The organism is Gilliamella sp. wkB308 (assembly GCF_001690185.1).
In the GTDB taxonomy this organism is placed as follows: domain Bacteria; phylum Pseudomonadota; class Gammaproteobacteria; order Enterobacterales; family Orbaceae; genus Gilliamella; species Gilliamella apicola_I.
The window spans coordinates 461,370-569,688 of sequence record NZ_LZGN01000038.1 but is presented as its reverse complement, the minus strand read 5'-3'; the positions used below and the strand labels follow the sequence as shown (position 1 = coordinate 569,688).

Genomic DNA, 108,319 nt, shown 5'->3' with positions numbered 1-108,319 from the left:
GTTTATATCATTATTTACTTTTTTGAAAGGTATTTTTAGGGATCGTTACTAACTACTTTCGATGGGTATATGGAATATTTTGTTTAATGTTCCTTTCTCAAACTCACCATGCTTTATATAATAAAAACCCCAGTTAGATAACTGGGGTTCTTTTGGATCAATAAAAAGTATTAAAAATAAATTAACACGATTTAGAAACCAAATAAACTAAGGTAGCCATCATGATAATCAGAATCATCACTAGTGATAACGTTAAACGTGATTGCTCTGAAGTCATTTTTTGTTCGCCAAATTGTTCAAATTCGTGTTTGAAATTTAAATCTCTTTTTGTAGATTCTTCTATAGATTCTTATTTTTTCTTTTAAAAGAATCTATAATCAATAACATACCTCTTTTCAACCCATTAAATAAAGACGATAAAAACGGCTTTATCCCCTTTTTTGCTAAGTGTAAAGATTTGACATGTTCCATAAATCTACACAAATAGAACTGTTGAAAAATACGACTTACAATATGAGGATCCTTACTAACAGCCTCATCATAAAGCGTTTTAGGCATTTCTAAAATAAGTGAATCTTCAACAATTTCATTTCCACGCATCAAAACTATGCGATAAATAGTAAGATCTGCATTTGCAAAAATTCCTAATGACATTTCACTTTGACTATCTAGGAATAAATAGCCTTTAAAATCATAATGTTTCATTTTTTAATTTTTTTAATGATTAAAATTGTGTGTACCACACCTGGGAGTTAACAGAAACTCAATAGTTATATTACACCGATAACAAAAATGTTTCAATTTTTCTTAACTTATAATAAGATTTTTTGATAATAACACACAAATTCTAAATACATTTTCATTTGCAAATAATAACAATTAATCATAACCTTTAATTAACATCTATTAGCATTAAAACAAACTAGATTTGAAATATTCTTAAGTTACCTTAATATTGCTTTAGATCACATATTAACTCTTTAATTTATTCTAAGTATGACCTCAACAAGACTTTTGTTTTAATCATGTAATAAAAAAACCCCAGTTAAATAACTGAGGTTTATTTAGATCAATTAATTAAATTCAAGATGATCTTAAAAAACTTTTGACAGATAAAGGAAATTCTATCTAAAAAATATGAAGCCATTTACCTAACAAATAAAACAAAGCCATAAATAAAGCAATTATCAGCATAAATTCGAAATGTAAACGATCTTCCTTACTTAGTAAATATTTCTTAGATTTTGAATCAGTCCTAGCTATTGTTCGAACAATTACACTTGGTGATAAAAAATCCTTGTCCACTTTACACATGTCAAAGACATGATACAAACGTTTTGATATGTCAGGATAATCAGCTATCAGTTCATCAAAACGCGCTGAAGTTAATTCAACTTCAGTTGTACCTTCAATTTTTTCGTCATTTCGCATTGCCACTAATTTGACCATCGAACGATCTGGATTCATCAATATTGCTATCGATATTCCATTTTCACTGTTTTCGGATAGAAATCCGTTAATTTTAAACATCATAATAAGATTTTAATTAATTAAATTTTGTGAATTACCTCACCAGTAGGTAGTATTTAATTCAATACTGTGAATTAAAGCAACCTGTTTTTATACTATACCGATAATTATAAATTTCAATATTTTTTTATCCCTAATGTATTTTAATCAATTCTACTATCCAAATTATTTGTTCATCGGTTAGTTTATTGAATACTTAATCACATTTTAACTTGATTAATTTATCTTTCAGCCAAAACGTCATCAATGTTATTACGTTTGATGTTAGCGGGTTATCACCTCGATTTGATATTAAGTTATCAGAGGTTTTCAGTAAAAAAATAACTTTTTATTGAAAAGAGCAATGGTGTGAATTGCGTAAAATTTATATATAAATATCTGTTTTAAATCAATTTTATTTTAGATTAATTAGATACAATATGATTGGCAATTTTGATAATTTGATGTCAATGTCAACTTATATCAAACAATAAAACCCCAATTTAAATTAATAAATTGAGGTTAGATAAAATTAAACTAATTTAATTTTCTGAGTCTAGAAGATATTTCTATAAAGATGGCAATCTTAACAGAATTAGAAGGAAACAACCTAAAGGTTTTAACAAACCTTATATATTGATCATCATAAGTATCGACATTCTCTTTAAAAACTTGTTCACTTATAATAACCTCTGTTCTTTCAATGATTTGTCTATTCTTACAAAGGATCAATGAGTATTGATTGTCTTCTTCAATTCGATTAACTGAGATTGTCACCGCTAGGAACATTGAACTCGAAAGCATTTCGATTTCGCGCACTCTTCTTTTTGTACTTCTTCTTTTTTGCATGATTTAATTTTTTTATTATTTAAAAATTTTAAAATCATTAAGGCATAGTTAAATTATACTTTTGTAGTCAGTTAATTTTAATAATTAACTTTTTTATATTATATTGATAATCGACTTAAGTCAATATCATCCATAAAAATTATCTATTAAGAAAGCCCATAAAGTTGATAACGAAAATCACAATATTCCTGCTTTCTACTAAATAAATATGTCTTGATTGAACATTATTTTCAATCGGTTGAATAATCAATCACTTTTTTTGAAAAGTATTTTTTTCGATTACGCTTAACTAGTTTGGATTGATATAAGTGACATTTTGTTAAATGTTTCTCACTTGAAATCATTCATGCTTACTATAATAAAAAAACCCAGTTGAATTACCGGGGTCTGTTTAGAACAATTAAAAGATATAAGAAAAAAATAGTCCCAATAACAAAATTATCAATAAAATCCAAATAACATTAAAAGCAATAATCGAGAATCTGACTATCAATCTTTTTATTTCAGCCCTTTTTTCCATTTTTCGGATAAGCTTATTAATATCATCGACATCTAATGTATAACCAGAAGCTTCATAAGCTTTTAATAATCGATATTTATTCCGACATACAGATAAAATAAATTGCTCATACTCTTCTTTAGTATAGTCGGCAAAAATGCTTTCACCTCTTTGTTCTGATTTCGAGCCTATTATGGCTATACGATAACAAGTAGAATTTATATCTGTATAAACTGCTACTGAGATTTCACCTGTACGACTTTCATATAAGAAGCCTTTAAATAGTAAATCATTCATTTCTTAAATTTTTATTTTTGTTTAATATGTGCACCTCACATGGGAGTTAACAAAACTCAAAATCTATATTATACCGATAATTCATATAATTCAAATTATTTATTTCTCAAAAACTGTTTTATGTAGACAGTAGGCAACGCTAACGCCACTGTCAGTTATAAAAATTATGGGAATGTTAATTTTGTTTAATAAATTAAAATAGAAGATTTGATAGAATTTGCCATTTTTTGTTTTGTTTATCTTGTAATGACTATTTATATAACTTCCGTTAGTTTATTGATCGATGCTTAATCATACCTTTATTTGGTTAATTTATCTTTCTGCCAAAACGTCATTAACATTAGTGCTGGTTATATAGCTAGTTTATTAGCTTGATTTGATATTAAGTTATCAGAGATTTTCAGTAATTAAATAGCTTTTTTATTGAAAGAGCAATGGTGTGAATTGCGTAAAACTTGTAGATAATTTTTATATCAAATTAGTTTTAGATTAAGTGAATAAAATATAACTGACAATTTAAATAATTTTTTGATAATTTTCACTTATATCAAACAATAAAACCCCAGTTAAATAAATAACTGGGGGGTGAATTAAATTAAAATTTAATTCGTTGTCAAACCTCCAAGAACAAATTTGTCGAATCCAATCAACTCCAACGCATTATAAAACAGGATAGAAGAATCAAAATGACTTTGAAAATTCTGCCGATAAACTTGTTCAGTTATAATCGTTTCTGTTTCTTTAATGCGCATTCCGTTGAAATAAGCACACAATTTGTAGCATACTTCTTTTTCGGCTATTTGACTTCGACTAACAAAAATTTGAAAGTCTTTCAAAATTGAACCAGGAACTTTCCCGATTCTGAATTCTGGAATGTGCGTTCTTAACGTTTCCATGTAACTAAATTTTAAAAGTTAATAATAAAACATTTGAATTCATTAAGGCATAGGTAAATTATACTTTGTAGTTAGTTAATTTTAAAAATTAACTGCTGATTATATTACATAGATAATCGATTTAAGTCAATATTATTTATAAAAAAACAATTAAGAAAGCCTATAATATTTAAGCATAACCTCATTAGGTCTATCATTCTGATTATGCAATAAAAAACCCCAGTTATTAATAACTGGGGTTCATTGGATGAAATCATCGATTATAAGGACGAATATCAAATTTTGCGTGCTTACTCAATTTACAAATTTGGGCAGCTTTAGTAAAAGCATATCCAGGCTTTTCAAATTGACCGGTAATTTCATTATAAGTCTCTTCGCTAATTGAGACTTTCGTTCCAGGAATTGGTAAACCATAATACTCGGCTACTAATCCATAACACTCACAATTAGTCTCAGGATCTCGATAGCCTAATACTTTGATTTCGAGACCTGACAGACGTGATCCTGCGACACATCCTAGGTCTTTTAACTTAAAATTTTTAAGTTCATTTTTCATGATGAAAATGTTTTTTAATTGCATAGTAACGCTATGTTCGTATCATTTCAAAACTAAAGAAATGACGATTTATATTATAACGATAACCTACAAAAGGTCAATACTAATCACTCACTTTAACGCATAGATTTTATATAGTAACTTTAAACACTATTTATTGTGATTATTTAAATACTCTTTATATGTAAAAGTATTTTCCCTAATTTTGCCTCTCAAGACATAAAGATTAAAATGTAAAAATCTTAAATATTATCGCGATTATGAATAGTAATTAAACCTTGTAATTTATGATGAAAAACGCCTAGACATCTATGATAAAACTGATATTCTATGCCCCTTTTTAAATACAAACTATAAATGAAAGATGAGGAAAGAAATGAATACAACTGAAAATAAGATAATATCATTTAGTATGAACCAATTGTTATTTAAACAATTAAGATTTGTGGGAACGATGCAGCAAATTTTTGGGGTTTTAGGAATCATTAGTGGATCTTTAGCTTGTTTAGGTATTATTACAGCAATAGTAGGTGTTCCGTTAATTATAGCTGGGGTTAAACTGTTTCAATCGGGAAAAGGGTTTAATCAAACAGCGACTCTTGGACGAGAAGAAGATATTATTCATGCTATTCAAAATTTACATGGTTATTGGAAATTCAACCTTATTGTTTTTATCTGTTCTATTGTAATGATGGTTATTTACTTTATATTTATCTTTTTATACATTTTTAGTGTAATGAATAATCAATATTATTAACAATGAGTTATCGTTCCTAAACTTAGGTTTTAAATATAAAAGATAACAATAAAAACCTCGTTAATTAATGAGGTTTTTATTTTTTATGAAAAACAACTTTGGAATGAGCTTTATTCTATATCTTCGTTGTTGTCAGAAATTACATCGATAGGATCAGAAATGATTTGTTTATTCATTTCTTGTAGTGTTTTGGAACCATCAAGCGTTGAGTTTTTAATGTCAGTCACTATGCCCATTTCGTTAAAATAAATAGAATAAGTAATTTGGCTTATACCATTATGTTGTGGTTGTTGACGAAAAACATAATACCAAACGTTATCACCAAATACCGACGTTAACATAGGTGAACCCATTATAAAAATAACTTGATCTTTTGTTTGACCAACTTTCAATAAATCAATTGCATCTTGTGTTACATAATTACCTTGATTGATATCAGGTCTATATACCCAACGGTCTACCACTGAACAACCAGTTAATAATATACTAGCCACAATTGCAAGCGAGGTAAATTTACGAAACTGCATTTAACTTAATCCATATTGAAATTATAATAAGATGTATTATCGCTGATATTTGCACTAAGTGCTAGCCAAATTAATAAATTCTTTATGCATTTTATGAAAAAAGCGTTATTCTATTTTATTAATTAATATTTATTCTGTTGATCACAAACTTAATGGGTCTCAAATACTGTTTATAAACGACAAACAAAAGGTAAAAAATGAAATTAGAAACCATAGATCAAAAAGCGAGTTATGCTATTGGATTACAAATTGGACAACAATTAAAGGAGTCAGGTTTGAGTGATCTAGATCTTGATGCATTAAAATTAGCTATGCAAGACGTTCTAGCAAATAATCAACCTGTTCTACCATTACAAGAATTGCATGATGCGCTTCGTCATATGCATGAAAAAGCCACTCAAGAGAAAGCAAAACAAGCTGAAAAAATTGCTCAAGCAGGTAAAGATTTTTTAGCAGAAAATATTAAAAAAGATGGGATTAAATCAACTGAATCCGGCTTGCAATATGAAGTCATTACCGAAGGTACAGGCGCCTTACCTAAATCAACAGACCGTGTTCAAGTTCATTATACAGGACAATTAATTGATGGTACGGTTTTTGACAGTTCTGTACAACGTGGACAACCAGCTGAGTTTCCTGTTAATGGCGTTATTCAAGGTTGGGTTGAAGCTTTACAGCTAATGCCTGAAGGTTCAAAATGGAGATTGTATATTCCTCAAGAACTTGCTTATGGAGCACAAGGTGCAGGAGGCTCAATTCCACCCTACAGTACATTAATTTTTGATGTCGAATTATTGAAAGTTTTATAAATCTAAAGGACGCATTTAAGCGTCCTTTTTTATAACCTAACTATAAGCTCTAAATAACCTGCCAATAACAATAATGTTTAAAAGTTAACGACGACTAAAATAGAAATCAGCACCAATAATACCATCCTTTCCTATATACCAAGAACAACAGATAAATTTGTTCTTTTAAAATGATTACGATACATCCCTTATATTACAGCATTTTAATTTTGCACAGTGTATAAGTCTTTTGTTTTCCGATATAATAATTTAATAATATTTTGAAAATAGGTAAGGAAAATTTTATGTCAACTAACCTCATCCGTATCGCTATTGCCGGCGCAGGTGGAAAAATGGGACGTCAATTAATTCAATCTGTTGCACAAATCGAAGGAGTAACTTTAGGTGCGGCATTTGAAAGACAAGGTTCTTCCCTGATTGGAAGCGATGCAGGTGAACTTGCTGGAATAGGCATTTGTGGTGTCACAATTACAGATAATTTAGAACTCGCCAAAGATCAATTTGATTTGTTAATTGATTTTACCCGACCTGAAGGTACGCTTGCCCACTTAAATTTTTGTGTTGAACATAAAAAAATGATGATTATAGGCACCACTGGTTTTGATTCTACAGGCAAGCAAGCCATTACGAATGCGGCAAAAAATATTGCTATTGTTTTTGCTGCCAATTTTAGTGTAGGTGTAAATTTGGTGCTTAAATTACTTGAAAAAGCGGCAAAAATCATGGGAGATTATACGGATATTGAAATTATTGAAGCTCATCATCGTTATAAAGTCGATGCCCCATCGGGTACTGCACTTGCGATGGGTGAATCGATAGCGCAAGCTTTAAATTGTAATTTGAACGATCGTGCGATTTATTGTCGTGAAGGTCATACCGGTGAAAGACCAAAAGGAGCAATTGGTTTTTCAACTATTCGAGCGGGTGATATTGTTGGCGAACATACGGCCATTTTTGCCGACATTGGCGAACGTGTGGAAATTAGTCATAAGGCTTCTAGTCGAATGACATTTGCAAATGGCGCCGTCCGTGCTGCATTATGGCTTGCAAAACAGCCTGTCGGACTCTATGACATGCGAGACGTATTAAATTTGAATAATCTATAAATAATTGCAATGTCAGATGAATATTGGATGCAATATGCATTAACGCTTGCCAAACGTGCTGAATCCTTAGGTGAAATTCCGGTAGGAGCGGTAATTATCGATGAAAACAGTCAAGTCATTGGCGAAGGTTTTAACCAATCAATACTTACCCATAATCCAACTGCTCACGCTGAAATGCTTGCTATTGAGCAAGCGGGTAAGTGTATCAATAATTACCGTTTAATTAATACGACCCTTTTTGTCACACTTGAACCATGTATTATGTGTGCTGGTGCCATTATACATAGTCGAATAAAACGAGTAGTATTTGGAGCAAGCGATTATAAAACAGGGGCTGCCGGCTCGTTTATTAATATTCTAGCTTATCAAGGCATTAATCATATTGCACAAGTGCAAGGTGGCGTATTAGCTGATGAGTGCAGCTTGCTACTCAGTCAATTTTTCAAAAAACGTCGCTTAGAAAAAAGAGCAGCCAAGATCGATGCTAACAAGATGATTGATAAGAACATACTATGATTACTATAGGGTTATCAAATGTTATGTTAAGCAGCTTAAAATAAGCTTTGTTATTCTTTTTATCTATGAAAATTGTTAGAATCTAATTTAAATTTTATTTTTTGAGTATTAGTAATGAAGAAACACACTTTAGAAATGATGATATCAACGGATGATATTCAAAAACGTATCAAAGAACTAGGGCAACAAATTAGTCAAGATTATAAACACAGCGAAAATGAACTTATTTTAGTGGGTCTGCTACGTGGTTCATTTATTTTTATGGCGGATTTAAGCCGTGCTATTACTGTCGGGCATGAAGTTGATTTTATGACCGCATCAAGTTATGGTAATGCCGTTGTCAGTAATCGAGATGTCAAAATATTGAAAGATTTGGATGAAGATATTCGTGATAAAGATGTGCTAATTGTTGAAGATATTATTGATACCGGTAATACGTTAAGTAAAGTCATGGCAATTTTAAAATTACGTCATCCTCGTAGTATCGAAATTTGTACGCTTTTAGATAAGCCGTCACGTCGGGAAGTGGCTGTACCAGTAAAATACATTGGTTTTTCAATTCCTGATGAATTTGTCGTTGGTTATGGAATTGATTATGCTCAACATTATCGCCATTTACCTTATATCGGTCAAGTTACACTGCTAGAAGGCTAAATAAATATTGGTCGCAAATTTAGTCATTAATAGAATAAATCTATGATAGGACTTGATTAAAAGCACCTTAATATTAAACTGGACAGATGTTAACAATCTGTAGTTTGCATAATCATTTAAAGTTATAGTACTGCGTTATAGCGCAATCAATAACCTTTTTAAAATTTCTGAAACAAAAAAGGATCGATGTCTATCAATCGATCCTATATCAAAACAGCTAAATATATTTTTTACATTTTAATAAGTTAACTTAGGGTATATTCATAAATTAAGTAAATATACCATTAATTAGTCCCTACTTTTCTTCATTGATATTATACATTAATGAAATAGTAGAAATCTTAGTCTCACTTTAGAATGCGCTAAATACTGCTAGTAATTTATAATATCTTATTTGCATATAAAAGGTTTTTTACAAAGATCAAGGGGTTAACTTTACAATCTTAAACTTAAAATATTAAAGCTCAATAATAATGAATTAGACATTAATCCTTACAAAAGATGATATCAAAACTGATTTAGTTAGCTTATCATAGACGATGAAATATTAAATATGTTAAATTTACGTTCATGATTAGCCCAGAAATTAACAATTGATCGTTTTTTAACTTAAACTTCTTCGAGGTCTTTGTGTCACAATTTTCCTATAGGTTTTGTTTACTTTTAATGTTAACAATCATATCAACATCAAGTTATGCTGATATGAAGTTATCGATTAAAGGTTTATCGGGTGAACTTGCTGACAATGTCGATGCTCGTGTTTCATTAATCACTCCAGATAGAGTCGATAACACGCCTAATTTTAAACGGTATTTTGAAAGCGAGGTTAAAAAAGCGCTTCGAGCTTTGGGTTATTACGCTCCGGTGTTTCAATATAACACTCAAAATCCTAGAGTATTAGCGGTAACAATTTCAGCTGGTGAACCGATTAAAATTGAACAATTAAATGTGATTATTGAAGGTGAAGGTCAGCATGATAATGATTACCAACATTTACTTGAAAAAAACCTGCCTAAAACGGGCGATATTTTAAATCATGGCATTTATGAGTCCTTCAAGAAAAGTTTGAAAAATCTCGCGTTAGAAAAAGGCTTTTTTGATGCCAATATGACGCAACACCAATTAGCTGTGTCCATGGATCATCATCAAGCTTTTTGGAATATTGATTTTAATACGGGGCAGCGCTATAAATTCAGTCAAGTTAAATTTTCTAATACCAAAATTAGAGATGATTATCTTAAAAATATTATACCGTTTAAAGAAGGCGATCCTTATAGTGCCGAACAACTTTCCATTCTTAATCGTCGATTAACTTCTACAAATTGGTTTAGTTCAATTGTTGTTGTTCCTGATTTTCCAAATGTTACAGCAGACAAATCCCTACCAATCAATGTTGTCACCTCTCCCAGAAAAAAAAATAGCATGGATTTAGGGCTTGGATACTCAACCGACAATGGCGTATATGGCAAAATAACTTGGAATAAACCTTGGATTAACAGTCGTGGACAAAGTTTACAAAGTAATTTATCACTTTCTTCGCCCGAACAATCCATTACAATGAGCTATAAGATCCCACTCAAAAAATCTCCCCTTGAACAATACTATACTATTCAAGGTGGCTATAAAAAAATCGACAATAACGATACTAAATCACGTTCCTATACCTTTGGTGTGGTTCGATATTGGGACAATTTTGAAGGGTGGCAAAGTGCGCTAGGTTTGAATCTTTTACATGATGACTTTACGCAAGGTGACTCAAGTTTTAATACCCTTTTGTACTACCCTTCTATTAGTCTTTCACGAATTCGTAGCGATGGCAATCTTATGCCAATGTGGGGAGATTCACAACGCTATTCTATTGAAGCCTCTGCTAATTCTTTAGGATCTGATCTCAATCTTATTCGTTTTCAAACACAACAAACTTGGATTCGATCCTTATTCGATAGTCATCGTTTTATTTTTCGGGGCAATTTCGGCATAATTCAGGCAAATAATTTTGATCGTGTTCCGCCTTCATTTCGATTCTTTGCAGGGGGTGACCGTAGTATACGAGGTTATAGTTACCAATCTATTTCGCCTAAAGATAAAAATGGTAAATTAAAAGGTGCGTCAAAGCTCATCACAGGTTCAGTTGAATACCAATTTAATTTAACAGGTGCTTGGTGGGGTGCTGTTTTTATTGATTCAGGTGAAGCAATTGATAAAGTCGATAAAACTAAATTTTATACAGGAAGTGGTATTGGTGTGCGTTGGGCTTCTCCGGTTGGACCAATAAAATTCGATTTAGCAACTCCGTTAACGCGAAGAGACTCTGGTTCAGTTCACCTATATATTGGTTTAGGATCCGAATTATAATATGGCTAAAAATCCCATTAGAGAGAAAAAAATAAAAAAAATTAAACGAATACGAAAATGGAAAAAGCGTAGTATGGTTGTATTATCTATTTTCGTTTTTTTGGTCGTGTTTATTATCTTACTACTTTATACCAGTTTAGGGGTTAAGCTGACCACTTATGTCCTAGATAAAGCCCTACCCGAATTGAAAATTGAAAAAGTAGAAGGGACATTAAGCAATTTACAGGTGCATGGTCTTTCATTGCAACTACCGGGTATTGATGTTCAGGTTGATAATGCATCGTTAAAATTATCTGGTTTATGTTTGCTTGAAACTAAAATTTGTATCGAACAGTTTGAATCAAAGGGTATTAAAGTAAAACTGAACACCGATCAGATTATTACCGACTCCAATAAGCCAATACCTGATAAACGGGTTATTTTGAAAACCCCATTACCAATCGAGCTGAAAACGGCACATGTATCAGATGTAAAAGTTGATATTGATGATATGCAATTTGGTCTGTCTGATTTTACGGGCAGGGCGACTTGGGTAAACGAAAAGATTTATGTATTTCCTGCTGAAGCACAGGATTTAAGTGCTATTTTTGCTGATCACCCACAAGTAAAATCAACAACAGATTCAGTTCAGAATGATTTGCCTGTTAATGAAAAGATAAATCAATTATTCAATCAGCCGTTAATCGAATCATTACCCCAAGTTACTATTCCTCTCGATATCAATGTCGGACGCTTAACGGGTAACAATTGGCTTTTACATATTGGCGGAGAAGATTATCGATTTAACAATGTGACTATTCAAACCAATATCATCAATAATCATATTATCGTTCAACAGGTGAATACGGATGCGACAACTCCTTATGCTAATGGACATGCATTTGTTTCGGGAGAGATTACATTAGGGGATGATTGGCCTGTTTTGGCATTTATTCAATTAAAAACAGCGAGCAATCAACTGCATAGCCAATTTTCAGGTAAATTATTGGGTGAATTGACAACAAACACGGTACTTGAAGGACTGAATTCAGCCAAAATTAATGCAAAAATCATTTTTATTGAAAAATATTTACCTGTGATGACCGACTTAAAGGGTAAACACCTTCAATGGCCAATTGAAGGACAAGCCCAATACCAGCTTGATAATTTTAATTTCTCAATTGGTGGTAACGTTCAACAGTATGACTTAACCGCTAAAGGCAAAATTAAAGGAGACGATCTACCCGATACATCTTTTGATGTTATAGGCAAAGGAACTAATCAATCAGCCATATTCGATCATGGAATATTGAAATTACCTCAAGGTGAAATCAATGTTTCAGGTAATCTTGACTGGCAAAAAGCTTTACACTGGGATGCAAAAGTAAACTTAACTGATGTTGATACCAGCAAAGATTTACCAAATTTTCCTATACGGTTAAATGGTCAACTTAAAACCGATGGTCAGTTAGAAGGTGATAAATGGCAATTGAATCTTCCCGAAATTCAATTAAAGGGTAATATTAATCACGCTGATTTTACAACTAATGGCAGTATGCACATTAATTCTCATCAATCAATCAGTGCGAATAATTTTGTTCTAGATTGGGGAAAAAATCATATCAATATCAATGGTGCTTCAGATAAAGGAAATTTAAACGCTAAGTTAGATTTATCATCTTTATCATTATTGGCTGATGACTTACAAGGTTCAATTGTAGGCACATTGAAAATGAATGGCAGTTTTAATGAACCAAACGTGGATACAGATATCAATATTCACCAATTAAGTTTGATGAATATGTCAATATCCTCAGCCCAACTTTCTGGAAAAATTGAATATAACAAACAAATCAGTGGATATTTAAAACTCCTAGCACACGATATAGAACTTCCAAATCAAAGCATAAAAAATGCCAATATTGAGCTTAAAGGTAACGAAAGTCATCATGTTTTAGATATCAATCTTACAGGAACACCCGCCTCATTTACAACATCGCTTAATGGAAGATTAGATCCTGATCGAACAAAATGGACGGGGAATTTATCCCACGCTTTATTAAATTTAGGTGATAAAAATCATTGGCAATTGGTTAAAACCTTACCTTTATCTTATGATGTTACTCATCAAGTGCCCACTATAGGCGCTCATTGTTGGTCTAACCAAGGTTCAAGTATTTGTTTAGATCAAGCACTATCTCCAACAGCTAATAGTAATACAAGTATCACTTTAAAAGATATTGATCTGGCAAAACTCCCTATTCCAAACGACGGTGAAACAAAATTAGCTGGCTTGATTAATGGTAAAGCTTATATAAAATTCAATGCAAATAGTGAAATGCCGAGTATCAAGGCTAATATCAAAGGAAATGAAGTCTATATTCAACAGATGGTCACATCACAATCATTATCTATTCCATTTGAAATATTTACTATCAATGCTGAATTTAATCAACAACAAGCAAAATTTGATTGGTTATTTAGCTTAAAACAATTAGGTAAAATAAGCGGTAATGTAACTATTATCGATCCCACTCAACAAAAAAAATTAAATGGAAAATTAAACATTGATCATCTTGCCTTAGCGATAATCAATCCCTTATTAGATAAAGATGATTTTGCTAAAGGCTCGATAAATGGCAACGTTAATTTTTCCGGGTCGTTAATGGATCCTTATTTAACAGGTAATATTGATTTAAAACACAGTGAAATAAAATCCAGTCAATTACCAATTGATTTGAAATCAGCAAAGGTAGATCTTAATTTCAATGGTAAATCCTCCACCTTAAAGGGAGTTTTAACCACCAAGTCTGGTAATATTGATATTAACGGTCACGCCAATTGGGATACATTTAATAAATGGCAAGCGGATCTTTCTGTCACAGGTGCAGCAATGGAAGTTACCGTACCGCCAATGGTTGTGTTAAGTATTATCCCCAATATTCAAATTGATGCGACGCAAGATGAGATAATTCTTTCCGGAAAAGTTAGTATTCCTAAAGGTAAGATCACCGTCGAATCTTTACCAGCATCCAGTGTTGATGTATCGCCTGACGAAGTTATGTTAGATAAAAATTATCAAGTAATCGAAAAACAGAAACTTGGCATAAAAATCAGTAGCCATATTGAAATTGACATTGGTGAACATGTGACTGTCGATGCTTTTGGGTTAAACGCGTCACTTAAAGGCAATCTCCTTGCGGCACAAACCAACAAAGGCTTAGATCTGCATGGGCAAGTTTTGATTCCAACAGGAAGATTTCACGCTTATGGTCAAGATTTAGTTATCCGTAAAGGTATTATCACTTTTTCGGGCCCTACTGACCAAGCTAAGTTAGATATTGAAGCTATTCGTAATCCAGACTCAATTGATAACAGTAGTATTACAGCGGGTATTCGTGTAACTGGATCTTCGGAAGAGCCCAAAATTGAAATATTTTCAGATCCTGCTATGTCCCAGCAAGAAGCATTATCTTATCTAATACGAGGTCAAGGACTTGAAAGCACCGACCAAAGCGATAATGATATGATGACCGCCCTACTCGTTGGTATCGGTACGGCAAAAACAGGCAAATATATTGGTGATATTGGTAATGTCTTTGGAATAAAAAATCTTTCTTTAGACACGCAAGGAGCCGGTAATAACTCTAAAGTGGTTGTTAGTGGGTACATTTTGCCTAACTTACAACTGAAGTATGGTGTAGGTATTTTTGATTCACTGGCGACATTTACTTTACGATACCGATTGATGCCAAGACTCTATTTAGAGGCAACATCTGGACTTGCGCAAACTCTAGATTTTATCTACCAATTTGAATTCTAATCACTTATTAGAATAATTGAGTTAGCCTTAACGATTATTTGTTTAAGGCTATCTCATTTTTACTGCCGGTTAACATTTCTCTTTTTAAACCAAAACCTTTTTGTTTTATCACATTGAATCCAGCATTGATTAAGTTTCGCCGAACAAATCCAGCCGCACTAAAAGTTGCAAACGTTCCCTTTTGTGACGTATATTGAAAACAGCTTTTAAACAAGGATTCTGACCACATGTCAGGATTTTTAGCAGGTGAAAATCCATCAAAGAACCAAGCATCAATCAACCCATTTTGTTTAGCCAAAAATTCCGGAAAATATTGAATGTCATCATAAAGTACATCCAAACTGACCTTGTCTAAATGACAGGTGTTATCCGTTAGATAGGCATATAACTGCTTGGCTAATATTTGAAGTTGGCGTTCATCTTCTATGGCGGTTTGATGCATCATCTTCATTTCTGTCACTGATAACGGATATTTTTCAATACTGATAAATTTAAGTTGCTGGAGTTGATGATTGGGATATTCTTTTTTAAAAGCTAAAAACGTTTGCCAGGCTATGAGAAAACTTAGCCCCGAACCAAAACCCGTTTCACCAATAATAAAAGTCTCTTTATCATGTTGGATAAAACGTTGGTGTAGATGATTGCCTTCAATAAAAACATATTTTGTTTCAGCAACTGCACCTTGTGTGTTGAAATAGATATCATCAAAATAGACAGAAACTGGGGCTTGATTTTCGTTCCAAATAATTGTTGATTTTTGCATGACGCCTCTTTACTCAGTTATCGTTGATCAAACTGTATATTGACACAGTTTATGTATATAATACGCTAAATCAATTTATGAGGTAAATTATGGTTTTTCTTTTCCGCTTAATTACAGTTGTGTTGATAGGTATTGTAGTTTGTGTACTGGGCGTTATATTTTGCCTATTCAATCCTCGGAATCCCAAAAACGTAGCCAGATTTGCACATTTATTTAGTTTTTTCTTTAAACCTATTTTGGGCGTTAAAGTTGATACTCGTCTCTATCCTGATATTAGTAAAATAGGTAGTTGTGTTTATATCGCTAATCATCAAAACAACTTTGATATGGTTGTTGCCGCAGACGTTGTCCAACCGAAAACAGTGACTGTCGGAAAAAAAAGTTTAGCGTGGATTCCTTTTTTTGGGCAATTATATTATCTGACTGGTAATATTTTAATTGATCGTAATAATAAATCAAAAGCCCACGATACCATTGGACAAGTTGTTAAAGAAATTAAAACACGTGGCATATCGATTTGGATGTTTCCTGAAGGAACACGAAGTCGCGGACGTGGATTATTACCATTTAAAACAGGTGCATTTAAAGCAGCAATTGCGGCAGGCGTACCTATTGTGCCTATTTGCGTCTCTGATACCAATAACATTCAATTAAATCGTTTAAATAACGGTCATATGATTGTTGAAATGTTGGATCCTATTGACACCAAATCGTTACGTAAAGAAGACGCCAGAACATTAATGGAACAATGTTATCAACAAATGACTGAAAAATTAATTGAAATCAACAATGAAGTTAAGCAACTAAACAGTAAAAAATAATTAATGAATATGCAAGACCGTAATTTTGATGATATCAGTCATAAGTTTGCACAAAATATTTATGGCACAAGTAAAGGAAAAATTCGTGAAGCCATTGTCTGGCAAGAATTAGAAAATATATTAGCCACATTTCCAACAACCAAACCGTTGAAAATTCTTGATGCAGGTGGTGGACAAGGACAAATGGCTTGTCGATTGGCAAAATTAGGACATCATGTCACATTATGTGATATTTCTATGCAAATGCTAGCACTGGCACAAAAAAATGCCCAAGCAGAAAAGTTAAATATTAATTGTCATTGTTGTGCTATTCAAGATATTGATCATATCATTAATGAACAATATGATATGGTGATTTGTCATGCAGTATTAGAGTGGGTTGCCGATCCGATCAGTGTTCTTAAATCATTAAAAAAACACCTCAAACCCGAAGGTTATTTATCCTTGATGTTCTATAATTATCATGCACTTCTTTTTAAAACGGTGACACTTGGTAATTTTGGTTATACCCAATCAGGGCTTGCAAAACGTAAGAAAAAAACATTATCACCCGATTTCCCTCGAATACCAGATGATGTCTATCAATGGTTAACCACGCTAGATTTTCATATTATTAAAAAAACGGGAATTCGTCTATTTCATGATTACATGAATAATAAAGAAAAAATAAATAGTCATTTTGATCAGTTATTGGCACTTGAAAAGCAGTACTGCCAAGCAGAACCGTATCTAAGTCTTGCTCGATACATTTTAGTTACTGCAAAAAATGGTTAACACTTTTCATCATACTGATACTAAGCTTGAAATAGTTAAACTTCACTCGAAAATATTGGCTTAACTCGGTATGATAAACAGCGTAATTTAATTAATTAAGGAAAATAATGGTAATCATCATAACTGATGGTATTGTCTCTATCGAAAGTAATATTGTTAATAGTATGAATAATCAAAAAATTAAAGATGTTCTAAACGTTGATAATTTAACTGATGAGACAAAATTTGCCAATTTACTTGATTTAAATAGGGCTGATTTTATGGATAAAGATGACTTTATTACAGCTATCGTTGCCGATCAGCAGTTAGACATTAACGCAATATTTCATCACAATGTTTGTTCTTCAACGATTATAAAAGGACATTAAATGAAAACACTAATTATTGGTCCTTCATGGGTTGGCGATATGATGATGTCGCAAAGTTTATATCGAACGTTAAAACAACTTCATTCTAATATTGAAATTGATGTTATGGCACCAGCATGGTGCCAAGCACTATTGAATAAAATGCCAGAAGTGAATCAAGCTATTGAAATGCCAATTGGTCATGGTAAATTTGGTTTAACCCAACGTTATCGACTCGGCAAATCACTCCGTCATAATCATTACGACCAAGCGATTATTTTACCTAATTCGTTTAAATCAGCTTTAATCCCTTTTTTTGCCAGAATTCATCAGCGAACAGGTTGGAAAGGTGAAATGCGTTATGGACTGATTAACGATCTTCGTAAACTTAATAAACAAGCCTTTCCATTAATGGTTCAACGTTATGTTGCCCTTGCCTACCCTAAGGATCAGATCCACACAGCAGAGCAAATACCACAACCCATACTTTGGCCTAAACTTAAAGTTAGTCAAACAGACATCAATGATACGCTTACCACGTTTAAGATCAATGATAATTTGCCGTTAATTGGTTTTTGTCCTGGTGCTGAATTCGGTCCTGCAAAACGTTGGCCGGATTATCATTATGCCGCGCTTGGTGATATGCTTGTAAAACAACATGCCAAAATTGTTATTTTTGGTTCTGATAATGATCGCCAAGTTGGCGAAAAAATTATTGCGCAAATGACACAAGGCGATCAGTGTATTAATCTTGCCGGTAAAACAAAATTGGAGCAAGCGGTTAACTTAATTGCGGCTTGTAAAGCAATTGTGACTAATGATTCGGGATTGATGCATGTCGCCGCAGCTTTGGATCGCCCTTTGGTTGCGCTTTATGGCCCAAGTAGTCCAGACTTTACCCCACCTCTTTCTGATAAAGCTGAAGTTATTCGCTTAATAACAGGGTATCATAAAGTCCGTAAAGGTGATGCAGAACAAGGCTACCATCAAAGTTTGATTGATATAAAACCTGAAACTGTATTTGAAACTTTAATGAAGCTTATAGCTCGTTGTGAAAAGAGTCATTAATTATGCGTGTACTTATTGTTAAAACATCTTCAATGGGCGATGTACTTCATACTTTACCCGCGTTAACTGATGCTGCCCATCATTTACCTGATATGACTTTTGATTGGGTAGTTGAAGAGAATTTTGCGCAAATTCCAACATGGCATTTTGCGGTAGATAAAGTGATCCCTGTGGCTATTCGGCGCTGGCGTAAAAACTGGTTCGGTAAATCTATTCGTCAAGAGCGTCACCAATTTATTCAATCATTACGTGAACGGGAATATGACTGTATTATTGATGCGCAAGGATTAATAAAAAGTGCTTTTTTTATCACACGTAAAGCAAGAGGCATTAAGCACGGTTTAGATCGTCATAGCATAAGAGAACCGATTGCCAGTTGGTTTTATGATGTTAAACATTCTGTTCCAAAATCGATGCATGCCATTGAACGAGTAAGACAACTCTTTGCAAAAAGCCTTGGGTACGAGCTATCCGGTGACATGGGTGACTATGCAATCGCAAGCCATTTTTTATCAGAATTACCGTCTGATCATGGACAATATTTGATATTTTTACATGCCACCACCAGATATGAAAAACACTGGACAGAAGACGCCTGGCGTCAATTAATACAATTGATAGCGCCAACCGGTTTAAAAATTAAATTACCTTGGGGAACGGCGCATGAAATGCAAAGCGCTCAACGCTTAGCACAAGGATTTAATCATGTCGAAGTGTTACCAAAATTGTCTCTTTCTCAAGTAGCAACTAAACTTGCTGGGGCTAAAGCTGTGGTTTCAGTCGATACTGGATTAAGTCATTTAACGGCGGCACTCGATCGCCCAAACATTACTTTATTTGGTCAAACCGATCCTAAATTAATTGGCGGTTATGGTAAAAATCAATTTAGTCTTGTCTCTCCAGATCAGAAGATGCAAACTATCTCAGCAACGAAGGTATATGAGCAATTAGCCCGTTTTTTGTAAAATGAGATAAAATTGAAATAGCGTTATTTAAAAAGATTAAAGGAATCTAACTTATGAATAAATATTGTGATCTCATTCGGGAAAAATATGCTCAAATCGGCAGTAATGAATTAGGCTATGTTGAAGATGCTTTAGGTGCCGTTATGTTGGTTTTAAATGAAGTTGCAGGTGATAAACAAGTACCTGCTGAACTTAGAGAGAAAGCTGCTTATGCAGCAGCTAACTTATTAATGAGTGACTTTGATATTAAATAGCCGTTGGTAAATTGATAATAAAACGTATCGATTTATCATCTGATTCTACATAAATTGATCCCTTATGGGTCTCAATAATGGATTTAACAATGGCAAGCCCAATACCTGCACCGGAACTGTCATTACGATGGCGTGATTCATCGACACGATAGAATCGGTCAAAAAGATGTGGTAAATGTTTTTTATCAATTTTTTTGCCCGGATTAGAGATGATAATCTTAACCCGTTTTTCACTCATTTGACTTAATGTGATAGTTATGACCTCGTTATTCGGTGTATAACGAATCGCATTAGACAAAATATTACCAATTGCACGCCCTAACATCATTTTATCGCCTTGTATGTGAGAACAGTGACCGTCGAGTTGGAAAGTAATATTTTTTTCATCGGTGAGAGGCTCAAAATAATCACACATCATCATAATCATGTTAGTGAGATCAATGTCAATCAAATTAGGCACAAGCTGGCGATTGTCTGCCTGCGCCAAAAATAACATATCAGAAATCATTTGTGACATTTTTTCATATTCTTCTAAATTAGAATATAAAATTTCACGGTATTCATTTGTTGTACGAGCGTTATTGAGTACAATTTGCGTTTGCGTGGTAAGATTAGTAATCGGTGTACGCATCTCATGTGCAATGTCGGCAGTAAAATTATGCTGACGAGTAAAAACATCTTCCATACGATTAAGCATGTTATTAAATGCTCTGACCAAGCTTACATATTTAACCGGTACTGACGAGGTTGGAATACGATAATTTAAATTATTTAAACTAATTCTTTCAATCTTCTTGATTAAGCGATTGATTGGTTTTTGAGTATAGTAAATACTGATGAATGAACCAATTAATGCTAACACACAAGAAATAATAATTAGCAGACCTAATCCGTTTCTTAACCGATTAATAAATTCAAGTTGCACATCACGACGAACGGCAACAATCGTAGTGAATCGTTTACCGTCTTCCCCTATCACCCTTGACGCCGCAATTCGATAAGATGATTTATCTATCGTCTCAATAGAAGTACTGTCATTTTCAATAATTCGTTCTAACTCTTGTGATTTTAATGCTATCGCTAAATTGGGGCCTCGAGTGCGATAGACTATTTTCCCCATATCATCAATGATATAAACAAATAAGTGATGATGCCCAGTAAGGATTAGCAATAAATTTTGGATAAATTCATCACGATTATCATTCGGTGAATAATAAGTTAGTTCTCTTTCAATAGAGGTAATAACCGAATTTAATTCGGTCACATTTTGTCTGATTGAAAATTTTTCAAAAGACCGCTCGATCAAATAACTGAAACAGTAAAGTAGTCCACATGTTATCAGACAAACAATAATGGGTAACCGAACGGAAATTAATTTACTCTGTTTCATCCAATACATCTATTTTATAACCCATTCCACGCACAGTATGAATAAGTTTAGGTTCGAATCCGGCATCAATTTTGTTACGTAACCGTCTTATGGCTACATCAATCACATTAGTATCGCTATCAAAATTCATATCCCAAACTTGTGAAGCAATTAACGATCGCGGTAACACTTCACCTGGGTAACGTAAGAAGTATTCGAGTAGTAAAAACTCTTTATTGGTGAGGTCGATACGTTTATCTGAACGTGTCACTGTTCGCTTTGGCAAATCCATGACTAAATCAGCAATACTTAATTGATAATTGTTTACTTGCGGCACATTTCGTCTTAATAACGATTTGACTCTCGCTAATAATTCAGCAAATGAAAAAGGCTTCACTAAATAATCGTCGGCACCTAAATTTAATCCTTTAACTTTATCTTCAACACTTCCCATTGCTGTCAACAATATAATTTGGGTATCTTTACCCGCTTCACGCAATGACTGAACAATTTTCCAACCAACAATATCCGGTAACATTACATCCAGGATAATTAAATCATAATCTTCTGTCATTGCCCGATGATAGCCATCTAAACCATTTTTGGTTAGGTCAACAATAAAGCCTGATTCAATTAATCCTTGACGAAGGTATTCACCTGTTTTCTGTTCATCTTCAACAACTAACAATTTCATTTTAAATATTTCCTTTGCCAAAGTATCAGGTTATCTAACTTACATAATACTGTTCCTATGATATATGAAAAGTTCAAAAACATTCATGATATTTCCATGACTATTTTGTAATCTACTTGTCATTAATCCGTTTGAATGTGTTTGTTATAGTATCCACACAATGATTCATGAGGCTAGACATTATTGTTTCATTGTTTTATTTCCTTTCATCCATTCCTTGCAATTTAATGCAGCCCTAGTTTATCTAGGGTTTTTTTTTGCTTATAAAACACAATAAGCTCGAATTAATCTCTGAAACAATAAATGATTGACTTTAAAATCTCGGCATTTTAACAAAAATAACTGAATCTGAATATCAAATTCAGTTATTTTTATGCAAAACGATGCCTGTTTCGATGTGTTCTGTATAAGGAAACTGATCAAATAAAGCAAAATGTTTAATCGAATGCGTTTCTGTCAATTGCTGTAAATTTTCACGCAATGTATGAGGGTTACAAGAAATATAAATAATGGTTTTATAACTTTTTAAATTATTTAATGTTTCTATGTCTAATCCTGCACGAGGTGGATCAACAAGTACCGTATCACACTGATAGTCATCTAAGTTAATGCCTTTCAATCGATTAAATTCTCGTTCTTTTCTTATCGCTGACGTAAACTCTTCAGCCGATAATCGAACAATAATCAAATTATTAATATGATTGACCGCAATATTATGTTGTGCCGAATAGACCGAAGCTTTGGCAATTTCAGTGGCTAATACTTTTCGGAAATTTCGAGCCAACGCTATTGAAAAATTACCATTTCCACAATAAAATTCTAGCAGATCACCGGCTAAACCTTGCGTAACCGAAATAGCCCACTCAAGCATTTTAATATTGACCGCTGCATTAGGCTGCGTAAAACTATTTTCAACTTGGCGATAAATCAAATTTTTACCCATGACTGGTAAAACTTCATCAACATAATCAACATCAATAACTATTTTTTGATTACTTGCTCGACCGATAATATGGCAATTAACACCTTGTTCGGCTAACTGTTGCTTTAACTTTTCAGCTTCTGCCCGCCATTCATCGGATAATTTTTTGTGATATAAAAGTGTAATAAGCAATTCACCACTTAATGTCGAAAAATAATCGATTTGGAAAAGCATATGGCGAAGCAAATAATTAGGTTTTAAAAGCGGAATAATCTTTTGCATAGCATCATTTATAAGTGCTGTTGCAATCGGGAAAGTTTCTACTTTTATTCGTTTTTTTGTATTTTTATCGTACATGATATGATAAAGGTCATCTTTATCATGCCATATTCTAAATTCTGCACGCATACGATAATGACTGATTGGAGACGAATACACGGTTAAATCAGGTAATGAAAAATGTGATAAAAGCGCTTTTAAATTTGTGACTTTATTTTCAAGCTGTTGTTGATATTTTTCGTTAGAGAAACATTCTGCCATTTTAATTTCAGATTATTAGAAAGTGGTTATAAAAAAATAGTCAATTTGATTTAATGCCATAGACTAAACAGAGATATAAAAATTGATTTTCGCTTATTATATCACAACAGATTTTAGCCCCATTATTTTATCTATGTTATCATAAACCACTATCAATGGTAAGCCTGATACCATCCAACGATAACTTTAAGTCACTTTGCATCAAATTTGCATGACGAAATTCAATTTATGCAGTTAGTCAAAATTGATGCTTATTTCTTAATGAACATTACATTCACTTAAATGAGTTATTTTCATTCAGTGACATTAATTATCTGAGAATTTGCTAAAATTAGCGCATTAAGCTTTCATCTGGTGTAAATGTTGTTATCACCATAGACAATCATTGGTGTTATAATATTGTAGTTATATTGATTGCCGTTATAATGTGTTTTAAATTTCTCGTTATAAAGGTCATTATGACAACGCAAACTTTTTCCGATTTACAATTAGATGATGTATTAATTAACAATCTCGAAGCCCAAAATATTATTACCCCTACCGTAATTCAAGCGCAAACGATCCCTGTAGCTTTAGATGGCAAAGATATCTTAGGATCGGCACCAACCGGTACCGGTAAAACACTTGCTTTTTTAATCCCAGCGGTACAGCATCTTTTAGATTTTCCGCGTCGAAAACCGGGGCCACCAAGAATTTTAATTTTAACGCCAACGCGTGAACTTGCAATGCAAATTGCAGAACAGGCAAAAAACCTCACGCAATCAACGCATCTGAGTATTGCGACAATTACTGGTGGTGTCGCTTATATGAATCATGCAGAAGTATTTAGTAAAAACCAAGATATTGTCATTGCCACAACCGGACGACTACTGCAGTATATTAAAGAAGAAAACTTCGACTGCCGAGCGGTGGAAATGTTGATCTTAGATGAAGCCGATCGCATGTTAGATATGGGCTTTTCGCAAGATGTGGAAACGATTTCTGCCGAAACACGTTGGCGCAAACAAACCTTACTTTTTTCAGCGACACTGGAAGGTGAAGGTTTATTCAATTTTGCCAGTCGAATTCTCAATCACCCCGTTGAGATTAATGCGACCCCTTCCCGTAAAGAGCGTAAAAAAATCATCCAATTTTATTATCGTGCTGATGATCTTAATCATAAAGTTGCATTATTAACCCATCTTCTCAAGCAAGAGGAATTTCAAAAAACAATTGTATTTGTTCGAAAACGTGAACGTGTACACGAACTGGTAACTTGGTTACATCAAGCCGGTATACAAAGTTGTTATTTAGAAGGCGAGATGGTACAAGCAAAACGCAATGAAGCGATAAAAAGAATCAGTAACAACACTGTCAACGTCTTAGTAGCTACCGATGTGGCTGCTCGGGGAATCGATATTGATGATGTGACGCATGTCATCAATTTTGATGCGCCAAGAACAGCAGATGTCTATCTACACCGTATTGGTCGTACAGCAAGAGCAGGTAAAAAAGGTACGGCTATCATGTTAGTTGAAGCACATGACAATGATCTATTACTGAAAATTGAACGCTATATTCAAGAACCCATAAAATTGAGAACGATTGAAGGATTACGTCCTAAAACTAAAGCACCAAAACCGACTAGTAAGAAAAAACCTTCAAATAAATCAAAATTGAAGCGTGGTGCAAAAAAACAGGATGAAACAGCCAAGAAAAAAGTTAAAGTCCGTTTACGTGACACTAAAAATAAAGGTAAACCCAAACACAAATTAAGCAAATCGAATAATTCATAAGTCTGACATAGTCAGAGCTTATGAAAGCGATTGTTAATAACAACTTGGACAATTTTTATCAGTTGCTATAATACATTCCATCAAGGTTTACAATATTTTTGGTTTTAAACAAGGAGAAACACATGACATTAGTCACGCGAAAAGCACCTGATTTTACTTCATCAGCAGTTTTAGGTTCTGGTGAAATTGTAAATAACTTTAATTTAGCACAGCATATTCAAGGTAAATATGCCGTTGTATTCTTTTGGCCAATGGATTTTACTTTTGTTTGTCCATCAGAAATTATTGCTTTCGATCATCGTCTTGAAGAATTCAAAAAACGTGGTGTTGAAGTTATTGGTGTTTCAATGGACTCAGAATATGTTCATAACGCATGGCGAAACACTCCGCAAGATAAAGGTGGGATTGGTGAAGTTAAATTCCCAATTGTTGCCGATATCAAGCACACTATTATGCAAGCTTATGGTGTTGAACATCCAGAAGCAGGTGTAGCGCTTCGTGCATCATTCTTTATTGATAAAAATGGAATTGTTCGTCACGAGACTATTAATGATTTACCTATTGGGCGTAATATTGATGAGATGATCCGTATTGTTGATGCTTTCCAATTCCATGAAGAACACGGCGAAGTTTGCCCAGCACAATGGACTAAAGGTAAACAAGGTATGCAAGGCAATCCTAATGGTGTTGCAAGTTACTTAAAACAACACGCTAACGAACTTTAATATTCTACTCTATACTGAATAACTTATTGAAAAGATTGATTTTCAATTCAAGTTACTTTGATAAGCCGGAGATATTCTCCGGTTTTTTATTCTTAATTCCTTTTTTACATTATTCCTTTTTTACAGTGAAGAATTTCATTTAATAGTTTTGTATGCATTAAGTAGAAGACTATAAGATTAAAATTAATGTCTATTTAGATGAATTCTGTGACTTGAAACGGATCTTTTATAAATAAAAATACTTTATCAATTTTGAGTTATCTAGTTGAAAATAGTTTGCGAACAATTAAAAACAAAAATGGAAAATACTTTAACATTGCGTTTTACATTGTCATATGCAGCCCAACCACACCAACAATAATAATGACCAATCCCAATAAACGCGGTAAATTTTTAGGCTCATTGAATAAAAACATATTGGCAAATACCGCACCGGATGTGCCAAGTCCAACCCATACGGGGTAAACAATACTGAGTTCAAGATAATGCAGAGAGAAATAAAAAAGAACAAAAGAAACAAAAAATCCGCCCCAATATAAAACTAATCTTATTACTTTTTTTTGTTCAGCATAGAGCTTCAATCCTATTGCCCCTATCACTTCAAAAAATGATGCCGTTAATATTAAAAGCCATCCCATAATAAAATCCTCAATCTTACCTTTGCCGATTAACTATCTGTACGTTTAAGTTGCACAACGCCAATTATGATTAATGCTACAAAAAAGAGTTGCATCATTTTGATTTCTTTACCAAAAAGCACCATATCAATAATCGTTGCCTCAACGGCACCAACGCCAGAAAATATGGCATAAACAGTACCTGTTGGAATGGTCTTACAGGCATTAGTTAAAAATGTAAAATCGACAATAATTAATGTAATAATTATTATCCAATGCCAATACTCCGTTGCAACACTAAATCCTAAAATCCAACATAATTCAAAAAAGCAGGTCAATATAACAAATCCCCACTCTTTATTAATGCTAAACATAGCTACCTCGCTGCTATCATTTTTACTTATTGCTTGATTTTGCTTTTTCTACCGATGTTTATATCGTTGAAAAAAAAGATGGTTCGCAAACATGAAGGTTTGCCACCGAAAGATCAACATGTTAATGCAGAAAAACTACGTGGTTTAAGATTAAACTAACTTAAGTCGCACTAAAACATTTTGATATATCACTACTAATTTACTTAGCTTATTCTTATTCAATTCTATAATGAAGATACACAATTGGCAAGGCTAACCCTGATTATTCGCTTTCTCAGCGTTTCATCTCAAAGTTGAAGATAAGTTGATTGAAACAGTTTAAACATAAATGAATAAATGTTTAAGCACACAATTTCAAGTAAATTTACTTCCCTGTATAAAAGGAAGTAAACTTCTAACGTAATGGTTATAAAGACTGTAAATAGTTTGCTATATCTTCTATTGTCACCACAGGCAATTGATGCTTTTTAGCGAACTCAACCACTTGGGGCGCTCTTGCCATTGAACCATCATCATTCGTTAATTCGCAAATCACAGCGGCAGGTTTGAATCCGGCTAGTTTAACCAAATCAACCGATGCTTCGGTGTGTCCTCGACGAGCAAGAACTCCACCTTCTTTTGCTACCAGTGGAAAAACATGACCAGGATGATTTAAGTCACTGGGTTTAGCTTCATCGGCTACGGCAGCTTTAATTGTGGTAACGCGATCTGCCGCTGATACGCCAGTTGACACTCCCTCAGCCGCTTCAATTGAAATAGTAAAGGCTGTATGATTTTTACTGGTATTATTTGCCACCATCATAGAAAGATTCAATTTATCACACTGTTCTTTTGGCATACATAAGCAAACAATTCCGCTTCCATGACGGATTGTCAGTGCCATTTGTTCTGTCGTTATGGTTTGCGCTGCCCAAATAATATCACCTTCATTTTCCCGATCTTCATCATCTAAAACTAACACGCCTTGCCCTGCTTGAATGGATGCAATCGCATTTTTGACACGTTCTAATGGGGTTCCAAATTCATTTAAATTAAACTGATTCATGGTAAATACCTAGGTCCTTTTTTAATATATTTATTATTTTTCTAAATTATCCTGATAATCCAAAATTAATACTTATCAATCGTATTTTATGCATTCTCAAGCTAATTTAATTAAAAATAAACTCAATACCAGAATCAGGGCTGTGCTTGACCATAGTGATATTGCTAAAAAAGTTAACTATGCAACCAATAGCAAATTAAGAAAAGATAAGCAACTCTCTTTTATCCAGACTTTTACTGTCGGCTTTGGAATTTCACCAAATCTGCTAGACCTTAATACCCATTAATCATCTTCAAATTCATTTCAAATCATTTCGCATAATAATCAAAATAATTTTAGCTATTCGAAATATTGACTGACTAAAATATTAAGCGCTCGTGGGCTATACCACCGGTGGGGACTTACACCCCGCCCTGAGAATTTTGTTAGTTAACTAACACTCGACACTATAATACAAAACCGAAGAAAAAACACGGAGATTTTAAAAAGAAAAAAATTGCCGCATAAAGCGGCAATATTGTATATAAAAGCGTTTAATGCATGCGTGTTTCACGCAATCGACGACGTTCAGACTTACGCATCCATAACCACGAAATAAATCCAATGATGCCAACAATTAACAAAATAATTGTGGCAAGTGCATTAACTTGAGGATCCACGCCTAAGCGAACTTTGGAGAAGATCAGTTTAGGTAATGTCATGGCGCCCGGGCCGGTCACAAAATTAGCAATAACCACATCGTCAAGTGATAATGTGAATGCTAGCAACCATCCAGACACTAATGCTGGCGCAATCATAGGTAAAGTAATCACAAAAAAGACTTTTAATGGATTTGCACCTAAATCTAATGCAGCTTCTTCAATAGATTTATCCAACTCTCGTAGCCGTGCGCTAATAACGACGGTGACATAAGCTGTACAAAATGTAGTATGTGCCATCCAAATCGTGATCGCTCCCCGATCTCTTGGCCAACCCAGTACCTGCCCCATTCCAACAAAGAGCAATAGCAAAGCTAAACCCGTTATCACATCAGGCATAACCAACGGTGCTGTTGTCATAAAAGAAAACAGATTTGACCCACGAAAACGCCTAAAACGGATAATGGCAAAAGCAGCTAATGTACCAAGTACAATCGCAAATGTTGCTGCACAAGCTGCGATAGTTAAACTTAAACCAACCGCCTTAAGTAAGGTTTGATTATGAATTAATTCAACATACCATTTGGTTGAAAATTCTGCCCAAACAGTCACCAAACGCGAACTATTAAATGAATAAACAATCAAAATAATCATTGGGATATATAAAAAAGAGAATACCGCCAATAATATAAGCCCTTTTAGACATCGGCAAGCTAACGCTAATGTAATAATTAACGTGACAATCAGGCTAAAAACAAAACAACCGACATATACACTGCCATTTGTAATAAGTTCAAATCCCGATGATGAAATTAACAGCGTTAATATAAAAGAACCGATCAACAATGATACAAAGACAATCAAAGCTGAACGTAGGATAATAGGTAAATTATTCATTTATTTACCTCCCATTTGTCGATTTTGGAATTTATTGAAATAGTAAATCGGTACAATCAATATTAACAACATCACCGATGCAACCGCTGAAGCAGCAGGCCAATCATGATTATTAAAGAACTCTGTCCATAATTGAGTACCTATCATGATTCCTTCTGACGGCCCCAATAATTCAGGAATCACATATTCACCAACGGCAGGAATAAAGACTAACATTCCCCCTGCAATTACCCCATTTTTTGTTAATGGTACAATGATTTGAAAGAAGGTCTTAATCGGTTTACAGCCTAAATCTAACGACGCTTCAATTAACGTTGAATCAACTTTGATTAACGATGTGTAAATCGGTAAAACGACAAACGGCAAATAAGAATAAACAATTCCTATATACACAGCGAAATACGTTTTCATAATGATTAACGGCTGATCGATAACACCTAACCACATTAAAAAATGATTCAAAAGCCCATTAGGATTTAAAATACCTATCCACGCATAAACTCGAATTAAAAAGGAGGTCCATGACGGTAAAATAATCAGTAGTAGCAAAATATTTCGCGTTGACGGTTTACATTGCGAAATAGCCCAAGCTAGTGGATAACCAATTAAAATACATAATAAAGTTGATATAGCCGCAATTTTTAATGATTGCAAATAAGAATCAAAATAGATGGTATCGCTCAATAAATTGAGATAATTACCAAAATTTAAGGTTATATTGAGCAATCCATCGTCAAAGCTAAATAAATCGGTATACGGCGGAACAGCGGATGCTATTTCGGAAAAACTGATTCTAAAAACAATTAAAAATGGTAATAAAAACAGTAGTAACATCCATAAATATGGAATTGCAATGACTGCTAAACGACCATAAAGCGTCATCAAATCTGTATCATCAGGCTGTTTTTTAATTTTCTTAATGGCAAAATAAATCGCAACTAAACCAGCGGGTATAAATAAAATACTACCAGCAATAATCATTCGATAAGCAAGTCTAGAAGGTTTATAATTTGCTAAAAATAAACCAAAACATGACATTAAAAAACTTAATACTAACCCAGAAAATAGTGCATCTAAAAATAAGTTATCAAATGCATCTGTGGTGACAAAACGCCAATAAACACAGAGCAAGACAAATGCATTTAATACTACACTCCAAAAAATGGAACGCATCGTTATATCCTCTTTTGTTTATTCGGTAAGTACCACACAGCTATCAACTTCCCAACTTAGGTTAACTATATCTCCCCAAGTAGGCATTCCTTTTCGATAACGGTGCTCATTTTGTAGTTGTGCAATAATAATTTGCCCACTTGATAACTTCACGTGATAAATTGATAAATCCCCTAAATAGGCAATTTCAACTACTTCACCTGTTGCAACGTTATAACCGTCTTCAGGAATGTCGTCACATAATTTGATTTTTTCCGGACGAAGCGCAACTTGAATTGGCACACCTTCAACCGCTGGCGAATCATAATCAACTTTTATTGGATGTTTAATCATTGGACAGCTAATAATCAATCCGTCTTCAAGTGTTTCTTGTAAAATGCCATCAAACACATTTACCGATCCAATAAACTCAGCACTGTAACGACTGTTTGGATGTTCATAAATTTCTTCAGGCTCACCAATTTGAACAAATTGACCTTTATTCATAATGGCAATACGACCAGCCATGGTCATGGCTTCTTCTTGATCATGGGTAACCATAACACAAGTTGCCCCTACTTGCTCTAAAATACTGACAACTTCAAGTTGCATACGATCACGAAGTTGCTTATCTAACGCCCCCATCGGTTCGTCAAGAAGCAATAATTTTGGACGTTTAGCTAAACTACGTGCTAACGCTACGCGTTGTCTTTGACCACCAGATAATTGATGTGGCTTACGTTTTCCAAATTGTTCCATATGCACCAGCGCAAGCATTTCTTCAACACGGTGTTTGATCTCTTTATTGTCTAATCTATCTTGCTTCAAACCAAAAGCAATATTTTGCTCAACCGTCATGTGAGGAAAGAGAGCATACGATTGAAACATCATATTGATTGGACGATTATAAGGCGGAACTTGCGACAAATCTTTACCATCTAAAATAATTTGCCCGGATGTAGGTTGTTCAAATCCTGCTAACATTCGTAATAGGGTCGATTTACCACTACCTGAAGCACCAAGCAAAGCAAAAATTTCACCGGTGTAGATAGTAAGATTAATATCATCAACAGCATAATAATCATCATTAAAAACTTTGGTTAAATTTTTGATCTCCAATAATGGCGTAACCATCTTTTTTTTAGGCTGAACCTGAATTGTTGTTTTATTATTCACTCTTTTTTCCTCATAACAACAAGCCATAAAAAACGAAACGGAAAGATTAAATCAATCTCTCCGTCTATAATAAATAACACTTAATAATCAATTATTTGTTAAAACTTTATCGACCAGTTTTAAGTTTGGTCCACGTACGAGTAATCACGCGTTCAAGTTTAGGTTCTTTAACTTTTAATGTAAACAATTTTTCCATGACTTCAGGTGATGGATAAACCGCAGGATCGTTTTTAATTTCCGGTTTAACAAAATTGTCATTTGCGACTTTATTGGCACTCGCAAAATTAACATCATTCGTCACTTGTGCAGCGATTTCTGGCTTCATGATAAAGTTTAAAAATTCATGGGCTTCATCAACATTAGCCGCATCTTTTGGAATCGCAAAAGTATCAAAAAAGACTAACGCCCCTTCTTTAGGTATTTGATAACCGATATGGACACCATTTTTAGCCTCATTTGCGCGATCTCGAGCTTGCAAAATATCGCCAGACCAACCTAAAATCACACAAATATCGCCATTAGCAAGATCGGTTATATATTGAGATGAATGAAAATAACGAATATTTGGTCTTACTTTTGCTAAAAGATCATAAGCCGCACCAGTATAATCTTTGGCATCAGTGCTATTAGGATCTTTACCTAAATATTGTAACGCACTGGCAAAAATTTCAGTAGGCGCATCTAAAAATGCAACACCACAATCTTTAAGTTTTTCCATGTTTTCAGGTTTAAAGACTAAATCCCAACTATTAACTGGGGCATCTTCACCTAAACGCTCTTTTACTTTATCGATATTATAACCGATACCCGTTGTCATCCAGACATAAGGAATAGCATAGGTATTATCTGGGTCATGGGTCGCCATTAGTTTCATTAAGTTAGGATCAAGATTTTTCCAATTCGGTAATTTACTTTTATCTAATGGAAGATAAATACCAGACTTAATCTGTCTTGCTAAAAAGCTATCAGAAGGTGAAACAACATCAAAGCCGGAATGCCCCGCCATGAGTTTTCCTTCAAGTGCTTCATTAGAGTCATAAACATCGTACACAAGTTTAATACCTGTTGATTTTTCAAAATCATTAATGGTTTCATGACCAATTTGACCTGCCCAATTATAAAAATGTACGACACGATCTTTAGCAATAGCAGATTGAGATAACGCTAGTGTGACACCAGCAAGAATTGAAAGAATTGTTTTACGTTGAGTAAACATGCTCACCACTTCTCCTCTAGTAATAGGGATATTACATGTTAAACACAAGCCCACTGAATCAAAACAATGGACCCCCAAATTTTACCAAAAAACCTGTTAAAAAACATAGTCTGGCGAAACCGAGGTAAGCAAGCAAATTATTTATTATTATCGTGATAAAAATAAATTGTTAGCTTTGCATTACGTGGCATAAAATACCTTTTTTTTCAAAGAAGTCCACATAAAATGTAAAATAACTTAAGATTTGAGATTGAGTGACGATATTTTGTTCACTCAACCCTTTTTAACGATACTAAAAATGGGTAACGCCAATGGTACCCTTTTCAATTTTATTCAGCTTTAGCAGGTAGAATTTTTGCATCGGGTTGCCAAACACGATATTTAATTTGGAAATCATTCGGTGCATAAATAACAATAGGTAAGCGGCTATTATAGTCTAACCAACCCAAATTATGATGAAGAGTAACAAACTGATTTTTATTAGAACCTGCCGGGCAAGCCATCATGGTTGATAGAACACCGTTACCTGCTTCTACAACGTAATAAGAATAACCCCAACCTTTTAATTCTTCCTCTTTAACTGTCCCTGCCAAACGTTGAGAATTACAATCAACATTCATTTCTTTACCAATTAGTAATTCGATACGAGCATTATTCTCATCAGGCAATGCAGGAAGATTAATCGCAAAACGGGTGTAACCAGCTTTCGCTTCAGGATAAGGCGCAATGTCATTCACATTTTGCACTGTTTCTGGCAATTTAGTTTTTTCAGCACAAGCAAATAAAGATACGCCCATTAAGGCTACCAATATTATTTTTTTCATTTTTTTGTCTCCTGTAAAAATAGGTTCATTAATATTGCATGATATGCTTTTTAAATGATAATGCGTATAATAGCATTATATTTATTATTTACTATGGTTATAAAATGCCTAAAGAAAAAAATACTAATGATTTATTAAAATTAATTCTTAATCTGCTATTAATTGGATTATTTATCATCATTACTTATCGGATTGTTGAACCTTTTTTGTTTGGATTCTTCTGGGCGGTCATGGTCGTGATTGCAACTTGGCCACTTATGATTAAAATCCAAAATAAACTTTTCAATAAACGGTGGTTATCTTTGTTGGTTATGGCTTTAATTTTAGCCTTTGTTTGTGTCATTCCTTTTCTTCTCATTATTAGTAGTGTAGCACAAAATGGACACTATCTGATTGAATGGGCAAAATCACTATCTCATCACGAGTTACCCACTCTTGATTGGCTAAATAGCATCCCAATGTTTGGTGAAGAATTACATCAAAAATGGTTAGAGCTGATCAAAACCGATGGTTCAGATTTAATTAGCAATGTTCAACCCTATATTGGCACCATGATTAAATGGTTGATCGAGCAAGTAACTAATTTAGGTATTTTCATTTTCCATGCTGGTGTCATGATCATCTTTAGCCTGTTACTTTTCTTAAAAGGTGAAAGTATTACTAAATATGTTTATGTATTTGCGAATCGACTCTCTAAACAATATGGCGAAACGACCGTCACTCTAGCAGGTCAATCAATTCGTGCAGTCGCATTAGGCGTAGTGGTAACCGCCATTACTTTAGCCTTAATTGGTGGTTTAAGCTTTGTGTTAACGAATATGCCGTTAGCGGGTCTATTAACTTTAGTACTATTTATATGTTGTGTTGCCCAAATTGGGCCAGTTGTCGTGATGTTAGGTTGCATTATTTGGCAATTTTGGAGTGGTCATACCGCTTCAGGTATTATCTTAATTGTCGTCGCAGTAATACTGACGACACTTGATAGTGTTATGCGTGCTTATTTAATCAAAAAAGGGGCTGATTTACCTTTTTTACTTATTCTATTTGGTGTTATTGGTGGATTACTCGGATTTGGTATTATGGGATTATTCATCGGGCCAATCGTATTAGCCTTAACCTATAAAATTATTCAGACATGGGTTGATGAACAATCTTAAACAATTTATTATCATCCCGAAAATAAGGTTTTATAACGTTGTGACTAAACACATTAACAAATGTTGTATAAAAAGGAGAATTATTTTCTGATATAATTCGTAATACTCAACGATATGCGTCAGTTAAAATGATATAGAAATCATGCGAATACCATTTATAAAATATAATCACCAAAAACAGCTTGATGAATTAGCAAAAATTTCTCAACATGCCGATCAATACCGTATCATATATAATCCTACAGACTATCGGCTTGCTTTGCTTGATGCAATTAAAAATGCCAAAGAACGCATCTATATTGTTGCGTTATATTTAGAGCAAGATGAAGCAGGAAAAGAATTTCTTAAAGAATTATATAATGTTAAGCGACAAAAACCCAATTTAGACATAAAAATCTTTGTCGATTGGCATCGAGCACAACGCGGTAGGATTGGTGAAGACAAAAGTCAAACTAATGCAAAATATTATTACCAATTAAAACAAGAAAATCCTCAAGTTGATATTCCTATTTATGGTGTCCCCGTTAATCGCCGTGAAGTGCTTGGCGTTCTTCACCTGAAAGGGTTTATTATCGATGATACCGTGATTTATAGCGGTGCAAGTATAAATAACGTCTATTTACATAAGCTGGATAAATATCGCTACGATCGCTACCACTTTATTACCAATAAAGTACTCGCCGATAGCATGGTGAATTATATTGATGACAACTTTTTACCTTTTAGCGGATTACAACGGCTGGACTGTGAAAACCATAAAACCAGAAAACAGCTAAAAGCTGAGATTAAAGCCCTTCGTCAACATTTAATGAATGCAAAATATCATTATACGGGCGATGCCGATAATCAATCCCTTTCTGTATCCCCTATTTCAGGTTTAGGTCGTAATAACCCATTAAATAGAACGATACATCATCTGATTAATATTACTCAGCAAAAAATTATCTTTTGTACCCCTTATTTCAACTTACCTAATATTTTAGTTCGTGACATTATTCGCTTACTCCGGAAAGGTAAACAAGTAGAAATTATAATCGGTGACAAAATCGCCAATGATTTTTATATTCCAGAAGATAAACCTTTCAATATTTCAGGTGGATTACCTTATTTATATGAAATTAATTTAAGAAAATTTATCGAACGCCTGCAACCTTTTATTGATAAAGAACAACTTATTATTCGATTATGGAAAGATGGCGAACAAACTTATCATCTTAAAGGTATTTGGGTCGATAAAAAATGGGTATTAATTACGGGTAATAATCTTAACCCAAGGGCATGGCGATTAGATCTTGAAAATGGTATTTTAATTCATGATCCTAAACAAGAATTGCAAGATCAGTTTGATAAAGAACTTGACACAATCCGAGAAAAAACCACATTGGTGACACATTTTCAACAGATTCAAGCCAGCCAGTTTTACCCACCTCACGTACATAAGTTAATTAAAAGATTAACCCGCATACGTGTTGATCGAATTATAAAACGCTTATTATAAAGAGAATAAGCTATAAGAAGTAAGTAAAACATCAACTAAAATAAGCTATAAAGAGTAAAATTTATAAATCATTTAAAAAATAACAATAAATGATGTTAGTTAAATTTAATCTTTATAGCTTTAAAGGTTTGACGAGATAATCACCATCAGTTTCTATTTTGTTGCAAGCTTAACACTGTTCTGGCATTTGAAACACTCGTTGCAATGATATCAATGACGCCAGATCGTAATGCGCCAAGTATAGCTGTCGCTTTAGTATTTTCAAATAACACATGTAATATTGCGTAATTCCTCAATACTTAGACCAATGACACGATCGTTCATGGCAGTATCGACAGGCACTCCATTAATATCAAAAAAGCCGTAACCGGCAGGCAAATGCGAAACGCTAGCAAACCATGTTGTGCAGATCGTAAACTCCGATTTTGTATACCTAGATGATGAATTTATCGAAAACCTAGATGAAACATTTATCCAGCAGGTGGATATGTTAGAAAGCGCGGCATTGCCCAACAAATTTAGGTCTATCGGATTAATCAAGAACTGGATCACAGCGGGTGAAACCCGGGTACATTTAGAACTACAACATGGCAACCCTGTACTCGGGTTTAAAATGGTTATGGGCAGACAAGGCTGACGCGGTGCTGAAAAAAATTAAACTGGAACGTAAAACATTTTTAAACGATAGGGATGTGAAAGCGGATATCGAGGGGTACGCGCGCAACCTCTTCATTAACGCCAACAACACCCATCCGTATGTCATCGACAGAGATGAAACACAGCTAAACCCCGACGGCATCAGCATTTATGTGGGTTGTTGCGTTTATGCGTTTGTTGATATTTGGGCAATGGACAACAAATTCGAAAAACAGGTCTGCGCCTCGCTATCTGGTGTCCAATTCTACAAAGACGGGCATACGTTCACCAGTAGCGGTGTCGCATCAGCTGATAATTTCGATGATCTGTCCGTCGATAACGAAGAAGAGTTGAGCGTGTAGTACTACAAAAACCCTCTATTGAGGGTTTTACATTAAAAACAGCTTAAATTATTTCTTTTTTCGAAAAATCGGAAAAGCTTTTAAACCGTAATCTTTTGCATATATCACTTTACCATTTCGTAACGTAATAGATGCGACGAAACCTGTTTTTTCTTTTTTATTAGACATAACTTAGTCTCTCAATCTAAGAAGATAGCCGATGCTCTTGCTTATCAGGGAAAAGTAAGTTATCATCAATTTGCGTTAGGGTAGCTCACTTTCTATACGGTGATCGGGGTAACCTTAATATTCAGTGGTGGTACACTGAACCCTTTAAGGCTCTTAATTGAGCCTTAATCCTTTATAACTGCATAAGATTTAATAATCCTAGTAATTTTTTCAGCTTCATCCTCTGTTAAATCTAATGGTAAATTGCCAATATTTAAAATTAAACCTTCTCTAAGAGGGATTGGCAATGCAAAGGTATTATGCCTGTTTAGCGCCTGCGTTACTAAATTCGTAGAATTGGCTACTTTATTTTTTGGCAATTTTGACAGTTTTGAAAGGTTTCCATTTTTATAACCATCAAATTTTGAAAGTGCGCTCCTAAACCTAGTTTTGTAACCTGCTGCTGCGCTATCTGATATATTTTCGTTTTTTGCAAAAATATCAACAATACTATCAATACTCCAAGATGTATAAGGTATACTTTCGGGAATATACCCCTTAACTCTATTTAACACAACTCTTAAGTTATTAGCAGTAGTAAGACTGATTACATCTAAAGAAGGCAAAGTATTTACAATGAAATCTATAAATTCATTTTTATCATTCATAATAGGAATTCCTGATCATTGATCACATATTCATCAATTAAATCGATTTTAGCACAAAGAATCGCAAACGCAAACATTTTAACAAAAAGAAACGCAAAATAACGCAAAATAACGCTTTCATACATTTCAAAAAGCGTTTTGATACTTTTGAGTGTACTTTACAAATATTTTGAGGGCGCTTAACTGTGTACTTTTGACAAAAATTTTATCGGGTTGTAACGAGGTTGCGAAAACCCTTGTTGATAATGCCAAACTAGTATTAGATGCGGTAAAACTGAAAGACAACTGCGTTATAAATGCGGTTCTGGACGTAATAGGAATTGAATCAAAATGAGATACACTGTCAAGTAACTAGAATTTTGTGATACGCCAAGAAAAGAGCTAACTGATTTATTTAATAAAACATTCGGTACAAATCAAAGTAAATCCGCTATTCATGGCATGTTTAAACATAACGGTTGGCTGATGAATAAAGAATACTGGCATTTCAATAAGGGGGTTTGCCATTTAATAAAGGTCTAAAAGGTCATACGGGACCAAATAAGACATCATTTAAAACGGGGGGATATCCTACATAATTATCGCCCTGTTGGTTCTGAACGTATTTCAAAAAATGGATATATTCAGGTAAATGTACGAAACCCCAAAACATGGAAATTAAAATATGTATTGAATTGGGAATCAGTATACGGGGTTGTAACGAAAAATCACTGTATTGTGTTTATTGATAGTGATAGACAAAACTGTAACATAGAAAACCTACAGCTAATAACCAGAAATGAAAATGTCTGATTCAATCAAAATAATTATTCGCCCTACCCTGTAGAACTACGCCCAGCATTAAGAGCAATAACGAAACTGGATTTAGCAACCAAGCAAACCTGCACGCAAGAAAAATAACATTACCCATAAAGATACGTAATGAACATAATTAATAAATTTGTTATTGATGTGTGTTGTGGCTCTCGTATGTCCTATTTTGATAAACAAGATAATCGTATATTGTTTTGTGATTAAAGAAAAGAGAGCCACATTTTATGTGATGGATGAGCATTAGAAATTAAGCCTGATGTTCAGTTGGATTTTACAAAATTGCCATTCCCAGCCGAAACATTTTATTTTTTTTGTTTCGACCCTCCACATTTAATTAAATGTCGGACAAGAAAGTTGGTTAGAAAAAATATGGACAATTTAATACATCAACGAGGCAAGATGATTTAAGGCAGGATTTACTAAATGTTTCCGCAAACTCAAAACAAATGGCGCATTGGTTTTTAAATGGAATGAAACAGATATACCGGTTAAAGATAATTTATCACTAACCGAACGCTAACCGCTTTTTGGACACATTAGCGGTAAACGCTCCAATACGCATTGGATTTCATTTATTAAATATTAGGACACGAGAAAGCCAAAAGATTATACAATTGAAGACCCAAGATACAACAGAATGCAAGTTTGTGAGTATATGGGGGGTTAGATCTAACTACGTTAGACAAATGGATCGCTGCGGGAAAATTCCAAAAACCCGATTTATATTTAGGCAGACATCCGCGTTGGAAATTGTCTACCGTTAATGCGTATCTTGCTCAAAAAGAACAAGACCACCAATCATGCAGTTAAACTATCTATATAGTCCGCATAGCACTGCATCATCTCACGCCTACTTTCCAAATATTGTGCGTGGTTATAAATGCCACGCACAGTGTACTCCTCGTGATTTAATTGTTTTTCTATCTAATCACGATTAAATCCCCACTCATTTAATACACTGGAAAATTGATGCCTAAACCCATGCCCGGTTGCATGTTTGACAAAACCTAAACATTTTATCAACCCTTAAATGGTCCCATTGGACATAGGTTCCTGGTTATTATTTAGCCTGGGAAAAATAAAATCACTTTTATCAGTAATAGGGTGTAAAAATCATAGGATATTAATAGCCTGTTTTGACGAAGGAACTATGTGCGCCCTGTCCTTTTTTATCAATTCCTCAGGTAGTAAAATGTAACGTTTTTCAAAGTTGACATAATCCCATTTACACCTAAACAATTTTACCGTTCGTACCTCTGTTAATATCAATAATTCGGTTGCGTACCGTACAAGTATATTGCCCAAGTAGGTTTGCAAGGCTTTCATAAACTCCCGCATATCGTCCTCAATTAAAAATGCGTAATTTTCAGGTGTCCGTGTCACCATTGCTTTTGACAGTTCTCGAGCAGGATCATTCTCCGCCTGTTCAGTAACAATTGCATATTGGAAAACCTCAGTACACCTTTTCCTCATCTTTTTAGCAACCTTTAATGTCCCTCGATTTTCATTCTGTTTCAAATAATTTAGCATTTCAATAGGTTTTATTTGCGAAATTTCCATATCACCGATATACGGAAATATATCTTTTTCAAAATAGGTAATTATGCCTTTTCTGGTGTTTAGCGACCAACTTCTTTTTTTGTTTTCAAACCATTCCAAAGCTATTGTACTGAACGTGTTACCCTGCGCCATGTTTGAGAGCAAGGTTTTCTTTTTGCGTTCGATAGATGGGTCACGTTCGTGCGCCAATAATAGTTTAGCTATATCTTTTTCATTGCGAGCATCGGATAAACTGATATACGGATATTTATCTATGGTTAAGGTTTTTCGTTTGCCGTTGAATTGATAATCATATCTCCAAGATTTGGTTTCTGCTGGGGTAATGTACAGGTACAGTCTTTCATAATCGGGTAGATTGTAGGCTTTATCTTTTTTAGGTTTTGCGGACTCAATAGCCCTAATTATTAGCATGATTTACGGTATTTTTAGTTAAGACATTAAAAATACCGTTAATAGATTGTCGTTGTCAATCGTTTACGGTCGTATTGGGTCGTGTCCAAAATTCTAAAAAGCAAGTATGAATAGGTTTTTAATCGTGATCGGTCGTTGTGAGTCGTTGATGAAATATCGACCCCAGCAGGAATCGAACCTGCAACTAGCCCTTAGGAGGGGCTCGTTATATCCATTTAACTATGAGGTCATCGGGGGCGCCCATTTTAATAAATTTAAAAAAATAATACCATTTAAATAATGAAAAATTTTGTATTATGTGTAAACATGATACAATTAAAAAATCAATAACCTGAATTTTGTTTAGTTGAAAATCCTATGAAAAAAAGAATAATTGGTATGCTGTTCTCTGTTATGGCGCTAACAAGTTGCGCTTCATATGATCCTGAAAGCAATTCATACAGTGATCCTTTATCTGGATTCAATAAAGCAATGTTTAATGTTAACTATTATGCATTAGATCCGTATGTTTTGCGTCCAGCGGCTGTCGTTTGGAAAGATTATGTACCAACACCAATTCGTAAAGGTGTCGTGAACTTTTCTTCAAACCTTTCTGAACCTGCTTCAATGGTGAATAATCTTTTACAAGGAAATGTCCACCAAGCCGGAAAACACTTAGCACGATTCTTTTTAAACACTGTTTTTGGTGTTGCAGGGTTATTTGATGTGGCAAGTTTAGCCGATCCACAATTACAAAAGGGCAATAGGCATACTTTTGGTGATGTGCTTGGTCACTACGAAGTACCTTATGGTCCCTATGTGGTTTTACCATTCTATGGTTCAGCAACGCTTAGAGAGGAAGGCGGTGCTTTAGTTGATACACTTTATCCACCTTTAGCTTGGTTAAATTGGAAATGGGCATTAGTACGAGGTGTGTTCGACGGTATTGAGGCTCGTGCGGTAGCAATTGAATACGAAGATCTGATTAAAAACAGTGACGATCCTTATAACTTTATGCGTAATGCTTATTTCCAACGTAATGATTTTATTGCTTCTGGCGGTAAAGTCGATGAAAAGAAACAGCAACAACGCGAAGAAAGCATCAATAGCTTTATTAATGATATCGATTCACAATAATTTGTTATATCATGATTTATAAAAAAACCGCTACTTCAAAAGCGGTTTTTTATTTGCCTTTCATTTCAGGTAAATTGTGCCAAAAGCGTTTTGGCATCTGTTGACGTTGTAATTTAGGATTTTCTCTTTCTTTGATAGATAAGGCATTAAAGTAACGATGCCATAGGGTTTGAAATAGTTGTTCATCTTTCGTTAAATAGCGTTGATTGACTTTGTTATCTACGATCAACTCCTCATGATCAACAAGTGAAATTTTTTCAAGTTTGTCGAGATCATAAAAGTAGCCATATTTACGTTTTTCATCATAAATCGCCCATTTCTGATCGGCATAACGATCTTTAAAAAAATCTAAGACTAAAGGCAATGCGTTATAGATGGGAGCAATCACCGAAAAATAGATCTTTTCATTTTGTCCGTCATTCGTGTTATCAATTGGATTTTCAATAGTATTGAAACGAACAAATTGCATTAAATGATGCCGTTCCCGACTCACTTTTTTAGCTATGTCATGAACGGTTAGTACATCAGGATCACCAAAATCTGTTTCTATCGCATGCTTTGATTTGAAAACTTTACAGATATAACGAAAAATAACTAAATCACTTTCTGGTAATTCAGAAAGCCACACATACTTTAATTGATTAAGCGCAACGTGAGATAACTTTTTGTTCAAAGCTACTTGCACCCGTTCATATTTGCTATTACGTACTTCCACATAATGCGTATCGGATACTAACAAAGGCACAAGTTCATTATGCGCCAACAAACAATCGGGCATCTTTTTTTGCTCAAACGCATCAAACACTGCGCATAGCAATCCTTCAAAACTTTTATCATATTGAAAAGCTAACATGATTTACCAACCCATGACTAATTGCTGAGGAATATTGTCATTTTTGACTTCAAGCAACGGTTTTTCTTGCAAGGAAAGCCGAATATACTCTTCGGAGGAGTCTAATAATTTAAATTTTCGCATTTCATGGCAAATAATAAAAAATTGGGCTCTTTTTAGAACAACGCCTATTCGTTTTAAGGCTTCTAAATTTAGTTTACGGTGTCGCCTTGCTAAAACTATTAATTTTGCCGATTTAACACCAATACCCGGTACCCGTAAAATTTTTTGATAACTATCACGGTTTATATCAACTGGAAAAAATTGGGGATTTCGAATAGCCCACGCTAGTTTAGGGTCGACAGTTAAATCAAGATCAGGATATTGATCATTGACAATTTCATCAACACTAAAATCGTAGAATCGTAATAACCAATCGGCTTGATAAAGGCGATTTTCACGCACTCTTGGGACTTCTTGCAATATGGGTAATCTTTTATCGTAACCATTAACAGGAATAAACCCTGAATAATAAACACGTTTCATACTTGGTCGTTTATAAAGCTTAGCCGTTAGTTGTAAAATCTGGCTGTCTGTCTCATCTGTTGCCCCGATAATGACTTGAGTGCTCTGCCCTGCTGGGACAAATTTTGGCGTAGACTTAATTTTTTTTCGATCTTCAATATTTTCAAGTAAGTTTTGATGAATATGGCGCATCGGCTGATAAATGCTTTTATGATCTTTATCGGGCGCTAATAACTTAAGATTTTTTTCTGTCGGGATCTCTAAGTTAACACTCATTCGATCAACCAACAAACCAGCCTGAACAATAAGATCATTACTGGCACCAGGGATGGCTTTCATGTGGATATAACCATTAAACCCATGCTCATTGCGCAATATTTTTACTACTCTAATCATTTTTTCCATCGTGTGATCAGGGCTTCTGACGATGCCAGAACTTAAGAAAAGTCCTTCAATATAGTTGCGACGATAAAATTCAATGGTTAAATCGGCTAATTCTTTGGGTGTAAATCCTGCTCTGGGGATATCATTACTTTGGCGATTTATACAATATGCACAATCAAACATGCAATAGTTGGTTAACATGATTTTTAGCAAGGAGACACAACGGCCATCAGCAGTGAATGAATGACAAATCCCACAACGATGAGCACTGCCAATCCCTTTATTTTTATTAGTTCGAGATGAGCCGCTTGAAGCACAAGAAATATCATACTTTGCTGATTCAGCTAATATTTCAAGCTTTGATATCATCTTTTCATTCATTGCCAACCCCTTGATACTGTATAAAAAAACAGTATTATACTAATCACTTATCAATTAGCAAGTAAATAAACAATCAGAAAAGTGTAATTTTAGGTATTTAACAAAGGAAGAGATGTATTGTTAATACAAAATAATAATTAATATAATTTAAAAGATAATTGCAATATTTTTTCGTTCGAAATTACTTGATTTAATATTATAAATAAAATAGCTTCGTTAGGTATTGTTCAGCTTACAAGTGTACGCTATAATCACATCAATTTTTCTTATGAAGCCAGTTAATTTAGGAGCAGAATATTACATGAAACGAGTTGTTATTACCGGATTAGGTATTCTTTCAAGTATTGGGAACAATACTAAAGAGGTTTTAGAATCATTAAAAGTGGGTCGTAGCGGAATCACTTTTTCTCAAGAAATGAAAGATAGCGGAATGCGAAGCCATGTTTGCGGTAATGTTAAATTAGATACTACAGGGCTTATCGATCGCAAAATCGTGCGCTTTATGAATGATGCTTCTATCTATGGTTATCTTGCTCTACAACAAGCTATTGACGATGCAAAATTGACTCCTGAACAAGTCTCAAATCCTCGAACTGGTTTAATTGCTGGCTATGGTGGCTCAACCAAAACTCAATATAACGTCGTTGCCGGTATGAAAGAAAAGGGGTTACGTGGCGTGGGGCCTTACGCAGTGACAAAATCAATGTCGTCAGCAATTTCAGCTTGTTTAGCAACACCTTTTAAAATCAAAGGGATTAGCTATTCTATGACGTCAGCTTGTGCAACGTCTGTACACTGTATTGGTCATGCTGCTGAGCTGATTCAACTCGGTAAACAAGATATTGTTTTTGCCGGTGGTGGTGAAGAACTTTGTTGGGAAATGTCATGTGAATTTGATGCAATGGGTGCGTTATCAACTAAATATAATGATACACCTGAAAAAGCATCTCGTGCTTATGATGCTAACCGTGATGGATTTGTGATTGCCGGTGGTGCCGGTATGGTCGTAGTTGAAGAGTTAGAGCATGCGCTTGCTCGTGGTGCCCATATTTATGGTGAACTGGTTGGTTATGCTGCTACATCTGACGGTTATGACATGGTAGCCCCATCTGGTGAAGGTGCAATGCGTTGTATGCAACTTGCGATCCAAGATTTAGATGTGCCTGTTGATTATATCAATACACACGGTACATCAACTCCTGTTGGTGACGTTAAAGAGCTATGGGCTATCAAGCAAGTATTTGGTGATAATATCCCTGCGATTTCATCCACTAAATCAATGACAGGTCACTCATTGAGTGCGACAGGTGCACAAGAATTAATTTATTCATTATTAATGTTAGAGCATGGCTTTATAACGCCAAGTATTAACATCGATGAACTGGATGAAGCCGCTATTGGCATGAACATTATTACTGAACCAACCGAGCGTGAATTAACGACAGTCATGTCAAATAGCTTTGGATTTGGTGGGACTAATGCTTCAATTGTCATGAAAAAATATAAAGCTTAGTCTAGCGTTTTAGTTAAATAAAAACCGTTCTCTTTGGAACGGTTTTTTTATTCATAAACAAAAATATCGCCAACATTCATTTTATCATCACCCTATTTTCATCGGTTAACTAATTAAGGCGTTACTTTAACCTGACTTATTTTTGAATCATATAGTAATCAATAAATCTCGCTGATACTTTTATCGCTTTTACAATACGATGATTTTCAAAGAGAATAAAATAATTTGACTATTGCGATTAGGTTAATCGTATAGATTTCTTCTTATTGATACTGACTACTTTATATTCAACACATTTAATCAAACCTTATGGCAACCATATTAATTGATTGAATAGCAATAACAAAAAGCAGACCATTACTCCACTTTTTTAACGTGTTATTTTTTGGATAAATAACGTTAAAATTGCCGAAGCAATCAGTGATAGCACCATAAATAAAAAACCACTTTGGTATCCTCCATCTGATTTTTCAATTAAGAAACCGATGATAAAGGGTGAAACAATTCCGGCAACTTGTCCACCAAAATTAACGATACTGGAAGCTTTACCCATAATGACCGTTGGAATGAGTTGCATTAACATTCCCCAAAAAATAGCAAAAGCAATAAACATAAATAACGCTGAAATACATTGAAAAGCAATGGCTGCATTAAGATTTTCAACGTTAAACATGAAAAATAAAAAACTGGCAGACAAGATTGCGGTAACGCCATAGATAATTTTGAGTCGTTGTACAAATTTATCGGCAAGATAGCCACCGATCAAGGTACCTACTGCACCAAATAAAAATGGGATAGCTGCCCATATCCCAGTTTTGGATAACGATAATCCTCTTGCTTCCAGTAAATAACTGGGTAACCAAGTCGTAAATCCCCAAAAAGTAATATCAAATAAAAACCAGATTAGCGACAGCTTCCATAATAACGGCATTTTCAACACATCAGCTAGCGACTGGCTATTATTGCGCAAATTGACGTTATTATCAGGTGTATTAAAATTGTCATTGTATTTTTGTATTTCATGCAGTTCTTCAGGCTTGATTAAGGGATTTTCAGCAGGATGATTGTGTATCATTCGGTAGATAAGATAACCTAATACTAATCCGGGCAGACTTAACAGAATAAAAACGGCACGCCAACCTAACCATTCGATAATCGTCACCGCAACGATGACCGAAATAGCAGGCCCTAACGTATTAACAGAAGATTGAATCGCAGTGGCTCGACCTCGTTCTTGACTCGGAAAATAAGTAGCAATGGTTTTCCATGATGAAGCTGGAAACCCTCCTTCTCCTATACCAAACAGAAATCTGACTAATAACATTAAAGGCAGAATATAGATTAGACCTGTGAAAAAAGTAAAAACTGACCACCAAACGATGGCACATGCCATGACTTTACGAGCTCCAAACCTATCGGATAAATACCCGCCAGGTATCTGAAAAAGGGCGTAACCAATAAAAAAAGCACTGATAATTGATGCTTGTTCTATTTTATCCAACCCTAAATCTTCACCAATAAAGGGAAGCGATACATTCATCACCATTCGATCGAGAAATGACACTAACCAAGCAGACCATAATAACAATAAGACGCTATAACGTCCTTTCCATTTTTTAGGATGATATCCCGATGCCGGTTTTTTATTTGTTAAGATACTCATAGAATTTCCTTAAGTATAATTAGGCTATTGTTCTCAATTACTCAAATCAATGAGCAACGAATCACAACGCTTTTAGACGCTAATTTGATAATCTGCTTTTATTGCAACCAATAACAACTAACTTACTTTTCGATATAAATTGTGTATCTATTACTTATAATGATTATAAGGTCAGCTCACCTTGGTGAACTTTATAACGATGACGATATATTACGAATTTTGATAAATGTTCCAGGCAGCCTGAAGACCAGCACCTTGTACGGTTTTAAAACCAAGACGGTTTAACACGGCTTCAAATGCGGTCAAGGTTTGTAAAACACACTGTTTTCTGGCGTTATAACCCATTGTTCCAATACGCCAAACATTCCCTTTAAGTGGACCAAAAGATGCCCCTATTTCGATACCGAAATCATTAAGCATTAAGTTACGAACTTGCTGGTCATCGATATTTTCCGGACGCATTACCCCAACCACGTTATTCATTTTGTATTTAAGATCACCAAAAAGTTTAAGCCCCATCGCTTGCAAACCTGCGACCATTGCCTCGCCATTAATACGATGACGCTCAATGACATTATCTAATCCTTCTTGTAACACAATACGGGCACACTCTCTTGCGGCGTAAAGCATCGAAGTTGCTTCCGTGTGATGATTAATTCGTTCCGCCCCCCAATAGCGGATGATCATATCGATGTCAAAATAGTTAGAATAGATGATTTCGTCATTACCACTGGTATCACCCTCTGCACGAATGCCTAATTCAACGCACTTGCGAGCTTGAATAACATCAACCATCGCTGGGCTTAAGGTTAATGGAGCAACACCCGGTGGGCCACTTAAACATTTTTGTAAACTGACTGATACCCCATCAAGTTGCCATTTATCCACTTCCAAAGTATTACCGACGATTGAAGCAGTCGCATCAACATACGACAACACACCATGTTGGCGACAAATTTCACCTATTTTATCAAGCGGTTGAAGTAACGTTGTCGAAGTATCCCCCTGAACACAAAGTAATAATCTTGGTTTCACTTTTTTGATCGCATCTTCTATCACATTAGGATCAAACACTTCACCCCATGGTACTTCAATAGTGTGGACTTGTGCCCGACAACGATGGGCAATTTCACATAGCAATAATCCAAACCGACCAAAAACTGGTACCAAAACTTTATCATCCGGACGAATAGTTGAAATTAAAACCGCTTCAATCCCTGCTCGTGCTGTGCCGTCAATCACAAAGGTTTGCTCATTGTTTGTTTTGAAAATATCACGATATAGTGCCATTGTTTGATTCATATAATCCGTCATAACTGGATCAAATTGACCAATTAATGGCGCAGCCATAGCTCGGGTCACTCTTGGATCGGCATTAATTGGACCTGGCCCCATAAGTAAACGCATTGGCGGATTAATTTGATCATACTTATCTAGGTCTAACATATTATTTTTCCTTTATTAATATCAAATTTGTTAATTAACAATGTCTACTTTTAGAACAAATTGGATTACCTTTTTTTATCGATATTTTTTAAAAAACGAAGCGCAATAGGATGATGATATTTAAACAAATTGACGATTTCATTCATCACTTTACCCATATTCGATTTTTTCCATGCTAACGAAAGTGGTGAGGGTTTGCGTTCATTAATCACTTTGCATTCAATTAATTCTCCCGTGTCCAAATAGGATTGACACAAAGAGCGAGGCAGAAATCCAATACCAAGCCCTTTTAAATGACAAGCCAATTTAGTTGAAATATCCGGTACGATAATTTCGGTCTGACTTGGCAATAACCACGCCACACGTTTATTCATGTGAATAGAGGTGTCTTCAACATTGATTGCAGGATATTTACGCAGGGCATCATTTGATAAAGGGCTATCTATACGAGTGATAGGATGATGCTTAGCAGCTACAAATGCCCAAGTTATTTCGCCTAATGGAAAGATATTAATCATATTATCCAGTGATTCCGTTCCTGTTGCTCCAATAGCAAGATGACATTCTCCATGTAACAGTGAATCCCACACCCCCATATAAACTTGGCGATTAATCGTAAAATGGGTAAAAGGAAATTTTTCCAGTAGATAATCAAGTAGGTCAGTAATGGCGTCGCTGTCATATAATAGGTTATTAATGGTTAAATTGACTCTACGTTCAACGCCATCACGAATTTGTTGTAACTCTTCGGGCATTGAATTTAACCATAATAACCACTGACTACAGTGCTCATAAAGGTGTTGACCGGCAAGCGTAAGTGAAACGGTTCGAGTGGTTCGTTCAAATAGCTGAGTGTTAAGTTCAGCTTCTAATGATTTTATTCGATAGCTAATTGCGGCTGGGGTTTTATATAATAACTTCGCAGCTTTAGAAAAACTGTTACACTCGACAACTTTAGTAAATGTGCGCATGGTTTCTGTATCTAACATACTTCAATCCCTTATGACAAAACGATCAATACCAAGCCAAATACCAAGCAACAGATCAGCCCCTGAAGTATGACCATAATTTGATATCTGAGCCAAAGATCGATGTTGATATTTTTGTTGATTGAGTGCGGTTAAAACTTGCAGTACTTGTAATGAAAATCTTCCTTGCAGGGCATGACGTAAAAAAGTCGCACTAATAGTTGTCGTTAAAGAATCCAGATCAAGCTTAAGTATGGCACGTTGTAACAAGTTACATCGGCGATAAAAACGCTGATCACTTAATAGTACTGCAATAATGCCAATCAAAATATCATCAAAGCTGGGGGTTAATCCTGCTCCTAGACCAATAAAAGGGGTAATATCATCAGAATATCCATTTAATAATGCGTCAATTTTGTCACAAAACTGGCACAATTCAGGCGCCCTTTTTTCAGTTATATTTTGTCTTAACTCGCCAAACAATCCTGTAGGATTATTGATCTGCTTGAATAATTGAGCAACGCCATTTTTATCATAATTGATAATCGAGTAAGGAAGTAATTGCAAAGAGCAGATATGTGTTTTCGTACTAATTTGAATTTGTCCGATAATTAAGTCACCCGTTGCTAATTGTTCGATTGGTTTATGACGTTGAGTTAGCGTATGTTTGATTAAATCAAACTGAGCACTTTTTAGTACCCAACCCATTGGCGACAAACCATGCCCATAACGGTGTAAAGTGATAAGCTGCTTTGCATTGTTAATCAAATTAATAGTATGTTCATGCAGACTAAATAGGGATAAATCACTCACAACAACCGGCACATGGGCACTTTTAAGCAATGGCTTTATAGATTGTTTTGATGTATGGCAAAGTCCCTGCCGATTAAAATCGGCAGAGAATGGTGAGAGCCATTGCTGATTTTCACCTTGTTTATCGGTACTATAACAATCTGCAAGTTCCTGATTCATAAATTACACTTTCAATTTTATCGCTAATGCCTCAAGCGCTTTTTCAAAACAGGCTAACGGCGCACGCACCGTTCCTGCACCAATTTGACCCACGCCTGCTTGTTTGTGGGCAATACCTGTATTAATTAAGGGCGTAATACCGGTTTCTACAATCAGACGCAAATCTAATCCCATACAACATCCTTGAAAGTTCCAAGACGGTATTTGTAGTTGCATATTATGTTCTAAAAAGATTTCGCTCATCTCTTCTGATACTTCATATGCAACATCCGCGCCACCTGCACCAACAAAACGGGTTACCCCTGGTGCAGCAACCATTGCCGCCCCGCCAATACCAAATGTTTCAGTTATCGCACTATCACCAATATCGGGGTTAGCATCCTTTTGGGAGTATCCGGTAAAGAAAAGTCCTTGTGGTGTATTAACAGGTGCAGTAAACCATTCATCACCCAGTCCACTGACTTTAATGCCAAAATCTTTACCATTACGTGTCATCGCCGTAATAATAGTGCCGGCTTGGATCTGTGCTGCGCTATCCATAACTGATTTACAATATGCCATGGCTAAATTCAAAAAGAATTGGTCGGTGACACTTAAAAAATCAAAAATTTTCGCCATTTCCTCTTTACTACGATTAAGCAGAGCTAATTTAGGTGATAAGGTTCGAAGTAATAATGCCGATGCAGCAATATTTCGTTGATGAAACTCATCACCCATTGAAATGGCTTGAGCCATCAATGCGGTTAAGTCGATTCCTTTTTCAAATAATTTTAATGCCTCGTTAAGTGCCGGTGCTAATGACGTTTTCATCCAGTGATGACGATTTAACACCTCTTGCCCATAGGCACCAAAACGCATGACTTTTCCAATACCTTCATTCAAATTACAGTAAGCTCGGTTGCCATGAGTAATATTTTCAACCACAACAACAGGCATATTTGCCGAAGTAATGCCACCCATGGGGCCAACAGCATGAACCGAATGACAAGGTATAAATTCCACTTTACCTGTTGCTAGCAAAGCTAGTGCCTGTTCTTCATTTTGCGCCCAGCCTTCAAATAAACATGCACCAATACAGGCACCTTGCATTGGTCCGGTCATGTCCTGCCATATTATCGGTGGGCCTGCATGTAATAATTTGTAGCCTTGTGCCAAAGTTGGGATAGCTTCTTTGGCTGCAATAACACCAACCCAATGCGGTCTTGCCGCTTTAATTATTTCAATAATGGCCTGATTCGCTTCATTAATTGATGAATTCATTGTCACAACCTCTTAGTTTAATTTTTTCAAAATAGCCGCTAATTTTTGATTGCCACCAGCTAAGGGTGCCCATTGATAATGCACCACAGGAATATTTGATGATTGCAGATCTTCTGCAAAACTCCGCAAACCGGCATTAATCACACTGATATGATCAAGTAAAGGGTAAGGTTTTAAGCAATCAATTTTATTTACTGGCGTAATTAATTTTGTGGCTAATAAAATGGCTTCGGGTAAATTATCCATTACGGTAATACCTGCCGATTGAAGTGCTGCAATTTGTTTGCTACGACATTGTGGATCGGATTCAGATCCTGTCACCGTGGCAATAGCAATTAATGGACGATGAGAAGATCGTTTAGCGATAGCCTTGTTGTAACCTGAGATTATTGATTCAGCAGGATTCGCATTTGCACCATAGCCGATGACCAGATCAAGCAACAATACCCCCACGCCTGTTTGCTCGCCCAATTGTGCTATAGCATGTTCACGTATGGATAGGTCAATCATGGGATGTGGGCGTCCAACGGTATAAAAGTCATCGCCCAGATCGATAATTTTATGACCTTGTTGATCGAACATAATGCCTTTATCGTGGTTATCACTGAGCAAAAGATTGAGTTGATTAGCCAGTAACATTGCGGCTTCCGATGCTAATGTACCACCGGTATATAATCCCATAATGGTTTGATGAGCCACATTAGGCAACGTGTTCATCGCACTTTCAACTTTGGCTAATAAACAAGCTAATCTAGCTGCTTCATCTAACGTGCTGGCAAAAAAGATATTATCATCTTGCCGTTTATCAATACGGGAACCTAAAAAGAGCGCTACAATAGGTTTAGCTATTTGCTTCATTGCATTAATCACTTTTATACGGACACTTTCTGCTGGCGGTTTAGAAATAAAAGTAATGACTTGAGTTTGCTTGTCAGCCGCTAGCATAGTTAATGCAGTTAATGCGCTAATCCCCCCTACTGCTTGCGATAAATCACGTCCGCCAAGTCCAATTGCTTGTGTAATTCCCTGATTGAGTAATGCAATTTGTGAAATCACTTCTTGAATGCCGGTTCCCGATGCCCCAATCACCCCAATGTTACCCTTGGGTATCACGTTAGAAAATGCCAATGGCGCCCCGGCTATGATTGCCGTTCCACAATCCGGCCCCATGACAATAAGATCTTTTGCTGCTGCGCTATTTTTCAGACGGATTTCATCTTCAAGCGACACATTATCGGAAAATATCATGACATTTTTATTTTCATCTAACGCTTGTTCTGCCAATTCAGCTGCATATTCACCGGCAATTGAAATAAGCACCAAATTAGCATCAGGCAGTTTTCGATTAGCGGTTGCCAAACGCCTTGCTTTTAGTAATTTACTGCCCCCTTGCTGTTGCTGAGCAATATTTTTTAAAGCCTCTTCAAGTTGTGAACGAATTAAATCTATGGCATCGGTAGCATCATCATGCGTTTTAATTGCTACACAGATATCATTGGGCGTTGCTTGATTGAAAGTATCACTCCAAAACCCCGTGGCGACAAGCAATGATTTATTGGCTGGTGTTCCCATCATAACGGAAACTTCATCGACTTCTTCAAGGTTACTCAGCTTTTTAGATATCAACATGAGGCTAACAGAATCCTGAAAACTACCTTTTTTTATGAAAGATTGAATCATGAGAATTGGACCTCTCAGTTATTAAATTATTGTAATAGATGCTGTAATGGTAATTGGAAATAAATAGATATGCGCTTGCTAGATGTTAAAAGACATTTTCATTGACGCGATAAATTATCCTACTCAGTCATCCCCTACTATCCGCTTTGAATCTGTTTTACAACAACAATATTGCGTTAACCTATTAAATCTAACTATCAGACTATATTTATATATTACGTAAAAAAAGCGGAATAAATAGGTCATAAGTCACAAAACAATCATCTACATCATTAAATAAACATGAATATAATCATGAAGATAAATTATTATTAAAAAATTTTTTATAATAATAACCCATTAATTTAATTAAATTTTATAAATCTAAAATAGTTAGTTTGATCACATTATTCTCTGCTATTAATAGATAGTCTAAACGGCAAATAAACAATTATCGAATCTGTTCCATATTTAAAAACCTAATTAAAAACGAGAAGTTAAAAAGAGTTAAAGCAATTTTTCTAAACGAATGGTTAATGACAGGTAAATGCTTATGAATATCTTGTATGATGATGTGGCTAATGCAGTTAAATGGATATCAAGTTTTGGCGGGCTTGAGCAAGGCGGAACCACCCGACTGCTATATACACCAGAATGGCTGGCAGCCCAAAATGCCTTAAAAGACAGAATGACACAAATCGGTATGGAAAGCGACTTTGATGAAATAGGCAATCTTTATGGACGATTCAAAGGTAGCAAATATCCGGATGAAGTCATTATGTCTGGGTCGCATGTTGATACCGTTTTTAACGGTGGCAAACTTGACGGGCAACTTGGTATTATTGCTGCGTTACTTGCCATGCAATACTTACATCAACACTATGGTCAACCGTTACGAACACTAGAGCTTATCTCAATGGCAGAAGAAGAAGGTAGCCGTTTTCCGTATGTTTTTTGGGGAAGTAAAAATGTGTTTGCCATTGCCGATCATCGTGATGTTAATGACATTGAAGATAGTAACGGAATCAAATTTGTTGATGCCATGAAAGCATGTGGATTTACTTTCAAAACTCAGCCTGCACGCAACGACATTAAAGCTTTTCTAGAAATTCATATCGAACAAGGTGGCGTGCTTGAAAAAGAACAAAAAAGTATCGGTGTGGTGACAAGTATAGTTGGTCAGCGCCGTTATAACATCCGCTTAATTGGCGAAGCTAACCATGCCGGCACAACACCAATGGGTTATCGTAAAGATGCAGTTTATGCCTTTAGTCAAATCTGTTATCAATCAATTAATAAAGCCATTAAAGTGGGTGCTCCCTTAGTCCTGACTTTTGGGCATGTTGAACCTAAACCGAATGTTGTGAACGTCGTGCCGGGTGAAGTGCTATTCACGATGGATTGTCGACATACCAATAAAGCGGAACTCGTCGCCTTCACCGAAGAGATTGAAGCGGATATGATTCGTATCGCCAAACAACTTGATCTTGAGATCGAAATCAATCGCTGGATGGATGAAGATCCCATTCCTATGGACACTAAATTAATTCATCTGCTAGAAGAAATTTGTGATCAAGAAGGATTAAGTTATCGGGTAATGCACAGCGGTGCAGGTCATGACTCACAGATTTTCGCACCTCGTGTTCCAACAGCCATGCTATTTGTGCCGAGTATAAAAGGCATCAGTCACAATATTGCCGAAGATACCAAAACCGAAGATTTAGTTGAAGGTATTAAAGCGCTCACTTATGCCTTATATAAACTAGCTTATCAAGAGTAAGAGGAATCAATATGACTACGACAGAAAAAACAGGCGGTATTCAATATTGGCATAAAATCGTCGTATTATTATGTCTGGGTTGGACAGTGATGTGGATCTATCGCCCTGTGTTAACCGCTATCTTTCCTGAAGTTCAACAAACTATAGGCCCTCAATCCAATACGGAACTTGGACTTATTGCAAGTTGCTATTTTTTTGCTTACACCGCAATGCAAATTCCGGCAGGCATTCTTGTCGATCGATTTGGTAAAAAAGCCGTGGTGATTCCGGGATTTTTACTCTTTACCATAGCAGCATTAATCATTGGTAATGCACATTCAATTATGATGATTTATGTCGGTAGCTTATTGGCTGGATTAGGATGTGGCTCTTATTATGGATCAGCTTGGTCGCTTTCTGCGGAAAACATTCCTTCGGAACATCGCGGTTTTGCTTCTGCCATTATTAATACCGGCTCAGCATTAGGAATGGGAATCAGTCTGCTTGCCACCAGCTTTTTGGTCAAATCATGGGGAATGCCTTGGGAGTATATGCTATATATCATTGCAGCCTTATTACTTTGTTTAGTAGCAGGGTTTGCCCTGATTATTAAGGAAACGCCAAAACAAAAACAAAATCAATCATCGCCAGTAAAAGAAGCGGTCACATCCGCTGACGAACCAAACGCTAAACACCGATTTTTTAGTAGTCAAATGGTGGCTTCTTACATTATGTATTTTGCAACTTGCTATGGGTATTACATGATAGTCAGTTGGTTACCTAACTTTCTCGAAACCGAGCGTGACTTTACGGGGGGAAACATTGGATCTGCATCGTCTTTGGTTGCCTTTGCAGCCATACCTGGGGCGTTAATCATCAGTAAAATATCAGATAAATATCAAAATAAACGGCTATTTTTCATTATCGTACTTGAGTTAATTGCAGCAGCGACCCTGTTAACGACCGTACAAGCGACAACCATCACGTTATTGCTAGGTGGACTGATTTTTTATGGACTGTTTGGTAAATTGGCGGTAGAGCCTATCCTCATCTCACACGTGGCTGATACAGCACCGAAAACAAATTATGGCACTTCGTTTGGGGTATTTAACTTTTTTGGTATGAGTTCATCGGTAATTGCACCACCTTTAACCGGTTACTTAGCTGATCTGACCGGAACAAAAATGACAGGATTTTACGTGGCAATTGGCATTTTAATTATCGCTACGCTGCTTTTTTTCCTGATCAACATGCGTAAACATATCACCAATTAACAAATCAATCATTGCCGATCCATTACGGTAGTCGGCAATAACTAAATTAATTTAAAACGATGCTGTTTTACAGGCTAGTTGCCTTTTACCCTAAAAAAAACGAGCAGCAAAGTATAAGATGATTATTTTTCAAGGAGATAAATATGGGGTACTTCAACCATAATACTGGTTATCCAAAAGATTTGCTGGCTTCCAGAGCCATTATCAAACGCCAAAATTATGCGCTTATTCCGCCAGATGGATTAGTCAAAAATGTCATTCCGGGATTCGAAAATTGTGATATCACTATCTTATCGACACCTAAGTTAGGTGCATCCTTCGTAGATTATCTTGTCACCATGCATCAAGACGGAAAAAATGTACAAGGTTTTGGCAGTGAAGGGATTGAACTTTTTGTCTATGTCCTTAGTGGAGATATTACCGCCACCGCAGATAGTCAATCCTTTAGATTAAAGACAGGTGGCTATTTATATTGTCCTGCTGGGGTAAAATTATATCTACACAATCATGCCGAAAGTTCACGATTATTTCTCTACAAAAGACATTATATCCCTTTAGCAGATTATCAAACTCGCATTATTTCCAATCACGTTGATCAGTTAGAAAGCTTAAATTATGAAAATATGGATAACGTCTCTATTCAAGACTTATTGCCTAAAGAACTGGGGTTTGACATGAATTTTCATATTTTAACATTTAATCCTGGCGCCAGTCATGGTTACATCGAAACCCATGTCCAAGAACATGGCGCTTATCTGCTAAGTGGTGAAGGAATGTATTTACTCGATAATGAATGGATCCCCGTTAAAAAAGATGACTATATTTTTATGGGTGCATATGCCTTACAAGCCTGCTATGCCGTTGGTAAATTGCCTTTAAGTTATATCTATTCTAAAGATTGTCATCGAGACGTTGCCATCTAATCAATCAATAATTAGACAACGTAAACTTAAAAACGGATAAATCCGTTAAATTTAACAAATTATCAAGGAAACCATATGGAACTGATTGTCATTGCTTTAGGTGGTAATGCAATTGCCAAACGAAATGAACCTTTATCGGTTGAAAATCAATATCAAAATATTCATTCTACAACCAAATTAATTGCTAAATTAGCAGGTAAATATCGATTAGTCATTGTACATGGTAATGGTCCGCAAGTGGGACTTTTAGCCTTGCAAAATGCAGCTTATTCAAAGGTATCGGCTTATCCGCTTGATATATTAGTTGCGCAAACTCAAGGCATGTTAGGGTATATGATAGGTCAAAGTTTACAGCAACAACCTAATGTTACCCATGTCGTCACGTTACTTACGCAAGTGGAAGTTGATAAATGTGATCCTTCGTTTACTCACCCGACAAAATTTATAGGGCCTGTCTATCCCCCCGAACAACAAAATCAACTCAAACAACAATATGGTTGGATACTTAAACAAGACGGTCAATACATTCGACGGGTAGTCCCCTCCCCTAACCCCAAAAAAATTTTGGAAATTGCAACCATTCAAAAATTGCTGAATGACAATACTATCGTGATCTGTAATGGGGGTGGTGGTATTCCTGTTATCAGCATTGACCATGGCTACCAAGGAGTGGAAGCGGTCATTGATAAAGATCTGTCTGCTGCGCAATTAGCCATACAGCTACAAGCTGATCACCTAATGATATTAACCGATGCTGATGCCGTTTATGAAAACTGGGGGACACCACAACAAAAAGCACTTGGTCATGTTGATACTGAACGCCTAAAACCGCTTGCTATCGATGATGGTGCCATTGGCCCTAAAGTCAAATCCGTCATTGAATTTGTCGAAAAAACAGGGAATACAGCTTATATCGGTACCCCTACAGATATTGAATCCTTATTAAAAGGTCAAAAAGGTACCGTAATAAAAAACCATTCCATGGATAAATAGAATCCATTCAGAGGAGTACAAACATGAGAGTAGACCGAAAAAAATTACATAATTTAATTGCGAAAAAACTACATAAAGCAGGATTAAGCAAAGAACATGCTGATATTGCTGCCGATGCGCTAGCTTTTGCTGATGCAAGGGGAATACACTCACATGGAGCGGTAAGAGTTGAATACTATTCTGAGCGGATAGCCAAAGGTGGCATGACCACAAATCCCAATATGACCTATAAAGAAACCGGGCCAGCTAGTGCGATTCTCGATTTTGATAATGGATGTGGTTTGGTTGGCGCAAAAATTGGTATGGATAAAGCGATTGAACTAGCCAAAAAAAATGGCGTTGCCGTTGTCGGTATTCGACGCATGTCACACAGTGGTTCATTATGTTATTTTACCGAAATGGCAGCCGCTCATAATCTTGTTGCTATCTCAATGTGTCAATCTGATCCGATGGCGGTACCTTTTGGCGGTGCCGAAGAATTTTTTGGCACTAATCCTATCGCCTTTGCCGCCCCTTCTGCTGATGAAAGAGTAGTATCATTTGATATGGCAACGACTGTACAAGCTTGGGGTAAAGTATTGTATGCTCGCTCTAAAGGTGCAGCAATCCCCCCTACTTGGGCTGTTGATGAGCATGGTGAAGCCACTACCGATCCTTATAAAGTCAATGCATTATTACCTATTGCAGATGCAAAAGGATATGGATTAATGATGATGGTTGATGTGTTATCTGGAATATTGCTTGGTTTACCATTTGGTAAAAACGTGTCTTCGATGTATGCCGATTTATCCAAAGGACGTGATCTAGGGCATTTACATATTGTCATTAACCCGGAATACTTTGTTGGGCTTGAAGTATTCAAAAAAAGCATGTCTGCGATGTTAGATCAATTGAAACAGGTAAAACCTGCAAAAGGCAATAGTGAAGTATTCTTCCCCGGTGAAAGAGGAAAAAAACGGGAAGCAGATTATATTAAAAATGGGATCGAAATTGTGGATGATATTTATCAATATTTGATTAGCGATGATGTTCACTATGATCGTTACGATCACAAAAATAAATTTGCAGAATAAAAAGGGTTGATCATTAAGAGTGATTACAAGCTAAAAATAACCTTTTATTGTTGCATAAAAATAGTTAATTAAAGAATTAATTGATTTTATTAACGGTGTATCCCTGTGTATACAGGGAACACTCTAAGGACAGGATTTGCACACTGACAAACTACGGTTTACCCCTGTGTATACAGGGAACACACAAATTTTAAAATCAATCAGCCATTATTTGGCGGTTTATCCCTGTGTATACAGGGAACACCAAATACCGGTAACATTGTTGCACCAGATCGTCGGTTTATCCCTGTGTATACAGGGAACACAATATCCATAGTTTCGACCCCCTCAGATTCGACGGTTTATCCCTGTGTATACAGGGAACACATCCCACACTTTCGAGCCGTCTATCTCGTCGCCGGTTTATCCCTGTGTATACAGGGAACACTTATAGGGATAAACCAGCGAAAGATTAGAATTCGGTTTATCCCTGTGTATACAGGGAACACGGAAATAGCCTTGGTTAGGCATCTCATTGTTGCCGGTTTATCCCTGTGTATACAGGGAACACGAGCAAAGAAAAATACAAGATTTTTATAAAATCGGTTTATCCCTGTGTATACAGGGAACACCACCAGATTTGCCGAATACGGCGACGGCCAGACGGTTTATCCCTGTGTATACAGGGAACACCGCCCTTAGGTTTTACCCATTCGCGTATTAATCGGTTTATCCCTGTGTATACAGGGAACACAATCTCTCGCAGAACAACCAAAACCAGTTTATCGGTTTATCCCTGTGTATACAGGGAACACCATTATAATTATGGGAGAACGTCGATATAGAGCGGTTTATCCCTGTGTATACAGGGAACACTTAGTAATGCATTATCTGCGTTAGGCAAACACCGGTTTATCCCTGTGTATACAGGGAACACGATGTCGTTGTCGCTGATGGATCATTTAAAGCCGGTTTATCCCTGTGTATACAGGGAACACGTGGGAGTATTATAATGTCAGAGATGTTCGCACGGTTTATCCCTGTGTATACAGGGAACACGTTGCTGTTGAGCGATAATCCTCTTACGTTGGCGGTTTATCCCTGTGTATACAGGGAACACACGAAATGGCAATCATCAGGTTTTACGGGGATCGGTTTATCCCTGTGTATACAGGGAACACAATCACCACATGATAAAGAGGTTAAGGGGACTCGGTTTATCCCTGTGTATACAGGGAACACATTTTAAATAAAAATGGATCGTTAATGATGGCCGGTTTATCCCTGTGTATACAGGGAACACTCTAATTATAACCTATTGTTTATTAATTAAAATAGGAAGGTGTAAAATTCTACCAACTTTTTTGCTGTTTTTTTAAGCGATTGAGATTCTGCTGGAGTTTGACAAAATTTATAATATTATCAATTTATTAAGCAATATCAGCAAAAGAATTTGTGCAATATTTATACTTGCCATGCGCTTATGTACCGACGCTATTTTAGATCATTGCATAACGAATCGTTATGTTAATTAGCTCTATTGGACTAAGCGGATTTTACTAAAAAACTTACTCATTATTTATTCCACTGTCCTAACCCAATGAGTTTTATGTGCAAATCCCATTAAGTTATTGGTCATTTTAATTCGTTGTAATTTAAGTGACCAAATTGGCGCTTTAATCATTCTGGCAAAAGGAAATTTTCGATAATAGTGTGAATAAGCTTGGGTGGCATCGTGATCCGCTAGTCGTGATGCGATGGCTTGAAATTGAATACCTTGTATTTTTGCAACAGTCTTTGGTGCAATGCTTATTGTACCCGCCACGTGTGAATGAGTTAACATCGCATTACCATGAATTGTTTTCACGTCAGAAAGGATATAAAGACACATGGAATCTTCATTAAAAACATAAAAAGCATTACACGCCCAAAGTTGATGATCAGGCAGAATCATACTGAGTGATAACACATGGTGTTTATTAATAAATTCAAGGATTTTTTTATTGGGCAACATATTTAATGAAAGTTAAACTCGATTAAGATGGTGTGTTGTTTAAATGCATATCTTCCCCCCAACGAGGTAATGCAGGAATATCGATATCAAACAGGTCTAACGCTCTGGCTACACTATGGGTTATCATATCATCAATACTATCAATACGTTGATACAGTGCTGGCACAGGAGGAAATATCACTCCCCCCATTAAAGTGACAGACTCCATATTTTTAATATGTCCTAAATGTAAAGGTGCTTCACGTACCATTAAGACTAGACGGCGACGTTCTTTTAAAACTACATCGGCAGCTCGAGTTAGCAAATTATCCGATAAACTGTTAGCAATTGCAGACAAACTACGCATTGAGCACGGTGCAATTAACATGCCCATTGTTTTATAAGAACCACTTGCTATTGCTGCCCCAATATTATTAATAGAATAAACCTTGTCGGCTAACGCCTCTATCTGTTTGATGCTCATATTGGGAACTTCGTAAGAACAGGTCATGTGGGCAGCTTTAGAGATAACCAGATGAGTTTCAATATCTAATGGTTTTAAAAGTGTTAATGCTTTTATGCCATAAGCAAACCCCGTTGCGCCACTGATTCCTATAATGATACGCTTTGCTGTCATGTTAATTCCTATAGTATTTTGACTACAAACAATATCCGTTGACATTGATATGTTCAAAATAAGATGATTCCAATTTTTTCATTCGATAAACTGAGCCATTATGCATAAGTAAATCTTATCACTTATCATTGATAGCTAATTGAACAAAAAAGCGATCAAACTAAAAAGATCGATTATGATAGATTTATCATAATACATCATACCTATATCGAATTTAGCTTTCAAGCAAGGGGAAGCTTATAAATAAATTGAGAACAAAAAATAAATTTATTTAATAAAACGATATTACATCAAATTTAAGAATTTGAATATTAGCGACACAAAGACAACATTATAGATGAGATGTAATAAAATGCGCTAACTACGCCTAATTTAATTGGCTTAGGCGTAGTATACTTTCAGTTATTCCTTAGCCATTGGCTGTTCAACCACTTTGGTTTCTTGATTACCTTGAATTGCTTGAATTTGCTGAGCATATTTGGCGACAGCATCTTTACCAGATAACAGACTATAAGTTAACGTAAATTCAGTACTTTGTCCCGGTTCTAACTGGCGTACCCGTTTTTGTTCACGTTCAATCGTAACAGGATAGGCAAAACTGGTTCCCGGTTCTAAACCAGTAACATAACCTTGCTTAAGTGTATCGGTATTTTTCCACAAAGAAAGTACAGGAAGTTCTTTTGTATTAAAAGCAATACCCGTGCCTTTATCCCCTGCTTTATTCGTTAACATCACTTGCGTATTACCATTAGCATCGGCATAGGGATAAACGTTAAATACCATTTCGTCAAAACCTTTGGTTGGCCCTAGATAAGTTTGCCATGTTTTCAACCCATCTTTAGCATAATCGTTAAATGGCGAGATTTCTCGGACTGGCGCAACAAATTGGGCACCTTCTTCCAAAATTGGTGTGCCGTAATTGCTATGATAAATGATTTGATAATCTTTTGTGTAATCACCTTTATTGGTCACAACATCATGTACTGTAAACTCTTTACTTCCTGGTATGTAACTTATTGATGCCCATGTTTCAAGATTGCTCTTTTTGAATGTGTTTTCTTTTATTAAACCTTTAACCGTGATTGTGTAAGGTGCTTTATCTAAAATTTCGACGACTAATTTTGAAACTGGGGTGTTTTGAGCTCGCCCATGCAATGTATACATCATTCCGTCTGCTTGCACTGCATGACCTGTCCATTCATAACCACAACGAACCATCATTTCGTTAAAACCATCTAACCAACCAAGACCGGCACGGCTTTCAAGATTTATAAATTTCGGGTGAACAATTTCGTCAACTGGTGAATCCCACCCCATTCGAATACCGTCACCAACAACTGAAATAATGCCCAGTCCACGAGTCGGACTCAATTTTATGGTAAAATCATTACTGTTGATTGTTAATAACTCGCTTCCCTCTTGTTTGCCACCTTTAAGTACAGTATTTGCAATAAAAAATTTTTCGGCATTTATCCCTAAATCTTTATTGGAGATAGACCAATTTCCTTTTGCTACATCTTTCTCGGTATCGATTAGCACAAACTCTTTAGCATTAGCTGTCATGGTTGTAAAGCATGCTAATACTGCAAGTGAAATGATTTTAACTTTCATGTTAATTCCTCATAATTTATTAAAACAACTAAACTGAATCGCTTCAGTCAATATGGCATAAAACGAGATAAATCAACAAAAAGAAAATATCAAAAATGAGAGATTATTCACATTTTTTAAACAGAAAAAAACATCAATAATCCTATTAGTTATAATGAAATGATTTTATTTAACAACAATCAACGATTGGGTCTAACCTGTCCTGCTTTCCAATGTTTACGGCAAACAGAATGAAATTCACTATCACCTAAATGAATCGAATTACCAAACTTAACAATCTTACCATCTTTACCTTCTAGCAAATTCATCGTTGCTTTTTTTCCACACCAACAAACGGTTTTAAGCTCTCTAAAATTATCTGCGATTTCAAGTAAGGTTTTTGAGCCTTCAAAAAGATGTCCCATATAATCTGTTTTTAATCCAAAAAACATCATCGGCACGCCATATTCATCACAAACGTCGGATAATTTCCAAATGGTATTTCGGGATAAAAACTGACTTTCGTCGATCAGTATACAGGCATAATCATTTTGCTTAATTAATTCAATTATCTCATCAACACTATTATCATCAAGCTGTAGCGCTTTTTTGCGTAATCCTAAACGTGATACAATTTCAACGGCAGAATCGCGCGTATCGACAGACGATTTAAGTAGCAATGTTTGCATATTATTACTTAAATAATTATGGTCGATTTGTAGTAATTCCGTTGATTTACCCGCATTCATTACGGCATAAATATAATAAATTTTCGACAAAATAAGGCCTCAAAATAAAATTAATAGAGAACAAGAATAATTTAGAAAATAAAAAAGGTAAGTTATCAAACCTACCTTTTATCATTATAATGAAATAAAAACTATTTTGCTTTGCCTTGATTTGCAACAGCTGCTTGTTTGGCGGCAATTTCATCAGCATTACCTAAATAGTAATGTTTGATCACTTTCATGTTGTCATCAAATTCATATACTAAAGGCACACCCGTTGGGATGTTAAGATCAATAATATCATCATCACTGATATTATCTAAATGTTTAACTAAAGCACGTAAAGAATTACCATGAGCTGCAATAATAACACGCTCGCCTCTTGCTACACGTGGTGCAATCGTTGATTCCCAGTAAGGAAGAACACGTTTAATTGTTAATGCTAAGCTTTCAGTTAATGGTAATTCTGATTCAGGTAATTTGCTGTAACGTGAATCATGTCCAGGAAAACGCTCATCTGATTTTTCTAAAGCAGGTGGTGTGATTGCAAAACCACGACGCCATAATTTTACTTGCTCATCGCCATATTTAGCAGCAGTTTCTGCTTTATTTAAACCTTGAAGTGCACCATAGTGACGTTCATTTAATTTCCAACTTTTTTCAACAGGCAACCATGCTTGATCGACTTCATCTAAAACATGCCATAATGTGTGAATAGCACGTTTTAACACTGAAGTATATGCATAATCAAATTCGAAACCTTCTTTTTTAAGTAATTGACCTGCTTCTGCTGCTTCTTTATTACCTTTATCAGATAAATCAACATCAGTCCAACCACAAAAACGGTTTTCTTGATTCCAAACACTTTCTCCATGTCGAATAAGAACTAATTTTTTTACTGCCATGAATATAACTCCTTTGTTACGTAAGATAAATTTGATGTATCTTGTTATCAATAGCAACACCTTATTTTAATCATATGTCGCTATTTTATATCAATAAACGTCTTTAAACTACACACATTATTTTGGTAAATATTTTGTAGGATCAACGGATTGCGCTTTATAACGAATCTCAAAATGCAGTCTAACTGATGAAGTTCCTGTTGCGCCCATTGTCGCAATTTGCTCACCGGCTCGAACTGTTTGTTGTTCCTTAACTAAGATTGACTGATTATGCGCATAAGCTGTTAAATAATCATCATTATGTTTAACAATAATTAAATTACCGTATCCCGGTAACGCATTACCTGAATAAACCACTCGACCATCAGCCGCAGCGACAACTTTATCACCTAACGATCCTGAAATATCAATCCCTTTACTTGCGTTAGAAAACTTTTCAATAATCTTGCCATTAGCTGGCCATTGCCAAGAAATATTAGCAACCGTGGCTGTTGTGCTCCCTACATTAGCACGACCTTGATCAGATGATGTAGGATTACTTGGAACAGATGTAATAGTATTACTTTGAACAGATTGAATGGTGCTGCCTTGATCAGATGAACGGTTTGATGAAGTACCATTTGAATTATCTTTGATCGTCACAACATTTTGGGTAACATTATTTTTAGTTTCAACAACCGTTGTTCCAAAACTGACATCTAAAACTTGACCAACATTAACAGCGAAGGGTTCTTTAATATTATTTTTTGCGGCTAATGAACGATAATCGTTACCCGTTACCCAAGCAATATAAAATAGGGTGTCACCACGCTTAACAGTATAAGTATCCCCCTTATAGCCACCTTTAGGAATATCATCATAATTACGATTATACACAATACGTTCATTCGTTGCTGCAACGCTTTGACCAGACGAGCTAGAAGATTGCACGGTTGAACTTGAGCTTGAGGACGATTTAGGATAAGTAGAGTTCGATATTCTGTTACCCGTCGAAATATTTGTCGGTGGTCGGCTATAAACAGACGGATTTGAACTCTCGGAAGAATCTGAAATATCTACAATTGTAGCAGGGTTTGTTTGAGTACACGCAGCAATCAGCAAACTTAAACTACTTAATGTGAGAATTTTTTTCACTTTAATACCTTTCATTCGTTAATCTTATTTTGGTAGAAATTGCCCATGATTATACATTTTAACGTTTTTACCGTAAAAAGCTATTATCTTTAAAATATTCATGCTAATTTGATCATGGTCGAAAAATGATGGTGAGTGCTTAATTTAAGACAAACCCACGCCATATATCTAATAAGCTGTATAAAAATGAATGCCCTTTCTGACAAGAATTTAACACCACTATACCATTAGAGAATCAACAAGAAAACTTGCTTATCAACTAAGATTAAATATTCAAAATGCAATTTTACAATGGGTATAAAATGATAAAAACTGAAATTCTTTTGAACGCAATGAGTATATACAATAAAATAGGTTTTCGTATAGTATATTTGTGGTATTTTTTTCAAAATTAAAATGTGACCAAATCTAATGACTTTATATATTGTAGCCACCCCAATTGGAAACTTAAATGATATCACGCTTCGCGCAATTGAGATCCTTAAAAAGGTTGATTTAGTTGCTGCCGAAGACACTCGCCACAGTGGATTACTGTTGCAACATTTGGGAATCAAAGCCAAACTTTTTGCACTGCACGATCACAACGAGCAAGAAAAATCCCAACTATTAATTGAAAAGCTCAAGTCTGGCGTATCGATAGCATTAATATCTGATGCAGGAACCCCCTTAATTAATGATCCAGGCTATCATTTAGTGAAAGCTTGCCGTGAAAATGAGATTAACGTCGTTCCTATTCCTGGCGCTTGCGCAGCGATTGCTGCCTTATCGGTTGCTGGACTACCGTCTGATAAATTCAGCTATGAAGGTTTTTTACCCGCTAAAAGTAAAGCTCGTCAGGACTATTTAATGACACTGGTGAATGAAACACGAACGATGATATTTTATGAATCAACACATCGTTTACTCGATACCTTGCATGATATGCAAACTGTATTTGGCGCAGACAAACAAATCGTATTAGCCAAAGAGCTAACGAAAACATGGGAAACGATAGTCAGTTATCCGGTTAATCAATTAATTAGTTGGCTAAATGAAGATATTGCCCGTCAAAAAGGGGAATTTGTTTTAATTGTTGAAGGTCATACTAAAACTGACACGGATATCGATCCTAATGTCATTCACACATTAAAGTTATTAACCAAAGAGCTTCCATTAAAAAAAGCGGCAGCCATCACCGCCGAAATATACGGACTTAAAAAGAACCAACTTTATCAAATTGGATTGAATTTTGAATAATGAAAGCATCAACAAATTAATAGCAAATAGTCATTAAGCTAAAACAAACTTACAAGCTACATAGTAAGATAAGCGTTAAACTCGAATAAGATTAGACAGTAAAACATCGATAAGAACATTAGCACAAATAGTGCGATTTAGTATATAATTAGCCACTATTTTTAAGCAATTTAATGATAAAAGGTAACAAACAGTATGGGATTCAAATGTGGGATCGTCGGACTACCAAATGTTGGTAAGTCAACACTTTTTAACGCACTAACTAAAGCAGGCATTGAAGCGGCTAACTTTCCGTTTTGTACAATCGAGCCAAACACTGGTGTAGTGCCAATGCCCGATCCTCGTCTCGATCAGCTTGCTGAAATTGTCAAACCACAACGCACTTTACCCACCACAATGGAATTTGTAGATATTGCTGGATTAGTGAAAGGTGCATCAAAAGGTGAAGGACTTGGAAACCAGTTTTTAGCAAATATCCGTGAAACCGAAGCAATTGGTCATGTTGTACGATGCTTTGAAAATGAAAACATCATTCACGTAGCAGGTAAAATTGACCCTGCCGAAGATATTGAAATTATCAACACCGAGCTAGCGTTAGCTGACCTTGAAGCGTGTGAACGAGCTATGACTCGTCTACAAAAACGAGCAAAAGGCGGTGACAAAGATGCCAAATTTGAACTTGAAATTCTAGAAAAATGTCTACCCCACTTAGAACAAGGTAAAAAATTATTACTCTTGGATTTAAGTAAAGAAGAGCTAAACGCAATAAAATATCTTAGCTTCTTAACCTTAAAACCAACCATGTATATTGCTAATGTTAACGAAGACGGTTTTGAAAATAACCCTTATTTAGATAAAGTGAAAGCCATTGCAGAAGCAGAAAAAGCGGTCGTTGTGCCTGTCTGTGCTGCCATTGAAGCGGAACTTTCAGAACTTGATGATGCCGACCGAGATGAATTTATGCAAGACCTAGGATTAACTGAACCGGGGTTAAATCGTGTCATACGTGCAGGTTATAAATTACTTAATTTACAAACCTATTTTACCGCAGGCGTGAAAGAAGTACGGGCATGGACAATATCCGTTGGTGATACAGCACCGCAAGCGGCTGGAAAAATCCACACTGATTTTGAAAAAGGATTTATCCGAGCGCAAACTATCGCATTTGATGACTTTATCAAATACGGCGGTGAACAAGGCGCAAAAGAAGCCGGTAAAATGCGTTCTGAAGGTAAAGACTACATTGTACAAGACGGCGACATTATGAACTTTTTATTTAATGTCTAATATTAACACGTATGATGAAATATATTAACGTCACCCATGGTGGCGTTAACGTTTAACGATAAAAACACTATAAACCAAAGCCTGAATCATAAAACGATAATCAAAACACATCGAGTCGATCCATTGAAACGCAAATAACATATTAATAAAACATTAATAATATCGATAAAATGGATGCATCAAATAGGTAAGGAAAAACTATGTTACTGACTTTCGACCAAGCAAAACAAAAAATATTGCAAGCCTGCACCACCGTAAAATCCCTTGAACACGAAACAGTATTATTAAATGATGCACTCGACCGAATTACCGCTTTACCCATTATATCACCCATTAATGTCCCACGTTTTGATAATTCGGCTATGGATGGTTATGCTGTCAGATTAGCAGATGTTGAAAAATCAAGAACCCTACCGGTTTCAAAGACTGTTTATGCCGGTGATGATATCAGTGATCTCAACTGGTCAATTGGCAGTTGTTTACGAATTATGACTGGTGCACCTGTTCCCAACGACGCTGATGCGGTTGTCATGCAAGAGCATACTCAAGCGACCGGTCAACACATTACTTTTCTTAAAGATATTAAAGCTGGGGATAATATTCGCCGAATCGGTGAAGATATCAAAAAAGATGCAGTCACAGTTGCCAAAGGTCAACGCTTATCAATTCCTATTTTATCGACATTAGCAACGCTTGGCATTCATCAAGTTTGCGTATATAGAAAATTGAACGTTGCTATCTTTTCAACTGGAAACGAACTCACATCAATTGGTAAACCGTTAACTGACAATGGCGCTATTTATGATAGTAATGGTTTCACATTAAAACAGCTATTAACAAAACTGAATTGTCAAGTGATCGACCTTGGTATTATCCCTGATGATCCCAACCAAATTAAACAAGCTTTAATGACAGCCTCAACCCAAGCCGATTTAATCATTACAAGTGGTGGGGTATCGGTAGGAGATGCTGACTACACCAAAACCGCTTTAGAAGAGTTAGGACAAATTAATTTTTGGAAAATAGCCATGAAACCCGGTAAACCGTTTGCCTTTGGACAAATTGGCAAAGCGCTATTTTGTGGATTACCGGGTAATCCTGTCTCAACAGTAGTGACATTTTATCAACTCGTTCAACCTTTAATTTTAACGCTTGCAGGACAACAAACGCTATCAGAGGATTTAACTTTTCAAGTTAAAACAGTTACCGATCTGAAAAAAAGTGTGGGGCGCATAGATTTTCAACGTGGTAGAGTGCAACCGAATGACCAAGGCGAGTTAGAAGTCAAATCAACAGGTCAACAAGGTTCACATATTACCCAATCTTTCAATAAAGCTAACTGTTTTATAATTTTAGAGCAAGAACGTGGAAACGTCAGTAAAGGAGAATTTGTCACCGTTACCCTGTTTAATGACTTATTAAAATAGTGCCACTAAAATGGCACCAGCGGCAATCATCACAACCCCTACGCCTGACAGAAATGAAATTTTTTCACCAAATAAAACAGCAGCAAATACCACTGCAAACACCACGCTCAGCTTATCAATAGGGGCAACTTGCGACACTTTACCGTCTTTGATTGCCATAAAATAAAACAGCCATGACAATGCACCGGCAATACCACTTAATGCAATAATCAGTAACGCTTTTTTATCATTAAAAAACGTATTAATTAAGTTTAATTTACCTTGAACTGCCACCACGCCAATCAAAAATATCGCCATAACAATAGCTCGAATTGCAGTTGCCGTATTCGCATCAAGATGCTGTAAACCAATTTTGCCCAAAATTGCCACGAAAGCCGCAGAAATGGCAGACAACAAGGCATAAATAAGCCAAGCACTCATCTTTAATTCCTGTCTATTTGAATCATATATTGCTGGTTATTTGAATTTTTTTGGCATTGTTGTGAATTACTCATCACACCATCACAACCTTCTAACACACCGTGCGCTTTTGACCAACGATATTGTTTACCGTGATCATTCTTACCACCACAAGCAATTAAGCTCAAACTCAGTATCACACAAGACAATGTAACAAGTACTGTTTTCATGGTTTTCTCCGATGTTAATGTAGAAATGATTACCGAAGCTATTAAGATTAATAATCGCTATTCTATTTTAGAATCTGTTTGATGAATAGATAGACTACCACCTATTTTTAACAAATGAAAGGCTCGATCTTCACGATATTGAGATAATAAAGCTGGTGGCTCATCTAAAGGTTCATCGGCTAATTCAAATGCTCCCCAATGTATTGCCATTGCGGCATGGCAATGTAACTCATCATAAAGTTGTACTGCTTGTTCAGGATCGATATGTTGTGACTGCATAAACCAACGAGGCGCATAAGCACCAATTGGAATAAGTGCCAAATCAATATGAGAAAAATATTCACCAATATGCTTTAAAACTGATGAATAAGCCGTATCGCCCATAAAATAGAGAGTTTTTGTTTGATTGGCATTAGCCACATTTGATTGAATCACCCAACCGCACCACAATACCTTATTCACATCAAATAAACCGCGTTTACTCCAATGTTTGGCAGGTGTTGCAGTAAACGTAAGATTATCAATATCCGCCGATCCCCACCAATCCAGCTCAATAACCGTCTTAGCCCCCCACTTTTGAAGTTTAGTTTTTAAACCTAATGGCACTAAAATAACCACATTTGCAAAACGACTCACTAATTGTCGAATGCTATGATAATCAAGATGATCATAATGATTATGTGAAATCACAATAAAATCAATGTCAGGAAGTTCTTCAATACTTAGTGCGGGTGGTGTACGGCGTTTAGGGCCTAAAAACTGAAAAGGTGAAGCACGATCAGAAAAAACAGGGTCGGTTAAAATCATTTTACCGTTAAGACGAATCAACGTGGTTGAATGCCCTATCCACCAAATTCTATCATCGTCTAACGTCATATCAATAGATTGACACCATTGATGATGAAAACCAAGATAACCTTCCTGTGGGGGGAAAACCTTCCGATTAAAATACCAACGACAAGTATCACTTAAAGTAAGCTTAAACGGCTCCTGATTTTTAAATTTTTTACCGTCATGGTGGGATTGATCAACGATATTTTTCTGTTCATAACTCATTAAAACGACCCTTATTAATTTGCGTATCGCTCAATCAACACAGCGACATTACTAGCATTAGCAATAGCATCGGGTTTAGATACTTTAATTTTAATATGACCAACTGAAAATTTTTGCATAACATGCTCAGCAACCTGCTCAGCAACGGTTTCAATTAATTCAAACTGCTGACTTTCAACAAACAAAGTAACAGACTGACTAACCACAAAATAGTCTAAACAGAGCGAAACATCATCATTTTTGCCTGCAGGTTGATTATTCCAAGCCATCTCTAAATCCAAAATGAGCTTTTGCTTAATGTCTTTTTCCCAACTGTAGACCCCAATAGTTGTAAAAATAGTTAAACCTTCAATCAAAACACGATCATGATTATTTATGCGCATATTTCACCCTAAATACAGATTAAGTTTATCTACTTTAAACAGAAGATTACCGAATCTCAACAAATTACGCTATAATTTATTTTAAATTGTAATGAAATTAACCATAGCACTTATGACCCGTATCTATCAACCTGTTTCGATTATTGAAAATAGCATCATGACATTAGATGATAATGCATTTAATCACCTTATTCGGGTTTTACGAATGAAAACAGGTGAAAATATTATCCTTTTTGACGGTACTAATCACATCACACCAGCAACAATACATGAAATCAACAAAAAATCGGTAACCGTCAAAACGGCGACCACCATTTTAGACAACCGTGAATCCCCTTTAAACATTCATCTTGGACAAGTCATATCACGCGGTGAAAAAATGGAGTTCACTATACAAAAATCTGTTGAATTAGGCGTAACCAGTATTACACCTTTACTTTCTGAACGTTGTGGAGTGAAACTCGATGCAGAACGATTAGACAAAAAAGTAAATCAGTGGCAAAAAATTGTGATTTCAGCTTGTGAACAGTGTGGTCGTAATATCGTTCCCGTGATTCATCCTGTCATGAAACTAGAAAATTGGTGCGCCAACTTAAACAGTGGTTTACGATTAAACTTACACCCTAAGGCAAAACAGGGAGTAAAACACCTACCTACCGAACAAACGGATATCAGTTTACTGATAGGGCCTGAAGGGGGATTATCTGATGACGAAATCAACATGACACATCAGTATCAATTTACCGATATTTTACTTGGGCCACGAATACTACGAACCGAAACAGCAGCGCTGACAGCCTTAACAGCATTACAAGTTCAATTTGGTGATTTAGGATAATTAATTGTAAAAAATCATAATTCATCATGTTTACATTGCATCTTAATCTGTTACGAGTATGATAGTTGCCAAAGCTTATTGCATAGTGATAAAAACACTATCTGTCACAATACATATTTAATTGAACAATACAAAAGGAGTTACCATGATTAAGCTTGGTATTGTTATGGATCCAATCAGTCATATCAAAATAAAAAAAGACACCAGTTTTGCAATGTTGCTTGAAGCACAAAAACGGGGTTATCAACTTTTTTACATGGAAATGAACGACCTGTTTTTACGTAATGGTCAACCTTATGCAACAACAAGAAAGTTAACCGTTCATCACGATCTCAATCACTGGTTTGATATGGATGAAGAACAAACACTTCCATTAAGTGATCTTGATGTCATATTAATGCGCAAAGATCCCCCTTTTGATACTGAATTTATCTATTCAACGTATATTTTAGAACGTGCAGAAGCAAATGGTGTACTGGTGGTAAATAAACCACAAAGCTTGCGTGACTGTAACGAAAAACTATTTACAGCCTGGTTTGCCCAATTTACGCCAGAAACTCTCGTGACTCGTCAAACTAAATTAATACGAGCATTTCATCAAGAACACCAAGATATCATCTTAAAACCACTTGACGGTATGGGTGGATCATCCATTTTTAGAATTAAACAAGATGATCCGAATATATCGGTCATTATCGAAACCCTAACCGACATGAACACCCGATATTGCATGGCTCAAGCATATATTCCTGCCATTAAAGACGGTGACAAACGTGTTTTGGTTGTTGACGGTCAACCGGTACCTTATTGTCTTGCTAGAATACCCCAAAAAGGCGAAACCCGTGGAAATCTGGCAGCAGGTGGATATGGCGAAGTAAGACCACTCAGTGACAGTGATTGGCAAATAGCTAAAAGCGTAGCACCCACCTTAAAAGAAAAAGGACTATTGTTTGTTGGCTTAGATATTATTGGTGATAAATTAACTGAAATAAATGTCACCAGCCCGACTTGTGTACGTGAAATTGAAGCGGCAAATCCAGACATATCAATTACAGGTATGTTAATGGATGCCATTGAAAAACGATTAAATAAATAGAGCTAACCATGATTAGAGAATATAAAAAAACGGATCTTGATAAAATTATGCAACTGTGGCTTGAAGGGAATACACAAACCCATGATTTTATAGATCCTGAATTTTTTAAACAAAATTATGAATTTGTTAAAATGTTAATCCCAATGTCAACCATTTACGTGCAAGATCTTAATGGCGTAAAAGGATTTATTGGCTTAACCGAAAACTATATTTCAGGTTTATTTGTTGACAAAGAATATCACCGACAAGGGACAGGAAAAGCACTAGTTAATAAAGCCAAACAGCGTTACAACGAATTACTTGTTCATGTCTACAAACAAAATAGTACAGCTATTGATTTTTATCTTTCACAAAATTTTGAAATTGTTTCCGAATCTATCAATGAAGAAACCAATGAACCCGAATTATTGATGCGTTGCTTAGTTGAACACAACGTAAAAATCGGCAAGTGTGCACTTTAAATAAAACTAAAATGTGAGCATATGAATCTAAAAAATCATTTTATTATTGCAATGCCAAACGTATCCGAAACGATGTTTAGCCGATCGGTGGTTTATATTTGTGAACATAATCGAGATGGGGCAATGGGTATCATCATTAACAAACCTCTTGTTGAACTCAATGTTGCCACCGTATTGACTCGTCTTGAAATTATGGCACCAAAAAACTGTGCTGAACTCGAATACCCTGTATTTTGTGGTGGCCCTTTAGCGGATGAACAAGGATTTATTTTACATACTCCACAATCGGGCTTTTCATCCAGCATTCAAATATCGGATGACGTGATGATAACCACATCACTTGATGCATTAAAATCGATTGGAACACCTGAACAACCGAAAGATCTATTTCTTGCATTAGGTTATTCAAGTTGGCGATCACTGCAACTTGAATCAGAAGTTGCCCGCAACGACTGGTTAGTGGCAGAAGCCGATCCCAATATTATTTTTAACGTTGCAATTGAAGAACGCTGGCAAAAAGCCGCCGAATCGTTAGGCATTAATATCAATCGTATATCACACCAAATGGGAAATGCATAAACAATGGCAACCATTATTGCATTTGATTTCGGAACCTCAAGTATTGGGGCTGCGATTGGGCAAGACATCACCAAAACAGCCAATCCGCTTTGTTCGTTTAAAGCACGAGACGGCATTCCTAATTGGCAAGCTATTGAAAAGGTACTTAAAGAATGGAAACCTGATTACTTAGTAGTTGGGTTACCGCTTAACATGGACGGTAGCGAACAACCACTGACAGCCAGAGCACGAAAATTTGCTAACCGTTTACATGGCATGTTTGGTTATCAAGTTCATCTACAAGATGAACGATTATCGACGGTCGAAGCTAAATCGCACATCTTTGCGTCACGTGGTTACCGTGCACTCGAAAAAGGTCATATTGATGCCACTTCGGCAATTATTATTTTAGAAAGTTGGTTTGAAAACCATTAACTATTTTAACCTTTTATTTATTTTACAAATAATTCATCGCTAATCATTTACATACTTGCTAAAATAATCAGCAGTTTTTTTATTTAAGGACTGCTTCTCGTGTCAAATAAAACGCCTCTTAGCTATAAAGATGCCGGTGTCGATATCGACGCTGGTAATGCACTGGTTACCCGAATTAAATCAGTTGTCAAAGAAACCAAACGTCCTGAAGTCATGGGTGGATTAGGTGGATTTGGCGCATTATGCGCAATCCCACAAAAATATCACGAACCGATTCTTGTGTCGGGTACAGATGGTGTCGGGACTAAATTACGGTTAGCAATGGACTTAAAACGCCATGACTCGATCGGCATTGATTTAGTCGCCATGTGTGTGAATGATCTTATTGTTCAAGGTGCTGAACCCCTATTCTTTCTTGATTATTATGCAACAGGTAAACTCAATGTTGATATTGCAGCAACGGTAGTGACTGGAATAGCACAAGGTTGTAAACAAGCCGGTTGTGCCTTAGTCGGTGGCGAAACGGCTGAAATGCCAGGCATGTATCAGGGTAACGATTACGATCTAGCTGGATTCTGTGTGGGTGTCGTTGAAAAATCCAAAATGATCGACGGCAGTCAAGTACAACACGGTGATGCCATAATTGCGTTAGCATCTAGTGGAGCGCACTCTAATGGCTACTCATTAATTCGAAAAATTATTGAAGTCAGTGGAGTAAATCCGGCTACTGAACAATTAAATGGTATGCCACTTGCTGATCACCTGCTTGCACCGACCAAAATCTACGTCAAATCAATTCTTGATTTAATTGAACACCTCAACGTACATGCCATTGCGCACATTACAGGTGGTGGATTCTGGGAAAACATTCCACGAGTGCTACCCGACAATATGCAAGCAATCATTAACGAAAGCAGTTGGCAATGGCCACCAATATTTAATTGGCTACAACAAGCAGGTCATGTCACTCGGCACGAAATGTACCGGACTTTTAACTGCGGTGTAGGTTTGATTATTGTCTTACCCCAACATTGCGTTAATGATGCCTTAACGTTACTCAATAATCATGGCGAAAAAGCGTGGTTAATCGGTGAAATAAAACAGTCAACATCGGATGAACAGGTCATTATTCAATAAAATAGACATCTGTTACTATGCAATTTAAATAAATTGCTTAGTAACAATTTATTTAATGGTTTATTATTGAGTAAAATTACATAGATAAAACTATGCGCTTCTTTTTTTAATATCTACAAAGCCATCAATCATGTTTAAAAAAGTTGGGTTTATTTAGGTTTAGTTTATTCCTGATCCAATTATTGAACACTAATTCAAAGTCAAAAAAATTTTAATTCAAAAATAACTCAAAGCTATCTTGGTTTCTGATACAATAGTCTAAATTTATAATAATGAAGTAATGTCGTAACACTATAAAACACAAGGTTTTTTAATGATCATATCTGATGCTAATAGTGCGGTGTCATCCGTTGCTTATCGTGCCAATGAAGTCATAGCCATTTATCCTATTACACCTAGCTCAACGATGGCTGAGCAAGCAAGCACTTGGGCTGAATTTAATAAGCCTAATGTCTTTGGCGATATTCCTAAAGTGGTTGAAATGCAGTCCGAAGCTGGAGCTATTTCAACTGTGCATGGTTCTTTAATGACGGGCGCATTAGCGACGTCGTTTACGTCATCGCAAGGCTTGTTGTTAATGATCCCTTCGTTATATAAGATAGCCGGTGAATTAACGCCTTTTGTTTTACATGTCGCTGCTCGTACGGTTGCAACCCATGCGCTGTCAATTTTTGGTGATCATTCCGATGTAATGTCAATCAGACAAACGGGCTTTGCTATGTTGTGTTCAAGTTCAGTCCAAGAAGCCCAAGATTTTGCGTTAATTGCACAAATAGCAACATTAAATAGTCGTGTGCCTTTTGTCCACTTTTTTGATGGTTTTCGAACGTCTCATGAAGTGAATAAAATTCACCCTTTAAGCGATGAACAAATTCATAACCTGTTACCGCATGATGCTATAAAAGCTTATCGTAGCCGCGCTTTAACGCCCGATAATCCTGTCATTCGTGGCACGTCGGCTAATCCTGATACCTATTTTCAATGTCGTGAAGCGGTAAATTCTTATTATGATCAGACTTATCAGCATGTTGTCGATGCGATGCAAGCGTTTGAAAAAGAGACAGGCAGACAATACCAACCGTTTGAGTATTACGGGGCAAGTGATGCCGAACGTGTGATTGTCATAATGGGCTCAGGCGTAAGTACCTGTAAAGAGGTCGTCGATTATCTGCTTGATAATCATGAAAAAGTCGGTGTGGTGATTGTTAGATTATTCCGCCCTTTTTCTGCAAAACATTTGTTAGCGGTGATTCCGGATTCTGTTAAAAAAATAGCGGTTTTAGATAGAACAAAAGAACCTGGTGCCCAAGCCGAACCTTTGTACTTAGATATTATGACCGCTTTTGCCGAAAGCTTTAGCCAAGGTGAACGCCATTGTTTACCAACCATTGTTGGTGGGCGTTATGGTTTGTCATCGAAAGAGTTTGATCCTCGCTGTGTCTTGGCTATCTTTAACGAGCTGTTAGCAGAAAAACCTAAACCACGCTTTACTGTTGGGATTTATGATGATGTAACGGGGTTATCATTACCATTACCCGAAAAATCTATTCCACAAAAATCTGCGCTTGAAGCATTATTTTATGGTTTGGGTAGTGACGGTACGGTTTCGGCGACTAAAAATAATATTAAAATTATTGGTGATAGCTCACCTTTTTATGTACAGGGCTATTTTGTTTATGACTCTAAAAAGGCCGGTGGCTTAACGACTTCGCATTTACGAGTGAGTTTAGAGCCTATCGATTCACCCTATTTAATTACCAGTGCGCATTTTATTGGTTGTCATCAAGACCAATTTATCGATAAGTATCAAATTGTTGAAAAACTAAAAGATGACGGGATCTTTTTACTTAATACTCCTTATAGTAAAGATGAAGTTTGGCATCGTTTACCGAAAGAAGTTCAAGTACAATTAATTCAGAAAAGAGCACACTTTTATATTATTAATGCCGCTAAAATTGCCCGTGAATGTAATTTAGGTGCTCGCATTAATACCGTTATGCAAGCGGCGTTCTTTCATCTTTCTGAAATATTTAAAAACGATTTTAGTATCACACAGCTTAAAGAAGTGATAGCCAAAAGTTACAGTAGCAAAGGTCAAGAATTAGTCGAAAACAACTGGAAGGCACTCGATTTAGCGATTGCGTCATTAGAGCAAATTCCGTTAAGTTGTGTCGATCAAAGTAGCGCATCACGCCCTTCTGTAGTACCAAGTAATGCGCCTGACTTTGTGAAAGTAGTGACGGCGTCAATGCTTGCTGGTTTAGGCGATAACTTGCCCGTATCTGCCTTTCCACCGGATGGCACTTGGCCAACGGGCACCACAAAATGGGAAAAACGAAACATTGCCGAAGCAATTCCAATTTGGCAACCTGATCTTTGTACCCAATGTAATCATTGTGCGGTTGCATGTCCTCATGCCGCGATTCGAGCTAAAGTGGTATTACCTGACGATTTGGCAAACGCTCCCGATTCATTGAGTTCGCTTGAAGTAAAAGCACGCGATATGCGAGGTCAGCGCTATGTGTTACAAGTTGCCCCTGAAGATTGTACGGGTTGTAATTTATGTGTCGAGGTGTGTCCGTCTCGTGATCGTAATAACTTTGATATAAAAGCAATTAATATGCAATCACGCATTGATAATTTAGATACGCAACGCGCTAATTTTGCGTTCTTTAATGATTTGCCTGATCGTGATATTAAATCACTTGAACGTATTGATGTCCGTACATCGCAGTTATTAACACCATTGTTTGAGTATTCGGGCGCTTGTGCAGGCTGTGGTGAAACCCCTTACATTAAATTGTTAACGCAACTTTATGGTGATCACCTTGCGATAGCCAATGCAACCGGTTGTTCTTCAATTTATGGCGGTAATTTACCTTCTACCCCTTATACGACCGATCGTTATGGTCGTGGCCCCGCTTGGGCAAATTCGTTATTTGAAGATAATGCTGAGTTTGCTTTAGGTTATCGGATCACTTATGACCAACATAAAAAAAGGGCGTTACGTTTGCTTGATCATATAGCGGGTGAGATTTCGCCCGAAATTGTCCTTGCATTACAGTCCCCTGATTCTACTATTGATGATAAACGCAAACAAGTTGCTTTATTGCGTGATCAACTGGCACATTTGGACTCACCTGAAGCCAAAGAGTTAATACAAGATGCGGATTATTTAATCGATAAGTCAGTTTGGGCAATTGGTGGAGACGGTTGGGCATATGATATTGGTTTTGGCGGACTGGATCATGTGATGAGTTTGACCGATAACGTTAATATTTTAGTGTTAGATACGCAATGCTATTCTAATACTGGTGGTCAACAATCTAAAGCAACGCCAATGGGTGCTGTGTCTAAATTTGCCGATTTAGGTAAACATAAAGCACGTAAAGATTTAGGCGTGAGTGTGATGATGTATGGGCATGTTTATGTTGCGCAAATTGCATTAGGTGCACAGCTTAATCAAACGTTAAAAGCTTTGCAAGAAGCCGAAGCCTATGATGGTCCTTCTTTAGTGATTGCTTATAGCCCTTGCGAAGAGCATGGTTATGATTTAGCAAAATCGCATGAACAGATGAAAGATTTAGTTAAATCTGGATTCTGGCCGCTATATCGTTATGATCCACGACGTACGGCAGAAGGTAAACCTGGTTTGGTGCTTGATTCTAAATCACCGAATAGTGAATTATTATCTAGTATTTTATTGAAAGAACAACGTTTTAGACGTTTAGAGACGTTAGAACCGGTGATTGCCAATACCTTGCATGAACGTTCCACCAAAATGGTAAACGCTAAATTTAAGTTCTTGCAAATGTTATCTACGTATTCGGATATTGAAACACCGGCAGATAGTTAATTAGTCGATATTCACTATTCGTAATTGCATCAATAACAAGACAGTTGCTTATGTTTTTAAACATAAGCAATTGATCTTAAATTGTGATGCTATATAGTGCATAACAGCACTGGATTAGTGCGTTTTTTAACCAAATTAATTCGTTTAATCTTCAACATTTACCCTTCTTTACTATGATTAGGCTATCAATCCTATTTTTATTGTAATCGTTCTACTTGGTATACTTTTTGCACTGTTTAATTAGCCTGCAAAGCAATAATTAATCGTGAGGTGAAAAATGGTCGCAAGTTTGAATATCAATCGAAGAAAATTGTTAACAATGTCTTCCGCAGCAATTGCTGGTTTGACTGTCAATCAATTACTATCTAAAGCTTATGCTCAAGAAACACAAAAAACAGTGTCATACTCGTTACCAATACTTGATAACGTAGTAACACCTAATCTTAATAATCCTGTAAGACTAAATTTTAATGAAAATGCGCTTGGTATGTCAGGATCAGCTAAACAAGCAGCCATCGATGCGATTCCTAAAGCCAATCGTTATGCGAAAGCTGAAATGCCACTGCTAAACAAACGATTAGCTAAACATCATAATGTAAGTGATGATCACATTTTGCTAACGGCTGGTTCATCCGAAGGTATTCGAAGTGCAATAGCCGCTTATGTGAAACCGGATACACAATTAGTGATACCGGAATTAACGTATAGTGACGGTGAACATTTTGCTAAAATCTTTAAATTAAAAGTAACCAAAGTACCCTGCCTACCCGATTGGCAAATAGATATTAAGGGTTTGCAAAAAGCAGTTGAGGATTATCAAGGATCTTCAATCGTTTATTTAGTCAACCCTAATAATCCTACTTCGACTGTATTTGCCAATAGCGAAATAGAATCATGGTTGACAAGTAAACCCAAAAATACGGTATTTATTGTCGATGAAGCCTATGCCGAATTTGTGAATGATCCAGCTTTTAAGTCGGTTGATTACTTAATTTCAAAGGGGTTTGATAATATTGTTTTATTGAAAACGTTTTCAAAAATTCATGCTATGGCTGGTTTACGTGTCGGTTATGTGGTGAGTTCAGCGGATAATATTCGTCAAATTGCTCAGTATGTAGCAGGCGAAAAGTTAAATTATTGCGGTGTATGTGCGGCTTTAGCGTCAATGGATGATATTCAGTTTTTAACTTATTCTAAAAAAGCGGTTGATGTGTCACGCACAATTATGGAAAAGACTTTGTCAGATTTAGGTTTACATTATCTTAAATCTGAAACGAACTTTTTGTTTCATAAAAGCCCGATTGATTTAAAAAAATATCGGGAACTTATGAAACAAAATTTTATTTTAATAGGACGAGATTTTGAGCCTGCCACAAATTGGTGTCGAATATCATTAGGGACACCAAGTGAAATGCTTTATGTTGCAAATGTTATGCGAAATTTGAAAAGTCAGTCTTTAATTTAAGTTGAAATCACAGATTGTGCTGATAGTATCATGCTCACTTGTCATGATGTGATAAGTGAGCATTTTAATCGTTTTTTTAGATGTCGTTTATTCGTCTTGCCATCCAATAGCGCTGTTTCCAATAAGACTCGTTTAGGTTGGAATAGATGACACCTTTCGATGTCGAGGCATGTAAAAATTTTCCATCCGTGTAATAGATGCCGACATGTAATCCACTACCTCGTCCACCGGTTTTGAAAAAGACTAAATCACCTGCTTTGGGTTTCGTCACTTTATAACCTAGTTTGGCTTGCTCAGCTGCACTTCTTGGCAATCGTTTAGCTAGCTTATTTTTAAAAAAATTCATGACTAAAGCTGAACAATCGCTTCCTGCTAGGGTTGTTCCACCATAACGGTATGGCGTACCTTGCCATTTTTTGTAATGGGATTCTATTTTAGCTAACATAGCCGTTTCTGATCTTAGCGTATTTGAGGTAACTTGTCCCCGACTACTGCTACAGCCAAATAGCATAAACATAGATAAAATTAACGTGAGAATAAAACAACGTTTCCTTAGACTAAAACAACTGCTTAGCAACGTCACGTATCGTTGATTGCCTTTTTTTGTCATATCTTTTGGTTCCCTTGTTTAAGTTTGACCAGTGTGAATAACGTCTTGCAATTTTTAGACTTTTGGGTAATACACCCTTTTCCCATTCGCTTTTATCCAAATTAGACAATTGAATCGGGTCGGTATTTGCATGACTACGATTATTCAAATTTTCTTTAAGACGAATTAATCGCAATGAAAGAAAACAGATAATTGCATCGTCAACACTTAATTTACTGTATCCAGATAGCTGGTAGCGCATTCTAGATCCATAATGTTTGGCCGTTTGCATTAGCGTGCCTACAGCGCCACCAATCAACGCAGCAGACCCGAAGGTCAATCCTCCGGTTGCTAAATCGATGCTTGCACCGATAGTGGCACCCGATACAAAACCTTTGGTTAAATGAACGCCCATGCTTTTTAACGCATCAATATTGAAAAGATCCGCTTTGTAGCGCCCTTTAATTAAGGGTAAACCTTGTTCGCTTTCGTGCTCAGCATCAAATTGATAAAGCGACAATAATTCATCAATGGCTTTTTGTTCTCGCTTTCTTACTTTATTTTGCATATCAACTATGGCTTGCTTATCATCCGTTTTTGCCATTTGATAAAATGCAGTCACATCAACCAGTGTTTCTGCAATAATTAAGTTAGCACTTTGATTGCGAGAGTCTCGTAATTCCGTTATCTTATTTAGCCATTCATCTAAAATAGCTTTAGCTGGCTCAATCATAAGCGCAAGGCTTTTGTACAATCTTTCTTCACCATCCAATGGAGGCACGATCGCGTCGAACCTTATGATAGCATGTATTCCGACTCGTGAGAGTAACATTTTCCATTCTTTTTCATTCTGGTTTTGTTGTGCAGTAAAATTTAACACCGCTAAAATAGGTTTATCACTATTGGCTAAGATAGCTAATTCATCATGAAACTTAGGTAATATAGGCTCTCTCACATCAATAACATAGATAGCCGCATCACTATTTAGTAGCTGTTTAATCACTTTTGCTTCTTGGTTGAATTGGTTTTCTGCCTCTGGGCTTTGTAAAAAAATCGTTAATTTATCAATGCCATCGAGTTTATGATTGGTAGGCAAAAGTTGATTAATATAATCGTATAGTGCCAAGCTATCTTCTAAACCAGGTGTATCATAAAAGATAATCGATTTTTGATTGCTTAGTTTTATTTTTATGGATTCGACATGCCTTGTTGTGCCTGGTTTATTCGAAACCTCACCAAAATGACTATTGCGAATTAATGTCCGTAATAATGAGGTTTTACCAACATTAGCGTGACCAACAACGGCTAATTTTAATGTGGTGAGCATTTTACAGTTCCTCTTTTAACCATGATGGTTGAGCAAACTCAAACGGTAAAGATTGCCAGTTGTTAAGTTGGTGACCTTGATTGATAAACCAAATACGGTTTTGTTGCGATTTTTCTGTTAATTGACTGAGTAAATTTAATACTCCTCGATCGGGTGATCGGTCGGTATCAATAGCGATTAATAATTTTTTAGCGGGGTTTATTTGAAGATAATCTAAAATCTGTTTGCGCTGTTCACGGGTATTTATAAAACCTAAAAAAGTGACCGACGCTGGCGGAGTCCAGCTTTCAGGAATATCTACCGCAACTAAAAAAATTCCTTCACCATTGTTTATAAAATGTTTGGTTAAATCAATATTAAGATCTTGTTTATGCGTATCTTCATCCACAATATGGATTGAAATCGGTTGTAAATCATTAGCCAAAATTTGATATTCAGGTAAGTTTAAATTCAATTTTACTTTAAGGCAACTGACCATCCAGTTAATACCACAAATGATCATGCAAATAAAACGTACTGCTAATCCGTAAACAATAAACACGCCAAGTAACCAAATCGCCCATGCAGATCGGACTTCACTAGCATTAAGGGCGCGTTCGCTGTATCGAATAATCTCATCTTGCGGAATGGAAAACCCCAATATTGAAGGTAATACCCCTAAATAATGAGTCACTTTTATAATTTCATCGGGGTTAAGTAAGGTTGATTTCCATTCGAAGCTATAATGTTGTGTCGAAAACATGACCACCAGTACAACAAGGGCAAAGCTTAAGATGATTGTCCAAAAAAGATTGAGTACAAACCCAATTAGCCATCGAATTTTACCGCCAAACAGTTGTACAAACGCAGGAATCAGTTCTTGTATGGTCTTTTTTTGAGATAGCTTTTTAGCTAACCATAACCAACAATGGATAAGAATACTTCCGCCCATATTGGAAAAGAAAAAAAAGGAACAAATCCAGATTAAAAAGGTGATGAGGTGAACGCCTAATAAGCTGAAAAGTGCCCAGTATAAATTAACAGGATTTTGATTGAGTGCACTAAACGCTAATGTCACGCCTAGAAAAACGGAAAGTAACAGGAGCAGTACAAAAGAAATTTTTATCGCATGCAGCAAGATAGTTTGCGCTGTATAAAGTCCATTTTGCTTAGACAACATCACCGCTCGTAGGATAATTCGATCGGATAATGATGATTGTGTAGCCCTTGCCTTTCGATTGATATCTTGATCGGCGTATCGACCTGATTCATTTTCAATCAAGCGTATCGTTTCAGCAAGCCATAAAGATTTTAACTTTTCTCGCATTATACTTATCTTAAAATGAGATTAATGAAGCATAAAAGAAACGCGACTTAAGTCGCGCTGTGTAAGTTAAATATATTACTGTGCTATTTCACCAATTTTACTTAATAAAGTTTGAATACGTTGTTGCCAAACTTGTTGATCTTGTTTTAATTTTACGTTTTCATCACGTAGTGCTTTCATTTCGTCTGAACTGTCATTAATCAACTGTTCTAATTCTTGATTTCCTTGTTTTAGCGTTGCAATCTCTTGTTGTAATGTACTGATAGTATTCACAGTATGTTGGATTTTAGTTTCCAATTGATTCAATATTTCTAATGACATATTTTTCCTCAGACTTTATTTACTTGGTGTATAATGTCTACTATTATAACGAATTCATTCTAAAATCAACACCTTTTTAAAATTTAAGTTGGAGAAAATTATGCGTAAACCTCTCGTGATGGGTAACTGGAAACTCAATGGTAGTATCGAAATGGCTAAAAACTTAGTTGCCGAACTAAGAAATGAGCTATCGACGGATGTCGAATGTGATGTTGCGATTGCTCCACCAGTCGTTTATTTAGATTTTGTTAAGCACCAATTAGGTGGTTCAAATATTCTTTTAGGCGCTCAAGATGTCGGAATTAACTTATCTGGCGCTTATACTGGTGAAGTATCCATCAACATGCTAAAAGAAGTTGGGGTCACGCATATTATTATTGGTCATTCTGAACGTCGTACTTATCATAAAGAATCAGATGAATTTATCGCTAAAAAATTTGCTGTCATCAAAGAAGCAGGTTTAGTTCCTGTACTTTGTATTGGTGAAACCGAAGCTGAAAATGAAGCTGGTCAAACTCAAACTGTTTGTGCTCGTCAGATTGATGCGGTAATTAATGCATTAGGTGTTCAAGCTTTCAATGGCGCAGTTATTGCTTATGAACCTGTATGGGCAATTGGTACAGGCAAATCAGCAACCCCTGCTCAGGCTCAAGCCGTTCATAAATTTATTCGTGACCATATTGCAAAACAAGATGCAAAAGTGGCTGAACAAGTCATTATTCAATACGGTGGTTCGGTCAATGATAAAAATGCCGCTGAGTTATTTACTCAACCTGATATTGATGGTGCATTAGTAGGTGGCGCATCATTAAAAGCAGATGCATTTGCAGCTATTGTTAAAGCAGCGGAAAAAGCAAAAAATTAATTTTTTACAACGTAATAATAAGATAAAAGACGCCAAATAGGCGTCTTTCAATTGAAACTTAAATAATTTTATTTGTATTTGACTTTATTCGATTTTGAGTTATATCGAGAAGGCCAAATTTGTTCAGCAGGAACTTTTAAATATTCTGAAATAATATGTTCATACTTAGGACAATGACGATAAAGTGCGTTTCGTAGAGTATCAGCTTGCAAACCACTCGCACGAGATAGACCTCTTAAATTTCCACCTCTAATTTTAATTTCGCCTACTACTCTTGATGGAGTCCAGTCTTGATCTTGTTCGCTCATTATGAGATCCTCTATAAGTTTATTTTTTTGCTATCCAAAAGATTATCGGTATACAACACTAGCATGGTGTAAATTCCAAGCGAAAGAATAACACATAAAAAAACGAATTAAAACAAGAAAAATAAAAAATAACGCAAAATGGATTATAAAAATGAAAGAAAGCAACATAAAAACAACTGAAGATCAAGAAAAAACACGAATTCTTAAAGAAACAGGTGTTATCGATTTTAAACATCGACTTACCTTAGTCTTAGAGAGTTTATCCGGTAATGCCTTTGCCAAAAAAGTGGGCATGTCTGAAGCCGTTATTCGTGACTATTTATCAGGTAAAACTTACCCTTCTCTGAATAGATTAGCAATTATCGCACAAAAATGTGATATTCCTATTGAGTGGTTAGCAACAGGTAAAGGTGAATGTCGGTTACTTCCCGATACAGAACGTCGTGGTTTTGTCTATATCCCTTTTTATAAATTAAATGAATTTGATACTAATAAGTCTCTAGTACAGATCGAGGCAATACCGTTTGATATCACATTGATTAAACATCAACTTTTTGACAATGATGACTTGCGGGCGGTTTGGGCTAAAGGTGATAGCATGGAGCCGACGATATCAAATCATGATATTCTGATTATTAATACTGCCCATAGTAAACCGATTGATGGGTATCTTTATGCCGTGCAATATGATGATCAGATAAGTATTAAACGCATCCAAAATCAGGGTTCTAACATTGCTTTGCTCTGTGATAATCCAAAATATCCATCTATTAGAGTAGACAAAAATGAACCCCAAGATTTTAAAATTATTGGTCATGTCGTTTATCTGTTGAAGGATCTTTATTAACAATATTGGGTATTGATTGTATTTTTTTATGGCATATAAAATAAGTGGTTTTGTTGATTAATGTTGATAGAATCGCTTATTAAGAAATTTAGGCACTCGTTTTTTTTCTTTAGATTTTAGAAAGATTAATGAGTAAAAAAACGTAAAAATGTTTAAGTATCCGTCTATGTTCCAGTAAAAAAAATGTTCTCAATCAGAATTCTTATTGGCATAAATTTATGCTTTTGGGGTCATTTATGCTAAAATTAGCCATTATTTTTTAAAGACCATGTTAGTTACTATGCCAAATATGAATACTTCCCCAAAAGTTGTCGTCGGTATGTCTGGTGGCGTTGATTCTTCTGTTTCAGCATATTTACTTCAGCAACAAGGTTATCAAGTTGTTGGTTTATTTATGAAGAACTGGGAAGAAGACGATACAGATGAATACTGTTCAGCGGCTGTTGACTTAGCCGATGCTCAAGCTGTTTGTGATAAACTCAATATTAAACTTTATACTATTAATTTTGCAGCTGAATATTGGGATAACGTATTTGAACATTTTTTATCAGAATATAAAGCAGGCCGAACCCCTAATCCCGATATTTTATGTAATAAAGAAATTAAATTTAAAGCATTTTTAGAGTATGCAGCGCAAGATCTTGGTGCCGATTATATTGCAACAGGTCATTATGTTCGTAAACGTACCACTGGTGATAAAGTCGAATTATTGCGTGGGGTAGATAATAATAAAGACCAAAGTTACTTTTTATATACGTTAAGCGAAGGCCAAGTTAGACAAAGTCTGTTTCCTGTTGGGGAACTTGAAAAACCGCAAGTTCGTAAAATCGCTGAGCAGCTAGGATTAGCTACTGCATCCAAAAAAGACTCTACAGGAATTTGCTTTATTGGCGAACGAAAGTTTAGTGACTTTTTAGCTCGATATTTACCGGCTCAAGCTGGTGCAATTCGTACAGTGGATGGACAGATTATCGGTAAACATCAAGGACTTATGTATCACACTTTAGGACAACGTAAAGGACTAGGAATTGGTGGATTAAAACAAGCCGATGATACCCCATGGTATGTTGTGGATAAAGACATTAAAAATAATGAACTTATTGTTGCTCAAGGTCATGATCACCCTGCGCTATTTTCTGATGGTCTGATTGCACAACAATTACATTGGGTCGATAGAAAAGCTGTGACCAAACCTTTTACTTGTACGGTGAAAACGCGTTATCGTCAACAAGATATTCAATGCCAAGTCAATCCAGTATCAGAAGATAAAATCGAAGTGATTTTTGCTCACCCTGTAGCAGCGGTGACACCCGGGCAATCTGCTGTATTTTATCAAGACGAAGTCTGTCTAGGTGGCGGCATTATTGAGGAACGTATTATTCGAAGTAAGGAGAGTTCGAGTGACAAATAAGTATTATCATACTACTATTGCCCTTGCCGGTGTAATACAAAGTTCTGTTTTAGTTCCCCAGTTGGCCAATACTGGGATTTGTAGTTCAACACTTTATGAGCAAACTATTCAGAGCCTTTTTATTACCTCACCACAAACGACCGAAGAAGTGTATGGTGGTATCAAAAATATTAAAACGGGTTTACAAACATTAGTTTATCTGTTTTCATCAGGGCAAAAAGAACAACTGGATGTTGTTCGCTATCTTTTAAGTACATTAAGTATTACCAGTAAATTAATAAAAAATAATGATGCATTAAATAATATTGATCAGCGTTTAACTCGTATTTCGGGATTGTATCCTGTTATGAATGAAGAAACGATTAGTTCACATGTAGATGATCTGTCTTATTCGTTAGCCGGTATTTATTCAGATATTATTAGCCCATTAACCACAAAAATCAAAGTGATGGGTAAAATTGAGTATTTACAAAACTCTTTAGTTCAAGCAAAGGTGAGAACGTCGTTGTTGGGTTGTATTCGTTCTGCTATTTTATGGTACCAAGTAGGGGGAAGCCGTTTACAGCTATTTTTTCAACGAAAACGCTTAATAAAAACGGCTCAAACGCTTTTGCAAGAAATTGAAAAAGCAAATTCACTTTAATTTTTTTATTACTATTTTAACATCGTAACGGAGTTATCCCGATGGAATTATCTGCACTTACCGCCCTTTCGCCTATTGATGGTCGTTATGGAGATAAAACGACAGAATTACGTACTATTTTTAGCGAATATGGTTTATTAAAATACCGTGTACAAGTCGAAGTTCGTTGGTTACAAAAATTAGCTTCACACCCCGAAATTATTGAAGTGCCTGCACTTAGCCAATCAGCCTTGGCGCATCTTAATCAGATTGTTGAACAGTTTAACGAAGATGATGCTAAACGTATTAAAGCGATTGAAAAAACAACCAATCACGATGTTAAAGCGGTTGAGTATTTTCTTAAAGAAAAAGTGAAAACGAATGAAGAGCTACACGCTGTCAATGAGTTTATTCATTTTGCCTGTACATCCGAAGATATTAATAATTTATCGTATGCTTTAATGTTAAAAATGGCGAAAGAAAGTGTTTTAATCCCGTATTGGAAAAAAGTAATTGATAAAATTACTGATCAGGCTAAAGCGTATCGTAATTTACCTTTACTTTCCAGAACTCATGGCCAACCTGCTACCCCATCAACTATTGGTAAAGAATTTGCTAATGTCGCTTATCGCTTACAACGTCAATTAAAACAGCTACAATCTGTAGAAATACTGGGTAAAATCAATGGGGCTACTGGTAACTATAATGCGCATATTGTGGCATATCCTCACCTTGACTGGCATCAATTTAGTGAAGAGTTTGTCTGTTCTTTGGGTTTACAATGGAATCCGTTTACAACTCAAATTGAACCGCATGATTATATTGCTGAGTTTTTTGATTGTGTTGCTCGATTTAATACCATTATGATCGACTTTAATCGTGATATTTGGGGTTATATCTCACTAAATCACTTTAAACAAAAAACGGTAGCTGGCGAAATTGGTTCATCAACCATGCCACACAAGGTCAATCCAATCGATTTTGAAAACTCTGAAGGCAACCTTGGCATAGCTAATGCCATTATGAATCATTTAGGTAGCAAACTGCCAATTTCCCGTTTTCAACGTGATTTAACAGATTCAACCGTTTTACGTAATCTTGGTGTGGGTATTGGTTATGCAATCATTGCTTATCAATCAACCTTAAAAGGATTAAGTAAACTTGAAGTGAATCAAGAGTATTTACTTGATGAGCTCAATCGTAATTGGGAAGTCTTAGCTGAACCTATTCAAACAGTGATGCGACGTTATGGTATTGAAAAACCTTACGAGAAACTAAAAGAGTTGACTCGAGGAAAGCGTGTCGATGCCGAAGGAATGAAGCAGTTTATTGATTCGCTAGATTTACCAGAAAATGAAAAATCACGTTTGAAACAGTTAACACCAGCCAACTATATTGGTTACGCATCAATGTTTATTGATAAACTTTAATTATCTTTTGTTGGTCAATAATCTGAAACATCATTGAATAATGTTTCAGATTATATTGAATCACAATACATGAATGAATGATGTCAATTTGTGATTAAATAACATATGTTTATTCTTATAAACCTTTAAGACATCAATAATAAAACAACATTTAAAGTATTTAATAGGAACATCCATTGAAAATCCGCATTGCAACAAGGAAAAGCCCTTTAGCTCTTTGGCAAGCTAACTATGTTAAACAGCAGCTATTAGCCATTCACCCAGATTTGTCTGTAGAACTCATCCCTATGGTGACAAAAGGTGATATATTACTCGATAGCCCATTATCAAAAATAGGTGGCAAAGGATTATTTGTTAAACAATTGGAAGAAGCCATTTTAAATAATGAAGCTGATATTGCAGTGCATTCCATAAAAGATATTCCCGTGCATTTTCCCGATGGACTCACACTTGCAACAATCTGCAAACGGGATGATGTCCGAGATGCATTTATCTCAAATCATTACCAAAATTTATCACAGTTACCTTCTGGTGCGGTGGTTGGTACATCAAGTTTACGACGACAATGTCAATTACGTGCGCTTTATCCACATTTGCACATTAAAGACCTACGAGGCAACATTGGTACCCGTTTAGCAAAATTAGACAATCAAGAATATGATGCAATTATTTTAGCAGCAGTAGGATTAAAACGTCTATCATTGCAAGACCGTATTAAACAATATATCGATACTGATTTAATCTTACCTGCTGTCGGTCAAGGGGCAATTGGTATTGAAACACGTGCCAATGATAAGCAAATTTTAGCTTTACTCGCACCTTTAGATGACCCAAATAGTCGAATTTGCATACAAGCTGAAAGAGCGATGAATCAACAATTGCAAGGGGGTTGTCAAGTTCCGATTGCTTGTCTTAGCCAAATTTTGGATGATAAGCTATTTTTAAAGGGTTTAGTTGGCAAAACAGATGGTTCTACAATAATCAAAGTCCCCCTGTCTGGTAGTATTACTCAAGCAGAACAGTTAGGACGAGATGTCGCCAATGAATTGTTAATGCTTGGAGCTAACGCAATTTTAGAGGAATTGAATAGCGAATGATTTTCGTCACCCGCCCTTCACCGCAAGGTGAAGAATTGACTAAATTATTAAATCAAGCCAATTTACAGGCTACCCATCTTCCTTTATTTAGAATTTCAGCAGGTAAGGATCTGCTGAATTTACAAAACGATTTAAACCAATTATTGCCAAATGATATTGTTATTGCAGTATCGCCACAGGTCGCAAATGTCATCACAACGTTTAGTCCGAATCTTAATTTTCCTAAACATTTACAATACTTTGCTATAGGAAACAAAACCGCGGAACTGATCCGTCAATTCGTTCATAAATCGGTGAGTTTTCCGAAACAAGAAAATAGTGAAGGATTACTTGCCTTATTCGATACTGATATGGTGAAAAACCGAAGGGTTTTAATTTTACGAGGTGATTCAGGAAGACAGCTAATTGCCGATACATTAAGTGCCAAGCAAGCCCAAGTCAAACTAGTAGAATGTTATTCTCGTCATGCGATATCCTATCCGTTTGACATATTGAGTAATGCCATTGAGCATCAGGTCGTTATCATTACCAGTATTGAACATTTACATCAACTTGAGTTGTATTGCCAAACAGAACATAAAAAACATGCTTGTTTAGTGGTGACCAGTTTCAGAATTTTTGAGGAAGCTAAACGCCTAAACTGGCAAAATATTGTTTTAGCCAAAAGCGCAAATAATCAAATTTTATTTAAAACAATGATAAGTCTATGTCATAATAATATCAATTATATAAAATCATCTAAATGAGGTTTTTATGCCGATTCGATTTTATGGAGCTAACGCAACCAGTTCAACGATTAGTACCACCTCATTTAGTCAACCTTTTACAACCGATGCACTAACACAAGTGAACAATATTATGAAAGAAGATAAAAATACGATAACAACAAATTCAAGTCCAAAAACAGAAAAAAAATCGACTTCTTCATCCAGCAAAAATAATGTCAATAAAGTACCCATTTCAAAACTATCGCTTGTAGCTATTGCTTTAACTTTAGGCTTAGGTGGCTTTGTTTTTTATCACGGTCATGAGCAACTTGAAAAACAAAACAGCACTATTTCAATGCTTGAAATGGAAATAGCCAATTTAAAACAAAGCACTAAGCAGAGTATTGTTAAGGATTTAGAAAATAATATCAACGATGCGGTAACCAAACAAAACCAGCAGTTTTCATCGCTTGAAGATCGTGTTACCAATCAGTTAAATGAGCAACAAAAGTTACAACGACAGTTAACCAATCAAATCAATGACACAATTAAGTTAAATGAACAAAATCTTCATAACTTTAACGAGCGTTTGTCAGCAATGTCGAGCACGGATAATAATGTTTGGCTGATATCGCAAGCTAACTATTTAGTCCATTTAGCCGCTCGAAAAATCTGGAGTGACCAAGATTATACCACTGCACGTTTGTTATTAAGAAATGCGGATGAAAGTTTAGCACAAACAAATGATCCTAGTTTATTACCAGCCAGACAAGCCATTAATAAAGATATCAGTTCGCTTTCTGAACTGAGTTTTATCGATTCTGACGGTATTGTTTTGAATTTAATTAGTCTTTCGGATTCGTTGACTGATCTTCCTTTAGTTGAGAATTATAATGATATTGATCTTGGCTTAACGCAGTATAATGATGCGTTGCCAGTTGATGATTCTCACAGCGCATCTTCAGATACTGATTCAGAAAATAAAATTGACCCAACTAAAAGTTCCGAAAATGAGGTCACTTCGTCAATTTCTGATTGGTCACATAATTTATGGGCAAACATTGATTCTTTTATGCAAAAATTTATTACCATTGAAAAATTGGATAAAAATGACAATAACTTTGCGACCTGTTTGTCACAAGCAGGCAAAGATGAAAAGCAGATCGTTAGATGCCATATTTTAAGTACTCCACTAAATTTAGAACAATCACTGTATCTTCGTGAAAATATTCGTTTCCGTCTGTTAATAGCCGCACAAGCTGTGCCTCGACATCAAGAATTGATTTATCAACGTTCGCTTAATGATGTTGCAGTTTGGGTTAATGCTTATTTTGATAATAATTCGCCAAGTGTTAAAGCCTTCCTAAGTGATCTTGATAATTTGCAAAATCAAACAATTAGTAATAAAAGCGTTCCTGACAGATTAGCTAGCTTAAGTGAACTTGAGAAGTTAATGCAAACTCGTGTTCGTTCTATGTTGGCTAAATAGGAGAATAATAATGATTAAAATATTAGTTATTTTCTTAGCATTAGTTGGGGGATTCTTTTTAGGACCTTTATTGCAATTCAATCAAGGTTCAGCAGTATTTATTATCGCGAATTATAAAATTAGCATGTCCTTCAATTCGTTTGTTATTTTATTATTGTTGGCACTTTTTTGTCTTTATTTGATTGATCGATTATTTAAAAAAATCTTCAATTCTAAAACAGCTTTCGGTAATTGGCTCCGTTTAAAATCGCCTCATAAAGCAAAAAAATTAATTGAACAAGCACAATTTTTATTACTTGAAGGTAACTATCAACAAGCTGCTAAACTTTTTATGAAAAGTGCTAAGGGGGCAACCAATACAACATTATCTTATTTATTAGCGGCACAAGCGAATATTGATAATGATCAGTTGATTCAAGCCAACCAAATGCTCGAAGCAGCAGCTGCGACTTGCCAACCTAGCGAAAAATTTGCTTTCCAATTGGTTCAAGTTCGCTTACAGCTTAAGAATCATGAATATGATAATGCTCATACTATTATTGAAAGTTTGTTAAATGAAAAGCCACGTAATGCCGAAGTGTTAAGGCTTGCAGATCAACTTTATTATGAAATGGGTAATTATCAAGCTGTCATTGATTTATTACCTATTATGTATAAAGTGAAAACGTATAGTGATTCTCAATTAGATCAGTTTAAACAAGCTGCTTATATTGCTCGAATCAAACAGTTATCAACCGATAATGATCCGCTTGCGTTAATTAAATGGTGGAAATCACAACCAAAAGCTATACTTAATAATACTGCGTATCAAAAAGCAATGGCTAACTACCTTAAACAACTTGGTCAAACTGTCGAAGCAGATAAATTGCTGGAATCAGTAGCTAAAATTAAAGATCAAGAAAGAACGTAAAAACAGGGCGACAAGCCCTGTTTTTTTAGGTATAAAATATTTTGTATTATAAAAAATATCGAATCAACGCCATAAAGCACATTCCTGTCACAACAATACACATCAGATTTTTCGTTAATAAAGCCACCAAAATAGTGGGAAGACTTGCTAAACAGTATTCAATCTTAACATCCGGAAAATGACCTTGTTTTGCCATAAATAGGTTTTGTACAAAAAGTGCCGTTAATATACAAAGTGGAACATACGATAAAAATCGAATCATAATATCAGGCAAATGTAACTTTCTAACAAGTATAAAAGGAATAATTCGAGGTAACCATGTTACCAATCCACATCCTATAATGATGAGTAAACTATAAGTAGTCATACATTACGCTCCATCGCTATTCCCATAAAACATCCAGCAAACGTGCTAATTAATATTGCCATTTCGGGGGATACAAATCGCATTAAGATGATCAGCAATACTGAAACAGTGAGCATAACAAGAATCTTGTTATAAATACTTTTCGTTTTGTCACCTATCAACTGTAAATAAAGTAGACCGATAAACATAGCCACTAAAGCATAATCCAGACCGAACATAGCAGGATCAGGTAACCATTCACCGATTAAAGCACCTATTAAGCAGGATAATATCCAAGCTACATAAGCGGTGACATTCAGTCCATGCATCCATATGGCATTGACAGGTTTATGATTAGCAATGGCATTCATAGCTACTGCAAAACTCTCATCCGTGAGCAAACTCCCCATTCCAATATTATTCAGTAACGAAAAACGGCGAAAATAAGGCGCTGTTGCCATGCTCATTAAAAAATGGCGGGAATTAACCAGAAAAACAGTAAAAATAATGGCTGTAATAGGTGTAGCAACTAACATTAACCCAGCAATGATAAATTGTGCTGCTCCAGCATAAACAATCACAGCAAGTAAAGTTACTTCTAAAATCGTTAAATTTGCCGATTTTCCTACAACGCCAGCAGCAATACCTATACCAACGTAGCCTAATAATGTTGGAATACAAGCATAAACACCATCTTTAAATGTGAGTGACATTAACGCATTCTCTTGATAAAAACTTCATCATAATTATTAACACGGCACTGTCAAACAATTAATGATTAATCTGAAAATTTATTTTAAATGAAGTGATTGACCAGTTTGTTATCTGTTTTCAGTCCAGACAAAATTCACTCATCATATACAGTATCACATTAAGATAATTACACTCAGTTATGTAGTTTGATCGGGTTTATGGTAATTATTAAGATAAATAGTTGGACTCTGCACCACTCCGCCTGTAAATTTGTTATAATCCTTTAAATTGTTTTTTTAAGATAATCAAAATCGATTTTATATGAAAAATAACATATCAAACCAGTATACTGGTACACTTTTTATTATTTCGGCTCCAAGTGGAGCAGGAAAGTCTAGTTTGATACGGGCTTATTTAGAGCAAAAAAATCAATATCCGGCAAAAGTTTCAATTTCGCATACCACCCGAGCGCCAAGACCAGGCGAAGAACATGGTGAAGATTATTATTTTATAGATCATGATCATTTTGAGTCATTGATTAGTGATAAGGCATTTGTTGAATATGCAAACGTATTTGATCACTATTATGGTACTTCGAAAGCAGAAATTGAGCAGAGCTTATTACAAGGAATTAACGTATTTTTAGATATTGATTGGCAAGGTGCACAGCAAGTTAGAGAAAAAATGCCTCAATCCAAAAGTATTTTTATCTTACCACCCTCGTTAGCAGAACTTGAAAATCGTCTCATTAAGCGAGGACAAGACACCGAACAAGTTATTCGCAAAAGAATGGCAAAAGCACAAGCTGAAATTTCACATTATCATGAATATGATTATGTGATTATTAATGATGATTTTAATACTTCATTAAATGCCCTTAATTCTATCATTATTGCAGCAAGTTTAGAGCGTGATAAACAAGAAGTAATCCATCAATCATTCTTCACAAAACTTTTAACGCACAATAATTAATAATCATGTTGATAAGTTGAGTACTAATCATTTCTAATTATTAAAGACACATATCGCCGATGTTATCGGCGATGTGTAAAAGCGGTAGCGTTAATTACCTAGTCCTTGATCAGCCTGATCATTCTGAATAAGTTCTATCTTATAACCGTCGGGATCTTCAACAAAGGCAATAATGGTCGTTCCACCTTTTACGGGACCTGCTTCACGGGTTACGTTACCACCAGCATGTTTAACGTCTTCACACATTTTGGCGACATCATCAACACCAATAGCAATATGACCAAATGCGTTACCATGGTCATACTCTTGCGTTCCCCAGTTATACGTTAGCTCAATAACGGAACTGACAGATTCATCATCATAACCGACGAAAGCTAACGAGTATTTGTATTCTGTATTTTCACTTGTTCTTAATACTTTCATTCCCATCACTTGAGTATAAAAGTCAATAGAACGTTGTAAGTCTCCTACACGTATCATCGTATGTAAAATTCGCATTGCTAGAATATTCCTTTTTATGAGTGAAATTCATATTGAGTTTATATGTTCATATTTAGTGACGCAAATTTTTTTGCTGTCATAGCAGGCAAAAGATTATCAATAGAATGATAAAATGCTTGATAATATGGATGAAGTAAAGTATGAAATCGCTTTCAGATAAACTAGATAGAAAGACTTTTATTTATACCAAATATAAACAAAAGTCTTGGAATGTAAACTAATAATAAATGGGTTAGTCTCTTTTATTGACAACTACTGTGTGGAAGTAGGATAACGAGGAGAAGCACTGATCTGCCTTCCATTACTCACTAATCTAACTTGTTGACCTACATAAAACTCTTTGGTTGTGCCTTTTTGCACAATCACAATATTTGCACCATTTGCTTGCTTAATTTCTAATTCAACCGCATTTGATTGGCTTGCTTTATCCTCAATTGTGTTACCAATTAATGCACCGCCAATCGCACCCGTTGCAACGGCTAAAGCTCTACCGGCACCATCACCAATGGTGTTACCAAGTACACCACCAATCACTGCACCACCTAATGAACCTACCACATTTTCACTTCGTCCGTTAGATGCATTCGTTTGAATTTTAACTGGTCTTACTGAAACAACAGTACCATAACTTACTTGTTGAACTTGTTTGGCTTGATCGGTTGTATAAACATCGCCAGAATAGATATCCCCGTTGCTACATCCTGAAAGGATAGCAACGATGATACTGGTTAAGACAATTTTTTTCATATTTGATTCCCCATATATATTATTGAAGTTATACTTTTTAAGTAAGATTAAGCATAATATTTATTTACAATAACAACAATATCTTTTTCATTATTTTATCAATAGATAATACAATTTACATTTAAGTTGGAGTATACTCAAGTCAATAGTTTATATGACATACAATAAGTATATGAAACGGTTATTTTTTCAATTATTATTATCAGTTATGATATCGGCCTGTCATAATTCATATCAACAACAAAAAAATGACGTAATAACAAACATTAAGCCGCAAGATCAGGTTCATAATGATTGTTTAAATAATAGCGTAACACAAAACTTACATAAAATTGACAATATTGCTGTACAAGGGTGTCCAGTAAGATAATCTAATAGGCATAATTAACATAATGAAAACTATCGAAATTGACGACGAATTATATAAATTTATTGCAGGACAAACAAAACACATCGGTGAAGATGCATCTAGTATATTACGACGTTTGTTAAAAATAGAAGCAGATCCTGTTAACTCAAACGCCAAAGTTCATTTAGAAAGTCATTACTCGATGTTCAATGATTTGTTAACTAGCGATACCTTTACGAATGAAAAATCGATTATCAGTCGTTTTTTATTATTACTTGCTGCGCTTTATAATTATAATCCAGCACTTTTTGCCATTGCGGCGACATCGCTTCATGGTAGTAAACGCCAATATCTAGCTAAAGATAAAAAATCTTTAGAAATTTCGGGTAAAAATACTAAACCTCGTGAAATTATTGGCACACCTTATTGGGTAATCAGTAATACCAATACGGCAAGAAAAATTTATATTATTGAATCTATCATGAGCGACATGGGGATTTCAGAAAATACTATTAACCAAATTAAAGATGTGTTTTCAACATCAGTGAAATAAAAATTCTGTGGTCACATATTAATCAGAAAAGCGCTGTAACCATTATCAAATGATTAAAAAATTATGTAGAGGAGCGAAACATGGCAAACCATAGCCGAGCGGGATTATTAGCTAAACCTTCTGATCTAATCAATGTGGAAACCTTACAAGATAACTATTATCGAATTAAACCCGATACTGATAATATCAGCCAATTAGTAATTTTCGGCACTTCAGGACATCGTGGAAGTTCAAATAAAGGCACATTCAATGAAGCCCATATTCTCGCTATCGCTCAAGCTATTGCTGAATACCGTAAATCCCACGGTATTACTGGCCCTTGTTTTATTGGTCAAGATACGCATGCTTTATCTGAATTAGCGCTCAAATCAGTGCTTGAAGTGTTCGTTGCTAATGAACAAACTGTTGTTATAGCACATGATTGGGGCTATACCCCTACTCCCGTTATTTCACATGCAATATTAACGTATAATCAAGATAAAAAATCACAGCTTGCTGATGGTATTGTCATTACTCCTTCTCATAATCCTCCTGAAGATGGTGGAATTAAATATAATCCAACAAATGGTGGCCCTGCTGATACTGACATTACAAAACAAATCGAAAATCGAGCAAATGAACTCCTTAAACAGCAATTGGACGGTGTGAAAAGGGTCTCATTAGACAAAGCTACTCATTCTCAATTTATTCATACCAAAGAATATGAAACTGATTATATTAACGATCTGGAAAACATTCTTGATCTTGCATTGATTAAATCTTCAACGCTTAAAATAGGTGTTGATCCATTAGGTGGCGCAGGTATTACTTATTGGCCTCGAATTGCTGAAAAGTATGGTTTGAATCTTGATATTGTAAATAACAAAATTGATCCTACCTTTAGTTTTATGCATTTAGATCACGATGAAGTGATCAGAATGGATTGTTCCAGTCGCTGGGCAATGGATGGTTTGTTGAATTTAAAAGACAAGTTTGATCTAGCATTCGGTAATGATACCGATTTTGATCGTCATGGGATCGTTACGCCAAAAGGATTAATGAACCCAAATGCTTATCTTTCAGCTTGTGTAAATTATTTATTTCAACACCGTCCTCTGTGGCATAAAGATGTTGCCATTGGCAAAACACTGGTGACAAGTTCAATGATAGATCGCGTTGCAAGCAGTCTAAACCGAAAATTTTTAGAATACCCTGTTGGTTTTAAATGGTATGCCCAAGGACTTTATGATGGTCAATTAGGTTTTGCCGGTGAAGAAAGTGCAGGCGCATCATTTTTACGAACGAATGGTAAAGTTTGGTCAACCGATAAAGATGGAATTATTTTATGTCTTCTGGCCGCGGAAATGACCGCCAAAATAGGCAAAAATCCTCAAGAACAATATCAACAACTTGAGGATAAATTTGGTATTTCTTATTATGGCAGAATTCAAGCACCTGCCACATTTGCTGAGAAACAAAAACTAGCAAAACTTGATGCAAGCCAACTGACAACCGATCAACTTGCAGGTGAAAAAATTAAACAATGTTTAACCACAGCGCCAGCTAATCATGCCCCAATTGGTGGATTAAAAGTTATCACTGAAAATGGCTGGTTTGCAGCCCGACCTTCTGGCACAGAAGATGCTTATAAAATTTATGCGGAAAGTTTTATCAGCAATCAGCATTTAGCCTTGCTTCAAGAAGAAGCGCAACAAATTGTGGCAAATGCCATTAAATAATTGAAAATAACAAAGCCGACGTTATGTCGGCTTTTAATTATGAATGAACAAAAAAATTTTATTGTTCTATTTTTCAGGTTGTTGTACATAACTTAATGAAATATGCTTAATATGCCCACATTGTGAACATTTGACAGTTAATGTTTTCAAAGTCATTGTACTTTATTTATATTCGTTAATTTCAAGTTATTTAAGTCTAAATTCGAAAAATGTACAGCAACAATAACAACGTCTAAACCACAATTGAGTTGCAGAATTAATTTATAAATTAAAATTAACTTTATCAACTTAATCAGTATAGTTAATGATGAGTGGTTTACTGTCTATGTAAGAAAAATTGGATAGATGTCATCATATCCCCAATAAATTGATGTTTTTTATTGAGGATGTGATTTAGTTTTTAGATTCGTGTTGGCTTTTTAGCCGTAGCTTGTCTTGATGATTTTGACAAGTTGTTGAGTTTAGTTCTTTTTGGTCTGAAACTACGTTTATCCGTTTTGGCGTCAATGAATGATTTGGATTCTTTTGCTAATCCGACAATATCACGTAGATAATTAACCGAATCAATACTTAACTCCATCCAAGTTCCTCGAGATAAACCTTTAGGCAAGGTTATATTGCCATAACGAATACGCAGCAAACGGCTTACTTGTACATCAATTGCTTCCCACATTCGTCGCACTTCACGATTACGCCCTTCTGTGATAACGACATTGAACCACTGATTTAAACCATCACCACCTTGCGCTTTAATTGATTTAAAAGAGGCTGGGCCATCTTCAAGTTGTACTCCTTTGCGTAATTGATTAACTTGTTGATCAGTCACATTTCCAAATACACGTACCGCATATTCACGTTCTATTTCATGACGTGGATGCATTAATCGATTAGCTAATTCACCATCTGTGGTAAAAAGGAGTAAACCGGAAGTATTAATATCCAATCGTCCAATATTGATCCAGCGAGCATTTTTTAAACGCGGCAAACGCGCAAAAACCGTTGCCCGCCCTTGAGGATCGCTTCGCGAACAGATTTCCCCTTCAGGTTTGTAATAGGCTAAAACACGACAAACCGTTTTTTCTTTACTTCTTAACTGAACTAAGTGTCCATTAATACGAATTTTAGGGTTAGCATTCACATCAACCCTGTCACCTAATGTTGCAATTTTTCCGTCAACGCTAATTTTTCCTGCGGCAATCATCGCCTCAATTTCACGACGTGAACCATTACCTAAATTAGCTAGCACTTTTTGCAACTTTTCAGTATTGTCATTTACTTTTTTCATATTTTCCTCGCTACCTTCACAGGTATCAGATTAACCATATCTTTGTTCGTTTTGTGAAAAACGACGATTTACTTATTTTGCTTCACTAGCATTACAATTAATACGATTGAGCTTAGCTTCACTAACTTAAAAATGAGTAGTGTTCACCAAACAAAATCACCAGATTATCCATAATATGAACCTCAATATTTTAAAAATTACCCATTAAATAGCTTCGATGATTCATTAATCATAATGCTTTTAATAGTGGATTCTCGAAAAATTTGATCACGATTCAAAAGGCTTTATATCACCACTTCCTTGACGAATAATATCAGGGTAATCATTTGTTAAATCAATAACGGTTGTTGGTTGTTGACCGATATAACCACCATGGACAACAGCATCAAGCAGATGCCCAATTTTATCCTCAATTTCATCCGGATCGGATTGCGCTTGCTCTTCATTTGGTAAAATTAACGTTGTGGTCATCAATGGTTGCCCTAATAGATCCAGTAGCGCTAAATCAATTTTATTGTCCGGTATACGCAACCCAATGGTTTTTCGTTTGTCATTCATCAACCGACGTGGTACTTCTTTACTTGCAGGTAAAATAAAAACGTATTTACCGGGCGTATTATTTTTTAACAGTCGAAATGTGATATTATCGACCATTGCATAGGAAGATAATTCCGATAAATCACGACACATCAATGTAAAATTATGATATTTATCAAGCTGTCGTATTTTGCAAATACGCTCAACACCATTTTTATTATCAAGCAAGCAACCTAATGAGTAACCAGAATCAGTAGGAAAAGCGATAACGCCACCATCATTTAAGATTTTAACAACCTGTTCTAATAATCGATTTTGAGGATTGTCCGGATGTATATAAAAAGTTTGGCTCATAATGTTCTTCTATATTAATATTAAATTTAAAACACTTTTTACAATGTCAGATTGGCTATCATTGAGGTTGATAGCATGTTAACTTAAAGCAATTTTAGTCCATATTAATTTAGTTTCCAATTATGCCAAATCGGTTTGACACTGCCTGGCAAAGGGGGCGTTTTTCCTAAATCTAAATAGTTAACCAGATCATGAAAATCCGAACCTTGCGAAGCAAGCAGTTCAAATTCGCTGGCTAATTTAGCTAATCGCTGTAAGTCGTCTTGTGTTTGTCGGCTTTGCGAAACTTCAATAGCATCACCACCCCAATTTTTGAAATCATTAATTAATAATTTCAATTTAGTACCAGTTAAATCATAACGGCTCGGGTGCGCTAATACTGCAAGTCCACCTGCTACATGAATCGCCGTGATTGCCTCTTCAATACTACACCATTTTGCTGGCACATAAGCATAACCACTTTTTCCAAGATATTTTTTAAACGCAGCTTTCACATCTTTGACCAAACCTTGAGCAACAAGAAATCGGGCAAAGTGTGCACGAGACACAATATCCCCCTTAGAAAATGTCTTTGCTTGTTCATAAGCGTTATCAATATGTAACTTAGCCAATTTATGGCTAATTGCCATTGCGCGATCAATCCGACCTTGTTCTTGAGCTTGAAGTAATGTCAACAATTGTTGATTTTCAATATCAATGTTTAATCCAACAATATGAATTTCATTATTTTTCCACGCGGTTGATATCTCAACGCCACTCACCAGTTTAATTGGAAGATTTTCAGCTAAGATCAACTTTTGCGCTTCAGGAATTCCTTTTATGGTATCGTGATCCGTTATCGCTAATATGTCAATTTGGTTATCGACAGCACGTTTAACCAGCTCGCTTGGTGATAGAACACCATCAGAGGCTATAGTATGAGAATGCAAATCTACGATCACTTTTTTCTCGAAAATTATTTTTAAACGTGTAATATACCACACAATTTGCGTGACCACTAAAAGGTATATTATGAAAGATCAAATTCTGCTTGCCCAACAAGATACTCAATCAATTATTGATGAACTTTTAGAAGATGGAAGTGATCCCCATGCGCTGTATTTGATAGAACATCATATTTCTTCAGAAAACTTTGATAAACTTGAAAAAGTTGCAGTAGAAGCCTATAAATTAGGTTATGAAGCAACAGATCCTGATGAAGATGTCGATGATTTTGGTAATGTTATTATTGGTTTTGATATCATCGCTGAAAGCCCCCTCAGTGCTGATTTAATCAATGCACAGATTGCCCAAATTATGACGTTGGCGCATCAATTTAATGTGAATTATGACGGTTGGGGTACATATTTTGAAGATGGGAGTGATGATATTTTAGACGAAAGCGTCTTTGATAATGAAACGCTACATTAAATTCTAGACATTATTCATTAATCCATTTCCATTTTTATCCAAGAATACTTGGATAAAAATGGTAAATTAGTTAGTTATTCGTTTACTTGTTCAACACGACTCACTCTTTTCAAATCAGCTGATAAGCTACGTACCAATACCGTATCATCGTTTTTAATGGTTACAGGATCGGTATATCGATGCCAATTTTTACCATTATCCGTCGAATATTCTATAATTAATCCTGGAAAAACAATATTAGCATTAAGCTGATTGTTCTCAATTTTAGCCCCAGGGATTGGTAATCGATAATTTATTCCCACTAAATCCAATTTCGCTAATTCTCGCTGACCAACTAAGTTAGCAAAACGTACCCAGTCTTGACGTAATTTTTGTTGATCCACATACTGTGTTTTACCTTGTATGAATTCACGATCTTTTTGATAACTAAGTTCCCAATCGGCTTGGTGCCACGCTCTTTCTGCCACCGCTAGCAAACGTGGAAATGCCATATATTCCATTTTATTATCGCTACGAATATCTTCTGTCCAAATTTGCGCAGATAATCCGTAAGCGCCCGACCAATTAAGTGTGCCCTTAGCGGTAAATGGATTGCCGTCGCGGTCTAACGATGTTTCAGCATTTTGAGGTAAGTTATCAGGCGCAAAACTAAATATTTTACGTTCATCATTATAACGTGTAGCCCAATAATAACCGCTTTCTTTCGGATTGACTTCATATGGCATATCTAAATAAACATAATCCGGATTTGAAATAATGACTTGATAGCCTTTATTTCCCCATTCGTTGACTGAGTCAGCCCCACCCCAATAAAGAGTATCCCAAAAGTTCACCGTGACTTTATCCACAGCAAAGGATTTAGCACTGTCGGCATGTTTCATGCCGTCTTGCCAAGCCTGCATATGGTCAATACCATGTTCCTTAATGATAGTACTAACCTGCTCTGCGAAATAACTTGGTAGATGTTCAATTTGTTTGACGACACCTTTAGATACAAAAGCTTGGCAAGCTTGTGATTTAGCCCATGGATGGTCTTCGTTGCTTTGATCGATAATGCCTTTAAAAGCAACTTTTTCATTAAGCTGTAAATCTTGGTAACCAGATCCTAAATGGATATTTTTAGCTTCATCACCACCAAAATGCCACGTTGTCAAAGGTTGGCCTGCTTCGATGTGCATGTTAGCTATTTCATCAATAATTTTATTTACAAACCGTTTGGACGAGTCAAGACAAGGGTTTAAATAGCTTAATCGGTTATAAAATTGAACAGTTGTCGTGTTAGAAGTATCCGTTGGGTCAACTAAACGGAATTCGTTCGCTTGCTGTGCTTTGCCTTCTTTCATTAATCGGTTATAACGTGCTTCCATAGAGACAATCGCAGCTCTAGCATGAGCTGGCATATCAATTTCTGGGATGACCTCAATAAACCGAGCTTTAGCGTATTTAATAATTTCAATATAGTCTTGACGACTTAAATACCCAGAGCCCGATGTATTACTGTCAGGTCCAGATCCTAATTGAGGAAGTAAACAATTTTGTTCAGTAAGATCATGGCAACGTTTACTACCAATTTCGGTTAATTCTGGTAATCCTGGGATCTCAATTCGCCAACCTTCATCATCACTTAAATGAAAATGAAATTTATTCATTTTATATTTTGCCATTTGATCTAATAAACGCATAATGGCTTGTTTCGATTTAAAATTACGCCCAATATCAAGCATGACACCACGATATTCAAATCGAGGTGAATCAATGACATTAAGAGTTGGAATGGTATGAGAACGATCGACATAAATTGTTGATAGAATAGATTGTATCGCATAAAAAATTCCAGTCTCATCATAAGCTGTAATGGTTGCTTTGTCTTTGTTGATTTCTAGCTGATAAGCCCCTGCTTGCTTTTGGGGAAACTGTTGAGGCTCGATTATTGCCTGAATATTAAAACCTTGTTTAGTAATTGGGATATTTAATGCTTTAAATTCAGCCTGTATAACAGCTAAACTGTCTTGATTTAATCCATTTAAAACTAAATTTACCCCTTGAGAATTGAGCGTTATATCTTCATTTCCAATTGATATTTTACTTGGTGTTGGCAAGATTTGCCCACGTAATGCTTCTGCCGATAAGTTTTCAATATCGGCATTATATTGAAAACGATTTACGGGGGTCATTAAAATATTATGATCATCAGCCGTTCTTTTCCAGTGTTGATTAATTGGCGACACAAATGCCGATAAATTATCAGAATCTGTATCGGTATTGGCTATAACTTTAGGGGTTGCATTGGTCGATGTCACATACCAACGAGGCATAATATCACTTTCGCTCAAGATCCAATATTCACCAATCATAGGAATTTCGATGGTGCCTTTGGCAGGAAAACCAACAAATTTATCCGTCGGCTCAATTTTATGAAGATCGCCTGTAAGGTGTGTAATTTTAAACTGATCATTATCAACGGACAAAATCATACGAATACTACTAAAATAAATTGCCCAATCTTTATCATTAATTGCTGAACCTTTATTTGTTAACGAAATAGTCACTTTATTACATGCAGCCCAGTCCGCACCTAAAGCAGCACAATTGATACCATGATCATTTGCCTGATTATCATTAACAGTATATTTAACATTAAGTTGAGCACTCATTAAATCAACTGTTTTTTGATTTGCATAAGCTGATTGTGTCACGCCTACACTTAATAAAGA

Annotated in this window: 100 protein-coding genes, 1 tRNA gene, 3 pseudogenes, 1 CRISPR repeat array and 1 riboswitch (1 of these 106 running past the window's edge); of the genes and pseudogenes, 51 read left to right on the top strand and 53 right to left on the bottom strand. The window is 35.7% G+C overall.

Going from position 1 to position 108,319, the window contains the following annotated elements:
* Window positions 1-339: 339 nt before the first annotated feature.
* The 5 genes from A9G10_RS10465 to A9G10_RS10440 all read right to left on the bottom strand — a co-directional run bounded on the left by A9G10_RS10465 (window position 340) and on the right by A9G10_RS10440 (window position 4,630).
* Window positions 340-705, bottom strand: a complete 366-nt coding sequence (locus A9G10_RS10465; protein ID WP_065559470.1) for a hypothetical protein — start codon at window positions 703-705, stop codon at window positions 340-342.
* Window positions 706-1,128: 423 nt separating this feature from the next.
* A complete protein-coding gene (locus A9G10_RS10460) occupies window positions 1,129-1,533 on the bottom strand; it encodes a hypothetical protein (protein WP_065559469.1) in 405 nt (134 codons plus the stop codon).
* 1,225 nt (window positions 1,534-2,758) lie between these two features.
* Window positions 2,759-3,154, bottom strand: a complete 396-nt coding sequence (locus A9G10_RS10450) for a hypothetical protein (RefSeq protein WP_065559467.1) — start codon at window positions 3,152-3,154, stop codon at window positions 2,759-2,761.
* Between the two features lie 602 nt (window positions 3,155-3,756).
* The gene (locus A9G10_RS10445; protein ID WP_065559466.1) at window positions 3,757-4,050 is read right to left on the bottom strand and encodes a hypothetical protein; all 294 of its coding nucleotides are present in this window, start codon (window positions 4,048-4,050) and stop codon (window positions 3,757-3,759) included.
* Between the two features lie 253 nt (window positions 4,051-4,303).
* Window positions 4,304-4,630, bottom strand: coding sequence for a hypothetical protein (locus A9G10_RS10440; RefSeq protein ID WP_065559465.1), 327 nt, complete (start codon window positions 4,628-4,630; stop codon window positions 4,304-4,306).
* Between the two features lie 352 nt (window positions 4,631-4,982).
* Here A9G10_RS10440 and A9G10_RS10435 point away from each other — a divergent pair, with 352 nt between their 5' ends.
* Complete coding sequence (locus A9G10_RS10435) at window positions 4,983-5,363, top strand: DUF5362 family protein (protein ID WP_065559464.1); 381 nt, start codon at window positions 4,983-4,985, stop codon at window positions 5,361-5,363.
* A gap of 110 nt (window positions 5,364-5,473) precedes the next feature.
* Here A9G10_RS10435 and bamE read toward each other — a convergent pair whose 3' ends face one another.
* Window positions 5,474-5,890: an outer membrane protein assembly factor BamE gene (gene bamE / locus A9G10_RS10430; RefSeq protein ID WP_065559463.1), complete on the bottom strand. Its 417-nt coding sequence runs from the start codon at window positions 5,888-5,890 to the stop codon at window positions 5,474-5,476.
* 197 nt (window positions 5,891-6,087) lie between these two features.
* On the opposite strand from bamE, the gene A9G10_RS10425 reads away from it, so the two are divergent.
* The 6 genes from A9G10_RS10425 to tamB all read left to right on the top strand — a co-directional run bounded on the left by A9G10_RS10425 (window position 6,088) and on the right by tamB (window position 15,132).
* Window positions 6,088-6,699, top strand: coding sequence for an FKBP-type peptidyl-prolyl cis-trans isomerase (locus tag A9G10_RS10425; protein WP_065559462.1), 612 nt, complete (start codon window positions 6,088-6,090; stop codon window positions 6,697-6,699).
* A 284-nt stretch (window positions 6,700-6,983) separates the two neighbouring features.
* On the top strand, window positions 6,984-7,805 hold the full coding sequence (gene dapB, locus A9G10_RS10420) for a 4-hydroxy-tetrahydrodipicolinate reductase (protein WP_065559461.1): 822 nt from the start codon (window positions 6,984-6,986) through the stop codon (window positions 7,803-7,805).
* A gap of 9 nt (window positions 7,806-7,814) precedes the next feature.
* A complete protein-coding gene (gene tadA, locus A9G10_RS10415) occupies window positions 7,815-8,321 on the top strand; it encodes a tRNA adenosine(34) deaminase TadA (protein WP_065559460.1) in 507 nt (168 codons plus the stop codon).
* A 114-nt stretch (window positions 8,322-8,435) separates the two neighbouring features.
* On the top strand, window positions 8,436-8,975 hold the full coding sequence (gene hpt / locus A9G10_RS10410) for a hypoxanthine phosphoribosyltransferase (protein ID WP_065559459.1): 540 nt from the start codon (window positions 8,436-8,438) through the stop codon (window positions 8,973-8,975).
* 666 nt (window positions 8,976-9,641) lie between these two features.
* Window positions 9,642-11,330, top strand: coding sequence for an autotransporter assembly complex protein TamA (gene tamA / locus A9G10_RS10405; protein ID WP_065559458.1), 1,689 nt, complete (start codon window positions 9,642-9,644; stop codon window positions 11,328-11,330).
* A gap of 1 nt (window position 11,331) precedes the next feature.
* The gene (tamB, locus tag A9G10_RS10400; protein ID WP_065559457.1) at window positions 11,332-15,132 is read left to right on the top strand and encodes an autotransporter assembly complex protein TamB; all 3,801 of its coding nucleotides are present in this window, start codon (window positions 11,332-11,334) and stop codon (window positions 15,130-15,132) included.
* 34 nt (window positions 15,133-15,166) lie between these two features.
* On the opposite strand, the gene mnmD is transcribed toward tamB, so the two are convergent.
* Window positions 15,167-15,895, bottom strand: coding sequence for a tRNA (5-methylaminomethyl-2-thiouridine)(34)-methyltransferase MnmD (mnmD, locus tag A9G10_RS10395; protein WP_065559456.1), 729 nt, complete (start codon window positions 15,893-15,895; stop codon window positions 15,167-15,169).
* A gap of 89 nt (window positions 15,896-15,984) precedes the next feature.
* On the opposite strand from mnmD, the gene A9G10_RS10390 reads away from it, so the two are divergent.
* The 6 genes from A9G10_RS10390 to A9G10_RS10365 all read left to right on the top strand — a co-directional run bounded on the left by A9G10_RS10390 (window position 15,985) and on the right by A9G10_RS10365 (window position 20,124).
* Entirely contained in the window at window positions 15,985-16,716 is a 732-nt protein-coding gene (locus A9G10_RS10390; protein WP_065559455.1) for a 1-acylglycerol-3-phosphate O-acyltransferase, read from the top strand.
* 9 nt (window positions 16,717-16,725) lie between these two features.
* A complete protein-coding gene (locus tag A9G10_RS10385) occupies window positions 16,726-17,490 on the top strand; it encodes a methyltransferase domain-containing protein (RefSeq protein ID WP_065559510.1) in 765 nt (254 codons plus the stop codon).
* 107 nt (window positions 17,491-17,597) lie between these two features.
* Window positions 17,598-17,858 carry a hypothetical protein gene (locus A9G10_RS10380; protein ID WP_065559454.1) on the top strand — a complete coding sequence of 87 codons (261 nt, stop codon included), beginning with the start codon at window positions 17,598-17,600 and terminating at the stop codon, window positions 17,856-17,858.
* Window positions 17,859-18,905, top strand: a complete 1,047-nt coding sequence (rfaF, locus tag A9G10_RS10375; protein WP_065559453.1) for an ADP-heptose--LPS heptosyltransferase RfaF — start codon at window positions 17,859-17,861, stop codon at window positions 18,903-18,905.
* 2 nt (window positions 18,906-18,907) lie between these two features.
* The gene (rfaC, locus tag A9G10_RS10370; protein ID WP_065559452.1) at window positions 18,908-19,870 is read left to right on the top strand and encodes a lipopolysaccharide heptosyltransferase RfaC; all 963 of its coding nucleotides are present in this window, start codon (window positions 18,908-18,910) and stop codon (window positions 19,868-19,870) included.
* A gap of 53 nt (window positions 19,871-19,923) precedes the next feature.
* Window positions 19,924-20,124 (top strand): YaeP family protein, encoded by a 201-nt coding sequence (locus A9G10_RS10365; RefSeq protein ID WP_065559451.1) that lies wholly within the window; start codon window positions 19,924-19,926, stop codon window positions 20,122-20,124.
* Here A9G10_RS10365 and A9G10_RS10360 read toward each other — a convergent pair.
* From A9G10_RS10360 to trmA, 3 genes are all read right to left on the bottom strand, one after another.
* Window positions 20,117-21,514 (bottom strand): heavy metal sensor histidine kinase, encoded by a 1,398-nt coding sequence (locus A9G10_RS10360; protein WP_179855832.1) that lies wholly within the window; start codon window positions 21,512-21,514, stop codon window positions 20,117-20,119. The two genes, A9G10_RS10365 and A9G10_RS10360, sit on opposite strands and share 8 nt — an antisense overlap.
* A complete protein-coding gene (locus tag A9G10_RS10355) occupies window positions 21,501-22,187 on the bottom strand; it encodes a heavy metal response regulator transcription factor (RefSeq protein WP_065559449.1) in 687 nt (228 codons plus the stop codon). The genes A9G10_RS10360 and A9G10_RS10355 overlap by 14 nt, the downstream gene beginning before the upstream one ends.
* Window positions 22,188-22,548: 361 nt before the next feature.
* Window positions 22,549-23,649: a tRNA (uridine(54)-C5)-methyltransferase TrmA gene (trmA, locus tag A9G10_RS10350; RefSeq protein WP_065559448.1), complete on the bottom strand. Its 1,101-nt coding sequence runs from the start codon at window positions 23,647-23,649 to the stop codon at window positions 22,549-22,551.
* Between the two features lie 458 nt (window positions 23,650-24,107).
* On the opposite strand from trmA, the gene srmB reads away from it, so the two are divergent.
* Both srmB and A9G10_RS10340 read left to right on the top strand, forming a co-directional pair.
* On the top strand, window positions 24,108-25,424 hold the full coding sequence (gene srmB, locus A9G10_RS10345; RefSeq protein ID WP_065559447.1) for an ATP-dependent RNA helicase SrmB: 1,317 nt from the start codon (window positions 24,108-24,110) through the stop codon (window positions 25,422-25,424).
* Between the two features lie 122 nt (window positions 25,425-25,546).
* Window positions 25,547-26,149, top strand: coding sequence for a peroxiredoxin C (locus A9G10_RS10340; RefSeq protein WP_065559446.1), 603 nt, complete (start codon window positions 25,547-25,549; stop codon window positions 26,147-26,149).
* Between the two features lie 323 nt (window positions 26,150-26,472).
* Here the strand turns inward: A9G10_RS10340 and A9G10_RS10335 are convergent, their stop codons facing one another.
* The 8 genes and pseudogenes from A9G10_RS10335 to eco form a co-directional block, all read right to left on the bottom strand.
* Window positions 26,473-26,787, bottom strand: a complete 315-nt coding sequence (locus tag A9G10_RS10335; RefSeq protein WP_065559445.1) for a DMT family transporter — start codon at window positions 26,785-26,787, stop codon at window positions 26,473-26,475.
* A gap of 29 nt (window positions 26,788-26,816) precedes the next feature.
* The gene (locus A9G10_RS10330) at window positions 26,817-27,140 is read right to left on the bottom strand and encodes a DMT family transporter (protein WP_065559444.1); all 324 of its coding nucleotides are present in this window, start codon (window positions 27,138-27,140) and stop codon (window positions 26,817-26,819) included.
* Between the two features lie 406 nt (window positions 27,141-27,546).
* Window positions 27,547-28,185, bottom strand: a complete 639-nt coding sequence (ribB, locus tag A9G10_RS10325) for a 3,4-dihydroxy-2-butanone-4-phosphate synthase (protein WP_065559443.1) — start codon at window positions 28,183-28,185, stop codon at window positions 27,547-27,549.
* Window positions 28,186-28,394: 209 nt separating this feature from the next.
* A riboswitch (FMN riboswitch) is annotated at window positions 28,395-28,610 on the bottom strand.
* A gap of 108 nt (window positions 28,611-28,718) precedes the next feature.
* Entirely contained in the window at window positions 28,719-29,477 is a 759-nt protein-coding gene (locus tag A9G10_RS10320) for an ABC transporter permease subunit (protein WP_081299190.1), read from the bottom strand.
* A 243-nt stretch (window positions 29,478-29,720) separates the two neighbouring features.
* Window positions 29,721-30,590 (bottom strand): annotated as a pseudogene (gene potH, locus A9G10_RS10315) (putrescine ABC transporter permease PotH); the annotation flags it as partial.
* Window positions 30,591-30,911: 321 nt separating this feature from the next.
* Window positions 30,912-32,006 (bottom strand): putrescine ABC transporter ATP-binding subunit PotG, encoded by a 1,095-nt coding sequence (gene potG / locus A9G10_RS10310; protein WP_065559507.1) that lies wholly within the window; start codon window positions 32,004-32,006, stop codon window positions 30,912-30,914.
* A 148-nt stretch (window positions 32,007-32,154) separates the two neighbouring features.
* Window positions 32,155-33,264: an extracellular solute-binding protein gene (locus A9G10_RS10305; RefSeq protein ID WP_065559442.1), complete on the bottom strand. Its 1,110-nt coding sequence runs from the start codon at window positions 33,262-33,264 to the stop codon at window positions 32,155-32,157.
* Window positions 33,265-33,593: 329 nt separating this feature from the next.
* Window positions 33,594-34,088 (bottom strand): serine protease inhibitor ecotin, encoded by a 495-nt coding sequence (gene eco / locus A9G10_RS10300; protein WP_065559441.1) that lies wholly within the window; start codon window positions 34,086-34,088, stop codon window positions 33,594-33,596.
* A gap of 104 nt (window positions 34,089-34,192) precedes the next feature.
* Here eco and ydiK point away from each other — a divergent pair, with 104 nt between their 5' ends.
* A complete protein-coding gene (ydiK, locus tag A9G10_RS10295) occupies window positions 34,193-35,245 on the top strand; it encodes an AI-2E family transporter YdiK (protein WP_065559506.1) in 1,053 nt (350 codons plus the stop codon).
* Between the two features lie 142 nt (window positions 35,246-35,387).
* Window positions 35,388-36,743: a CDP-diacylglycerol--serine O-phosphatidyltransferase gene (pssA, locus tag A9G10_RS10290; protein WP_065559440.1), complete on the top strand. Its 1,356-nt coding sequence runs from the start codon at window positions 35,388-35,390 to the stop codon at window positions 36,741-36,743.
* A 146-nt stretch (window positions 36,744-36,889) separates the two neighbouring features.
* Here the strand turns inward: pssA and A9G10_RS12900 are convergent.
* Window positions 36,890-37,115, bottom strand: a pseudogene (locus A9G10_RS12900) (sugar-binding domain-containing protein); the annotation flags it as partial.
* Window positions 37,116-37,330: 215 nt separating this feature from the next.
* On the opposite strand from A9G10_RS12900, the gene A9G10_RS10280 reads away from it, so the two are divergent.
* Window positions 37,331-37,741 (top strand): ssDNA-binding protein, encoded by a 411-nt coding sequence (locus A9G10_RS10280; protein WP_081299184.1) that lies wholly within the window; start codon window positions 37,331-37,333, stop codon window positions 37,739-37,741.
* A gap of 332 nt (window positions 37,742-38,073) precedes the next feature.
* Here A9G10_RS10280 and A9G10_RS10275 read toward each other — a convergent pair whose 3' ends face one another.
* Window positions 38,074-38,556, bottom strand: coding sequence for a hypothetical protein (locus A9G10_RS10275; protein ID WP_065559437.1), 483 nt, complete (start codon window positions 38,554-38,556; stop codon window positions 38,074-38,076).
* 669 nt (window positions 38,557-39,225) lie between these two features.
* Here A9G10_RS10275 and A9G10_RS13040 point away from each other — a divergent pair.
* Window positions 39,226-39,348, top strand: coding sequence for an HNH endonuclease (locus tag A9G10_RS13040; RefSeq protein ID WP_179855831.1), 123 nt, complete (start codon window positions 39,226-39,228; stop codon window positions 39,346-39,348).
* A 129-nt stretch (window positions 39,349-39,477) separates the two neighbouring features.
* Window positions 39,478-39,955 (top strand): annotated as a pseudogene (locus tag A9G10_RS13035) (SAM-dependent methyltransferase).
* 527 nt (window positions 39,956-40,482) lie between these two features.
* Here the strand turns inward: A9G10_RS13035 and A9G10_RS12890 are convergent.
* Together A9G10_RS12890 and A9G10_RS10265 are read right to left on the bottom strand one after the other, a co-directional pair.
* The gene (locus tag A9G10_RS12890; RefSeq protein WP_143425999.1) at window positions 40,483-41,340 is read right to left on the bottom strand and encodes a tyrosine-type recombinase/integrase; all 858 of its coding nucleotides are present in this window, start codon (window positions 41,338-41,340) and stop codon (window positions 40,483-40,485) included.
* A 157-nt stretch (window positions 41,341-41,497) separates the two neighbouring features.
* Window positions 41,498-41,569: transfer RNA gene (locus tag A9G10_RS10265), tRNA-Arg, on the bottom strand.
* A gap of 128 nt (window positions 41,570-41,697) precedes the next feature.
* Between A9G10_RS10265 and A9G10_RS10260 the strand changes: the two genes are divergently transcribed.
* A complete protein-coding gene (locus A9G10_RS10260; protein WP_065559436.1) occupies window positions 41,698-42,456 on the top strand; it encodes an MlaA family lipoprotein in 759 nt (252 codons plus the stop codon).
* Between the two features lie 49 nt (window positions 42,457-42,505).
* Here A9G10_RS10260 and A9G10_RS10255 read toward each other — a convergent pair whose 3' ends face one another.
* Window positions 42,506-43,309 (bottom strand): TIGR03915 family putative DNA repair protein, encoded by an 804-nt coding sequence (locus A9G10_RS10255; protein ID WP_065559435.1) that lies wholly within the window; start codon window positions 43,307-43,309, stop codon window positions 42,506-42,508.
* 3 nt (window positions 43,310-43,312) lie between these two features.
* On the bottom strand, window positions 43,313-44,578 hold the full coding sequence (locus tag A9G10_RS10250) for a putative DNA modification/repair radical SAM protein (RefSeq protein WP_065559434.1): 1,266 nt from the start codon (window positions 44,576-44,578) through the stop codon (window positions 43,313-43,315).
* 301 nt (window positions 44,579-44,879) lie between these two features.
* Here A9G10_RS10250 and fabB point away from each other — a divergent pair, with 301 nt between their 5' ends.
* Window positions 44,880-46,091, top strand: coding sequence for a beta-ketoacyl-ACP synthase I (fabB, locus tag A9G10_RS10245; protein WP_065559433.1), 1,212 nt, complete (start codon window positions 44,880-44,882; stop codon window positions 46,089-46,091).
* Between the two features lie 370 nt (window positions 46,092-46,461).
* On the opposite strand, the gene A9G10_RS10240 is transcribed toward fabB, so the two are convergent.
* The 6 genes from A9G10_RS10240 to fdrA form a co-directional block, all read right to left on the bottom strand.
* Window positions 46,462-47,754 (bottom strand): MFS transporter, encoded by a 1,293-nt coding sequence (locus tag A9G10_RS10240; protein ID WP_065559432.1) that lies wholly within the window; start codon window positions 47,752-47,754, stop codon window positions 46,462-46,464.
* 210 nt (window positions 47,755-47,964) lie between these two features.
* On the bottom strand, window positions 47,965-49,200 hold the full coding sequence (locus A9G10_RS10235) for a pyridoxal-phosphate-dependent aminotransferase family protein (RefSeq protein ID WP_065559431.1): 1,236 nt from the start codon (window positions 49,198-49,200) through the stop codon (window positions 47,965-47,967).
* 65 nt (window positions 49,201-49,265) lie between these two features.
* A complete protein-coding gene (allS, locus tag A9G10_RS10230) occupies window positions 49,266-50,189 on the bottom strand; it encodes an HTH-type transcriptional activator AllS (RefSeq protein ID WP_065559430.1) in 924 nt (307 codons plus the stop codon).
* 3 nt (window positions 50,190-50,192) lie between these two features.
* Window positions 50,193-51,140, bottom strand: a complete 948-nt coding sequence (locus A9G10_RS10225) for a DUF2877 domain-containing protein (RefSeq protein ID WP_065559429.1) — start codon at window positions 51,138-51,140, stop codon at window positions 50,193-50,195.
* A 3-nt stretch (window positions 51,141-51,143) separates the two neighbouring features.
* Window positions 51,144-52,400 carry a DUF1116 domain-containing protein gene (locus A9G10_RS10220; RefSeq protein ID WP_065559428.1) on the bottom strand — a complete coding sequence of 419 codons (1,257 nt, stop codon included), beginning with the start codon at window positions 52,398-52,400 and terminating at the stop codon, window positions 51,144-51,146.
* A 12-nt stretch (window positions 52,401-52,412) separates the two neighbouring features.
* The gene (gene fdrA, locus A9G10_RS10215; protein ID WP_065559427.1) at window positions 52,413-54,080 is read right to left on the bottom strand and encodes an acyl-CoA synthetase FdrA; all 1,668 of its coding nucleotides are present in this window, start codon (window positions 54,078-54,080) and stop codon (window positions 52,413-52,415) included.
* Between the two features lie 532 nt (window positions 54,081-54,612).
* On the opposite strand from fdrA, the gene allC reads away from it, so the two are divergent.
* From allC to allD, 5 genes are all read left to right on the top strand, one after another.
* Entirely contained in the window at window positions 54,613-55,839 is a 1,227-nt protein-coding gene (gene allC, locus A9G10_RS10210) for an allantoate deiminase (protein WP_143425998.1), read from the top strand.
* Window positions 55,840-55,850: 11 nt separating this feature from the next.
* Complete coding sequence (locus A9G10_RS10205) at window positions 55,851-57,092, top strand: MFS transporter (protein ID WP_065559425.1); 1,242 nt, start codon at window positions 55,851-55,853, stop codon at window positions 57,090-57,092.
* Between the two features lie 143 nt (window positions 57,093-57,235).
* Complete coding sequence (gene allE, locus A9G10_RS10200) at window positions 57,236-58,015, top strand: (S)-ureidoglycine aminohydrolase (RefSeq protein WP_065559424.1); 780 nt, start codon at window positions 57,236-57,238, stop codon at window positions 58,013-58,015.
* A 75-nt stretch (window positions 58,016-58,090) separates the two neighbouring features.
* On the top strand, window positions 58,091-59,008 hold the full coding sequence (locus A9G10_RS10195) for a carbamate kinase (RefSeq protein ID WP_065559423.1): 918 nt from the start codon (window positions 58,091-58,093) through the stop codon (window positions 59,006-59,008).
* Window positions 59,009-59,031: 23 nt separating this feature from the next.
* On the top strand, window positions 59,032-60,081 hold the full coding sequence (gene allD / locus A9G10_RS10190) for an ureidoglycolate dehydrogenase (protein ID WP_065559422.1): 1,050 nt from the start codon (window positions 59,032-59,034) through the stop codon (window positions 60,079-60,081).
* A 93-nt stretch (window positions 60,082-60,174) separates the two neighbouring features.
* A CRISPR array of direct repeats spans window positions 60,175-61,363; the repeat unit is 29 nt; unit sequence CGGTTTATCCCTGTGTATACAGGGAACAC.
* Window positions 61,364-61,639: 276 nt separating this feature from the next.
* Here allD and A9G10_RS10185 read toward each other — a convergent pair.
* The 6 genes from A9G10_RS10185 to A9G10_RS10160 all read right to left on the bottom strand — a co-directional run bounded on the left by A9G10_RS10185 (window position 61,640) and on the right by A9G10_RS10160 (window position 67,062).
* A complete protein-coding gene (locus tag A9G10_RS10185) occupies window positions 61,640-62,014 on the bottom strand; it encodes a hypothetical protein (protein WP_143425997.1) in 375 nt (124 codons plus the stop codon).
* Window positions 62,015-62,096: 82 nt separating this feature from the next.
* Entirely contained in the window at window positions 62,097-62,690 is a 594-nt protein-coding gene (locus A9G10_RS10180) for a UbiX family flavin prenyltransferase (RefSeq protein WP_065559420.1), read from the bottom strand.
* A 402-nt stretch (window positions 62,691-63,092) separates the two neighbouring features.
* Complete coding sequence (locus A9G10_RS10175) at window positions 63,093-64,301, bottom strand: aldose 1-epimerase family protein (protein WP_065559419.1); 1,209 nt, start codon at window positions 64,299-64,301, stop codon at window positions 63,093-63,095.
* Between the two features lie 179 nt (window positions 64,302-64,480).
* Window positions 64,481-65,059, bottom strand: coding sequence for a thymidine kinase (locus A9G10_RS10170; protein ID WP_065559418.1), 579 nt, complete (start codon window positions 65,057-65,059; stop codon window positions 64,481-64,483).
* A gap of 101 nt (window positions 65,060-65,160) precedes the next feature.
* Window positions 65,161-65,913 carry a 2,3-diphosphoglycerate-dependent phosphoglycerate mutase gene (gpmA, locus tag A9G10_RS10165; protein ID WP_065559417.1) on the bottom strand — a complete coding sequence of 251 codons (753 nt, stop codon included), beginning with the start codon at window positions 65,911-65,913 and terminating at the stop codon, window positions 65,161-65,163.
* Between the two features lie 117 nt (window positions 65,914-66,030).
* Window positions 66,031-67,062: a peptidoglycan DD-metalloendopeptidase family protein gene (locus A9G10_RS10160; RefSeq protein WP_065559416.1), complete on the bottom strand. Its 1,032-nt coding sequence runs from the start codon at window positions 67,060-67,062 to the stop codon at window positions 66,031-66,033.
* 396 nt (window positions 67,063-67,458) lie between these two features.
* Here A9G10_RS10160 and rsmI point away from each other — a divergent pair, with 396 nt between their 5' ends.
* The 3 genes from rsmI to moeA all read left to right on the top strand — a co-directional run bounded on the left by rsmI (window position 67,459) and on the right by moeA (window position 70,997).
* Window positions 67,459-68,283 (top strand): 16S rRNA (cytidine(1402)-2'-O)-methyltransferase, encoded by an 825-nt coding sequence (gene rsmI, locus A9G10_RS10155; protein WP_065559415.1) that lies wholly within the window; start codon window positions 67,459-67,461, stop codon window positions 68,281-68,283.
* A 195-nt stretch (window positions 68,284-68,478) separates the two neighbouring features.
* Window positions 68,479-69,570, top strand: coding sequence for a redox-regulated ATPase YchF (gene ychF / locus A9G10_RS10150; protein ID WP_065559414.1), 1,092 nt, complete (start codon window positions 68,479-68,481; stop codon window positions 69,568-69,570).
* A gap of 200 nt (window positions 69,571-69,770) precedes the next feature.
* Window positions 69,771-70,997: a molybdopterin molybdotransferase MoeA gene (gene moeA, locus A9G10_RS10145; protein ID WP_065559413.1), complete on the top strand. Its 1,227-nt coding sequence runs from the start codon at window positions 69,771-69,773 to the stop codon at window positions 70,995-70,997.
* On the opposite strand, the gene A9G10_RS10140 is transcribed toward moeA, so the two are convergent.
* The 4 genes from A9G10_RS10140 to folB are packed head-to-tail and all read right to left on the bottom strand — an operon-like array spanning window position 70,989 to window position 73,065.
* Window positions 70,989-71,417 (bottom strand): EamA family transporter, encoded by a 429-nt coding sequence (locus A9G10_RS10140; protein WP_065559412.1) that lies wholly within the window; start codon window positions 71,415-71,417, stop codon window positions 70,989-70,991. The two genes, moeA and A9G10_RS10140, sit on opposite strands and share 9 nt — an antisense overlap.
* A 2-nt stretch (window positions 71,418-71,419) precedes the next feature.
* A complete protein-coding gene (locus tag A9G10_RS10135; RefSeq protein ID WP_065559411.1) occupies window positions 71,420-71,626 on the bottom strand; it encodes a hypothetical protein in 207 nt (68 codons plus the stop codon).
* A gap of 57 nt (window positions 71,627-71,683) precedes the next feature.
* Window positions 71,684-72,682: an MBL fold metallo-hydrolase gene (locus A9G10_RS10130; RefSeq protein WP_065559410.1), complete on the bottom strand. Its 999-nt coding sequence runs from the start codon at window positions 72,680-72,682 to the stop codon at window positions 71,684-71,686.
* 14 nt (window positions 72,683-72,696) lie between these two features.
* Window positions 72,697-73,065, bottom strand: coding sequence for a dihydroneopterin aldolase (gene folB, locus A9G10_RS10125; protein WP_065559409.1), 369 nt, complete (start codon window positions 73,063-73,065; stop codon window positions 72,697-72,699).
* 91 nt (window positions 73,066-73,156) lie between these two features.
* Here folB and rsmE point away from each other — a divergent pair, with 91 nt between their 5' ends.
* The 8 genes from rsmE to A9G10_RS10085 all read left to right on the top strand — a co-directional run bounded on the left by rsmE (window position 73,157) and on the right by A9G10_RS10085 (window position 82,911).
* Window positions 73,157-73,903 (top strand): 16S rRNA (uracil(1498)-N(3))-methyltransferase, encoded by a 747-nt coding sequence (gene rsmE / locus A9G10_RS10120; RefSeq protein ID WP_081299182.1) that lies wholly within the window; start codon window positions 73,157-73,159, stop codon window positions 73,901-73,903.
* A 145-nt stretch (window positions 73,904-74,048) separates the two neighbouring features.
* A complete protein-coding gene (gshB, locus tag A9G10_RS10115; protein ID WP_065559407.1) occupies window positions 74,049-74,999 on the top strand; it encodes a glutathione synthase in 951 nt (316 codons plus the stop codon).
* A gap of 8 nt (window positions 75,000-75,007) precedes the next feature.
* Window positions 75,008-75,460 (top strand): GNAT family N-acetyltransferase, encoded by a 453-nt coding sequence (locus A9G10_RS10110; RefSeq protein ID WP_065559406.1) that lies wholly within the window; start codon window positions 75,008-75,010, stop codon window positions 75,458-75,460.
* A 21-nt stretch (window positions 75,461-75,481) separates the two neighbouring features.
* On the top strand, window positions 75,482-76,039 hold the full coding sequence (locus tag A9G10_RS12820) for a YqgE/AlgH family protein (RefSeq protein WP_065559405.1): 558 nt from the start codon (window positions 75,482-75,484) through the stop codon (window positions 76,037-76,039).
* A gap of 3 nt (window positions 76,040-76,042) precedes the next feature.
* Complete coding sequence (gene ruvX, locus A9G10_RS12815; RefSeq protein ID WP_065559404.1) at window positions 76,043-76,453, top strand: Holliday junction resolvase RuvX; 411 nt, start codon at window positions 76,043-76,045, stop codon at window positions 76,451-76,453.
* Window positions 76,454-76,552: 99 nt separating this feature from the next.
* Window positions 76,553-77,590: a phosphoribosylformylglycinamidine cyclo-ligase gene (gene purM, locus A9G10_RS10095; protein ID WP_065559403.1), complete on the top strand. Its 1,038-nt coding sequence runs from the start codon at window positions 76,553-76,555 to the stop codon at window positions 77,588-77,590.
* A 313-nt stretch (window positions 77,591-77,903) separates the two neighbouring features.
* On the top strand, window positions 77,904-81,446 hold the full coding sequence (gene nifJ / locus A9G10_RS10090; protein WP_065559402.1) for a pyruvate:ferredoxin (flavodoxin) oxidoreductase: 3,543 nt from the start codon (window positions 77,904-77,906) through the stop codon (window positions 81,444-81,446).
* Between the two features lie 277 nt (window positions 81,447-81,723).
* Window positions 81,724-82,911 carry a pyridoxal phosphate-dependent aminotransferase gene (locus A9G10_RS10085; protein ID WP_065559401.1) on the top strand — a complete coding sequence of 396 codons (1,188 nt, stop codon included), beginning with the start codon at window positions 81,724-81,726 and terminating at the stop codon, window positions 82,909-82,911.
* A 76-nt stretch (window positions 82,912-82,987) separates the two neighbouring features.
* Here the strand turns inward: A9G10_RS10085 and A9G10_RS10080 are convergent, their stop codons facing one another.
* From A9G10_RS10080 to zapB, 4 genes are all read right to left on the bottom strand, one after another.
* Window positions 82,988-83,521, bottom strand: coding sequence for a C40 family peptidase (locus tag A9G10_RS10080; RefSeq protein ID WP_081299181.1), 534 nt, complete (start codon window positions 83,519-83,521; stop codon window positions 82,988-82,990).
* Complete coding sequence (locus tag A9G10_RS10075) at window positions 83,469-84,827, bottom strand: GTPase/DUF3482 domain-containing protein (RefSeq protein ID WP_065559399.1); 1,359 nt, start codon at window positions 84,825-84,827, stop codon at window positions 83,469-83,471. Before A9G10_RS10075 ends, A9G10_RS10080 begins: the two co-directional genes overlap by 53 nt.
* 1 nt (window position 84,828) lies before the next feature.
* Window positions 84,829-86,133 (bottom strand): DUF2868 domain-containing protein, encoded by a 1,305-nt coding sequence (locus A9G10_RS10070; RefSeq protein WP_065559398.1) that lies wholly within the window; start codon window positions 86,131-86,133, stop codon window positions 84,829-84,831.
* A 75-nt stretch (window positions 86,134-86,208) separates the two neighbouring features.
* Complete coding sequence (gene zapB / locus A9G10_RS10065; protein WP_065559397.1) at window positions 86,209-86,454, bottom strand: cell division protein ZapB; 246 nt, start codon at window positions 86,452-86,454, stop codon at window positions 86,209-86,211.
* A 100-nt stretch (window positions 86,455-86,554) separates the two neighbouring features.
* Between zapB and tpiA the strand changes: the two genes are divergently transcribed.
* Window positions 86,555-87,319, top strand: a complete 765-nt coding sequence (tpiA, locus tag A9G10_RS10060; protein WP_065559396.1) for a triose-phosphate isomerase — start codon at window positions 86,555-86,557, stop codon at window positions 87,317-87,319.
* Window positions 87,320-87,387: 68 nt separating this feature from the next.
* Here the strand turns inward: tpiA and A9G10_RS10055 are convergent, their stop codons facing one another.
* Entirely contained in the window at window positions 87,388-87,627 is a 240-nt protein-coding gene (locus A9G10_RS10055) for a helix-turn-helix domain-containing protein (protein WP_065559395.1), read from the bottom strand.
* A 151-nt stretch (window positions 87,628-87,778) separates the two neighbouring features.
* Here A9G10_RS10055 and A9G10_RS10050 point away from each other — a divergent pair, with 151 nt between their 5' ends.
* The 8 genes from A9G10_RS10050 (at window position 87,779) to A9G10_RS10015 (ending at window position 96,140) form a co-directional block, all read left to right on the top strand.
* Entirely contained in the window at window positions 87,779-88,474 is a 696-nt protein-coding gene (locus A9G10_RS10050; protein WP_065559394.1) for a LexA family transcriptional regulator, read from the top strand.
* Between the two features lie 280 nt (window positions 88,475-88,754).
* Window positions 88,755-89,885: a tRNA 2-thiouridine(34) synthase MnmA gene (gene mnmA / locus A9G10_RS10045; RefSeq protein WP_065559393.1), complete on the top strand. Its 1,131-nt coding sequence runs from the start codon at window positions 88,755-88,757 to the stop codon at window positions 89,883-89,885.
* Window positions 89,875-90,528: a high frequency lysogenization protein HflD gene (gene hflD, locus A9G10_RS10040; RefSeq protein WP_065559392.1), complete on the top strand. Its 654-nt coding sequence runs from the start codon at window positions 89,875-89,877 to the stop codon at window positions 90,526-90,528. Before mnmA ends, hflD begins: the two co-directional genes overlap by 11 nt.
* Before the next feature lie 41 nt (window positions 90,529-90,569).
* On the top strand, window positions 90,570-91,937 hold the full coding sequence (gene purB, locus A9G10_RS10035) for an adenylosuccinate lyase (RefSeq protein WP_065559391.1): 1,368 nt from the start codon (window positions 90,570-90,572) through the stop codon (window positions 91,935-91,937).
* A gap of 176 nt (window positions 91,938-92,113) precedes the next feature.
* Window positions 92,114-93,034, top strand: coding sequence for a hydroxymethylbilane synthase (hemC, locus tag A9G10_RS10030; RefSeq protein WP_065559390.1), 921 nt, complete (start codon window positions 92,114-92,116; stop codon window positions 93,032-93,034).
* A complete protein-coding gene (locus tag A9G10_RS10025; RefSeq protein ID WP_065559389.1) occupies window positions 93,031-93,780 on the top strand; it encodes a uroporphyrinogen-III synthase in 750 nt (249 codons plus the stop codon). Before hemC ends, A9G10_RS10025 begins: the two co-directional genes overlap by 4 nt.
* 7 nt (window positions 93,781-93,787) lie before the next feature.
* Window positions 93,788-95,230, top strand: coding sequence for a uroporphyrinogen-III C-methyltransferase (locus tag A9G10_RS10020; RefSeq protein WP_065559388.1), 1,443 nt, complete (start codon window positions 93,788-93,790; stop codon window positions 95,228-95,230).
* Window positions 95,231-95,240: 10 nt separating this feature from the next.
* A complete protein-coding gene (locus A9G10_RS10015) occupies window positions 95,241-96,140 on the top strand; it encodes a heme biosynthesis HemY N-terminal domain-containing protein (RefSeq protein ID WP_065559387.1) in 900 nt (299 codons plus the stop codon).
* 46 nt (window positions 96,141-96,186) lie between these two features.
* Here A9G10_RS10015 and A9G10_RS10010 read toward each other — a convergent pair whose 3' ends face one another.
* Both A9G10_RS10010 and A9G10_RS10005 read right to left on the bottom strand, forming a co-directional pair.
* On the bottom strand, window positions 96,187-96,507 hold the full coding sequence (locus A9G10_RS10010; RefSeq protein ID WP_065559386.1) for an AzlD domain-containing protein: 321 nt from the start codon (window positions 96,505-96,507) through the stop codon (window positions 96,187-96,189).
* The gene (locus A9G10_RS10005) at window positions 96,504-97,199 is read right to left on the bottom strand and encodes an AzlC family ABC transporter permease (protein WP_065559385.1); all 696 of its coding nucleotides are present in this window, start codon (window positions 97,197-97,199) and stop codon (window positions 96,504-96,506) included. The genes A9G10_RS10010 and A9G10_RS10005 overlap by 4 nt, the downstream gene beginning before the upstream one ends.
* Before the next feature lie 301 nt (window positions 97,200-97,500).
* Here A9G10_RS10005 and gmk point away from each other — a divergent pair, with 301 nt between their 5' ends.
* Window positions 97,501-98,151 (top strand): guanylate kinase, encoded by a 651-nt coding sequence (gene gmk, locus A9G10_RS10000; protein ID WP_065559384.1) that lies wholly within the window; start codon window positions 97,501-97,503, stop codon window positions 98,149-98,151.
* A gap of 90 nt (window positions 98,152-98,241) precedes the next feature.
* Here the strand turns inward: gmk and gloA are convergent, their stop codons facing one another.
* Entirely contained in the window at window positions 98,242-98,649 is a 408-nt protein-coding gene (gene gloA / locus A9G10_RS09995; RefSeq protein WP_065559383.1) for a lactoylglutathione lyase, read from the bottom strand.
* 255 nt (window positions 98,650-98,904) lie between these two features.
* A complete protein-coding gene (locus A9G10_RS09990; RefSeq protein WP_065559382.1) occupies window positions 98,905-99,399 on the bottom strand; it encodes a glycine zipper 2TM domain-containing protein in 495 nt (164 codons plus the stop codon).
* Between the two features lie 392 nt (window positions 99,400-99,791).
* On the opposite strand from A9G10_RS09990, the gene A9G10_RS09980 reads away from it, so the two are divergent.
* Together A9G10_RS09980 and pgm are read left to right on the top strand one after the other, a co-directional pair.
* Entirely contained in the window at window positions 99,792-100,301 is a 510-nt protein-coding gene (locus tag A9G10_RS09980) for a hypothetical protein (RefSeq protein ID WP_065559380.1), read from the top strand.
* 80 nt (window positions 100,302-100,381) lie between these two features.
* Window positions 100,382-102,019, top strand: a complete 1,638-nt coding sequence (gene pgm, locus A9G10_RS09975; RefSeq protein ID WP_065559379.1) for a phosphoglucomutase (alpha-D-glucose-1,6-bisphosphate-dependent) — start codon at window positions 100,382-100,384, stop codon at window positions 102,017-102,019.
* 400 nt (window positions 102,020-102,419) lie between these two features.
* Here the strand turns inward: pgm and rluB are convergent, their stop codons facing one another.
* The 3 genes from rluB to rnm form a co-directional block, all read right to left on the bottom strand.
* Window positions 102,420-103,304, bottom strand: coding sequence for a 23S rRNA pseudouridine(2605) synthase RluB (gene rluB, locus A9G10_RS09970; RefSeq protein ID WP_065559378.1), 885 nt, complete (start codon window positions 103,302-103,304; stop codon window positions 102,420-102,422).
* 267 nt (window positions 103,305-103,571) lie between these two features.
* Window positions 103,572-104,195, bottom strand: coding sequence for an L-threonylcarbamoyladenylate synthase (locus A9G10_RS09965; RefSeq protein WP_065559377.1), 624 nt, complete (start codon window positions 104,193-104,195; stop codon window positions 103,572-103,574).
* A 104-nt stretch (window positions 104,196-104,299) separates the two neighbouring features.
* Window positions 104,300-105,136 carry an RNase RNM gene (rnm, locus tag A9G10_RS09960; protein ID WP_218837388.1) on the bottom strand — a complete coding sequence of 279 codons (837 nt, stop codon included), beginning with the start codon at window positions 105,134-105,136 and terminating at the stop codon, window positions 104,300-104,302.
* Between the two features lie 70 nt (window positions 105,137-105,206).
* On the opposite strand from rnm, the gene rraB reads away from it, so the two are divergent.
* A complete protein-coding gene (gene rraB, locus A9G10_RS09955; RefSeq protein WP_065559376.1) occupies window positions 105,207-105,605 on the top strand; it encodes a ribonuclease E inhibitor RraB in 399 nt (132 codons plus the stop codon).
* Window positions 105,606-105,679: 74 nt separating this feature from the next.
* Here rraB and A9G10_RS09950 read toward each other — a convergent pair whose 3' ends face one another.
* Window positions 105,680-108,319 carry the 3' portion of a beta-N-acetylhexosaminidase gene (locus A9G10_RS09950; protein ID WP_065559375.1) on the bottom strand. It continues 42 nt past the right edge of the window, so the window shows 2,640 of its 2,682 coding nt (coding positions 43-2,682); the start codon falls outside the window, past its right edge — the gene reads right to left on this strand; its stop codon occupies window positions 105,680-105,682.

What these genes read in the sequence shown, in the direction of transcription:
- A9G10_RS10465 (WP_065559470.1), bottom strand. Translation starts at nt 705, where the DNA reads ATGAAACATTATGATTTTAAAGGCTATTTATTCCTAGATAGTCAAAGT.
- A9G10_RS10460 (WP_065559469.1), bottom strand. Translation starts at nt 1,533, where the DNA reads ATGATGTTTAAAATTAACGGATTTCTATCCGAAAACAGTGAAAATGGA.
- A9G10_RS10450 (WP_065559467.1), bottom strand. Translation starts at nt 3,154, where the DNA reads ATGAATGATTTACTATTTAAAGGCTTCTTATATGAAAGTCGTACAGGT.
- A9G10_RS10445 (WP_065559466.1), bottom strand. Translation starts at nt 4,050, where the DNA reads ATGGAAACGTTAAGAACGCACATTCCAGAATTCAGAATCGGGAAAGTT.
- A9G10_RS10440 (WP_065559465.1), bottom strand. Translation starts at nt 4,630, where the DNA reads ATGCAATTAAAAAACATTTTCATCATGAAAAATGAACTTAAAAATTTT.
- A9G10_RS10435 (WP_065559464.1), top strand. Translation starts at nt 4,983, where the DNA reads ATGAATACAACTGAAAATAAGATAATATCATTTAGTATGAACCAATTG.
- bamE (WP_065559463.1), bottom strand. Translation starts at nt 5,890, where the DNA reads ATGCAGTTTCGTAAATTTACCTCGCTTGCAATTGTGGCTAGTATATTA.
- A9G10_RS10425 (WP_065559462.1), top strand. Translation starts at nt 6,088, where the DNA reads ATGAAATTAGAAACCATAGATCAAAAAGCGAGTTATGCTATTGGATTA.
- dapB (WP_065559461.1), top strand. Translation starts at nt 6,984, where the DNA reads ATGTCAACTAACCTCATCCGTATCGCTATTGCCGGCGCAGGTGGAAAA.
- tadA (WP_065559460.1), top strand. Translation starts at nt 7,815, where the DNA reads ATGTCAGATGAATATTGGATGCAATATGCATTAACGCTTGCCAAACGT.
- hpt (WP_065559459.1), top strand. Translation starts at nt 8,436, where the DNA reads ATGAAGAAACACACTTTAGAAATGATGATATCAACGGATGATATTCAA.
- tamA (WP_065559458.1), top strand. Translation starts at nt 9,642, where the DNA reads ATGTTAACAATCATATCAACATCAAGTTATGCTGATATGAAGTTATCG.
- tamB (WP_065559457.1), top strand. Translation starts at nt 11,332, where the DNA reads ATGGCTAAAAATCCCATTAGAGAGAAAAAAATAAAAAAAATTAAACGA.
- mnmD (WP_065559456.1), bottom strand. Translation starts at nt 15,895, where the DNA reads ATGCAAAAATCAACAATTATTTGGAACGAAAATCAAGCCCCAGTTTCT.
- A9G10_RS10390 (WP_065559455.1), top strand. Translation starts at nt 15,985, where the DNA reads ATGGTTTTTCTTTTCCGCTTAATTACAGTTGTGTTGATAGGTATTGTA.
- A9G10_RS10385 (WP_065559510.1), top strand. Translation starts at nt 16,726, where the DNA reads ATGCAAGACCGTAATTTTGATGATATCAGTCATAAGTTTGCACAAAAT.
- A9G10_RS10380 (WP_065559454.1), top strand. Translation starts at nt 17,598, where the DNA reads ATGGTAATCATCATAACTGATGGTATTGTCTCTATCGAAAGTAATATT.
- rfaF (WP_065559453.1), top strand. Translation starts at nt 17,859, where the DNA reads ATGAAAACACTAATTATTGGTCCTTCATGGGTTGGCGATATGATGATG.
- rfaC (WP_065559452.1), top strand. Translation starts at nt 18,908, where the DNA reads ATGCGTGTACTTATTGTTAAAACATCTTCAATGGGCGATGTACTTCAT.
- A9G10_RS10365 (WP_065559451.1), top strand. Translation starts at nt 19,924, where the DNA reads ATGAATAAATATTGTGATCTCATTCGGGAAAAATATGCTCAAATCGGC.
- A9G10_RS10360 (WP_179855832.1), bottom strand. Translation starts at nt 21,514, where the DNA reads ATGAAACAGAGTAAATTAATTTCCGTTCGGTTACCCATTATTGTTTGT.
- A9G10_RS10355 (WP_065559449.1), bottom strand. Translation starts at nt 22,187, where the DNA reads ATGAAATTGTTAGTTGTTGAAGATGAACAGAAAACAGGTGAATACCTT.
- trmA (WP_065559448.1), bottom strand. Translation starts at nt 23,649, where the DNA reads ATGGCAGAATGTTTCTCTAACGAAAAATATCAACAACAGCTTGAAAAT.
- srmB (WP_065559447.1), top strand. Translation starts at nt 24,108, where the DNA reads ATGACAACGCAAACTTTTTCCGATTTACAATTAGATGATGTATTAATT.
- A9G10_RS10340 (WP_065559446.1), top strand. Translation starts at nt 25,547, where the DNA reads ATGACATTAGTCACGCGAAAAGCACCTGATTTTACTTCATCAGCAGTT.
- A9G10_RS10335 (WP_065559445.1), bottom strand. Translation starts at nt 26,787, where the DNA reads ATGGGATGGCTTTTAATATTAACGGCATCATTTTTTGAAGTGATAGGG.
- A9G10_RS10330 (WP_065559444.1), bottom strand. Translation starts at nt 27,140, where the DNA reads ATGTTTAGCATTAATAAAGAGTGGGGATTTGTTATATTGACCTGCTTT.
- ribB (WP_065559443.1), bottom strand. Translation starts at nt 28,185, where the DNA reads ATGAATCAGTTTAATTTAAATGAATTTGGAACCCCATTAGAACGTGTC.
- A9G10_RS10320 (WP_081299190.1), bottom strand. Translation starts at nt 29,477, where the DNA reads ATGATTATTTTGATTGTTTATTCATTTAATAGTTCGCGTTTGGTGACT.
- potG (WP_065559507.1), bottom strand. Translation starts at nt 32,006, where the DNA reads ATGGTTACGCCATTATTGGAGATCAAAAATTTAACCAAAGTTTTTAAT.
- A9G10_RS10305 (WP_065559442.1), bottom strand. Translation starts at nt 33,264, where the DNA reads ATGTTTACTCAACGTAAAACAATTCTTTCAATTCTTGCTGGTGTCACA.
- eco (WP_065559441.1), bottom strand. Translation starts at nt 34,088, where the DNA reads ATGAAAAAAATAATATTGGTAGCCTTAATGGGCGTATCTTTATTTGCT.
- ydiK (WP_065559506.1), top strand. Translation starts at nt 34,193, where the DNA reads ATGCCTAAAGAAAAAAATACTAATGATTTATTAAAATTAATTCTTAAT.
- pssA (WP_065559440.1), top strand. Translation starts at nt 35,388, where the DNA reads ATGCGAATACCATTTATAAAATATAATCACCAAAAACAGCTTGATGAA.
- A9G10_RS10280 (WP_081299184.1), top strand. Translation starts at nt 37,331, where the DNA reads ATGGCAACCCTGTACTCGGGTTTAAAATGGTTATGGGCAGACAAGGCT.
- A9G10_RS10275 (WP_065559437.1), bottom strand. Translation starts at nt 38,556, where the DNA reads ATGAATGATAAAAATGAATTTATAGATTTCATTGTAAATACTTTGCCT.
- A9G10_RS12890 (WP_143425999.1), bottom strand. Translation starts at nt 41,340, where the DNA reads ATGCTAATAATTAGGGCTATTGAGTCCGCAAAACCTAAAAAAGATAAA.
- A9G10_RS10260 (WP_065559436.1), top strand. Translation starts at nt 41,698, where the DNA reads ATGAAAAAAAGAATAATTGGTATGCTGTTCTCTGTTATGGCGCTAACA.
- A9G10_RS10255 (WP_065559435.1), bottom strand. Translation starts at nt 43,309, where the DNA reads ATGTTAGCTTTTCAATATGATAAAAGTTTTGAAGGATTGCTATGCGCA.
- A9G10_RS10250 (WP_065559434.1), bottom strand. Translation starts at nt 44,578, where the DNA reads ATGAATGAAAAGATGATATCAAAGCTTGAAATATTAGCTGAATCAGCA.
- fabB (WP_065559433.1), top strand. Translation starts at nt 44,880, where the DNA reads ATGAAACGAGTTGTTATTACCGGATTAGGTATTCTTTCAAGTATTGGG.
- A9G10_RS10240 (WP_065559432.1), bottom strand. Translation starts at nt 47,754, where the DNA reads ATGAGTATCTTAACAAATAAAAAACCGGCATCGGGATATCATCCTAAA.
- A9G10_RS10235 (WP_065559431.1), bottom strand. Translation starts at nt 49,200, where the DNA reads ATGTTAGACCTAGATAAGTATGATCAAATTAATCCGCCAATGCGTTTA.
- allS (WP_065559430.1), bottom strand. Translation starts at nt 50,189, where the DNA reads ATGTTAGATACAGAAACCATGCGCACATTTACTAAAGTTGTCGAGTGT.
- A9G10_RS10225 (WP_065559429.1), bottom strand. Translation starts at nt 51,140, where the DNA reads ATGAATCAGGAACTTGCAGATTGTTATAGTACCGATAAACAAGGTGAA.
- A9G10_RS10220 (WP_065559428.1), bottom strand. Translation starts at nt 52,400, where the DNA reads ATGAATTCATCAATTAATGAAGCGAATCAGGCCATTATTGAAATAATT.
- fdrA (WP_065559427.1), bottom strand. Translation starts at nt 54,080, where the DNA reads ATGATTCAATCTTTCATAAAAAAAGGTAGTTTTCAGGATTCTGTTAGC.
- allC (WP_143425998.1), top strand. Translation starts at nt 54,613, where the DNA reads ATGAATATCTTGTATGATGATGTGGCTAATGCAGTTAAATGGATATCA.
- A9G10_RS10205 (WP_065559425.1), top strand. Translation starts at nt 55,851, where the DNA reads ATGACTACGACAGAAAAAACAGGCGGTATTCAATATTGGCATAAAATC.
- allE (WP_065559424.1), top strand. Translation starts at nt 57,236, where the DNA reads ATGGGGTACTTCAACCATAATACTGGTTATCCAAAAGATTTGCTGGCT.
- A9G10_RS10195 (WP_065559423.1), top strand. Translation starts at nt 58,091, where the DNA reads ATGGAACTGATTGTCATTGCTTTAGGTGGTAATGCAATTGCCAAACGA.
- allD (WP_065559422.1), top strand. Translation starts at nt 59,032, where the DNA reads ATGAGAGTAGACCGAAAAAAATTACATAATTTAATTGCGAAAAAACTA.
- A9G10_RS10185 (WP_143425997.1), bottom strand. Translation starts at nt 62,014, where the DNA reads ATGATTCTGCCTGATCATCAACTTTGGGCGTGTAATGCTTTTTATGTT.
- A9G10_RS10180 (WP_065559420.1), bottom strand. Translation starts at nt 62,690, where the DNA reads ATGACAGCAAAGCGTATCATTATAGGAATCAGTGGCGCAACGGGGTTT.
- A9G10_RS10175 (WP_065559419.1), bottom strand. Translation starts at nt 64,301, where the DNA reads ATGAAAGTTAAAATCATTTCACTTGCAGTATTAGCATGCTTTACAACC.
- gpmA (WP_065559417.1), bottom strand. Translation starts at nt 65,913, where the DNA reads ATGGCAGTAAAAAAATTAGTTCTTATTCGACATGGAGAAAGTGTTTGG.
- A9G10_RS10160 (WP_065559416.1), bottom strand. Translation starts at nt 67,062, where the DNA reads ATGAAAGGTATTAAAGTGAAAAAAATTCTCACATTAAGTAGTTTAAGT.
- rsmI (WP_065559415.1), top strand. Translation starts at nt 67,459, where the DNA reads ATGACTTTATATATTGTAGCCACCCCAATTGGAAACTTAAATGATATC.
- ychF (WP_065559414.1), top strand. Translation starts at nt 68,479, where the DNA reads ATGGGATTCAAATGTGGGATCGTCGGACTACCAAATGTTGGTAAGTCA.
- moeA (WP_065559413.1), top strand. Translation starts at nt 69,771, where the DNA reads ATGTTACTGACTTTCGACCAAGCAAAACAAAAAATATTGCAAGCCTGC.
- A9G10_RS10140 (WP_065559412.1), bottom strand. Translation starts at nt 71,417, where the DNA reads ATGAGTGCTTGGCTTATTTATGCCTTGTTGTCTGCCATTTCTGCGGCT.
- A9G10_RS10135 (WP_065559411.1), bottom strand. Translation starts at nt 71,626, where the DNA reads ATGAAAACAGTACTTGTTACATTGTCTTGTGTGATACTGAGTTTGAGC.
- A9G10_RS10130 (WP_065559410.1), bottom strand. Translation starts at nt 72,682, where the DNA reads ATGAGTTATGAACAGAAAAATATCGTTGATCAATCCCACCATGACGGT.
- folB (WP_065559409.1), bottom strand. Translation starts at nt 73,065, where the DNA reads ATGCGCATAAATAATCATGATCGTGTTTTGATTGAAGGTTTAACTATT.
- rsmE (WP_081299182.1), top strand. Translation starts at nt 73,157, where the DNA reads ATGAAATTAACCATAGCACTTATGACCCGTATCTATCAACCTGTTTCG.
- gshB (WP_065559407.1), top strand. Translation starts at nt 74,049, where the DNA reads ATGATTAAGCTTGGTATTGTTATGGATCCAATCAGTCATATCAAAATA.
- A9G10_RS10110 (WP_065559406.1), top strand. Translation starts at nt 75,008, where the DNA reads ATGATTAGAGAATATAAAAAAACGGATCTTGATAAAATTATGCAACTG.
- A9G10_RS12820 (WP_065559405.1), top strand. Translation starts at nt 75,482, where the DNA reads ATGAATCTAAAAAATCATTTTATTATTGCAATGCCAAACGTATCCGAA.
- ruvX (WP_065559404.1), top strand. Translation starts at nt 76,043, where the DNA reads ATGGCAACCATTATTGCATTTGATTTCGGAACCTCAAGTATTGGGGCT.
- nifJ (WP_065559402.1), top strand. Translation starts at nt 77,904, where the DNA reads ATGATCATATCTGATGCTAATAGTGCGGTGTCATCCGTTGCTTATCGT.
- A9G10_RS10085 (WP_065559401.1), top strand. Translation starts at nt 81,724, where the DNA reads ATGGTCGCAAGTTTGAATATCAATCGAAGAAAATTGTTAACAATGTCT.
- A9G10_RS10080 (WP_081299181.1), bottom strand. Translation starts at nt 83,521, where the DNA reads ATGACAAAAAAAGGCAATCAACGATACGTGACGTTGCTAAGCAGTTGT.
- A9G10_RS10075 (WP_065559399.1), bottom strand. Translation starts at nt 84,827, where the DNA reads ATGCTCACCACATTAAAATTAGCCGTTGTTGGTCACGCTAATGTTGGT.
- A9G10_RS10070 (WP_065559398.1), bottom strand. Translation starts at nt 86,133, where the DNA reads ATGCGAGAAAAGTTAAAATCTTTATGGCTTGCTGAAACGATACGCTTG.
- zapB (WP_065559397.1), bottom strand. Translation starts at nt 86,454, where the DNA reads ATGTCATTAGAAATATTGAATCAATTGGAAACTAAAATCCAACATACT.
- tpiA (WP_065559396.1), top strand. Translation starts at nt 86,555, where the DNA reads ATGCGTAAACCTCTCGTGATGGGTAACTGGAAACTCAATGGTAGTATC.
- A9G10_RS10055 (WP_065559395.1), bottom strand. Translation starts at nt 87,627, where the DNA reads ATGAGCGAACAAGATCAAGACTGGACTCCATCAAGAGTAGTAGGCGAA.
- A9G10_RS10050 (WP_065559394.1), top strand. Translation starts at nt 87,779, where the DNA reads ATGAAAGAAAGCAACATAAAAACAACTGAAGATCAAGAAAAAACACGA.
- mnmA (WP_065559393.1), top strand. Translation starts at nt 88,755, where the DNA reads ATGCCAAATATGAATACTTCCCCAAAAGTTGTCGTCGGTATGTCTGGT.
- purB (WP_065559391.1), top strand. Translation starts at nt 90,570, where the DNA reads ATGGAATTATCTGCACTTACCGCCCTTTCGCCTATTGATGGTCGTTAT.
- A9G10_RS10025 (WP_065559389.1), top strand. Translation starts at nt 93,031, where the DNA reads ATGATTTTCGTCACCCGCCCTTCACCGCAAGGTGAAGAATTGACTAAA.
- A9G10_RS10020 (WP_065559388.1), top strand. Translation starts at nt 93,788, where the DNA reads ATGCCGATTCGATTTTATGGAGCTAACGCAACCAGTTCAACGATTAGT.
- A9G10_RS10015 (WP_065559387.1), top strand. Translation starts at nt 95,241, where the DNA reads ATGATTAAAATATTAGTTATTTTCTTAGCATTAGTTGGGGGATTCTTT.
- A9G10_RS10010 (WP_065559386.1), bottom strand. Translation starts at nt 96,507, where the DNA reads ATGACTACTTATAGTTTACTCATCATTATAGGATGTGGATTGGTAACA.
- A9G10_RS10005 (WP_065559385.1), bottom strand. Translation starts at nt 97,199, where the DNA reads ATGTCACTCACATTTAAAGATGGTGTTTATGCTTGTATTCCAACATTA.
- gmk (WP_065559384.1), top strand. Translation starts at nt 97,501, where the DNA reads ATGAAAAATAACATATCAAACCAGTATACTGGTACACTTTTTATTATT.
- gloA (WP_065559383.1), bottom strand. Translation starts at nt 98,649, where the DNA reads ATGCGAATTTTACATACGATGATACGTGTAGGAGACTTACAACGTTCT.
- A9G10_RS09990 (WP_065559382.1), bottom strand. Translation starts at nt 99,399, where the DNA reads ATGAAAAAAATTGTCTTAACCAGTATCATCGTTGCTATCCTTTCAGGA.
- A9G10_RS09980 (WP_065559380.1), top strand. Translation starts at nt 99,792, where the DNA reads ATGAAAACTATCGAAATTGACGACGAATTATATAAATTTATTGCAGGA.
- pgm (WP_065559379.1), top strand. Translation starts at nt 100,382, where the DNA reads ATGGCAAACCATAGCCGAGCGGGATTATTAGCTAAACCTTCTGATCTA.
- rluB (WP_065559378.1), bottom strand. Translation starts at nt 103,304, where the DNA reads ATGAAAAAAGTAAATGACAATACTGAAAAGTTGCAAAAAGTGCTAGCT.
- A9G10_RS09965 (WP_065559377.1), bottom strand. Translation starts at nt 104,195, where the DNA reads ATGAGCCAAACTTTTTATATACATCCGGACAATCCTCAAAATCGATTA.
- rraB (WP_065559376.1), top strand. Translation starts at nt 105,207, where the DNA reads ATGAAAGATCAAATTCTGCTTGCCCAACAAGATACTCAATCAATTATT.